The 115343-nt window shown below is 65.4% G+C and carries 103 protein-coding genes and 6 tRNA genes (1 of these 109 running past the window's edge); 60 read left to right on the top strand and 49 right to left on the bottom strand.

Annotated elements, in window-relative coordinates:
• The 12 genes in view from G467_RS0111435 to kdsB are tightly spaced (at most 50 nt apart) and all read left to right on the top strand, a layout consistent with a single transcriptional unit that may run on beyond the window.
• Window positions 1–605: the 3' portion of a succinate dehydrogenase iron-sulfur subunit gene (locus G467_RS0111435; RefSeq protein WP_022969874.1), read on the top strand. It extends 184 nt beyond the left edge of the window; the window shows 605 of its 789 coding nt (coding positions 185–789); the start codon falls outside the window, past its left edge; its stop codon occupies window positions 603–605.
• A gap of 21 nt (window positions 606–626) precedes the next feature.
• Complete coding sequence (locus G467_RS0111430) at window positions 627–1043, top strand: MAPEG family protein (protein ID WP_022969873.1); 417 nt, start codon at window positions 627–629, stop codon at window positions 1041–1043.
• A gap of 50 nt (window positions 1044–1093) precedes the next feature.
• Window positions 1094–1291: an FAD assembly factor SdhE gene (locus G467_RS0111425; RefSeq protein ID WP_051130472.1), complete on the top strand. Its 198-nt coding sequence runs from the start codon at window positions 1094–1096 to the stop codon at window positions 1289–1291.
• Window positions 1254–1709 (top strand): protein YgfX, encoded by a 456-nt coding sequence (locus tag G467_RS16535; protein WP_022969871.1) that lies wholly within the window; start codon window positions 1254–1256, stop codon window positions 1707–1709. The genes G467_RS0111425 and G467_RS16535 overlap by 38 nt, the downstream gene beginning before the upstream one ends.
• A gap of 18 nt (window positions 1710–1727) precedes the next feature.
• On the top strand, window positions 1728–2972 hold the full coding sequence (locus tag G467_RS0111415) for a lipoprotein-releasing ABC transporter permease subunit (protein WP_022969870.1): 1245 nt from the start codon (window positions 1728–1730) through the stop codon (window positions 2970–2972).
• Window positions 2965–3684, top strand: coding sequence for a lipoprotein-releasing ABC transporter ATP-binding protein LolD (lolD, locus tag G467_RS0111410; protein WP_022969869.1), 720 nt, complete (start codon window positions 2965–2967; stop codon window positions 3682–3684). Before G467_RS0111415 ends, lolD begins: the two co-directional genes overlap by 8 nt.
• A 3-nt stretch (window positions 3685–3687) precedes the next feature.
• Window positions 3688–6030: a DNA internalization-related competence protein ComEC/Rec2 gene (locus tag G467_RS17180; protein ID WP_155844882.1), complete on the top strand. Its 2343-nt coding sequence runs from the start codon at window positions 3688–3690 to the stop codon at window positions 6028–6030.
• Window positions 6031–6035: 5 nt separating this feature from the next.
• Complete coding sequence (locus G467_RS16525; protein ID WP_033397814.1) at window positions 6036–6686, top strand: MotA/TolQ/ExbB proton channel family protein; 651 nt, start codon at window positions 6036–6038, stop codon at window positions 6684–6686.
• On the top strand, window positions 6683–7114 hold the full coding sequence (locus G467_RS0111400; RefSeq protein ID WP_022969866.1) for an ExbD/TolR family protein: 432 nt from the start codon (window positions 6683–6685) through the stop codon (window positions 7112–7114). Before G467_RS16525 ends, G467_RS0111400 begins: the two co-directional genes overlap by 4 nt.
• Window positions 7104–8864 carry a lipid A export permease/ATP-binding protein MsbA gene (gene msbA / locus G467_RS0111395; RefSeq protein ID WP_022969865.1) on the top strand — a complete coding sequence of 587 codons (1761 nt, stop codon included), beginning with the start codon at window positions 7104–7106 and terminating at the stop codon, window positions 8862–8864. The genes G467_RS0111400 and msbA overlap by 11 nt, the downstream gene beginning before the upstream one ends.
• Complete coding sequence (gene lpxK / locus G467_RS16520) at window positions 8861–9841, top strand: tetraacyldisaccharide 4'-kinase (protein WP_022969864.1); 981 nt, start codon at window positions 8861–8863, stop codon at window positions 9839–9841. The genes msbA and lpxK overlap by 4 nt, the downstream gene beginning before the upstream one ends.
• On the top strand, window positions 9838–10614 hold the full coding sequence (gene kdsB / locus G467_RS0111385) for a 3-deoxy-manno-octulosonate cytidylyltransferase (protein ID WP_022969863.1): 777 nt from the start codon (window positions 9838–9840) through the stop codon (window positions 10612–10614). The genes lpxK and kdsB overlap by 4 nt, the downstream gene beginning before the upstream one ends.
• 25 nt (window positions 10615–10639) lie before the next feature.
• Here kdsB and G467_RS18050 read toward each other — a convergent pair whose 3' ends face one another.
• Window positions 10640–11164: a hypothetical protein gene (locus G467_RS18050; RefSeq protein ID WP_155844881.1), complete on the bottom strand. Its 525-nt coding sequence runs from the start codon at window positions 11162–11164 to the stop codon at window positions 10640–10642.
• 399 nt (window positions 11165–11563) lie between these two features.
• On the opposite strand from G467_RS18050, the gene G467_RS0111375 reads away from it, so the two are divergent.
• The 7 genes from G467_RS0111375 (at window position 11564) to G467_RS0111345 (ending at window position 17588) form a co-directional block, all read left to right on the top strand.
• Window positions 11564–12985: an NHL repeat-containing thioredoxin family protein gene (locus G467_RS0111375; RefSeq protein ID WP_022969862.1), complete on the top strand. Its 1422-nt coding sequence runs from the start codon at window positions 11564–11566 to the stop codon at window positions 12983–12985.
• Between the two features lie 30 nt (window positions 12986–13015).
• On the top strand, window positions 13016–14860 hold the full coding sequence (gene uvrC / locus G467_RS0111370; RefSeq protein WP_022969861.1) for an excinuclease ABC subunit UvrC: 1845 nt from the start codon (window positions 13016–13018) through the stop codon (window positions 14858–14860).
• Window positions 14861–15418 (top strand): CDP-diacylglycerol--glycerol-3-phosphate 3-phosphatidyltransferase, encoded by a 558-nt coding sequence (gene pgsA / locus G467_RS16515; RefSeq protein WP_022969860.1) that lies wholly within the window; start codon window positions 14861–14863, stop codon window positions 15416–15418.
• Between the two features lie 86 nt (window positions 15419–15504).
• Window positions 15505–15580: transfer RNA gene (locus tag G467_RS0111360), tRNA-Gly, on the top strand.
• 84 nt (window positions 15581–15664) lie between these two features.
• Window positions 15665–15738 (top strand) — tRNA-Cys (locus tag G467_RS0111355).
• Window positions 15739–15817: 79 nt separating this feature from the next.
• A tRNA-Leu gene (locus G467_RS0111350) sits at window positions 15818–15904 on the top strand.
• 94 nt (window positions 15905–15998) lie between these two features.
• On the top strand, window positions 15999–17588 hold the full coding sequence (locus tag G467_RS0111345) for an FMN-binding glutamate synthase family protein (protein WP_425386838.1): 1590 nt from the start codon (window positions 15999–16001) through the stop codon (window positions 17586–17588).
• Window positions 17589–17600: 12 nt separating this feature from the next.
• On the opposite strand, the gene arsC is transcribed toward G467_RS0111345, so the two are convergent.
• From arsC to G467_RS0111325, 4 genes are all read right to left on the bottom strand, one after another.
• A complete protein-coding gene (gene arsC, locus G467_RS0111340; protein WP_022969858.1) occupies window positions 17601–17951 on the bottom strand; it encodes an arsenate reductase (glutaredoxin) in 351 nt (116 codons plus the stop codon).
• A gap of 53 nt (window positions 17952–18004) precedes the next feature.
• Window positions 18005–18079, bottom strand: a tRNA-Val gene (locus G467_RS0111335).
• Between the two features lie 15 nt (window positions 18080–18094).
• The gene (locus tag G467_RS0111330) at window positions 18095–19351 is read right to left on the bottom strand and encodes a glycosyltransferase family 4 protein (protein WP_022969857.1); all 1257 of its coding nucleotides are present in this window, start codon (window positions 19349–19351) and stop codon (window positions 18095–18097) included.
• Complete coding sequence (locus G467_RS0111325; protein WP_022969856.1) at window positions 19348–20205, bottom strand: tetratricopeptide repeat protein; 858 nt, start codon at window positions 20203–20205, stop codon at window positions 19348–19350. The genes G467_RS0111330 and G467_RS0111325 overlap by 4 nt, the downstream gene beginning before the upstream one ends.
• A 148-nt stretch (window positions 20206–20353) precedes the next feature.
• Between G467_RS0111325 and G467_RS16510 the strand changes: the two genes are divergently transcribed.
• Window positions 20354–20776 carry a hypothetical protein gene (locus G467_RS16510; RefSeq protein WP_022969855.1) on the top strand — a complete coding sequence of 141 codons (423 nt, stop codon included), beginning with the start codon at window positions 20354–20356 and terminating at the stop codon, window positions 20774–20776.
• 59 nt (window positions 20777–20835) lie between these two features.
• Here the strand turns inward: G467_RS16510 and G467_RS0111315 are convergent, their stop codons facing one another.
• Entirely contained in the window at window positions 20836–21129 is a 294-nt protein-coding gene (locus tag G467_RS0111315) for a DUF1244 domain-containing protein (RefSeq protein WP_022969854.1), read from the bottom strand.
• Between the two features lie 126 nt (window positions 21130–21255).
• On the opposite strand from G467_RS0111315, the gene folD reads away from it, so the two are divergent.
• The 8 genes from folD (at window position 21256) to tadA (ending at window position 29506) form a co-directional block, all read left to right on the top strand.
• Window positions 21256–22143: a bifunctional methylenetetrahydrofolate dehydrogenase/methenyltetrahydrofolate cyclohydrolase FolD gene (gene folD / locus G467_RS0111310; RefSeq protein ID WP_022969853.1), complete on the top strand. Its 888-nt coding sequence runs from the start codon at window positions 21256–21258 to the stop codon at window positions 22141–22143.
• Between the two features lie 22 nt (window positions 22144–22165).
• Complete coding sequence (locus tag G467_RS0111305) at window positions 22166–23029, top strand: TRAP transporter TatT component family protein (protein WP_022969852.1); 864 nt, start codon at window positions 22166–22168, stop codon at window positions 23027–23029.
• Window positions 23029–24027: a TRAP transporter substrate-binding protein DctP gene (gene dctP, locus G467_RS0111300; RefSeq protein ID WP_022969851.1), complete on the top strand. Its 999-nt coding sequence runs from the start codon at window positions 23029–23031 to the stop codon at window positions 24025–24027. The genes G467_RS0111305 and dctP overlap by 1 nt, the downstream gene beginning before the upstream one ends.
• Complete coding sequence (locus G467_RS16505) at window positions 24024–24500, top strand: TRAP transporter small permease (RefSeq protein WP_022969850.1); 477 nt, start codon at window positions 24024–24026, stop codon at window positions 24498–24500. The genes dctP and G467_RS16505 overlap by 4 nt, the downstream gene beginning before the upstream one ends.
• The gene (locus tag G467_RS0111290) at window positions 24500–25774 is read left to right on the top strand and encodes a TRAP transporter large permease (RefSeq protein ID WP_022969849.1); all 1275 of its coding nucleotides are present in this window, start codon (window positions 24500–24502) and stop codon (window positions 25772–25774) included. The genes G467_RS16505 and G467_RS0111290 overlap by 1 nt, the downstream gene beginning before the upstream one ends.
• Before the next feature lie 123 nt (window positions 25775–25897).
• Entirely contained in the window at window positions 25898–27355 is a 1458-nt protein-coding gene (gene guaB / locus G467_RS0111285; RefSeq protein ID WP_022969848.1) for an IMP dehydrogenase, read from the top strand.
• 66 nt (window positions 27356–27421) lie between these two features.
• Window positions 27422–28990 carry a glutamine-hydrolyzing GMP synthase gene (guaA, locus tag G467_RS0111280; RefSeq protein WP_022969847.1) on the top strand — a complete coding sequence of 523 codons (1569 nt, stop codon included), beginning with the start codon at window positions 27422–27424 and terminating at the stop codon, window positions 28988–28990.
• Between the two features lie 12 nt (window positions 28991–29002).
• Window positions 29003–29506 carry a tRNA adenosine(34) deaminase TadA gene (gene tadA, locus G467_RS0111275; protein ID WP_022969846.1) on the top strand — a complete coding sequence of 168 codons (504 nt, stop codon included), beginning with the start codon at window positions 29003–29005 and terminating at the stop codon, window positions 29504–29506.
• Between the two features lie 7 nt (window positions 29507–29513).
• Here tadA and G467_RS0111270 read toward each other — a convergent pair whose 3' ends face one another.
• On the bottom strand, window positions 29514–29999 hold the full coding sequence (locus tag G467_RS0111270; protein ID WP_022969845.1) for a DUF2721 domain-containing protein: 486 nt from the start codon (window positions 29997–29999) through the stop codon (window positions 29514–29516).
• A 64-nt stretch (window positions 30000–30063) separates the two neighbouring features.
• Between G467_RS0111270 and orn the strand changes: the two genes are divergently transcribed.
• Together orn and G467_RS16500 are read left to right on the top strand one after the other, a co-directional pair.
• Window positions 30064–30627 carry an oligoribonuclease gene (gene orn, locus G467_RS0111265; protein WP_022969844.1) on the top strand — a complete coding sequence of 188 codons (564 nt, stop codon included), beginning with the start codon at window positions 30064–30066 and terminating at the stop codon, window positions 30625–30627.
• Window positions 30628–30665: 38 nt separating this feature from the next.
• Window positions 30666–33599, top strand: coding sequence for a ligand-binding sensor domain-containing diguanylate cyclase (locus G467_RS16500; protein WP_081644658.1), 2934 nt, complete (start codon window positions 30666–30668; stop codon window positions 33597–33599).
• Window positions 33600–33660: 61 nt separating this feature from the next.
• Here G467_RS16500 and G467_RS16495 read toward each other — a convergent pair whose 3' ends face one another.
• On the bottom strand, window positions 33661–34533 hold the full coding sequence (locus G467_RS16495) for a mechanosensitive ion channel family protein (protein ID WP_022969842.1): 873 nt from the start codon (window positions 34531–34533) through the stop codon (window positions 33661–33663).
• Window positions 34534–34543: 10 nt separating this feature from the next.
• The gene (gene ppsA / locus G467_RS0111250) at window positions 34544–36916 is read right to left on the bottom strand and encodes a phosphoenolpyruvate synthase (protein WP_022969841.1); all 2373 of its coding nucleotides are present in this window, start codon (window positions 36914–36916) and stop codon (window positions 34544–34546) included.
• 159 nt (window positions 36917–37075) lie between these two features.
• On the opposite strand from ppsA, the gene ppsR reads away from it, so the two are divergent.
• The 23 genes from ppsR (at window position 37076) to G467_RS17585 (ending at window position 55833) form a co-directional block, all read left to right on the top strand.
• A complete protein-coding gene (gene ppsR, locus G467_RS0111245; RefSeq protein WP_026802610.1) occupies window positions 37076–37897 on the top strand; it encodes a posphoenolpyruvate synthetase regulatory kinase/phosphorylase PpsR in 822 nt (273 codons plus the stop codon).
• Between the two features lie 58 nt (window positions 37898–37955).
• Entirely contained in the window at window positions 37956–38453 is a 498-nt protein-coding gene (locus G467_RS0111240) for a DUF1249 domain-containing protein (protein ID WP_022969839.1), read from the top strand.
• 43 nt (window positions 38454–38496) lie between these two features.
• Window positions 38497–38572 (top strand) — tRNA-Ala (locus G467_RS0111235).
• Window positions 38573–38591: 19 nt separating this feature from the next.
• Window positions 38592–38667: transfer RNA gene (locus G467_RS0111230), tRNA-Glu, on the top strand.
• 139 nt (window positions 38668–38806) lie between these two features.
• Window positions 38807–39544, top strand: a complete 738-nt coding sequence (locus tag G467_RS0111225) for a beta-ketoacyl synthase chain length factor (RefSeq protein WP_026802609.1) — start codon at window positions 38807–38809, stop codon at window positions 39542–39544.
• Window positions 39504–40310, top strand: coding sequence for a lysophospholipid acyltransferase family protein (locus G467_RS0111220; protein WP_022969837.1), 807 nt, complete (start codon window positions 39504–39506; stop codon window positions 40308–40310). Before G467_RS0111225 ends, G467_RS0111220 begins: the two co-directional genes overlap by 41 nt.
• 31 nt (window positions 40311–40341) lie before the next feature.
• A complete protein-coding gene (locus tag G467_RS0111215) occupies window positions 40342–40557 on the top strand; it encodes a phosphopantetheine-binding protein (protein WP_245559069.1) in 216 nt (71 codons plus the stop codon).
• 36 nt (window positions 40558–40593) lie between these two features.
• Window positions 40594–40863 (top strand): acyl carrier protein, encoded by a 270-nt coding sequence (locus G467_RS0111210; RefSeq protein WP_022969835.1) that lies wholly within the window; start codon window positions 40594–40596, stop codon window positions 40861–40863.
• A gap of 2 nt (window positions 40864–40865) precedes the next feature.
• Window positions 40866–41414, top strand: coding sequence for a COG4648 family protein (locus G467_RS0111205; protein ID WP_026802607.1), 549 nt, complete (start codon window positions 40866–40868; stop codon window positions 41412–41414).
• Window positions 41407–43119 (top strand): ApeI family dehydratase, encoded by a 1713-nt coding sequence (locus G467_RS16490; protein ID WP_022969833.1) that lies wholly within the window; start codon window positions 41407–41409, stop codon window positions 43117–43119. Before G467_RS0111205 ends, G467_RS16490 begins: the two co-directional genes overlap by 8 nt.
• A complete protein-coding gene (locus G467_RS0111195) occupies window positions 43116–43886 on the top strand; it encodes a glycosyltransferase family 2 protein (RefSeq protein WP_022969832.1) in 771 nt (256 codons plus the stop codon). The genes G467_RS16490 and G467_RS0111195 overlap by 4 nt, the downstream gene beginning before the upstream one ends.
• Window positions 43883–44824: a lysophospholipid acyltransferase family protein gene (locus tag G467_RS0111190; RefSeq protein ID WP_026802605.1), complete on the top strand. Its 942-nt coding sequence runs from the start codon at window positions 43883–43885 to the stop codon at window positions 44822–44824. Before G467_RS0111195 ends, G467_RS0111190 begins: the two co-directional genes overlap by 4 nt.
• Window positions 44805–46358 (top strand): HAL/PAL/TAL family ammonia-lyase, encoded by a 1554-nt coding sequence (locus tag G467_RS0111185; protein WP_026802604.1) that lies wholly within the window; start codon window positions 44805–44807, stop codon window positions 46356–46358. The genes G467_RS0111190 and G467_RS0111185 overlap by 20 nt, the downstream gene beginning before the upstream one ends.
• The gene (locus G467_RS0111180; protein WP_022969830.1) at window positions 46348–46767 is read left to right on the top strand and encodes an acyl-CoA thioesterase; all 420 of its coding nucleotides are present in this window, start codon (window positions 46348–46350) and stop codon (window positions 46765–46767) included. Before G467_RS0111185 ends, G467_RS0111180 begins: the two co-directional genes overlap by 11 nt.
• Window positions 46768–46772: 5 nt before the next feature.
• Window positions 46773–47393 (top strand): LolA family protein, encoded by a 621-nt coding sequence (locus G467_RS0111175; protein ID WP_022969829.1) that lies wholly within the window; start codon window positions 46773–46775, stop codon window positions 47391–47393.
• Window positions 47386–49752 (top strand): MMPL family transporter, encoded by a 2367-nt coding sequence (locus tag G467_RS0111170; protein ID WP_022969828.1) that lies wholly within the window; start codon window positions 47386–47388, stop codon window positions 49750–49752. The genes G467_RS0111175 and G467_RS0111170 overlap by 8 nt, the downstream gene beginning before the upstream one ends.
• A 2-nt stretch (window positions 49753–49754) precedes the next feature.
• Complete coding sequence (locus G467_RS0111165) at window positions 49755–50987, top strand: NAD(P)/FAD-dependent oxidoreductase (RefSeq protein WP_022969827.1); 1233 nt, start codon at window positions 49755–49757, stop codon at window positions 50985–50987.
• Window positions 50975–51535, top strand: coding sequence for a DUF3261 domain-containing protein (locus tag G467_RS0111160; protein ID WP_022969826.1), 561 nt, complete (start codon window positions 50975–50977; stop codon window positions 51533–51535). The genes G467_RS0111165 and G467_RS0111160 overlap by 13 nt, the downstream gene beginning before the upstream one ends.
• A complete protein-coding gene (locus tag G467_RS0111155; RefSeq protein WP_022969825.1) occupies window positions 51532–52716 on the top strand; it encodes a beta-ketoacyl-ACP synthase in 1185 nt (394 codons plus the stop codon). Before G467_RS0111160 ends, G467_RS0111155 begins: the two co-directional genes overlap by 4 nt.
• The gene (locus G467_RS0111150) at window positions 52717–53175 is read left to right on the top strand and encodes a hotdog family protein (RefSeq protein WP_022969824.1); all 459 of its coding nucleotides are present in this window, start codon (window positions 52717–52719) and stop codon (window positions 53173–53175) included. It begins immediately after the preceding gene.
• Window positions 53172–53903, top strand: a complete 732-nt coding sequence (locus G467_RS0111145) for a 3-ketoacyl-ACP reductase FabG2 (RefSeq protein ID WP_022969823.1) — start codon at window positions 53172–53174, stop codon at window positions 53901–53903. The genes G467_RS0111150 and G467_RS0111145 overlap by 4 nt, the downstream gene beginning before the upstream one ends.
• A complete protein-coding gene (locus G467_RS0111140) occupies window positions 53903–55129 on the top strand; it encodes a beta-ketoacyl-ACP synthase (protein ID WP_022969822.1) in 1227 nt (408 codons plus the stop codon). Before G467_RS0111145 ends, G467_RS0111140 begins: the two co-directional genes overlap by 1 nt.
• On the top strand, window positions 55129–55833 hold the full coding sequence (locus tag G467_RS17585; RefSeq protein ID WP_022969821.1) for a 4'-phosphopantetheinyl transferase family protein: 705 nt from the start codon (window positions 55129–55131) through the stop codon (window positions 55831–55833). The genes G467_RS0111140 and G467_RS17585 overlap by 1 nt, the downstream gene beginning before the upstream one ends.
• Here the strand turns inward: G467_RS17585 and G467_RS16480 are convergent.
• The 5 genes from G467_RS16480 to G467_RS0111110 form a co-directional block, all read right to left on the bottom strand.
• Complete coding sequence (locus G467_RS16480; protein WP_022969820.1) at window positions 55806–57248, bottom strand: cation:proton antiporter; 1443 nt, start codon at window positions 57246–57248, stop codon at window positions 55806–55808. The genes G467_RS17585 and G467_RS16480 overlap by 28 nt on opposite strands.
• A gap of 73 nt (window positions 57249–57321) precedes the next feature.
• On the bottom strand, window positions 57322–58128 hold the full coding sequence (locus G467_RS0111125; protein WP_022969819.1) for a metal ABC transporter permease: 807 nt from the start codon (window positions 58126–58128) through the stop codon (window positions 57322–57324).
• The gene (locus tag G467_RS0111120; RefSeq protein ID WP_022969818.1) at window positions 58125–59024 is read right to left on the bottom strand and encodes a metal ABC transporter substrate-binding protein; all 900 of its coding nucleotides are present in this window, start codon (window positions 59022–59024) and stop codon (window positions 58125–58127) included. Before G467_RS0111120 ends, G467_RS0111125 begins: the two co-directional genes overlap by 4 nt.
• A gap of 9 nt (window positions 59025–59033) precedes the next feature.
• A complete protein-coding gene (locus G467_RS0111115) occupies window positions 59034–60371 on the bottom strand; it encodes a hypothetical protein (protein ID WP_022969817.1) in 1338 nt (445 codons plus the stop codon).
• Window positions 60372–60581: 210 nt separating this feature from the next.
• The gene (locus tag G467_RS0111110; protein WP_155844880.1) at window positions 60582–60938 is read right to left on the bottom strand and encodes a hypothetical protein; all 357 of its coding nucleotides are present in this window, start codon (window positions 60936–60938) and stop codon (window positions 60582–60584) included.
• Window positions 60939–61027: 89 nt separating this feature from the next.
• Here G467_RS0111110 and G467_RS0111105 point away from each other — a divergent pair, with 89 nt between their 5' ends.
• Together G467_RS0111105 and G467_RS0111100 are read left to right on the top strand one after the other, a co-directional pair.
• Window positions 61028–62098, top strand: coding sequence for a DMT family transporter (locus G467_RS0111105; protein ID WP_026802600.1), 1071 nt, complete (start codon window positions 61028–61030; stop codon window positions 62096–62098).
• Between the two features lie 50 nt (window positions 62099–62148).
• The gene (locus G467_RS0111100) at window positions 62149–64458 is read left to right on the top strand and encodes a heavy metal translocating P-type ATPase (protein WP_081644657.1); all 2310 of its coding nucleotides are present in this window, start codon (window positions 62149–62151) and stop codon (window positions 64456–64458) included.
• Window positions 64459–64463: 5 nt separating this feature from the next.
• On the opposite strand, the gene G467_RS16475 is transcribed toward G467_RS0111100, so the two are convergent.
• Both G467_RS16475 and G467_RS18420 read right to left on the bottom strand, forming a co-directional pair.
• Complete coding sequence (locus G467_RS16475; protein WP_051130464.1) at window positions 64464–66722, bottom strand: heavy metal translocating P-type ATPase; 2259 nt, start codon at window positions 66720–66722, stop codon at window positions 64464–64466.
• 87 nt (window positions 66723–66809) lie between these two features.
• Window positions 66810–66944, bottom strand: a complete 135-nt coding sequence (locus G467_RS18420) for a hypothetical protein (RefSeq protein ID WP_022969812.1) — start codon at window positions 66942–66944, stop codon at window positions 66810–66812.
• A 163-nt stretch (window positions 66945–67107) separates the two neighbouring features.
• Here G467_RS18420 and G467_RS0111085 point away from each other — a divergent pair, with 163 nt between their 5' ends.
• On the top strand, window positions 67108–67326 hold the full coding sequence (locus G467_RS0111085) for a heavy-metal-associated domain-containing protein (RefSeq protein WP_022969811.1): 219 nt from the start codon (window positions 67108–67110) through the stop codon (window positions 67324–67326).
• A 72-nt stretch (window positions 67327–67398) separates the two neighbouring features.
• Here G467_RS0111085 and G467_RS0111080 read toward each other — a convergent pair whose 3' ends face one another.
• From G467_RS0111080 to G467_RS0111060, 6 genes are all read right to left on the bottom strand, one after another.
• Window positions 67399–67938, bottom strand: coding sequence for a nuclear transport factor 2 family protein (locus G467_RS0111080; protein WP_022969810.1), 540 nt, complete (start codon window positions 67936–67938; stop codon window positions 67399–67401).
• 20 nt (window positions 67939–67958) lie between these two features.
• Window positions 67959–68723, bottom strand: coding sequence for a c-type cytochrome (locus tag G467_RS0111075; RefSeq protein ID WP_022969809.1), 765 nt, complete (start codon window positions 68721–68723; stop codon window positions 67959–67961).
• A gap of 17 nt (window positions 68724–68740) precedes the next feature.
• Window positions 68741–70051, bottom strand: a complete 1311-nt coding sequence (locus tag G467_RS0111070; RefSeq protein ID WP_022969808.1) for a multicopper oxidase family protein — start codon at window positions 70049–70051, stop codon at window positions 68741–68743.
• Window positions 70048–71694, bottom strand: coding sequence for a TolC family protein (locus tag G467_RS0111065; RefSeq protein ID WP_022969807.1), 1647 nt, complete (start codon window positions 71692–71694; stop codon window positions 70048–70050). The genes G467_RS0111070 and G467_RS0111065 overlap by 4 nt, the downstream gene beginning before the upstream one ends.
• Window positions 71695–71789: 95 nt before the next feature.
• Window positions 71790–72176, bottom strand: a complete 387-nt coding sequence (locus G467_RS18510) for a CopL family metal-binding regulatory protein (protein ID WP_155844879.1) — start codon at window positions 72174–72176, stop codon at window positions 71790–71792.
• A gap of 37 nt (window positions 72177–72213) precedes the next feature.
• Entirely contained in the window at window positions 72214–73383 is a 1170-nt protein-coding gene (locus tag G467_RS0111060) for a low temperature requirement protein A (protein WP_022969806.1), read from the bottom strand.
• A 381-nt stretch (window positions 73384–73764) separates the two neighbouring features.
• On the opposite strand from G467_RS0111060, the gene G467_RS0111055 reads away from it, so the two are divergent.
• The gene (locus tag G467_RS0111055) at window positions 73765–74034 is read left to right on the top strand and encodes a hypothetical protein (protein ID WP_022969805.1); all 270 of its coding nucleotides are present in this window, start codon (window positions 73765–73767) and stop codon (window positions 74032–74034) included.
• A gap of 1 nt (window position 74035) precedes the next feature.
• On the opposite strand, the gene G467_RS0111050 is transcribed toward G467_RS0111055, so the two are convergent.
• From G467_RS0111050 to G467_RS0110930, 24 genes are all read right to left on the bottom strand, one after another.
• Complete coding sequence (locus tag G467_RS0111050; RefSeq protein ID WP_022969804.1) at window positions 74036–79192, bottom strand: eCIS core domain-containing protein; 5157 nt, start codon at window positions 79190–79192, stop codon at window positions 74036–74038.
• A gap of 40 nt (window positions 79193–79232) precedes the next feature.
• Window positions 79233–82070 carry an eCIS core domain-containing protein gene (locus G467_RS17580; protein WP_022969803.1) on the bottom strand — a complete coding sequence of 946 codons (2838 nt, stop codon included), beginning with the start codon at window positions 82068–82070 and terminating at the stop codon, window positions 79233–79235.
• A gap of 221 nt (window positions 82071–82291) precedes the next feature.
• On the bottom strand, window positions 82292–84199 hold the full coding sequence (locus G467_RS17575; RefSeq protein ID WP_211214063.1) for an eCIS core domain-containing protein: 1908 nt from the start codon (window positions 84197–84199) through the stop codon (window positions 82292–82294).
• Window positions 84200–84567: 368 nt separating this feature from the next.
• Complete coding sequence (locus G467_RS0111030; RefSeq protein ID WP_022969801.1) at window positions 84568–85500, bottom strand: hypothetical protein; 933 nt, start codon at window positions 85498–85500, stop codon at window positions 84568–84570.
• A gap of 27 nt (window positions 85501–85527) precedes the next feature.
• The gene (locus G467_RS0111025; protein ID WP_022969800.1) at window positions 85528–88875 is read right to left on the bottom strand and encodes a DUF6519 domain-containing protein; all 3348 of its coding nucleotides are present in this window, start codon (window positions 88873–88875) and stop codon (window positions 85528–85530) included.
• 12 nt (window positions 88876–88887) lie between these two features.
• Window positions 88888–91200, bottom strand: coding sequence for a phage tail protein (locus G467_RS0111020; RefSeq protein WP_022969799.1), 2313 nt, complete (start codon window positions 91198–91200; stop codon window positions 88888–88890).
• The gene (locus G467_RS16455; RefSeq protein ID WP_022969798.1) at window positions 91197–93794 is read right to left on the bottom strand and encodes a baseplate J/gp47 family protein; all 2598 of its coding nucleotides are present in this window, start codon (window positions 93792–93794) and stop codon (window positions 91197–91199) included. The genes G467_RS0111020 and G467_RS16455 overlap by 4 nt, the downstream gene beginning before the upstream one ends.
• Window positions 93791–96289 (bottom strand): baseplate J/gp47 family protein, encoded by a 2499-nt coding sequence (locus G467_RS0111010; protein ID WP_022969797.1) that lies wholly within the window; start codon window positions 96287–96289, stop codon window positions 93791–93793. Before G467_RS0111010 ends, G467_RS16455 begins: the two co-directional genes overlap by 4 nt.
• The gene (locus tag G467_RS0111005; RefSeq protein ID WP_022969796.1) at window positions 96289–96663 is read right to left on the bottom strand and encodes a GPW/gp25 family protein; all 375 of its coding nucleotides are present in this window, start codon (window positions 96661–96663) and stop codon (window positions 96289–96291) included. Before G467_RS0111005 ends, G467_RS0111010 begins: the two co-directional genes overlap by 1 nt.
• The gene (locus tag G467_RS18255) at window positions 96660–96938 is read right to left on the bottom strand and encodes a hypothetical protein (RefSeq protein ID WP_022969795.1); all 279 of its coding nucleotides are present in this window, start codon (window positions 96936–96938) and stop codon (window positions 96660–96662) included. Before G467_RS18255 ends, G467_RS0111005 begins: the two co-directional genes overlap by 4 nt.
• 10 nt (window positions 96939–96948) lie before the next feature.
• A complete protein-coding gene (locus G467_RS16450; protein WP_022969794.1) occupies window positions 96949–97668 on the bottom strand; it encodes a phage baseplate assembly protein V in 720 nt (239 codons plus the stop codon).
• Window positions 97668–98771 (bottom strand): hypothetical protein, encoded by a 1104-nt coding sequence (locus G467_RS0110990; RefSeq protein WP_155844878.1) that lies wholly within the window; start codon window positions 98769–98771, stop codon window positions 97668–97670. The genes G467_RS16450 and G467_RS0110990 overlap by 1 nt, the downstream gene beginning before the upstream one ends.
• A gap of 13 nt (window positions 98772–98784) precedes the next feature.
• Window positions 98785–99057 carry a hypothetical protein gene (locus G467_RS0110985; protein ID WP_022969792.1) on the bottom strand — a complete coding sequence of 91 codons (273 nt, stop codon included), beginning with the start codon at window positions 99055–99057 and terminating at the stop codon, window positions 98785–98787.
• Window positions 99058–99076: 19 nt separating this feature from the next.
• Window positions 99077–99775: a hypothetical protein gene (locus G467_RS0110980; RefSeq protein ID WP_022969791.1), complete on the bottom strand. Its 699-nt coding sequence runs from the start codon at window positions 99773–99775 to the stop codon at window positions 99077–99079.
• Between the two features lies 1 nt (window position 99776).
• Entirely contained in the window at window positions 99777–100064 is a 288-nt protein-coding gene (locus tag G467_RS0110975; RefSeq protein ID WP_022969790.1) for a hypothetical protein, read from the bottom strand.
• Window positions 100061–102178, bottom strand: coding sequence for an ATP-binding protein (locus G467_RS0110970; RefSeq protein WP_033397789.1), 2118 nt, complete (start codon window positions 102176–102178; stop codon window positions 100061–100063). The genes G467_RS0110975 and G467_RS0110970 overlap by 4 nt, the downstream gene beginning before the upstream one ends.
• Window positions 102175–103293, bottom strand: a complete 1119-nt coding sequence (locus G467_RS0110965) for a Pvc16 family protein (RefSeq protein ID WP_162140756.1) — start codon at window positions 103291–103293, stop codon at window positions 102175–102177. The genes G467_RS0110970 and G467_RS0110965 overlap by 4 nt, the downstream gene beginning before the upstream one ends.
• 8 nt (window positions 103294–103301) lie before the next feature.
• Window positions 103302–104234 (bottom strand): hypothetical protein, encoded by a 933-nt coding sequence (locus G467_RS0110960; RefSeq protein WP_155844877.1) that lies wholly within the window; start codon window positions 104232–104234, stop codon window positions 103302–103304.
• Window positions 104231–105043 carry a hypothetical protein gene (locus G467_RS17570; RefSeq protein ID WP_022969786.1) on the bottom strand — a complete coding sequence of 271 codons (813 nt, stop codon included), beginning with the start codon at window positions 105041–105043 and terminating at the stop codon, window positions 104231–104233. Before G467_RS17570 ends, G467_RS0110960 begins: the two co-directional genes overlap by 4 nt.
• An 11-nt stretch (window positions 105044–105054) precedes the next feature.
• Entirely contained in the window at window positions 105055–105564 is a 510-nt protein-coding gene (locus tag G467_RS0110950; RefSeq protein ID WP_022969785.1) for a phage tail protein, read from the bottom strand.
• 39 nt (window positions 105565–105603) lie between these two features.
• Window positions 105604–108036: a phage tail sheath family protein gene (locus G467_RS17565; RefSeq protein ID WP_022969784.1), complete on the bottom strand. Its 2433-nt coding sequence runs from the start codon at window positions 108034–108036 to the stop codon at window positions 105604–105606.
• A 70-nt stretch (window positions 108037–108106) separates the two neighbouring features.
• Window positions 108107–108490 (bottom strand): hypothetical protein, encoded by a 384-nt coding sequence (locus G467_RS16430; protein ID WP_155844876.1) that lies wholly within the window; start codon window positions 108488–108490, stop codon window positions 108107–108109.
• A gap of 379 nt (window positions 108491–108869) precedes the next feature.
• Window positions 108870–109925, bottom strand: coding sequence for a sigma-54 interaction domain-containing protein (locus tag G467_RS0110935; RefSeq protein ID WP_022969782.1), 1056 nt, complete (start codon window positions 109923–109925; stop codon window positions 108870–108872).
• Between the two features lie 306 nt (window positions 109926–110231).
• Complete coding sequence (locus G467_RS0110930) at window positions 110232–111689, bottom strand: flavin-containing monooxygenase (protein WP_022969781.1); 1458 nt, start codon at window positions 111687–111689, stop codon at window positions 110232–110234.
• A gap of 74 nt (window positions 111690–111763) precedes the next feature.
• Here G467_RS0110930 and G467_RS0110925 point away from each other — a divergent pair, with 74 nt between their 5' ends.
• Window positions 111764–112270: a M48 metallopeptidase family protein gene (locus G467_RS0110925; RefSeq protein ID WP_022969780.1), complete on the top strand. Its 507-nt coding sequence runs from the start codon at window positions 111764–111766 to the stop codon at window positions 112268–112270.
• On the opposite strand, the gene G467_RS0110920 is transcribed toward G467_RS0110925, so the two are convergent.
• From G467_RS0110920 to G467_RS0110910, 3 genes are read right to left on the bottom strand one after another with little or no spacing between them, the layout of a single operon-like run.
• Entirely contained in the window at window positions 112267–112764 is a 498-nt protein-coding gene (locus G467_RS0110920; RefSeq protein WP_022969779.1) for an SRPBCC family protein, read from the bottom strand. The genes G467_RS0110925 and G467_RS0110920 overlap by 4 nt on opposite strands.
• The gene (locus G467_RS0110915; protein WP_245559067.1) at window positions 112742–113143 is read right to left on the bottom strand and encodes an ArsR/SmtB family transcription factor; all 402 of its coding nucleotides are present in this window, start codon (window positions 113141–113143) and stop codon (window positions 112742–112744) included. Before G467_RS0110915 ends, G467_RS0110920 begins: the two co-directional genes overlap by 23 nt.
• A gap of 26 nt (window positions 113144–113169) precedes the next feature.
• Window positions 113170–113790 (bottom strand): TetR/AcrR family transcriptional regulator, encoded by a 621-nt coding sequence (locus G467_RS0110910; RefSeq protein ID WP_022969777.1) that lies wholly within the window; start codon window positions 113788–113790, stop codon window positions 113170–113172.
• Window positions 113791–113881: 91 nt separating this feature from the next.
• Between G467_RS0110910 and G467_RS16425 the strand changes: the two genes are divergently transcribed.
• Together G467_RS16425 and G467_RS0110900 are read left to right on the top strand one after the other, a co-directional pair.
• Window positions 113882–114988, top strand: a complete 1107-nt coding sequence (locus G467_RS16425; RefSeq protein WP_022969776.1) for an MBL fold metallo-hydrolase — start codon at window positions 113882–113884, stop codon at window positions 114986–114988.
• Window positions 114985–115230 (top strand): hypothetical protein, encoded by a 246-nt coding sequence (locus G467_RS0110900; protein ID WP_022969775.1) that lies wholly within the window; start codon window positions 114985–114987, stop codon window positions 115228–115230. The genes G467_RS16425 and G467_RS0110900 overlap by 4 nt, the downstream gene beginning before the upstream one ends.
• Window positions 115231–115343: the final 113 nt, after the last annotated feature.

The following is a 115343-nucleotide window of genomic DNA, read 5'->3' as shown; positions in this document are numbered from 1 at the left end:
CGCTGATCAAGATCAAGAACGAGATCGACCCGACGCTGACCTTCCGCCGTTCCTGTCGCGAAGGCATCTGCGGCAGCTGCGCGATGAACATCGACGGCACCAACACCCTGGCCTGTACGCGCGGTATCGACGAATGCGGCGGCAAGGACGTGCCGATCTATCCGCTGCCGCATATGCCGGTGGTCAAGGATCTGGTGCCGGACCTCACGCATTTCTACGCGCAGTACGCTTCGATCAAGCCCTGGTTGCGTACGCAGAGCTCCGCGCCGGCCGCGACCGAGCGTCTGCAGTCGCCGGAAGACCGAAAGAAGCTCGACGGCTTGTACGAATGCATCCTGTGCGCCTGCTGCTCGACCAGCTGCCCGAGCTACTGGTGGAATGGCGACCGCTATCTGGGTCCGGCGATCCTGCTACAGGCCTATCGCTGGATCATCGACTCGCGCGATGAGGACACCGGTGCGCGCCTGGACGATCTGGAAGACCCGTTCAAGCTCTATCGCTGCCACACGATCATGAACTGCACGCGGACCTGCCCGAAAGGCCTGAATCCCGCCAAGGCCATCGGCGAAATCAAGAAGCTCATGCTCCAGCGCCGCGGCGCCTGACCCACGCGAGGACCACACCCGATGGCGAACAACCTTTTCTGGCCCGCCGTCGCGATGGCGCTGCTGACCTGCATCGTCTGGTTCCGTCTGTACGTCGTGCGCATTCCCGAGATGCAGCGTCGGCGTATCCATCCACAGAAGGTCGCGCAGAGCGCGCAGCGCGACACGTTGTTTGAGGACACGCGCGCCTCGGACAACTTCAAGAATCTGTTCGAGCTGCCAGTGCTGTTCTACCTGGGTTTGTTCGTCGCGCAATCGAGCGGGCAGGCGGGCACGACGGTGGTGTTCCTCGCTTGGGCTTTCGTCGTCCTGCGGTGGCTGCACAGCCTGATCCAGTGCACCTACAACCGGGTCATGCATCGTTTTGCCGTCTATTCGGCCGGTGCGGTGGTGCTGTGGCTGCTCTGGGCGCTGCTGGCCTACGGCCTCTGGCGGTGAGCGACGACGACGTCGAACTGCGCCGCCTGCGCTGGCGTTGCCGTCGCGGCATGCGCGAACTCGACCAGCTCATGCTGCGCTTCCTCGATCAGCGCTGGCCGAAGGCCGATGACGCGGAAAGAAGCGTCTTCCTACGTCTGCTGGAATCCGAGGACGATAAGCTCTGGCGCTGGTGCATGGGTCGCGAACGGCCCGAGGATCCGGAACTGCATGCCCTCGTCGAAAGAATCATCGCGCTGCCGCATTGACTGGCGTCCCTCGCGAATGCTGCTCGCCGCGTTGATAGTCCTGACTGTGCTCGCTGCTGTCTCGGTCTGGCTCAGCGATGGACCGGTCGGCATGAAAGGCCTGCTGTCGGTGCTGGCCTTGGGGCAGGGCACCCTGCAGATCCAGCGGGAAGTCCGGCGCCCGTCGCTATCGGTGATTCTGCATGGTGACGAGGCTCAGATCCGTGCGAACCCTGACGGCGAACTGAAGTGCTGGCGAGGGGTCGAGTTGCGTTTCCGCGGCCGATTGGCGAGTCTGAGCGGTCGCGACACGGCAGGGCGGAAACATCATCTGCTCTGGTGGCCCGACACCTTGCCTGCGGCGGCACGGCGCGCGTTGCGCCTTTATGCCGACGGCTGTCGCGACAGGCATTCACCGGCACCGGCGCAGCCGGCCTGACCGTCCACTGGGAAGTCCATGTTCCAACCACTCTCCATTTCCATCGGTCTGCGATATCTGCGCGCCAAACGACGCAGCGGTTTCCTGTCCTTCTTCTCGATGACCTCCATCCTCGGCATGGCGCTGAGCGTGATGGCACTGATCGCCACGATCTCGGTCATGAGCGGGTTCCAGGAGGAACTGCGCGCGCGCATCCTCGGCATGGTCGCGCACGCCACGGTCGATGGCGTCGACGGCCCGGTGCAGGACTGGCAAAAAGCCGTGTCGCTGGCCACGACGGACCCGCGCGTGATCGGCGCGGCGCCCTATGTCGAACGCGAGGCGATGGTCCAGGCCTCGCGCGTTCAGGGCGCCTTGATCCGCGGCGTGCTGCCCGATCAGGAACCCAAGGTCTCCGATCTGGCGAGCAAGATGACGCACGGCAAGCTCAGCGATCTGCAGCCGGGCGCCTACAACATCATCCTCGGCAAGGAACTGGCCCTGTGGCTGGGCGTGGGTGTCGGCGACAAGGTGACGGTCTACGTGCCCGAGTTGAACACGACGCCGGTGGGCGTCTTGCCGAAGATGCGACGCTTCACCGTCGTCGGCATCTTCGAGGCTGGCGCCCAGGAATTCGATCTCGGTCTGGCGCTCGTGCATATGCAGGATGCGCAGCGACTCACGCGTATGGGCGAGGGCGTGACCGGCGTGCGCCTCAAGCTGACCGACATCTGGAATGCCTGGCCGGTCGCGCGCGATCTCGCCGACAAAATGGACGGCCTGTACCGCGTGCGCGACTGGACCCGCGACCACGAAAACTTCTTCCGTGCGCTGAAGATGGAAAAGACGATGATGTTCATCCTGCTCTCGCTGCTGGTGGCGATCGCGGCGTTCAACCTCGTTTCCTCCCTCGTCATGCTGGTGCAGGACAAGCAGGCCGACATCGCCATCCTGCGCACGCTCGGGCTCACGCCCGGCGGCGTGATGCGCGTGTTCATCGTGCAGGGCATGGTGGTCGGCGTTGCCGGCATCATCATCGGCATCATTGGCGGCATCGCCCTGTCGTACAACCTCGTGCACATCGTTCGATTCCTGGAAAACGTCACCGGTAGTGAGCTCATGCCGGCCGACGTCTACTACATCAGCTTCCCGGCACCGGTCGTCGAGCCCCTCGATGTCTCCATGATCGCCGGTCTGGCCTTTGTGCTTTGTCTGCTGGCTACCCTCTATCCCGCCTGGCGCGCCTCGCGCACGGATCCTGCGACGGCGCTGCGCTATGAATGACTCCCTTGCCAAGACCGACGAAGCGAACGTCGTCATCCGTTGCCGCAATCTGGGCAAGACCTATCGAGAAGGCGATCTGGTCACGCCGGTGTTCGAGAATCTGCAGCTCGACGTGATGAAAGGCGAGACCGTCGCGATCGTCGGCGCCTCCGGCGCGGGCAAAAGCACCTTGCTGCATCTGCTGGGCGGCCTGGATTCGGCCAGTTCCGGCGAAGTTTCCGTGGCGGGGCAGGCGATGTCCTCGCTGTCGGATGCCCAGCGTGGACTGCTGCGCAATCGCGCGCTCGGATTCGTGTACCAGTTCCATCATCTGCTGCCGGAATTCACCGCGCTCGAAAACGTGATGATGCCCCTGCTCATCGTCGGTGAATCGGTCGCCAAAGCGCGTCCGAAAGCGCAGGCCTTGCTCGATCGCGTCGGCCTGACGCATCGTCTCGGCCACAAGCCCGGCGAGCTGTCAGGCGGCGAGCGTCAGCGCGCCGCCGTGGCGCGAGCGCTGGTCACGCGACCGGCTTGCGTGCTCGGCGACGAACCGACCGGCAATCTCGACGAGAAAACCGCCTCGAACGTGTTCGAGCTGATGATCGAGCTCAATCGCGAAATCGGCACCGCCCTGGTCCTGGTCACGCACGACCGTCGCCTGGCGCGTCGCCTGGATCGCACCCTGGAATTGACCCAGGGCCGACTGCACCCGCTCTCGACCCTGGACTGAGCCATGACGCCGAGATCGCCGCCCGCACCGATGAGTCTGTCGGTGGCGGTGGCGATGTTGGCGGGCGTGAGTGCGTGTCAGGTATTGCCGGCCTTGCCGCCGCTGTGGCTCGGGGCCGTGCTTTCGGTCATCGCGGCCGGCTTCTACATTTTCGCGCCGACCTGGCGCGATCTCGCGGCCCTGGTTTTCGGGCTGTGCTGGGCTGCGCTGGTCGGACAATCGGTGATGCAGCAGCGGCTGCCTGACTCACGTGTTCCGATGACCGTGCTCGTCGAAGGTCGCGTGCTGGGGTTGCCGCAACGCGAGCCCGATTCGGTGCGCTTCGATTTCCGCATCGAGCGCGGGCCTGCCGGTGTTCCAGTTGGCGAAAAAGTGCGTCTGGGCTGGTACGGCCAGCCGCCGGGACTCGATCCCGGTAGTTGTTGGCGATTGCTGGTCCGACTGAAGTGTCCGCAGGGCGTGCTCAATCCCGGCGGCTACGATTTCGAGAAGAGTGCTCTGGCGCAGCGACTCGCCGCGACTGGATACGTGCGTGATCCCGCAAGTGCGCGTCGCCTTGCTCCTGCACAGGGCGTCGATGCCTGGCGTGATCGCGTGTCGCATCAGATCGCGCAGGCACTGCCGGCCGGTCGCGCGCGTTTCGTGCAGGCTTTGGCGCTGGGCGACACGCGCGCCTTGAGCGACCGCGACTGGGAAATCCTGCGTGCGACGGGTCTGACACACCAGATCGCGATTTCCGGCTTCCATGTCGGCATGGTCGCCGGTTTCGGTGCCTTGCTCGCGTCGGGGCTGTTCTGGCTGTGGCCGGAATTGGGACGTCGTGTGCCGCGTCCGCAGGCGACGGCAGTCGGCGCGCTCGCCTTCGCCGCCGCTTACACCGCGCTTGCCGGGTTCGCGTTGCCCACCGTGCGCACCTTGCTGATGATCGCCGCCGTGCTCATGGCCAAGCTGCTGCGACGGCCGCAATCGGGGGCCGATGCATTTGCACTCGCGATGATCGTCGTCCTGCTCGTCGATCCGCTGTCGGTACTCGCGCCGGGTTTCTGGCTCAGCTTTCTCGGCGTTGCCTGGCTGCTGTGGTGTCTGCCGCACGAGCGGCAGGCGGGGGTGCTGCGGCCATTTTTCGAGTCCCAGGGTGTGGCCGTGCTGGGCCTGCTGCCGCTGACCGTCTGGTTCTTCGGTCAGGCGTCTTTGCCCGGACCGTTGGCGAATCTGCTCGGCATCCCGGCGATCAGCCTGGTCATCGTGCCTCTGGCCCTGCTGGGGCTGCTGGTCGCACCGATGTCGGCAGGATTGGCCGGGCTGTTCTGGACCGGGTCTGCGTGGGTCATGGACGGCCTGTGGTGGTGTCTGGAGCGCATGGCGCATTGGCCGGCCGCGACGATCTGGTTGCCGGAGGCTTCGCTGCTGGCCGTCGTACTGGGCTGTCTGGCGGCGTTCTGGCTCTTGCTTCCCCGCGGTACGCCCGGCAAGGCGCTTGCCCTGTTCTTGTTCCTCCCGCTGCTTTGGCCCGATCGGCACACGCCCGCTCCCGGCGAGGCGGAGATCGTCGTCATCGATGTGGGGCAGGGACTGTCGGTCCTGGTGCGCACGGCTGCGCATACGCTGCTTTTCGACGCTGGTCCCGCGAATGCCCGCGGGCTGGATATGGGGGAGGCCGCGGTGCTGCCCGGGTTGCATGCCCTGGGCATCGGTCGACTGGACACGATCGTGATCAGTCATGGCGACAACGACCATGCGGGCGGTCTGACGGCGGTGCAGCGGGCCTTTCCTCTGGCGCGTGTACTGGCGCCGGAAGGATGGGCGGGTCCGGGCATGCATCGCTGCCAGCGCGACGCGCATTGGCGCTGGGACGGTGTCGATTTTCGGATCCTGCATCCGCCGCCACTGTTTCCCTACGAGCGAAACGACAGTTCCTGTGTGCTGCGCATCGAGGCAGGCGGACGCGTGGCGCTCATCCCCGGCGACATCGGCCGCCATGTCGAAACCCGGCTGGTGCGTGAGCAGGCGCCACGATTGTGGGCCGACCTGCTGATCGCGCCGCACCATGGCAGCGACGGCTCCTCGAGCGAGGCCTTCGTCGCCGCCGTGAATCCGCGTTGGGTCATATTTGCGACGGGAGCGAGCAACCGTTTCGGGCTGCCGCGGGCGAACATCGCTGAACGTTACCGGCGACGCGGAGCCGCCATAGCCGACACCGCCCGCACCGGCATGCTGCGTTTCAGCCTGGATGAACAGGGCGTCCGTCGGCAGAGCGCGCGGCGTACCGATACGCCCCGGTACTGGCGGGAGCCCGGGGCCACCGGCTCAGGCTATGCTATCGGCAGTCCCGATTCTGAGAGGTGAGCGGCGTGCTGGAATTGATCAAAGCCGGCGGCTGGGTGATGTTGCCGATCCTGCTGCTGGCCGTGCTGGCCATGGCGATAGTCCTGGAACGCTTCTGGAGCCTTCGCCGCAAGGAAGTCCTTCCGCCCGGTCTGGGCGAAGAGGTCAAGGAATGGGCCCGCGGGCATCAGCTCGACCCCAAACACATCGAAGTCCTGCGCCGGAACTCGCCCTTGGGCGAACTGCTCGCCGCCGCGCTGGACATGCGTTACCGCCCCCGGGAAATGATCAAGGAGCGCGTCGAGGACGTCGGCCGCCATGTCGTGCACGACATGGAGCGCTTCATGAACACCCTGGGCACCATCGCCAGCGTGTCGCCGCTGCTGGGACTGCTGGGCACGGTGTTCGGCATGATCGTGATGTTCCTGGACATCCTCAAGACCGGCGTCGGCGACGTGAACCAGCTCGCCGGCGGCATCGGTCAGGCGCTGGTCAGTACTGCCGCCGGTCTGTGCGTCGCGATTCCGGCGGTCATGTTCTATCGCTATTTCCGCGGACGCATCGCCGAGTACGTCGTCGTCATGGAGAAGCAGGCGATGTCCCTGCTCGATGCGATCGATGAAGGCGTGATCCCGAGCAGCAAGCCGACCGCGCGCAGCAAGCGGGGTGAGGGATGAAGCTCGGCCGCGGACGCATGGACGAAGATCCCGAGATCAACCTGATCTCGCTCATCGACGTGCTGTTCTGCCTGATCCTGTTCCTGGTCGTCACCACGACCTTCAACCAGCGCAGCATGCTCAAGCTGCAGTTGCCGCAATCGCAGAGCGGTGCCCAGGCCGATGCCGGCGAACCCCTGATGGTGCTGGTCGATTCCGAGGGCAAGTACTTCATCGGCAACAACGCGGTATTGAAAACCGACGTCGCCAGCCTCAAGGAAGCCCTGGTCGCCGCCGCCGGCGACGACCGCACGATGCCCGTGGTCGTGCGCGCCGATGCGCGCAGCCCCTACCAGTCGGTGATCACGGCGATGGACGCGTTGGGCCAGCTCGGCTTCGTGAAGTTGCAGATGGCCACCACGCCCGCCCCAAAAGCGAATGAACGATAAACCCGCGGCAACCAATTACTGGCATGTCTACCGGCGTCTGCTGCTGTTCGCGCGGCCGTTCTGGCCGTGGCTGGGCCTGGCGGCGCTCGGAATGCTGGTGGAAGCTGGTGCGGCGGGCTATTTCGCGACCTTGATGAAGCCGATGATCGACGAGACCTTCGTCGCGCGCAATCCGAGCGTGCGTTGGGGACTGCCGCTGACGATCCTGGCGCTGTTCGTCATGCGCGGCATCGCGACGTTCTCCACCGACTACACGATGGCGCGCGTGGGCAACGGGCTGTCGCGCAGCCTGCAGTTGCTGCTTTTCGACAAGTTCCTGCGTCTGCCCAGCAAGCGTTACGACGTGGAATCGGTCCCGGCGCTGCTGTCGCGCCTGAGCTACGACACCGGCCAGATGACGGGTGCGGTCACGGAAGCGCTGAAAGTCATCATCACCGATTCGATCACCATCGTCGGTCTGCTCGGCATCATGCTGTGGGAGAGCTGGCGCGTGACCGCGGCGATGCTGATCGTCGCGCCGGCGATCGCATTGATCTCGTCCTATGTCAGCAGCCGCTACCGCCGCATCAACCGCGGCATGCAGCAGGCCGTGGCGCAGACCAGCCAGGCGACGATGGAGATCCTGTCCGCCCAGCAGGAAGTGAAAATCTACGGCGCGCAGAAACTTGAAGTCGGACGTTTCGCCGATCTCACGCTGCGCAACATGCGCCTGGCGCTGAAGATGGAAACCACGCGCGGCGCGGCGTCGTCGGCCGTGCAGATGCTCGGTGCCGTCGCGCTCGCGGTCATCCTGTTCCTGGCCGGCGCCGAAGCCATGGCCGGACGCATGACGGCCGGCGGTTTCGTCAAGATCATGATCGCGATGATGACCTTGCTGCCCTCGCTCAAGCGCATCACCAACGTGCAAAGTCCCTTGCAGCGCGGTCTGTCCTCGGCCGAGCGCCTGTTCGGCATGGTCGACGAACCCGACGAACCCGATACCGGCAAGACATCGATGCAGCGCGCGCGCGGCGAACTGGAATTCCGCGACGTCAGCCTGCGCTACGACAACCAGCCCGAAGACGCGGTGCGCAACATCTCCTTCACGGCGCGTCCGGGCACGGTCACGGCGATCGTCGGCCGGTCGGGCAGCGGCAAGTCCTCGCTGATCCGCTTGCTGCCGCGCTTTTACGAACCGACGTCGGGCGAAGTGCGGCTCGATGGCGTGCCGGTCACCGATTACCGTCTGGCGGATCTGCGCCGGCAGATGGGCCTGGTCGGTCAGCGCGTCATGCTGTTCGACGATACCGTCGCGGCCAATATCGCCTACGGCCAGGACGGCGCGACGCGCGAAGCGATCCGCGCTGCCGCCGATGCCGCCAACGCGACCGAATTCATCGATCGCCTGCCGCAGGGGCTGGACACACGCATCGGCGAGAACGGCGGTCTGCTCTCCGGCGGCCAGCGCCAGCGCATCGCGATCGCGCGCGCGATCCTCAAGGACGCACCGGTACTGATTCTCGACGAGGCCACTGCGGCGCTCGACAACGAATCCGAGCGCCTGGTGCAGGATGCGCTCGATCGCCTGATTCCCGATCGCACCACCCTGGTCATCGCGCATCGCTTGTCGACGATCGAACATGCCCACCAGGTGCTTGTGCTCGATCAGGGCCGATTGGTGGAGCAGGGCACGCATGCCGAATTGCTTGCGCGCGGCGGCCTGTATTCGTATTTGCATCGCATGCAGTTCCGCGAGGCGGAGGCCGAGTGAAGTCGGCGCTCGAACACCGGCTCACGCAACGCTGGTATGGCGGGCAGGCGCCGGGCTTCGGATCGCGTCTGTTGGCCGGCACCTATCACGCTGCGCTGAAGTTGCGCGCTGGTTTGTACGCGAGCGGCCTGATCAGCTCGCAGCGGGTCGGCGTCCCAGTGATCGTCGTGGGGAATTTCACCGCCGGCGGTACCGGCAAGACGCCGCTTATCGTCGCGCTCGCGCTGCGTCTGCAGGCGCGGGGCTGGCGTCCGGGCATCGTCAGTCGCGGTTACGGGCGCCGTTCGAAGGCGCCGATCGCCGTGGATGCGGACACGCCGCCTGAGCGCTGCGGCGACGAACCCAAATTGATTTTCGAACGCACGCAATGCCCGGTCTTCGTCGACGGCGACCGTGTGGCTGCGGCCAGTCGCGCGATCGCGGCCGGCTGCAATCTCGTGCTGTCCGACGACGGACTGCAGCATCACCGGCTGGCGCGCGACATCGAAATCGAGGTGCTCGACGGCGAGCGTCGCTATGGCAACGGACTGTTGATGCCCGCCGGTCCTTTGCGCGAACCGCCGCGGGATACCGGATTGCGGGTCGTCAATGGCGGGGCGGCGCAGGCAGGCGAGTGGGGCATGCGCCTGCACACGGGGCGCGCGATCGCGCTCGCCGGCGGACGCCGGCGCGAACTCGCGGAATTCGCCGGTGATGGCGTCCTACACGCCTTGGCCGGCATCGGTCATCCCGAACGCTTCTTCGCCGTGCTGCGCGCGCAGGGTCTGGATCCGGTCGAACATCCGTTTCCCGATCACCATGCCTACCGCGCCGAAGACTTCGCCGGCATGACCGGGGCGATCCTGATGACCGAAAAGGACGCGGTGAAATGCCGCGACCTGGGCCTGGAGCAGGGCTGGTATGTGCCGGTGGAGGCGGAGCTCGACGAGGGCTTCTACGATCGGATCCTCGAACGACTGGAGAACGTTTCGCCATGACCGAGCCCGGTTTCATCGTCGCCATTCCGGCGCGCTTCGGTGCTTCGCGCCTTCCGGGTAAACCGCTGCGCCTGATCGCCGGCGAACCGATGGTCGTGCATGTCGCGCGTCGCGCCCTGGCCGCGGGTGCGACGCAGGTCGTGGTCGCGACCGATGACGCGCGCATCGCTGATGCTGTGCGCGGCTATCCCGTGACCGTCTGCCTCACGCGGGCCGACCACCCCTCGGGCACCGACCGGTTGGCCGAATGCGCCGAGCAACTGGGTTGGACCGACGAGGAAATCATCGTCAATCTGCAGGGCGACGAACCCTTCGCGCCGCCGGAGGGCATTCGTGCCGTCGCGCGCACGCTGGCCGAGGCCGGCACGGAAATGGCAACGCTCGCGACCCCGATCGAGGATAGCGACACGCTGTTCGATCCCAATGCCGTGAAAGTGGTGCGCGACGCCCGCGGCCTGGCCCTGTATTTCAGTCGCGCGCCGATTGCCTGGCAGCGCGACCGCTTTGCCCGCGATCGCACCAGCGCCCCGGCACCGGGCGCCTTGCGTCATATCGGCATCTACGCGTATCGCGCCGGATTCCTGCGTCGGTTCACTTCGTTGCCGCCAGGTGAGCTCGAGGGCCTCGAGGCCCTCGAGCAACTTCGTGTGCTGGAAGCGGGCTACCGGATTGCCGTCGGCATCACCCCGGTCGCGTTTCCGCCCGGCGTCGACACCGAGGCGGACCTGCTGCGGGCTGAGCAGCGGATGATGTCCAACAGTGCCAGATGTTGAGCCGATCTGGCTTCTAGTCGTTTCTCTACCATGCGCAAGGGGAGATTACACGAGAGTAGAACTTCGTAATGAGTTTGCTCCCATCACTCCCAGAGCAAACCAAAAGTATGGTTTCAGTCTTGCAGACGCTGCCCATTCCGGTGCTGACTCCATTTTCGTGAATGATGCCGCTCTTGCAAGTGTAAACAACCGGCTGGTTTGAGCCTGGTGAAAAAGAGGCAAGCGAATCCGAGGTCAATGTCGCAAGCTCTGGATAGTAGACTGCGTTCTTGGCGCTGAAAGTCACGTCGTTGCCGGCGATTCCGACACCATCGGAAAGTTCAACGTACTGCACGATTCCATTCTTGTCGGAATGAACGATTGCATTTTTGCTCGCAATTTCAACCGCCCCTGGCACTGAAAACTCTGCGTCCGATATCTTGATCGTCGCTGGATTTGCGGTATCCGTGGAAGTTGCAGATGTTCCTTTGATCGAGAGATCGGAATTCTCTTTTGCGGCAAATGTTGTTGCGCTTACGAGGGTAAGAAAAAGAAAGAAAAAAATGCGCATGCTGTTCCCCAAATAGTTGAAAGTAGGAGCCATAAAAGCAAGAAATTCAAACCGCAAATCGACCGGATGCCTCCGATCTTGACGCAAGCTATATCAGGCTGCTGCCCCTTAAAAGACGTGAGTGCCCATCACCCCGCAAGGGAAAACAGCCGAGATGTCCTGGAGCCGTCGTAGAAGTTCGGACCGAAGGCGGTTGGAGCGGTGCATACGAACAGTGTCTGCCGCCGCATGGTCGAACGGCATAGGCAATTCCCTCGGCTGACTGTCAGATTTCGGCTGCCAAGGCCTGCTTCCGGGGCTAGTTGAACGTCGCCCGCCGAATTCTCCGTCACCCGATTCCAATGCGGCGCCGAGAAGTACCATAATGAGCCTCCCCGTGAGTGCCCAGGTCCCGACCGCATGACCACCGCCACGCCCGCTCCCGCACTGCACGCTTCGCTGAACTGGCTCAACGCCGATCCGCAAACGATCGCGATGCAGCGCGGCCGCGTCACGGCGCTGGTGTTCTGGAATGCGAGTTCGGCGTATTGCAGCAATCTGATCGAGGAACTGCTGCGCATCAAGCTGCGGCACCCGGTCGGCCTGGCGATCCTGGGCATCCACCAGCCGAAGTTCGATGTCGAGATCGATGGCCGCACGGTGCACAAGGCGCTCAATCGCCTGGGCGTGAATTTTCCCGTCGCGAACGACCGGGGTTGGGTTGCTTGGCAGCACTACGGCATCGTGAGCTGGCCGTCGGTTGCCCTGATCGACAGCAAGGGATTCCTGCGCGAGATTTTTTCCGGCGACGACCAGGTCGCGGCGCTCGATCTCGCGCTCGGTGCGCTGATCGAAGAGGCGGGCGCCGATATCCGGCAATCGCCCAGCCTGCGTCTGAGCGGCGGCGAACCGATCTCGCCCCTGCTGTTCCCGTCGGGCCTGCTGGTTACCGAATCGCATCTGTATGTCGCCGACACCGGCCACCATCGCATCCTCGAATGCACGCACGAAGGTCGCGTGCTGCGCGAGTTCGGCACCGGCTACCCCGATCTTGTCGATGGCGCGCCGACCGAGGCCGCGTTCCGCTACCCGCGCGGCCTGTGCATGATGCGCGACTACCTGTACGTCGCCGACACCGGCAATCACGCGGTACGCCGCATCCATCTCATTGACGGCCAGGTGCACACGGTCGCCGGCACCGGCAAGGCCGGCATTCCGCGCGAGGGCGTCTCGACGATCGCCTCCGATTGCCCGCTGAACCAGCCGACGGCAGTGACCGGCATCAACGATCGTCTGTTCATCGCCATGACCGGCAGCAATCAGATCTGGGAATTCGATCTGGGCAAGTCGCGGCTGTGTTTCATCGCCGGCACCGGCGAGTTGGGCATCACCGACGGTCAGGGCCGCAATGCCCTGCTGGCGCAACCGATGGGCATGGCCCTCGTGCAGCAGACGCTGTATGTCGCCGACTCGGCGAGTTCGGCGGTGCGCGCGATCCAGCTGCAGCAGAATTCCGTGCAGACACTGGTCGGGCAGGGCCTGTATGAATTCGGCGAGCAGGACGGCCAACGCCGCGATGCCCGCCTGCAGTATCCGCAGGCCGTGGCCCTGGACCCGGGCTCGCCCGTGCTCTGGGTCGCCGACACCTACAACGGCAGCCTGCGCAAGCTGCGCCTCGGCGGCGGCGAGATGAGCAGCCATCCCTTGCCGCAGCCGCTGTACCAGCCCAGCGCGCTGGCGATGCTGGGCAATACGCTGTGGATCGCCGATGCCGCCGCGCACGAGATCATGCGCCACGACATCGCCACCGGCCTGCTGAGCCGGATTCCGGTTGGCGAATAAGCGCCGTTCCCGCTGGGCGATAATGTCGGCATGACCGAGACGCCCGCAGCAGCCCCCTTCGACGGCAAGGAATTCGTCCGCGAGCTCACCTCCGCGCCCGGCGTTTACCGCATGTTCTCGGCCGACGGCAGCGTTCTGTACGTGGGCAAGGCCGCCTCGCTGAAAAAACGCGTGGCGAGCTATTTTCGCGCCGACTTGCCGTCGCGCCGCATCGCCCTGATGGTGGCGCAGATCGCGCGCATGGAAGTGACGATCACACGGACCGAGTCCGAAGCCTTGATCCTGGAAAACCAGATGATCAAGTCGCTGCGCCCGCGCTACAACGTGCTGCTGCGCGACGACAAGAGCTATCCCTACATCCTGCTGACCGAAGAAACCTGGCCGCGCATCGCGTTCCATCGCGGCCCGCGCGCGAGTGCCGGCCGCTATTTCGGGCCGTATCCGAGCGTGCTGGCGGTGCGCGAAACGCTGGACCTGATGCAGAAGATATTCAAGCTGCGCACCTGCGAGGACAGTGTGTTCCGCAATCGCAGCCGGCCCTGTCTGCAACACCAGATCGGGCGTTGTTCGGCGCCTTGCGTAGGTTTCATCCCGCCACGCGACTACGACGCCAGTGTGCGGCGGGCGACGCTGTTCCTCGATGGTCGCAGTACCGAACTCGTTGACGAGCTCACGCGTTCGATGGACGCAGCCAGCGTTCGCCTGGAGTTCGAACTGGCCGCGCAGCTGCGCGACACGATCGGCGGAATCCGCAAGGTCCAGGCCAAGCAGTACGTCGAGGGCGAACAGGTCGAGATGGATGTGCTCGCCTGCACGCTGACCCAGGGCGCGGCCTGCGTCCTGCTGCTGTCGTTCCGAAACGCGATGAGCCTGGGCACGCGCTCATTCTTTCCGAGGCTCAACGGCGCGGACACGCCGGAAGAAGTCCTCGGTGCTTTCGTCAGCCAGTACTACCTGGAAAAGCGTCCGCCGCGCGAGATCGTGCTCAGCCATGCGATCCCGGACCTGGCGCTTTTCGAGAAGGTCTTCAGCGAACAGGCCAACCGTCGCGTCGAGATCAAGACCAGCGTGCGCGGCGAACGCGCGCGCTATCTGGAAATGGCGCGCAGCAACGCCGAGCTCGCGCTCGCCGCCGAACGCAGCAGCAGCGCCAGCCAGCGCGTGCGCTTGGAATCATTGCAGAAACTGCTGGAACTGCCGGCGCCGCCGCAACGCATCGAGTGCTTCGACATCAGCCACACGATGGGCGAGGCGACGGTGGCCTCCTGCGTCGTGTTCGACGGGGAAGGGCCGGTGCGTGCGCAATACCGGCGCTTCAACATCGCCGGCATCACGCCGGGCGACGACTATGCCGCGATGCATCAGGCGCTGGAGCGCCGCTTCAAACGCGGGCTGGCCGAGGGCATCCTGCCCGATCTGCTGCTCATCGATGGCGGCGTGGGGCAGTTGGCGCAGGCGCGTGAGGTGCTCGCGGCGCTGGGTGTCGAGGGCCTGGCGATGATCGGCGTCGCCAAGGGCGAAGAGCGTCGCGCCGGCCATGAGGCCCTGGTGTTTCCGGACGGGCGGGAAATCCGCCCCGGCGTCGAATCGCCCGGCCTGCAGCTCATCCAGCAGGTGCGCGACGAGGCCCACCGGTTCGCGATCACCGGTCACCGCGGCCGTCGTCAGAAGACCCGCGAAACAAGCCGGCTCGAGGATATCGCCGGCATCGGTCCCCGCCGTCGCGCCAGCCTGCTCAAGCATTTCGGCGGTCTGTCGGGGCTGAAGTCGGCCGGCGCCGAGGAAATCGCCCGGGTCGAAGGAATCAACCACGCCCTTGCCGAGCGCATATATGCTTCACTGCATGGCCTGGACTCCCCCGCGCAGGATGCCTGAGTGAGACTGACGATCCCGACCCTGTTGACCCTGTTCCGCATCGTGCTCATTCCGGTGCTGGCGCTGGTGTTCTACTGGAAAAGCCCCTGGAGCAATATCGTCGCGACGGCGGTGTTCGTGCTGGGCGCGCTCACCGACTGGCTCGATGGCTGGGTGGCGCGGCGATACGACATGTATTCGGCCTTCGGTGCGTTTCTCGATCCGGTCGCGGACAAACTGGCGGTGACGGTGGCGCTGTTCATCGTCGTGCAGGCGCATCCGACGGCGTGGATGGCCCTGCTTTCAGCGGTCATCGTGGGTCGCGAGATCACCATTTCAGCCTTGCGCGAATGGATGGCGCAGATGGGCGCGCATGGCCTGGTGAAAGTCGCCGGCCTGGGCAAGATCAAGACGATCGTGCAGATGGTGGCGATCAGTTGCCTCATTTTTCACGAGCCGCTGCTTGGATTGCCGATCTTCAAGATCGGCGAATGGCTGCTCGCGGTGGCGGCGGCCCTGACGTTGTGGTCGGGTGCGGACTATCTGCGGGCCGCCTGGCCGACCATGAGCAAGGGCTAAGAGCCAGCACTGGCGCCGCTTTCCGAACTTTTTGCCGGAAAGGGTGTTGACATGAAAGCGTCAATCGCCAAAAATACGCGTCTCCTGCGGGAATAGCTCAGTTGGTAGAGCACGACCTTGCCAAGGTCGGGGTCGCGAGTTCGAGTCTCGTTTCCCGCTCCAGGTTCAAAAACCTCGGTTCGCCGAGGTTTTTTTTTAGGGCTTGATTGGTCGCGGCAACGCGCTAATCTTTCGCCATGCACCCTTGGCCGGGTGGCAGAGTGGTTATGCAGCGGACTGCAAATCCGCGTACGCCGGTTCAATTCCGACCTCGGCCTCCAATGCAAAGCCCCGCTTCGGCGGGGCTTTTTTTTGCCTGCTGTCGCCTGCGCCGCGAATGCGGCAACATGGCGCCGCGCCGCCCGGGTGGCGAAACTGGTAGACGCATGGGACTTAAAATCCCCCGGCCGCAAGGCCATGTGGGTTCGATCCCCACCCCGGGCACCACAAGACTCACGCGCCTCGCTATGCTGCCGTCATTGCGCTGAAGGAGCCGGTGATGCTGCCATCCCGCTACTGGGTGTTTGCCGTGTGTGTGGTGATGGCGCTGGTGTCGCTGTCGGGACTGGCCTGGTCGCTGGCGTGGTTCTGGCCGGCCTTGTTGTTCTCGGTGCTGGCCCTGATCGGTTGCTGGGATCTGTTGCAGACCCGGCACGCGGTGCGACGGAACTATCCGGTGATGGCGCATTTCCGGTATGCACTCGAAGGCATCGGCCCGGAAATCCGCCAGTACTTTATCGAGGCCGACACCGACGAACGGCCGTTCTCGCGCTCGCAGCGCGCGATCGTCTACCAGCGCGCCAAGAACGTACTCGACAAGCGCCCGTTCGGCACCCAGCTCAACGTCTACGACGACAAGTACGAATGGATCAACCATTCGCTCGCGCCGACCGAGTTGGCCACGCACGATTTCCGCATCACCATCGGTGCTGGCCGTGCCAAGCCGTATGCGGCGAGCGTGTTCAATATTTCGGCGATGAGTTTCGGCGCGCTGTCGGCGAACGCCATTCGCGCGCTCAACGAGGGCGCGCGACGCGGCGGCTTCTATCACGACACCGGCGAAGGCTCGATCTCGCAATACCACCGGGAGAAGGGCGGCGATCTCGTCTGGGAAATCGGCTCGGGCTATTTCGGTTGCCGGGATTCTTCCGGCGGATTCAGCGAAGAGAACTTCATCGCCAATGCCTGCACCGAGCAGGTGAAGATGATCGAGGTGAAACTGTCGCAAGGCGCCAAACCCGGTCACGGCGGCGTGCTTCCCGGCGCCAAGGTCTCGCCGGAAATCGCCGCGGCGCGCGGCGTTCCCGCAGGCGTGGACTGCGTTTCGCCGGCGCGGCATTCGGCGTTTTCGACGCCGCGCGGACTGCTGCAGTTCGTCGATCGCCTGCGCACGTTGTCCGGCGGCAAGCCGACGGGCTTCAAGCTCGCGGTCGGTCATCCCTGGGAATGGTTCGCGATTGCCAAAGCGATGCAGGAGACGGGGATCTATCCCGACTTCATCGTCGTCGACGGCGGCGAGGGCGGCACCGGTGCGGCGCCGCTGGAATTCACCGACCACGTCGGCGCGCCGCTGCGCGAAGCCTTGCTGCTCGTGCACAACACGCTCGTAGGCCTGAATCTTCGCCAGCATGTGCGCCTCGGGGCGGCGGGCAAGGTCATCACCGCATTCGACATCGCGCGCACGCTGGCGATGGGCGCGGACTGGTGCAATGCCGCGCGCGGCTACATGTTCGCGCTCGGCTGCATCCAGTCGCAGAACTGCCACACCGACCGCTGTCCGACCGGTGTGGCGACGCAGGACCAGAGCCGGCAGCAAGCGCTCGTCCCCGAGGACAAGGCCACGCGCGTGATGAATTTCCAGCAGAACACGCTCAAGGCGCTCAAGGAACTGATCCAGGCCGCCGGCCTGAACCATCCCGACGAGCTCGGCCCCGAGCACATCATCCGGCGCATTTCCTCGACGGAGGTGCGCTCGCTGGCGGTGCTGCACCGGTTTCTGAAACCGGGCGAGCTGCTCACCGGTGTTCTGCCCGAGCATCCGGCGTTTCAGGTGTTCTGGAACGAAGCCGATCCCGATGCGTTTTCGCCGCCGCAGCAGGTGCGTGCCCTGCGCACCAGCAAGCTCAGCTGAGTAGCGTCGGCTTCAGAGCAGATCGAGCAGGCGTTCGACCGGCCGGCCAATGGCCGCGCGCCCGCGATGGATCAGGATCGGGCGCTGGATCAGGCGCGGATTCGCGGCCAGCGCGGCAACGAGTTCGTCGTGCGTCAGCGTCGTCTCTTCCAGGCCGAGCGCGGCGTATTCCGGTTCGTCGCGGCGCATGAGCTCGCGCGGCGCGATCGCCAGCAGGCGCAGGAGAGCTTCGATTTCGGCAACCGTAGGCGGAGTCTCGAGATAGGCGAGCAGGCGCGGCCGCAGGCCGTGCTGTGCGAGCAGTTCCACGGCGGCCCGGGATTTGGAGCAGTCGGGATGGTGGAACAGGAGGGACTCGGTCATCGGCCGGTGATCGCGCAAAGAAAAAGCCGGCTTGCGCCGGCCTTTTGGACATCTGGTGGGCGGTACAGGGCTTGAACCTGTGACCCTTGCCGTGTGAAAGCAATGCTCTACCGCTGAGCTAACCGCCCGTAGAGCGGCAAATGTTATGCGGATGGCTGCTTTTGGTCAACCTTTGGCGCGGCGATGACGTGGCGGATACGTTTGCCGGCAAGCACTTGCATCAGTTTTCGGGCGCTTTGTTCCCAGGAAAACGGATGGATTCGTTCGGGCCGGGCGGCATCGCCTGCCGCCGAATGGGCGAACCAGTCCAGCAGTGCGCGGGCGAGGGAGGCGCCGTCGCCGCCATGGAAATAGGTGGCTCCCGCCCCGGCGACTTCCCGGAAGACGGGGATGTCGCGCGCCAGAATCGGCAGCCCGTGCCGCGCCGCTTCCACGATCGGCAGGCCATAGCCTTCGCCCTGCGAGGCCGCCAGCAACACCGTGGCATGCCGATAGAGCGCATGCAGGCCGGCGTCGTCCAGGCTGGGCAGCCAGACCAGACGATGGCCGTTTTCGGGATGCGTTTTCAGGCGCTCGATGAGGGCGTCGCTCTTCCAGCCCGGGGCACCGACGATGATCAGGTGAATCGCTTCGCCCTGTGCCCAGAGGCGTTCGAACGCCGCCAGCGCCTGTGCGTGACCTTTGCGCGGTTCGATCGTGCCGACCATCAGCACCGACCGTGTTTCCGGCAGCAGCAGATCGGCGGCTTCGGGGGGCAGGAACACGGATCTGATGGCGCGTCGGTTTTCCGGATCGGCGCCCAGCGGGAAATGACCAATCGCCAGCGGACGGTCGCGTGGCGGCGGATTCTGGTCGCACCAGCGTTTGACTTCGTCCGAGACCGCCACGGAAATGCAGGCCAGGCCATCGGCGACGCGCGTCACTGTCTGCACCCAAGTGCGGAATTCCGCCGCCGTCGAGGCCAGAAACCATTCCGGATGCAGCACCGGCAACAGGTCATAGACGACGAAGTGGATGCGCACGCCATCGCGGCGCAGCTGCTCGTAGACCGGCAGGTTCGCGGCGACCAGTTGCGGCGCCAATTCGAGACCGAGGAAGAGGTCGCCGGCTTTCGCGCGCATCGGCACGTCGCGACGCTTGAGGCGGATCGCACCGAATTCGCGGCGCGCGGCCTTGCGCGCGAGCCGGAAAACACCCTCGCACAGATACACCGGTTCGACCCGATGCGGGAGATTCGGCTGATCCAGCCACTGCTGCAGGATGTTGCGCGACACGCGCTGGATGCCCGTGCGCGTATTGGTCAGGACCAGCAACGTGATGTCGACGAACAGGCGCGGGCGCGGATCGACCGGGTGCTGCAGGACCGACATGGCGCGCACGACCTGGCGGAAAACGTTCATTCGAGTTGCGCGCGCGCGTACTCGCTGTCGAGTTTTTCCATCGCATCGCGCGGCTTGAGCTTGCCGGCTTTTTCGTAGGCTGCGGCGGCCTGGTCTTCCTTCTTGTCGCCGTGCAGCAGCAGGAGCAGGTTGCCGTTCTCGACATGCGCGATCGGCGAGTCGGGCGTGAGCTTGAGCGCGGTCTGGATGTGCTTTTCGGCTTCCGCGGCCTTGGCGCCGTAGGTCATGCCACCGATCAACGCACCGATCTTGCCGATGATCTCGGCGTGATACAGCGCCAGCGCGGTATGCGCTTCGGCGTGCTTGCTATCGAGCTTGAGCGCGGCTTCGAGTTTTTCGCGCACCTTGCCCGCCAGACCCATCTTGAGGGCCTTGCCGATGCTGATGCCCTGGCTGTAGCGGCCCATGGCGAAGGCGTAGCGATAGTGGCTGTTCGCTTCGGAGGGCAGGGCGGCGATCGCGGCTTCGGCGAGCTTGCCGGCCTGTTCGTAACGCTTGAGCTGTTCGTCTTCGTCGTCGACCAGGTAGGTCGCGTGGATGCCGAGCGCCTTGACCGCGACCGATGCACCGATCGGGCCGAGGGCTTCGCCGGCCTCGAACGCCTGCTGGAAGTCGCCGTGATGGAAGGCGCGCCAGGCGTCCTGCAAATGCGCGGCCAGCGCTGCCGCGTCCAGTCCCTTCGGTGCGGCCTTGCCGGCGGCCTTGATCAGGGCGGCGGCGCGCTTGTCGTCGGGGTAGGGTTCGCCATCGCCGGCATGCAGGGTCGGCCAGGCTTTCTTGAGCTTGTCGCCGGCGAGGTCGTAGGCCTTGGCGTCGTGAGGAAATTTCGCCCAGCCTGATTTCTTGGTCGCCATGTGATTCTCCTGGTCGGGGGACAAGGATGTCGTGCGCCATTCGGGCTGACAAGCCGTCACCCTAGTGTGAAAGCTCAGCCACGACTACTGAGACTCGGGTCGTTCCATCCGGCCACGTACGGCCCCACTCCCCAGTCTCGAGGTTTCCATGGCCCGTAAAATCAGCAAACGCACCCCCCGTGCGACCAAGAACGCGCCGGTACAACCGCGCGAGCTCCTGCTCGCCGGCATCGGCGCGGTCTCCCTCGGTCGCAAGCAGGCGATCAAGTCCTATGCCGACACCCTGGAAGGCGCCGCCGACCTGCGTGCCCGCGCCGAAGCCGCCGTCCAGGACGCGGTAGAAACGGTCAGCGGCAAAGTTGTGGCGCTGCGCAAGCAGGCCAAGGCGTCCGTCGGTCCGATGCAGAAGAAGGTCATCGCTCTCGCCAGCGAAGCCAAGACCCAGGCTGAAACCCGCCTCGCGCCGGTGCTGGCCAAGTTCGGCGTCAAGAAGAAAGCCATCAAGCGCACTGCGGCGAAGAAGAAGCCGGTCGCCAAGCGTCCGGTCAAGCGCGGCCGTCGCGCAGCCTGAGTTCTCCCCTCGTCAGGGAAAAACGAAACGCCCCGGTGCAAGCTGGGGCGTTTCTGTTTTCAGGGGTGCCGTTTCTGCGCGGCGGTGAAGGCCGCCAGTTGCTCCGGCGTTGCCTCCGGCTGGTGTTTGGCTTTCCATTCGGCGAAGGGCTCGCCGTAGATGAGTTCGCGCGCCTGATCCTTGCTCAGCGACTGGCCGGCTTGTTCGGCGGCCTCGCGATACCAGTCGGCCAAGCAGTTGCGGCAGAAACCGCCGGTGATCATCAGATCGATGTTCTGCACGTCCTTGCGGGCATCGAGATGCGCGAGCAGGCGCCGGAAGGCAGCGGCTTCGAGTTCGACGGAGCGGTTCATATGGCGGCGCGGGCCTCGGTTCAAGGATAATTGCGGTTCCGGCGTTCGATCTTGGTCGCCACGCCCGTCGCCATTTTGCGGCAGGCTGTGAGGCTTGTCGCATGCCCCGGCTTTCAAGGACCCTGCATGACCGCCCGAATCCTCGACGGCAAGCGCATCGCCGACGCCCTGCTCGATGACCTCGCCAAGCGCGTCGAGAGCCGGGTGGCCGAGGGCAAGCCGCGTCCGGGGCTGGCGGTGATCCTCGTCGGTGCCGATCCGGCCTCGTCGGTCTATGTGCGCAACAAACGCCGCGCCTGCAAAAAGGTGGGCATCAAGGCCTACGATTTCGACCTGCCCGCGGAAACTTCCGATACCGAGCTCGCCGCCCTGATCGACCGGCTCAATGCCGATCCGAAGATTCACGGCATCCTGCTGCAGCTGCCGCTGCCGGGCGATCGCGACGGCAACTGGCTGATCCACCGCATCGATCCGCGCAAAGACGTCGACGGCTTCCATCCGGAAAACGTCGGTCACCTGGCCCTGCGTCAGTTCGGCCTGCGTCCGTGCACGCCGCGTGGTATCACGACCCTGCTGGCCTACACCGATCGCCCGGTGCGCGGCCAGACCGCCGTGATCGTGGGCGTCAGCAACCATGTGGGCCGACCGATGGCGCTGGAACTGCTCATCGCCGGTTGCACCACGATCAGCTGCCACAAGTTCACGCCGCGCGCGGTGCTCGAAGCCCAGGTGCGCCAGGCGGACATCCTTGTGGTCGCGGTGGGTCGCCCCGATCTGGTGCCGGGAGAGTGGGTGAAACCCGGGGCGGTGGTCATCGATGTCGGCATCAACCGTATGGACGATGGCCGTCTGGTCGGCGACGTCGGTTTCGAGGCGGCGGCGGCGCGCGCGAGCTGGATCACGCCGGTGCCGGGCGGGGTCGGCCCGATGACCGTCGCCACCCTGATGCAGAACACGCTCGAAGCCGCGGAAGCGGCGGAAGCGAACGCGAATTCCGAGGCGATGTTGTCATAAGGACTGTGGGAAACTGCGCCGCATGAAGCGACTTCTTCTTCCGTCCAGCCTGGCCGCCGTGCTCGTCCTGAGCGGCTGCTCGACGCTCGTGCAAAAGGCCAGCGACGGCTTCGCCCAGAACCTCGGTTCGGCCGTGCTTAACAGCGAAGATCCGGCCACCGTCCGCGACGGCTTGCCGGCCTATCTGTTGCTGCTAGACAGCCTCATCGAAGGCCAGAAACCCGGCGACAAGAACGGCGCATCGACGCTGTTCGCTGCGGCCCGGCTCAACGGGGCCTATGCCGGCAATTTCACCGGGGAGGACAAGCCGCGTGCGCAGCGGCTGTCGAGAAAATCCTTCGACTACGCGCGTCGCGGCACCTGCCTGCAGGACGCCGCCTTGTGCGCGGCGCTGGACAAGGATCCCGATCAGTTCGCTGCCGTCGTGGCCGCCGATACCAATGCGGACCTGATGTACGCGCTGGCAGCCAGCTGGGCCGGCTATCTGCAGGCCAATTCCGAGGACTGGGGCGCGATCGCCGACCTGCCGAAGATCGAAACCCTGCTCAACCGCGTCGTCGCGATCGCGCCGGAAACCGATCACGGTCAGGCCTATCTGTATCTGGGCGTGCTCAACTCGCTGCGGCCCGAAGCCGTCGGCGGCAAGCCCGAACAGGGCCGCGTGTACTTCGAGAAGGCCATCGCGATCTCCGGCGGCAAGAACCTTTACGCCAAGACCCTGTATGCCGAGTTCTACGCACGCCTGGTGTTCAACCAAGAGCTGCACGATCGCCTGTTGAACGAAGTGCTCGCCGCCGACCCGAAGGCGCCGGGCTTCACGTTGGTCAATACGCTGGCGCAGGATCGCGCCAGGAAACTTCTGGAAAGCGGCAAGGAGTATTTCTGATGAGCCTCGTTCGTCGAATCGCAAGCGTGTTGCTGGTATCGATGCTGGTCGCCGCGCCGGCCTCCGCCCAACAGGTCATCAAGATCGCCACGCTCGCCCCGGACGGTTCGGCCTGGATGAAGGAACTGCGCACCGCCGCCGCCGAAGTGCAGGCCGGTACCCAAGGCCGCGTGCAGGTGAAGTACTACCCCGGCGGCGTCATGGGCAGCGACTCGGTCGTGCTGCGCAAGATGCGCCTGGGTCAGTTGCAGGGCGGGGTATTGACCTCGAGCGAACTGGCGGCGGTGTATCCCGATGCGCCGATCTACAGTCTGCCGTTCCTGTTCAGCAACTGGACGCAGGTCGAAAAGGTGCGTCCTCAGATCGATCCGATCCTGGCGCGTGGCTTCGAAGCCAAGGGCCTGCACATGCTCGGTGCGTCCGGTGTGGGCTTCGCCTACATCATGAGCACCAAGCCGCTGCGCTCGAAGGCCGACATGGTCGGCACGAAGCTGTGGATTCCGCAGAACGACAGCATCGCTGAGACGACCTTCAAGGTCGCCGGCATCAGTCCGATTCCGTTGCCGCTGGGCGATGTGTTCACCAGCCTGCAGACGGGTCTGGTCGATACCGTCGCCAATACGCCGTCCGGTGCGGTGGCGCTGCAGTGGCATGGCAAGCTGCGTTACATGGTCAATCTGCCGCTGTCGTATGTCGTCGGCTACACGGTGGTCGATCTCAAGGCCTGGCAGAAACTGAGCCCAGCCGATCAGGCGATCGTGGCGAAAGCGTTTGCCGCCGCATCGGCGCGCACCGATGCCGGCATCAAGCGCGACGACGCGTCCGCGCTGGCCGCGATGCAGAAGCAAGGCCTGACCGTGCTGAACATGGATGCGGCCGAAAGCGCCCGCTGGCGTGAAATCGGCGCGCGCGTGACGCACCAGATGGAAGTCGACAAGACCATCTCGCCCGACGTCCTGGCGGCCGTGCGCAAGGCCATTGCCGGGGCCGGCAAGTGATAGAAAAGCTCCTGCGCGGGCTCCATCGCGCCGAAGACCTGTTGTTGGCCGCGTTGCTCGCGGCCCTGCTGCTGCTGTCGGTGCTGCAGATCGGCCTGCGCATGTTTTTCGATACCGGCCTGGAATGGGCCGAGACGGTCAGCCGCATGGGTGTGCTGTGGCTGGCGCTGTTCGGCGCGCTCGGTGCCGCACGCGCGCATCGCCACATCGCCATCGATGCCTTGCCGCGCCTGTTGCCGCCGTTGTGGCGGCGCGTGGCCTGGGCCATCGCGCAGCTGGCCACGGCGGTCATCTGCGGTCTGCTGGCCTGGTACGGCTGGGGCATGTTGCAGATGGAGCGGGAAGCGCCGGCGGTGTTCGTCGAAGGCGTGGCGAGCTGGTGGCCGATGCTGGCGTTCCCGTTCGGTTTCGGCCTGCTGAGCCTGCGTTTTGCGATCGCGGCGTTCGGCCAGCCCAGCGAGCATGACGTCTGATGCTCATCGGTCTCGCCCTTGTTCTTCTGCTCGCCGCGCTGGGCATGCCCCTGTTCGCGGTCATCGCGGCGATCGCCTTGCTGGGATTCCAGGCCGCCGGCTATGACCTGATCGCAGTCGCAGTCGAGTACTACCGTCTCGGCGACAAGCCCGGCCTCATCGCGATTCCGATGTTCACGCTCGCCGGTTACCTGCTCGGCGAGAGCGGGACGCCGACACGCCTGGTCCGTCTGTCGATGGCGATGCTGGGCTGGCTGCCCGGCGGCCTGGCCATCGTCGCGATCGTGGCCTGCGCTTTCTTCACCGCGTTCACCGGCGCCTCGGGCATGACGATCGTGGCGATCGGCGCCTTCCTGTATCCGGCCCTGGTCAAGGCCCATTACCCGGAGCGCTACAGCCTGGGATTGGTTACGTCCTCGGGCAGCCTGGGCCTGCTGTTCGCGCCGTCGCTGCCGCTGATTCTCTACGGCTTCGTGGCGGGGCAGCTCAACACCACGCCGGCCGTGACGATGCGCGACCTGTTCCTGGCCGGCCTGATGCCAGGCGGATTGATGATCCTGGTCCTGGCCCTGCATGCGATGTGGGTGGGCCGGCAGCTGCCCAAGGCCGCGCAGAGCTTCGATCTCGGCGAGCTCTGGGCGGCCCTCAAGGATGCGAAGTGGGAGCTGCCGCTGCCGCTGATCGTGCTGGGCGGCATCTATTCGGGCAAGTTCGCAGCGAGCGAAGCCGCAGCTGTGACAACACTTTATGTTTTGATCGTAACTGTATTGATTAAAAAGGAAATTAAGATCGGGAAACTGCCCGATCTGATGGCCGAGGCGATGCGCCTGGTCGGCGCCATCCTGATCATCCTGGGCGCGGCCGGCGCCTTGTCGAACTGGCTGGTCGACCAGGAAGTGCCCAATCATCTGTTCGATTTCAGCCGCCAGCATGTGCACTCGGCCGGCGTGTTCCTGATGCTGCTCAATGTCGTGCTGCTGATGGTCGGCATGTTCATCGACATCTTCTCGGCGATCGTGATCCTGACGCCCTTGCTGGTGCCGGTGGCGATGGCCTACGGCATTCATCCGGTGCATTTCGGCATCGTGATGCTGGCCAATCTGCAGATCGGCTATTTCATGCCGCCGGCGGGTATGGACCTGTTTATCGCCGCGTATCGGTTCAAGACCAATATCCTGACCTTGACGCGCGCCTGTGCGCCGTTTTTCCTGCTGGTCGGCGCGGCCTTGCTGATCATCACTTGGTGGCCGTGGCTGTCGCTGGGCCTGCTCTGACCGGAAAGTCCGGGCGCTGATCCGGCGGCTGGGGGCCGTTCCGGCCGATTTCCCGAAATATCGGCGCCTCAAGCCGGGCCGCGACCCGCTATAATGTCGCGCTTCCTACCCCCGGAGCTGCCCGTGCTGCGCATCCAGGCCGAAGCCCTGACGTTCGACGACGTCTCCCTCGTTCCCGCCCACTCCATCGTGCTGCCCAAGGACGTGAACCTGTCCACGCAGCTCACGCGTGGCATCACGCTGAATCTTCCGATCGTGGCCGCCGCCATGGACACCGTCACCGAAGCGCGCCTGGCGATCGCCATGGCCCAGCTCGGTGGCATCGGCATCCTGCACAAGAACATGTCGCTGGCCCTGCAGGCCGCGCAGGTCGCCAAGGTCAAGAACTTCGAAGCCGGCGTGATCCGCGAGCCGTTCACCGTCGGTCCCGACGCGACCGTCGGCGACGTCATCAAGCTCACCCGCGCCCGCAACATCTCCGGCGTGCCGGTCGTCGACGGCAACCAACTGCTCGGCATCGTCACCAGCCGCGACATGCGCTTCGAGAAGAAGCTCGACGATCCGATCCGCAACATCATGACCAAGAAGGACCGTCTGGTGACGGTCGGCGAGGGCGCTTCCGACGACGAAGTGCTCGCGCTCATGCACAAGCACCGCATCGAGAAAGTGCTCGTGGTCAATGACAGCTTCCAGCTGCGCGGCCTGATCACGGTCAAGGACATCCAGAAAGCCCGCGACAACCCGAATGCGGCCAAGGACGGCGACGAGCAGCTGCTCGCCGGCGCCGCGGTCGGTGTCGGCGGCGATACCGAAGCGCGCGTGGAGGCCCTCGTGGCGGCCGGCGTCGACGTGATCGTGGTCGATACCGCGCATGGTCATTCGCAGGGCGTGCTCGACCGCGTGCAGTGGGTCAAGAAGAACTTCCCGAACGTGCAGGTCATCGGCGGCAACATTGTCACCGGCGATGCGGCGCTGGCGCTGATGGATCACGGTGCCGATGCGGTCAAGGTCGGCGTCGGTCCCGGCTCGATCTGCACGACGCGCATCGTCGCGGGCGTCGGCGTGCCGCAGATCACGGCGATCGGCATGGTCGCGGACGTGCTCAAGGGCCGCATTCCGTTGATCGCCGACGGCGGTATCCGTTACTCGGGCGACATCGCCAAGGCGCTTGTCGCCGGCGCGTCCACGGTCATGATCGGCGGCCTGTTCGCCGGCACCGAGGAAAGCCCGGGCGAGATCGAGCTGTTCCAGGGCCGCAGCTACAAGAGCTATCGCGGCATGGGCTCGCTCGGCGCGATGGAGCAGGGCAGCAAGGACCGCTATTTCCAGGACGCGTCCGATGCCGACAAGCTGGTGCCGGAAGGCATCGAGGGTCGGGTGCCGTATCGCGGCCTGCTCGCCAACATCGTCCACCAGCTCGCCGGCGGCGTACGCGCCTCGATGGGCTACGTGGGCTGCGCGACGATCGAGGAAATGCGCACGCGTCCCAAGTTCGTCCGCGTCACCAACGCCGGCGTGCGCGAGAGCCATGTGCACGACGTACAGATTACGAAAGAGCCGCCCAACTACCGAATGGGCTGAGAGTTTCGCGAACGAAGGGAGTCGGCAACGCTCCCTTCGTCATTTGGGTCCCCGCAAAGAACGCACATGACCGACATCCACAGCGACAAGATCCTCATCCTCGATTTCGGCGCGCAGTACACGCAGCTGATCGCCCGGCGCATCCGCGAGTTCGGCGTCTACTGCGAAATCTGGGCCTGGGATCACGACCCGGCCGAGATCGCAAAATACGCGCCCAAGGGCATCATCCTGTCCGGCGGCCCGGAATCGACCACCGAGAAGGACTCGCCGCGCGCCCCGCAGCAGGCTTATGACGCCGGCGTGCCGGTGCTGGGCATCTGCTACGGCATGCAGACGATGGCGATGCAGCTCGGCGGCGCGGTCGAGGGTGGCCATCACCGCGAGTTCGGTTATGCCGAAGTCGAAGTCACCGCCGAATGCGCGTTGTTCGACGGCCTCAAGGACCACGCCGGATCGCCGCCCCGGCTCGATGTCTGGATGAGCCACGGCGACCGCGTGACCGCGATTCCCGAGGGCTTCACCGTGACCGCGCGCACCGACTCGGTGCCGATCATCGCGATGGCCGACGAATCGCGGCGCATGTACGGCGTGCAGTTCCACCCGGAAGTGACCCACACCAAGTCCGGCGAAGCGATGCTGCGTCGCTTCGCGGTCGACATCTGCGGCTGCGAGACCCTGTGGACCGCGGCCAACATCATCGAAGACCAGATCGCCCGCGTGCGCGAGCAGGTCGGCGAGGACGAGATCCTGCTCGGCCTGTCGGGCGGCGTCGATTCCTCGGTCGTCGCGGCCTTGCTGCACAAGGCAATCGGCGAGCGCCTGACCTGCGTGTTCGTCGATACCGGCCTGCTGCGCTGGCAGGAAGGTGACCAGGTCATGGCGATGTTCGCCGAACACATGGGCGTCAAGGTCATCCGGGTTAATGCGGCCGACCGCTATTTCAATGCGCTCGCCGGCGTCAACGATCCCGAAGCCAAGCGCAAGATCATCGGCGGCCTGTTCATCGAGATCTTCGAGGAAGAGTCGGCGAAGCTGCGCAACGTGAAGTGGCTGGCCCAGGGCACGATCTACCCCGACGTCATCGAGTCCGCGGGCAGCAAGACCGGCAAGGCCCATGTCATCAAGAGCCACCACAACGTCGGCGGCTTGCCCGAACACATGAAGCTCGGCCTGGTCGAACCGCTGCGCGAGCTGTTCAAGGACGAAGTGCGGCGCATCGGCGTCGAGCTCGGCCTGCCGCGCGAGATGGTCTACCGGCATCCGTTCCCGGGCCCGGGCCTGGGCGTGCGCATCCTCGGCGAGGTCAAACGCGAGTACGCCGAACTGCTGGCGCAGGCCGACGCGATCTTCATTGACGAGCTGCGCAAGTCCGGCTGGTACGACAAGACCAGCCAGGCCTTCGCCGTCTTCCTGCCGGTGAAATCGGTTGGCGTGGTCGGCGATGCCCGTGCCTATGAATGGGTCATCGCGCTGCGCGCCGTGGAAACCGTGGATTTCATGACGGCGCACTGGGCGCACCTTCCGTACGAGCTGTTGGACGATTGTTCTCGCCGTATTATCAATGAGTTACGCGGTGTTTCTCGCGTAGTTTATGACATCAGCGGCAAGCCGCCCGCGACGATCGAATGGGAATGACGGCCTAGCCCCATGCTGGACGACGCACCGCCGCCACCGGGTTTCAGTGCCGAGGATCAACGCTGGATGCGGCAGGCGCTGGCCCTGGCCGAGCGCGCCCAGCACGAGGACGACGAGATCCCGGTCGGTGCCGTACTGGTCGGTCCCGACGGCGAGATGCTCGCCGAAGGGTGGAACCGCAACATCACCGAGCACGACCCTAGCGCGCATGCGGAAATCGTCGCGATGCGCCAGGCCGGTCAACGCCTGGGCAATCACCGCCTGCTCGGCAGCACGCTGTACGTGACCCTGGAGCCGTGTGCGATGTGCGCGATGGCGATGGTGCACGCGCGGATCAGCCGGGTGGTCTTCGCGGCCAGCGATCCCAAGACCGGCGCAGCCGGCAGTGTTTTCGACCTGCTTACCGACCCACGGCACAACCATCGTGTGCTCGTGCAGGGCGGATTGTTCGGCGACGAGGCCGGCGAAAAGCTCACCCGCTATTTCCGCAGCAAGCGCGGCAAGCCGGCCGGCTGACCCGGCCTCAGTCGACGGGGCGCGGCAGGTGGTCCCGGTCGAGCTCGCGGATGAGCTCCTCGTCGAGCATTGCCACGCTGATGCGCGCTTCCCGACCGAGGTTGATCGACGCCGCCAGCACCAGCAGGACACCGAGCACGGCCAGGCCCGTAGGCAGGGCGCCGAGACGGTAACCGGTGAACTGGTCCAGCGCGATCGCCAGGCTCGTGCCGACGAAGGCACTCATCGCGCCGTAAAGCATCTGCAGGGCATGCAGCACCAGTTTGGACCGTTTGCGGTGGCTGGCGATCTTCGCCTCCAGGCGCAGGCGCTCGCCGCCTTCTTCGGTGTGCTGGAGTTGGGCGATCTGCACGCGCATGCGATCGACCACCCGTGCCAGCCGGCCATTCGAGGACGCCAGCAGGGAGCTGGTCGCGGTCAGGAAGAACGCCGGCGTGATCATCGCCGAGACGACCGCATAGTGCTCGGAGCTGAGATTCAGAGGGCTGGGCATGGGAGTCTGGAAGCCTGCGAGTCCACGGTATGATGCCCGTGATACCGCAGCCAGCGCGAGCCCGATGACCGTACCGCACCCCGACTATCTGATCTGGATCGATCTGGAAATGACCGGGCTCGACCCGGACACCGACACCATCATCGAGATCGCCACCCTGGTCACCGACCAGAACCTGGTCGTGCTGGCTGAAGGCCCCGAACTGGCGATCCGTCATCCGCTCGAACGCCTGCAGGCGATGGACGACTGGAATCGCGGCACCCATACCAAGTCCGGCCTGTGGGACCGCGTGCTCGCCAGCGAGCACAGCCTGGCCCAGGCCGAAGCGCTGACCGTGGACTTCCTTAGTGCCTGGGTGCCGGCCGGCAAATCGCCGATCTGCGGCAACTCGATCTGTCAGGACCGGCGCTTCCTGGTCCGGCACATGCCGCGCCTGGAGCGCTATTTCCACTATCGCAATCTCGATGTGAGCACGCTCAAGGAACTGGCGCGGCGCTGGGCGCCGTCGATCCTCGGCGGATTCAGCAAGGCCGGCGCGCATACGGCCTTGTCCGATATCCGCGAATCGGTCGCCGAGCTGGCTTACTATCGACAACACATGGGCCGACTCGGTGGCGAGTCGGCCTGAGCGTTCTGCGGGTCCAAGCAAGAAAGCAGGGGCAGGGGATGAGATTTTTCGCAACGTTGCTCGCGTTCCTCGCCCTGTGGGCGCCTGGCGCTGCTGTCGCCATGGACGAAAAATCGCTGTCCACATATTCGCGGGAAATCTGGACCACGCGCGACGGCCTGCCGCACAACCAGGTCAACGGCATCGCCCAGACCAAAGAAGGCTACCTGTGGTTCGCCACCTGGGAAGGCATCGTTCGCTACAACGGCCAGGAATTCCGCACCTTTGGCCGGCAGAACGTGCCCGAGCTCAAGGACAACGGCATCCGCTCGGTCAGCGTCGGTCGTAGCGGCTCGCTGATCCTGGGCACCTCGCGTGGCGGCATCAGCGTGCTGCGCGGCGAGAAGTGGCAGACCTACACGACCGCCAACGGCCTGAGCCAGAACGAAGTCATGGCCGCGATCGAGGATCGCGCCGGCCGGCTCTGGGTCGCGACCGAAAGCGCGGGCCTCAATCGCATCAGCAATGGTCAGGTGCGCGTCTTCAGCAAGCGCGACGGTCTGCCCGAGGGCGTCATCTACGCCGTCGTCGAAGACGGCAATGGCGCGATCTGGGTCGGCACGCGCGAAGGCCTGGCGCGCATCGAAGGCGAACGCGTGCAGTTGTTCGGTCGTGCGCAGGGCCTGCCGCCGGATGCGATTTTCAGCGTGCAGCCGGCACCGCGCGGCGGCGTGTATGTGGGCACCCAGCACGGTGTGTACTTCGGCGAGAACGGCCGCTTCAAGAAGCTCGTCGAGGATTTTCCCGACGAAGCGATCCCGAGCCTGCAGGTGGATCCGAGCGGTGCCCTGTGGATCGGCACGGTCAACCGCGGCCTCATGCGCTACGGGCCGAACGGCCTGGAAGTGTTCAATACCGACAGCGGCCTGCCGAATAATCGCGTCGCGTCGCTGTTCACCGATCGCGAAGGCAGCGTCTGGGTCGGCACCAATGCCGGCCTGCTGCGTTTCGCCGACACGCCCTTCGTCACCGTCGACAGCCACAATGGGCTGACCGACGACTACGTGCGCTCGGTCCTGCAGTCCAGCGACGGCACGATCTGGGTCGGCACCGCGCGCGGCCTCAATCGCTGGCATGACGGCATCGCGACGCGCGCGTCCGGCAACGGCTCGCTCGACCAGGTGCTGAGCCTGGAAGAGGACCGCGACGGCAGCCTGTGGGTCGGCATGTACTCGACCGGACTGGAACACTGGGTCAACGGCGCGCCGCAGCGCGCCTTCACCGTCAACGACGGATTGCCCGGCAACCAGGTGCGCGCGATAAAACAAACGCGCGACGGCGCCTTGTGGATCGGCACGTCCACCGGTTTGGTGCGCCGTTTCGAAGGCAAATCGCAGTTGTACAACCAGTCCAACGGCATGCCGCGCGATTTCATCATCAGCCTGCACGAAGCAGTCGACGGCAAGCTCTGGGTCGGTACCGCCAACGGCATGGTGTACATCGAGAACGGCAAGGTCACGGCCGTGCCGATCAACCAGCTGGAAGATGCACAGGATGTCTTCGGCATGCACGAGGACGCCGATGGCACGATGTGGTTCGCGACCGACCGCGGTCTGGTGCGCTATCGCAAGGGCAAGCTCGGCATCCTCAGCGTGCACAGCGGGATGCCGGTCGACACGATCTTCCAGGTCGTCACCGACAGCTACAACAACTTCTGGCTGACGTCGAACTCGGGCGTGATCTATGTGACGCGCGACCGCGCCAACGCCGTGCTCGACGGTCGCAGCCAGACGCTCGACTACCAGCAGTTCGCCGAAGCCGATGGCATGGCCAGCGCGCAATGCAACGGCGGCGCCGGTCCGGCCGCGCTGCGCACGCGCGACGGCGCGATCTGGGTCGCCACGGCGCGCGGCATCGCGATCGTGCAGCCCGACCAGCTGGCGCGCTATCAGCTGGCGCCGCCGCCGGTGGTCATCGAAGGCATTCGTGTCGACGGCCGCGAGTCCAAGGGTGACGCCCTGGTGCTGCCGCCGGGCACGAAAAAGCTCGAACTCGACTACGTCAGCCTGAGCTACCGCACGCCCGAGCAGATCCGCTACCGCTACCGCCTGGAAGGTTTCGACAACAACTGGGTTGAGCGCAACCAGATGCGCAATGCGCAGTACACCAACCTGCCGCCCGGCCGCTATCGCTTCAAGGTCAGCGCGGCCTTGCGCGGCAGTGGCTGGAGCCCGGAGACGGCGACGCTGAATTTCGAGATCCAGCCGCGTTTCTACCAGCGGCCCTGGTTCCTGCCGATGGCCGGCATCCTGTTGGCGTTGATCCTGTACGGGCTGTATCGCGCCCGCGTCGCCAGTCTCGAGGCGCGCGAGCGTGAGCTGAGCTCGATCGTGGCCGACCGTACGCGCGACCTGAGCCTGAAGAACGACCAGCTGGAGAATCTGAACCAGACGATCCGCCAGCAGTCGGAAGCATTCGAGATCCAGGCGCGCACCGACGCGCTGACCGGCCTGGCCAATCGACGCAGCATGGACGAAACCCTCGCGCGCGCTTTCCACGAGGCCGGCGAGCACAACGAGCCGCTGTGTTTCGGCTTGCTCGACATCGACCATTTCAAACGCGTCAACGACGGCTTCTCGCATGATGTCGGCGACGAAGCGCTGCGGGTCGTGTCGCGGGTGATGCTGGCGGAAATGTCGCGCGAGAACGTCGCACGCTGGCGCGGCGACGAGCGTGTCGCCCGCTGGGGCGGCGAGGAGTTCGCCCTGCTGTTCCCCGGCTGCGACATCAATGCCGCGCGTGCGAGCGCCGAACGTCTGCGTGCCGCGATCGAAGCGGCCGACTGCAGCGCGTTCGCGCCCGGCTTGCACATTACCGTCAGCATCGGTATCGCCGAACGCACCGGTCTTGCGCATCACGAGCGCCTGGTCTCGCGCGCCGACCAGAAACTTTACGAAGCCAAGCACGCCGGCCGAAACCGCGTCGTCGGTTAGGCGGGCGAGGGCAGAACGAAAGTTCGCCGCAATGGCGGGCAGGATTGTCTGACGCGGTATCTCACGCCCGAGGCGTCGTCGCCTGCACGCCTTCTTCGACCGTCATCGCGGTGCCGTGGTGATGCACGTGCACTTCCCGCTGCAATACCGGAATGCGAATGCCCTGGCCGGCGAAACTGCCGTGGATGGTTTCGAGCAGTTCCGAGCGTGCGAACGCCACCTCGCCGGCGGGTACCCAGGCGCGCAGTTGCAGGGACACGCGCGTGTCGCCGAGTTCCAGCAGCAGCACTTCCGGCGCGGGTTCGCTCTTGACGCGGCGGTTGCCATTGGCGGCCGCGATCAGGCTCGTGCGCGCCGCTGCCAGGTCGTCGCTGTAGCCGATGCCGATGTTCAGATCCAGGCGACGTTCGCCGCGCGTAGTGAAATTGATGATCGGGGCCGCCGTGATCTGGCTGTTGGGCAGGATGATCACGCGGTTGTCGCCGGTGTGCAGTGTGGTCTGGAAAATACGCACGCTGTCGACGATGCCCTCGAGACCCGCGATCTGCACGCTGTCGCCGGTGTGGAATGGCCGCAGCATGATCAGCATCACGCCCGAAGCGATGTTGGCGAGGGAGTCCTTGAGCGCCAGGCCGATCGCCAGGCCGGCGGCACCGACGACAGCGAGCAGGGACGTGGTCGGCACGCCGGCGTAGTCCAGCGCTGCGATCAGGGCCACGATCACCGCGATCGCATAGGAAACATTGCGCAGGAAACTGCGCAGTATCTGTTCGACCTGCAGGCGCAGCATCAGCCGGTCTAGTGCCCGCGCCACCCAGCGCGCGAGCCAGATGCCGAGGATGCCGATGCTGGCGGCGACCAGCATCCGCCACGCCCAGGCATGATCGAACGCATGGGTCGCCAGGCTGCGCAGCCAGATCAGGAGGTCGCTCATGCCGGGCGGCTCAGCCGGCCTTGATCTTGGCCAGGCGCAGCCAGGTGTCGACGACGGTATCGGGATTCAGCGACATCGACTCGATGCCCTGCTGCAGCAGCCAGTCGGCAAGATCGGGGTGGTCGGACGGGCCCTGGCCGCAGATGCCGACATATTTGCCCTTGGCTTTCGCCGCGGCGATGGCCATCGACAACATTTTCTTGACGGCCGGATTCCGTTCGTCGAACAGGTGCGCGACGATTGCCGAATCTCGGTCGAGGCCCAGCGTGAGTTGGGTCAGGTCGTTGGAGCCGATCGAGAAGCCGTCGAAGATGTCGAGGAATTCCTCGGCGAGCAGCGCGTTCGACGGCACTTCGCACATCATGATGATCTTCAGGCCGTTTTCGCCCTGGACGAGGCCGTTCGCGCGCAGCACCTCGATGACCTGGCGACCTTCCTCGAGCGTGCGCACGAACGGAATCATGACCCAGGCATTGGTCAGGCCCATTTCGTCGCGCACGCGCTTCATTGCGCGGCATTCGAGCGCGAAGCAGTCGGCGAAGCTCGGGTCGACGTAGCGCGCGGCGCCGCGGAAACCGATCATCGGGTTCTCTTCGTGCGGCTCGTAGCGGCTGCCGCCAATGAGATTGGCGTATTCATTGGACTTGAAGTCGGACAGACGCACGATCACCGGGTTCGGCGCGAAGGCCGCCGTCAGCGTGGCGATGCCCTCGGCCAGGCGGTCGACGTAGAAGTCGACCGGACTGGAATAGCCGGCCATCTTCGCGTCGATCTTGCGCTTGGTGTCCGCGTCCTGTTTGCCGTATTCGAGCAGGGCTTTGGGATGCACGCCGATATGACTGTTGATGATCATTTCCAGGCGCGCCAGACCGACACCGCCGTTGGGCAGCATCGCGAAATCGAAGGCGCGCTCGGGGTTGGCGACGTTCATCATGATCTTGAGCGGTGCCGGCGGCATGTGCGCGAGATCGGTCGTGGTCTTCTCGAAGCCCAGCTTGCCGGCATAGATGAAACCGGTGTCGCCCTCGGCGCAGGAAATGGTGACTTCGCTGCCGTCGACGATGTGGTCGAGCGCATTGCCGGTGCCGACGACCGCCGGAACGCCGAGTTCGCGCGCGATGATCGCCGCATGGCAGGTGCGGCCGCCGCGGTTGGTGACGATGGCGGCGGCGCGCTTCATGACCGGTTCCCAATCCGGGTCGGTCATGTCCGCCACGAGCACATCGCCCGGCTGCACGCGCGCCATGTCGGCGAGCGAGCGCACGACGCGGGCGGTGCCGGCGCCGATCTTCTGGCCGATCGCGCGACCTTCACTGATCACGGTGCCGCGCTCGGTCAGCGCATAGCGTTCGATCTGGGTGGCGCGCGCACGCGATTTAACTGTCTCCGGACGCGCCTGCACGATGTACAGCTTGCCGGTCACGCCGTCCTTGGCCCACTCGATGTCCATCGGGCGGCCATAGTGTTTTTCGATGACCAGCGACTGCTTGGCCAGTTCCTGTACGTCGGCGTCGGAGATCGAGAACTTGCGCTGCAGATCGACCGGCGTGTCCTCGTTGCGCACGCGTTCGCCGGGCGCATCCGAATAGACCATGCGGATCTGCTTGCTGCCGAGTGTGCGGCGCAAAATGGCCTGCTTTCCGGCAAGCAATGTCGGTTTGTAGACGTAGAACTCGTCGGGATTGACGGCGCCTTGCACGACGTTTTCGCCCAGGCCGTAGCTGGACGTGATGAAGACCACATCGCGGAAACCCGATTCGGTGTCGAGCGTGAACAGCACGCCCGATGAGCCGACGTCCGAGCGCACCATCAGCTGCACGCCCGCGGACAGGAACACGTCCTCGTGCTTGAAGCCCTGGTGTACGCGGTAGGCGATCGCGCGATCGTTGTAGAGCGAGGCGAACACTTCCTTGACCTTGCGCACGACGTCGTCTTCGCCGGTGACGTTGAGGAAGGTTTCCTGCTGGCCGGCAAAGCTGGCGTCGGGCAGGTCTTCTGCGGTGGCCGAGGAGCGCACGGCGACGGCGATGTCGGCCGCCCCCGCTTCCTTGCACATGCGTCGGTAGCCTTCGCGGATCGCGGCATCGAGCGCGGGCTGCAAGGGCGCATCCATGACCCAGCGGCGGATTTCCGTGCCGGCCTTGACCAGCTCGGCCACGTTTTCGACATCCAGGCCATCGAGGCGGGCGAACATGCGCTCGGCGAGTTTGTTGACCGCGACGAATTCGCGGTAGGCATCGGCCGTGGTCGCAAAACCGCCGGGCACCGAGACGCCGAGCTGGCTGAGGTTGCCGATCATCTCGCCCAGCGAGGAGTTCTTGCCGCCGACCTGGGCAAGGTCGGACAAACGCAGTTCGTGCAGCCAGAGGACGTGGGCGCTCAAGTCGGGCTCCGAGGGGGCAGGGGGCGATAAGCCAAGACCGCTATTATCCCGTCCCAGCGCTGGGCGGGACAAGCAAAGTCTGTCCGGGTGGGCCGGCCGCGCCAGACCGGGCACAATCGCCTCGTCGCGACCCGCGCCATTCCGAGCCATTCCTTGTCCATGAGCCAGAAGCGACCGGTTTTCTACATCTCCGACGGCACCGGCATCACCGCCGAAACCATCGGCCACAGCCTGCTCACCCAGTTCGAGGGCGTGGAATTCGAGACGACCCGCATCGCCTTCGTGGATTCGGTCGACAAGGCCCAGGCCGCCGCCGCGCAGATCCGCGAGGCCGGTGAACGCGCCGGCCTGCGTCCGGTCGTGGTCAACAGCGCGGTGGACATGGAGCTGATCGCGATTCTCGGCGACAGCGGCGCCCTGATGCTCGACGTCTTCGCCCCCTTCATCCTGCCGCTTGAGCAGGAGCTGGGTATGAAGCGGCAGGCGCGCGCCGGCAAGGCGCACGGCCTGGTCGATTTCGCCGCCTACGAGGCCCGCATCAACGCGACCAACTACGCGCTGACCCACGACGACGGCGTCGATCTGGATTACGGCGAGGCGGACCTGATCCTGGTGGGCGTGTCGCGCTCGGGCAAGACGCCGACCTGCCTGTATCTGGCCCTGCATTACGGCGTCAAGGCGGCCAATTACCCGCTGACCGAGGACGACCTGGAAATCGACGAGTTGCCCAAGCGCCTCAAGCCCTACCGACGCAAATTGTTCGGCCTGACCATCGATCCGGTGCGGCTTCAGCAAATCCGCACCGAGCGCAAGCCCAATTCGCGCTACGCGACGATCGAGCAATGCCGGGCGGAGGTCGCGCGCGCTGAATCGCTGTTCAAGATTGTCGGGCTGCCCTCGCTGAGCACGACCCATACATCGATCGAGGAGATCGCCAGCAAAGTGCTGGCGCAATTCGGTATTCAGCGCCACATGTTCTGATTTCGCAAGTCCCGAAACAGGCTGCAGAACGCCGTAAATCGCGTGCTAGCATCCTGCCATGAGCAGCTTGATCACCCGATCGTCCTTGCCCCGTTTCAGCCGCTTCGCGTGGCTGATGGGGCTTTATGGCGAGAATTATCAGCGGCTGTCGCGACTGTTCGACCATGCGCAATTGCGCCAGGGCAGCTACGTCTCGCAGGTCGCCGGTGGCCTCGAACTGCTGGTCGAAGTGCTGGAGGTGCATCCGTACACGCTGGAATTGCGCCTGAGCTACCGGCTCAAGGACCCGCAGACCGGCCAGCCCGATCCGTCCGCCTATGTGCGCATCTACCGCGACGCGCGCCAGGCGGAAGTCACGCATTGTTATGTGGGCCGGCACTGGCAGGACGTACTCGGCCTGTATCCGTCGCCGAAAGTTCTGCTCGGCCACCGCCTGCGCATGAACAATTTTCTCAACAAATGGCTCGAGTATCTGGCCGGGCAGGGGCATGGCCCGCAGACCCTGAAGCCGCTCGCTCCGGAAGATGCCGACGAGCAATCCGTCGTTTGCGCTTGACGACGGAAATCGACGCCGTTAATATTCCGCTTCTTCCTTCGGTGGGGCTATAGCTCAGCTGGGAGAGCGCTACAATGGCATTGTAGAGGTCATCGGTTCGATCCCGATTAGCTCCACCACTAGTTTCAAACAGTCGTTGTCCCCATCGTCTAGAGGCCTAGGACATTACCCTTTCACGGTAGCGACCGGGGTTCGAATCCCCGTGGGGACGCCACACTGGCCTTGGAGTGAAAGCCAAGGCAGCAAAGACCCGGCTCCGGCCGGGTTTTTTGCATCTGCGGTTCGGTGCCGAATCCGGCGACAATGTCGCCCCGACGCCTTGGTTCCGGACTTTCCTGCGCGATGCCGAACGAATGAAGCCGCATTTTCTTCTCAAGGACTGGCACGCGTTCGCGCCGGGGCTGACCGACCGGCAGGCCTGGCTGGACTGGGCCCGCCAACCGCATCTGCCTAAGGGCGAGGACACTCCTGCCTTGGCGGAAATGCCGGCGATGCAGCGGCGACGTGTGGAAAACCTCGGGCGCATGGCCTTGCAGGTGGCTTACTGGTGCCAGGTCTCGGTCGATACAGCGGTTCCGCTGGTGTTCGCGTCCCGGCACGGCGATCTGAGCCGCACCTACGAGATGCTCGACGCACTGGCGCGCGATGAAGCCCTGTCGCCGACGAATTTCGGTCTGTCCACGCACAACGCGATCGCCGCGCAGTACAGCATCGCGCGCAAGCTCACCGGTAATTATTCGGCGGTGTCAGCGGGGGCGGCGAGCGCGGAAGCCGCCGTGATCGAGGCCTTGGGCCTGCTTTCTGATGGCGCCGAGGAAGTGCTGATCGCGATGTACGACGGATGCCCGCCCGACGCCTATGCCCCCTACGCGGACGAGCCCGCGGCCGACTACGCCTGGGCCTTGCGCATCGCCGCCGCCCAAGCCGGCGACGCCGGGTTTTCCCTCGACGGCGACGGCACGGATGCGGACGGACAGGCACCGACCGGGCTGCCGCATGGCCTGGAAGTGCTGCGTTTCCTGCTTTCGGACGACGCGGCGATGGAATTCCATGCGTCCGGTCGATGCTGGCGCTGGCAACGGCATGCGTGAGCGTCTGAACTACGCCTGGCGGGTCATCGCCACCGGCCTGAGTTTCCTGAGCTTCGGCATCGGCGGGGTGATCCTGTGGCTGCTGGTGTTTCCGCTGCTGAGCTTGCTGGTGCGCGATCTGGAGGTCCGCAGCCAGAAGGCGCGGGCGATCATCCACCGCAGCTTCGCGCTGTTCATCGGGTTCATGCACCGCATGGGCGTCCTAACCTATGAAATCCGCGGCGCGGAGCGGCTCGAGCGTCGGGGCCTGCTGGTCCTGGCCAACCATCCGACCCTCATCGACGTGGTGTTCCTGGTCTCGCTGATTCCCAATGCCGACTGCGTCGTGAAATCCCGCCTGGCCACCAATCCTTTCACCCGCGGGCCGGTGCGTGCGACGCGCTACATCTGCAACGACAACGGGGCCGGCCTGATCGAGGACTGCATCGCCTCGCTGCGTTCAGGAAAGAATCTCATCATCTTCCCCGAGGGCACCCGGACCCCCCGAACGGGGCCCGCGACCCTGCAGCGCGGAGCGGCGAATATCGCTGTTCGCGGCCTGCGCGACATCACGCCGGTGATCATCCGTTGCAGCCCGCCGACCCTGTCGAAAGGTGAGAAATGGTATCGTGTGCCTTCACGTCGTTTTCATGTGTCCATTGAGGTCCGAGAGGACATGCCGGTGGCCCCGTTTCTTGCCGGAACGAGCGAAGCCCAGGCGGCACGGAAGCTGACCGAACACCTGACCGGCTATTTCGATCTGGAGCGGCCCATTGCAAGCGCTTGAAGCAGAAATCAAGGATCTGATCATCAGTTCCATGTCCCTCGAGGATGTCACGCCCGCCGACATCGACGCCGCCGCGCCCTTGTTCAACGAAGGCCTGGGCCTGGACTCGATCGACGCGCTGGAACTGGGTCTGGCCCTGCAAAAGCGTTACGGCGTGACCCTGTCCGCCGATTCCGAAGACACCCGCCGCCATTTCGCCAGCGTGCAGACGCTGTGCGCGTTCGTGGCCGCCAACCGCAAGCAATAAAGAGCCCGCCGAGGCTCGTAGAAGAAGAACCCGATCATGACCAAGGAACAGCTCTACCAGCGCATCTCCGCCATCCTGCGCGATACGTTCGGGATCGAAGCCGAACGCATCCGTCTCGACGCGAAGCTGGGGGAGGACCTGGACATCGACAGTATCGACGCGGTCGATCTGATCGTGCAGCTCAAGCCATTGATCGGCAGTTCCCTCAAGCCCGAAGCCTTCAAGTCCGTGCGCACCGTCTCGGACGTCGTCGATGCCGTGCACGGCATGATGCAGACGGGACACGAAGCCTCGACCGGCAGCTAGTCATGCGCTTGCGTACGGCCTTGATCTGGCTGGTGACGCTCCTGTATCCGCTCGCGATCTATTTCGGACTGGGCCATGTCGAGCCGCGCTGGTTGGCGATTTTCCTGCTGGTGATGGCGACGGCACGCGCCGTCATCAGCCGCGATCGTCTTTGGCTCGCCGCCGCCGCCGGTGCCGGCGTGCTCGTGTTGTTCAGCGTGCTGGGCAACGACGCGATGCCGCTGAAACTCTATCCCGTGCTCGTCAATGCCGTGATGCTGGTCGTGTTCGCGGTGAGCCTGCGGCATCCGCCGACGGTCATCGAGCGTCTGGCGCGCCTGCAGGAACCGGATCTTCCGCCGGAAGGCGTCGTCTATACGCGCAAGGTGACGATCGTCTGGTGTGGGTTCTTCGTGCTCAATGGCAGCATCGCGCTGATCACGGCGCTGTGGTGTTCCGACGCTGTGTGGGCGTTGTACAACGGGCTTCTGGCGTACGTATTGATGGGCGTGCTGTTTGCCGGCGAATGGTTGGTGCGACGTCGCGTGAAAGCGGGGCAGGCGCATGGCTGAGTGGCGTGCGCTGCCTTTGTTGTTCTCCGGCGACGCATCTGCGGATGCCGCGCGCATTGTCGCCTTCGAACACGGCGCCGCCGTCCCGTTCGAATCGTTTCGCCGGCAGGTGTTGGCCTGGCGATGCCGCTTCCGTCGCGAAGCCGGCACGCGCGTCGCCCTGCATGCCGAAAGTAGCCTGAGTTTCGCCGCGGCCTTGTTCGGTGCCTGGCACGCCGGAAAAATAGTCACTTTGCCTGGCGACGTCCTGCCCGACACACTGGAGCGGCTGCGCACCGTCGTCGATGCCTTCGCTGGCGACCTGCCCGATGGCTTGCAGCCCGACTTCGCGCACGGCGATGCCGGCGACGACGTGCTGCGGCCTCTGGATCTGCGCAGCACGCGCCTGGTGATCTACACCTCGGGCTCCAGTGGCGAGCCGGCCGCCGTGGAAAAACGCCTGCATCAGCTCGACAGCGAGATTGCGTCGCTGGAAAGCCGTTTCGGCGTCGCCATCGACGGCGCGACGATCCACGGCACGGTCTCCCATCAACACATTTACGGCTTGCTGTTCCGCGTGCTGTGGCCGCTCGCCGCCGGGCGCCCGTTCGCCGCACAGCGGCTGGCCTATCCCGAACAGATCGCCGCGACGCTCGATGCGCAGCCCTCGGTGCTCGTCAGCAGTCCCGCCCATCTCAAACGTCTGTCCACAACCATCGATTGGCGCGCGATGAAGCCCGGCTTGCGTGCCGTGTTTTCCTCGGGCGGTCCTTTGCCGCCGGAAGCCTCGGCATCGGTGCACCGATTGTGGGGCGTCGTTCCGGTGGAAGTGTTCGGCAGCACCGAGACCGGCGGCATCGCGTCGCGGCAGGGCAGCACGCAGGCCTGGTCGCCGCTGCGCGGCGTCGATTGGCGCATCGACGGCGAGACGCTGGCCGTGCGGTCGGCGCATCTGCCGGATGCGCAGTGGTTCGTCAGCGCCGATCGCGCGGTCGCGGTCGAGCAGGGATTCGTGCTGGTCGGACGCGCGGATCGCATCGTGAAGATCGAGGAGCGGCGCATTTCGCTGACGGCGATCGAGCGCGGCCTGCAAGCGTCGCCGCTGGTACACGAGGCGCGGACCTTGCTGCTGACGGGCGAACGCACGGTCGTCGCCGCCGTCTGCCGGCTGACGCACGAAGGACGCGACCTGCTGGCCAGCGCCGGCAAACGGGTACTGGTGCAGAAACTGCGCGACATCCTGGCGGGCAGCATCGACGCGATCGCCTTGCCGCGCCGCTGGCGCTTCGTCGAGACCCTGCCGGTCGACACGCAGGGCAAGGTCACCGAGGCGCGACTGGCCGTGTTGTTCAAACCCCTGTTGCCCCGACCCGACTGGCAGAGCCGCACGGCGAACACTGTCAGCCTGAATCTGGACGTCGACGCCGAGCTCGCCGTGTTCGACGGCCATTTCCCGATCACGCCGGTCTTGCCGGGCGTGGCTTTGCTCGACTGGGCGATCCGGCTCGGCCGCGAGGCGTTTGCGTTGCAGCGCCAGTTCGCGCGCATGGATGTGTTGAAGTTCCAGTTGCTGGTGCGTCCGGGAACGCGACTGAACCTGCAATTGGATTGGCAGGAGAACCACGGTGCGCTGGCGTTCCGCTACACCTCCGAGCTGGGCGCGCATGCCAGCGGTCGCGTGTTGTTCACCGCGCTGCCGGTCGCGGCCGAAGAGCTTGTCCCGTGAGCTCGCCGTCCGTGGGTGATCCCGATTTCCGGCCGGTCGTGGTGATCCCGGTCTACAACCACGAACACGCGATCGGCATCATGGTCGCGGGCGTACGCGCCCAGAACATCGCCTGCGTTCTCGTCGACGATGGTTCTGAAGCCGGCTGCGCGCGCGCACTGGACGCGCTGGCCACAGCGCATCCGGGCGAGGTGTTCCTGGTTCGCCTGACGGAAAACCAGGGCAAGGGCGGCGCCGTCATGGCCGGTTTCCGCGAAGCCGCGCGGCGCGGCTACACGCATGTCCTGCAGATCGACGCCGACGGCCAGCACGATCCGGCTGACATCGGTGGTTTTCTCGCCGAAGCGCGGGCGCATCCGGCGGCGATTGTCTGCGGCTGCCCGATCTACGACGCCTCGGTGCCGAAGGGGCGGCTGTACGGCCGCTACGCCACGCATATCTGGATCTGGATCAATACGCTGTCCTTCGACATCCGTGATTCCATGTGCGGATTCCGCGTCTACCCGCTCGCGCCGGTCATCGCGCTCATCGATTCGGTGGCGATCGGCCGGCGCATGGATTTCGACTGCGAGATTCTGGTGCGTCTGCATTGGCGCGGCGTACGCGTGCGCAACCGTCCGACGCGCGTCACCTATCCGCTGGACGGGGTGTCGCATTTCGATGTCTGGCGCGACAACGTGCGCATCTCGCGCATGCACGCGAAACTGTTCTTCGGCATGTTGTGGCGGTCGCCGCGCCTGCTGTGGCGCAAGGCGACCGGCGCATGAGCGGCCGGCACTGGGCCAGCGTGGGCGAGAGCACCTTTGTCGCCGGCATCTGGTTTTTGTACGGCGTGTATCGCTGGTTCGGGCGCACGCCGTTCCGGCTGTGCCTGTATCCGGTGGTCTTCTACTACTGGCTGACGCGGCCGATGGCGCGTCGCGCCTCACGCGAATATCTGGAGCGACTGCAGGCGAGCCACCAGGTATTCGAGCGGGCGCCGGGCCTGCGCCACAGCTTCCGGCACTTCATCTGCTTCGCCGAAACCCTGCTCGACAAGGCGCTGGCGATGAGCGGCCGCTATCGACGCGAGCGTCTGGAATTCCACGGCCACGAAGCGGTGCTCGCGGCAATCGGCCGGGGGCAGGGCGGGGTGATGATCACGGCGCATATGGGCTGCCTGGAATTGCTGCAGACGGCGGCCGTGCATCGCGAGGGTCTGCGCGTGACCATCCTTGTGCACACCGCGCATGCGCAGCGCTTCAATCGCCTACTGCATCGGCTCAATCCCGACTCGCGCGTGAGCCTGATGCAGGTCACGGATTTTTCTGCGGTGACGGTGATGATGCTGGCCGACCGGGTGGCCGCGGGCGAATTCATCGCGATCGCCGGCGACCGCGTGCCGGTGCAGGGCGACCGCGTAGTGCAGGTGCCTTTCCTCGGGCATTCGGCGCCGCTACCCATCGGCCCCTACCTGCTGGCTTCTTTGTTGCAATGCCCGGCGTATCTGATCGGTTGCCTGCATCATGGCGAGGGCTACCAGGTCGAAGTCAGCCTGCTCGCCGAACAGGTGCGTCTGCCGCGAGGCACACGCGAGCAGGCGCTGACGGCCTACGCCGGCGAATTCGCCCGCTGGATGGAGGGACGATTGCGTCTCTCGCCCTACGACTGGTTCAATTTTTTCCCCTTCTGGGACCAAACGACTCATGCACACGCCCCCCGCTGACAGGACTCCGGTGATCTTCGGCAGCGATCGCCTGCGCATCGAGGATGTCGTCGCGCTCGCACAACGCCGCGGCGAGCCGCGTCTGAATGCCGATCCGGCGTTCCGCGCGCGCATCCAGCGCGGCGCCGATTTCGTCGACCGGCTTATTGCCGAAGATGGCGTGGTCTACGGCATCAGTACCGGTTACGGCGATTCCTGCACGGTGAACATTCCGCCGGCGCTGATCGCGGAACTGCCGCACCACCTCTACACCTATCACGGCTGCGGCCTGGGTCGTTTTCTCGATGCCGACGAAACCCGCGCCGTACTCGCGACACGCCTGGCCTCGCTCGCGCAGGGGATGTCGGGCGTGAGCCTGTGCCTGCTGGAGCAGCTGGAAGCCCTGTTGCGTCACGACATCCTGCCGCGCATCCCGGCCGAAGGCTCGGTCGGCGCGAGTGGCGATCTGACGCCGCTGTCCTACGTCGCCGCTGTGCTGTGCGGCGAACGCGAGGTCAGCCTGGGCGGCGAAACGCTGGCCGCGACCGAGGCGTTGGCGCGCCACCAGCTGACCCCGCTGCAACTGCGGCCGAAGGAAGGTCTCGCGATCATGAACGGCACCGCCGTGATGACGGCACTGGCCTGCCTGGCCTGGCAGCGCGCCGACTATCTGTCGCGCCTGTGCACGCGCCTGACCGCATTCAACGTGTTGGCCAGCGCGGGCAATGCCCATCATTTCGACGAGGCCTTGTTCGCGGTGAAGCCGCACGCCGGTCAGCAGCGCATCGCCGCACGCCTGCGCGAGGACCTGCATTGCGAGCGGCCGACGCGCAACGACCAGCGCCTGCAGGACCGCTATTCCCTGCGCTGCGCACCGCATGTCATCGGCGTGCTCGAAGATGCCTTGCCGTTCTTCCGCGACACCATCGAGAACGAGCTCAACAGCGCCAACGACAATCCCATCATCGACCCGGACCAGGAACTGGTGCTGCACGGCGGTCATTTCTATGGCGGGCATATCGCGTTCGCGATGGATTCGATGAAGAATCTGGTCGCGAATCTCGCCGATCTCATGGACCGGCAGATGGCCCTGCTCGTGGACGCACGCTACAACCACGGGCTGCCGGCAAACCTGTCCGCGGCGACGGGTCCACGGGCCGCGATCAATCATGGTCTCAAGGCCCTGCAGATCAGCGTATCGGCCTGGACCGCCGAGGCACTGAAGCTGACGATGCCGGCGTCGGTGTTCTCGCGCTCGACCGAATGCCACAACCAGGACAAGGTCAGCATGGGCACGATCGCCGCTCGCGACTGCCTGCGCGTGCTCGAGCTGACCGAACAGGTCGCTGCGGCCTTGCTGGTGACCGCGCGTCAAGGCATCGCCCTGCGTCAACGCGTGCAGCCGGACCTGTCGATCGGCGACGAACTCGCCAGCATGATGGCCGACCTGGAAGTGCGCGTGCCGCTGATCGAGGAAGATCGCGCGCTCGACCGCGAATTGCTCGGCCTGGTCAACGCCATCCGCGGCGAAGCCTGGAGTCTGTATGCGCGCTGATCTGAGCCACGAGATCGAACTGAGCCCGGCCTTCCACGACCTCGATCCGATGGTCGTGGTCTGGCACGGCCACTATCTGAAATATTTCGAGCTCGCGCGCTGCGCCTTGCTGCAGCGCTTCAATTTCGACTATCTGCAGATGCGCGAATCGGGCTATGTCTGGCCGATCGTTGACTTGCGTTCGAAGTACGTGCGCCCGGCGCATTTTCAGCAGCGGCTCATCGTGCGCGCGCAGATCGTCGAGTGGGAGAACCGGCTGAAGATCGACTACCAGATCCGCGATGCCGGGACCGGCCAGGTCCTGACTCGTGGCCACACGATCCAGGTCGCGGTCAGCGTGGCCACCGGCGAGATGAGTTTCGTCTCGCCGCCGATCTTGCTGGAACGGCTCGGAGTGACCGGCGCATGAGTGGGATGCTCCGGATTTTGTCGATCGTATTGCTGGTCACGGCGAGCCTGGGCGCCTCCGCGGCTCGCAGCGCCGAGCCGGGCCTGGGCGTGAAGCAACGCCTGTCCGATACGCCGGTCCTGCGCGGCGAGTTCGAGCAGGAAAAGAGCCTGCAGGGTTTCCGCCATCCGCTGCTGTCGAAAGGCGACTTCCTGCTCGCCCGCAAGCGCGGCGTCGTCTGGAACACACGCAGTCCGTTCGCGTCTTCGATCGTGCTCACGCGCGAGCGCCTGAGCACGCGGCAGGCCGACGGCAGTCGCCGCGATCTGCTCGCGAAGGGTGATTCGCCGGCCGTGCGCACCGCGAACGCACTGCTGATGGCCTTGCTGGGCGGCAATGTCAGTGCCTTGTCGCAGCAGTTCGTGCTCAAGGAAACCCTGTTGCCCGAGGGCGCCTGGACTCTGGAGCTCGTGCCCAAGCCGGGCGGCTTGCAGAAAGTCTTTCGCCGCATCGAACTGCAGGGCAACCGGCAAGTGCGCCGGGTGCAGCTGGAGGAAGTCAGCGGCGACCGTACGACGATCCGTTTCCTGAATCTGCGCGAGACACCGGGCGTGCTCGACCCGCGCGAGGCCCGACAGTTTGACTGAGCCGCTCGCTCCCACGGAACTGCGTCTGCGCCAGGTCTGGCGCTGGGCCGCGTGGCTGTGGCTGGCCCTGGTGCTGGCGCTCGTGGTGCAGCAGATCGGCTTCTGGCGCTCGCCGAAGATCGACAGCGACGTCCTGGCCCTGCTGCCGGGCGAAGAACGCGACCCGTTGCTTGCACTCGCCGAGCGCGGCATCGTCGACGGCGCCACCCGCCAGATCGTGGTTCTCGTCGGCGGAAGCGACTGGGCTTCCGTGCGCCAGGCGACGCAAACGTTTACCGAAACCCTAAAAGCATCGCCGACCCTGTCGATGCCCGCGAGCGACGAACTCGCCGCCTCGGCGGCGATCGATTTCTACCGTCCCTATCGCGACCGCCTGCTGACCGCATCGCAACGCACGCAACTGCGCGCGGCCGATCCCGTCGAACTCGGCGATACCGCACTTGCCAGCCTGTATGGTCCGGCGATGGGCGGTGGCCTCACCGAATGGCGCGCCGATCCGCTGGGCCTGTGGACGTCGTGGTGGCAGGCCAGGCTGGGGCAGGGCATCGGCCTGCGCGATGGGATCGCCAGTGTGTCCAAGGACGGCAGTGACTGGGCGATCCTGCGCTACGACGTCGCGAGCTCGGCGTTCCACCTCGACGGTCAGGCGCGGCTGAAAACGGCGCTCGACACTGCGACCGACGCGGCGCGCGCGACGTCGCCGACGATCCGCGTGCTGCGCGCCGGTGTTCCCCTGCATGCGGAAGCCGCGGCGGTGCGCGCGAGCTGGGAGATGAACACGATCGGCTGGGGATCGCTGCTCGCGGTGATCGCCCTGATGTGGCTGGCATTTCGCGGCCTGCGTCCGGTCGCGCTGGTGGCGCTGTCCTTGCTGATCGGTTGCGCCGGCGGCGTCGCCGTGACCGTGCTGATCTTCGGCAAGATCCATCTTCTGACCCTGGTATTCGGCGCGAGTCTGGTCGGCGTGGCCGAGGACTACGGCATCCATTACTTCGCTTGTCGTCAGGGTCATGGCGATCTGTCTTCGCACGGGCTCATGCGCCTGCTGCTGCCCGGTCTGGTGCTCGCGTTGGCGACCAGCGTGCTGGCGTATCTCGCGCTCGGGCTGGCACCATTCCCTGGCTTGCGCCAGATGGCCGTGTTTTCCGCCAGTGGGTTGGTGGTCGCGTTTGCGACGGTGGCTTGCTGGTTCCCCTGGCTCGATCGCGGCCCGCGTCCGATCAGTCGCTTCGGCAATCGCATCGCCGATTCCCTGGCGGGCTGGCCGCGCTGGCGTTCGGATCATCCGCTCGCCTGGATCGTCGCCATCGCACTGCTCCTGTTTTCCGTGACCGGCCTGCAGCGATTGCAGGTACGCGACGATCTGCGCGCCTTGCAGAACTCGCCGGCCGAACTCATCGCGCAGCAACGCGAGATCGGCGGATTGCTTGGCTTGCCCAGCCCCGCGCAGTTCTATCTGGTCAGCGGCACGAGCGCCGATCAGGTGCTCGCCCGCGAAGAGTTGTTGAAGGCCCGTCTCGATCTCCTGCTCGCCGATGGAAAGCTCGGCGGCTACAGCGCGATTTCCGATTGGGTGCCTTCGCAGGCCCGTCAGCGCGCCGATGCCGCTCTGACGGCGCAACGCGAAGCCCAGGTGCTCGCGCGTGTCTCGCAGGCGACCGGCGAAGAACTCGTCCGCCCCGTGTTCGCCGCCTCGGCCCTGCGCATCGAAGATTGGCTGAAACAGCCGGTCGCGGAAGCTTTCCGCGCGCGGTGGCTCGGCGAACACGAAGGGCGCTGGGCGAGTGTGCTGATGCTGCAGGGCGTGGGCCCGACCTCGGATCTGGCCTTGCTCAAAGCGCAGGCGGGCGGCCTCTCCGGCGTGACCTGGGTCGATCGCACCGGCGAGATTTCGCTACTGCTGTCCCACTACCGCGCGATGATGGCCTGGCTGCTGTTGGCCGGTGTCGTCGCGATCGCGCTGGCCCTGTATCTGCGCTATCGCGAGCAAGCCTGGCGGGCCTTGGTGCCGACCTTGATCGCGATCGTGCTCAGTGTCGCGGCGCTGGGCTGGCTGGGCGAGCCCTTCCAGTTATTCAGCGTGCTGGCCTTGTTGCTCCTGTTGGGCATGGGCGTGGACTACGGCATCTTCCTCGTCGAGCATCGCGGCGACGGGGCGAGCTGGCTCGCGGTCTGCCTGGGCGCGGGCAGCACCTTGCTCGCCTTCGGTCTGCTCGCCTTGTCGGCGACGCCGGCCCTGCACGTGTTCGGACTGACGATGCTGTTCGGCGTCGGTCTCGTTTGGCTGTTGTCCCCGTGTTTTCGTCCGATCATCGAACCGGTCGGCCAGACATCCTTCGACATTCCTGCAAGAGACTGAGCATGCGCACTGAGAAAACGGAAATCCTCATCATCGGTGCCGGTCCGGCCGGGTCGGTGGCAGCGGGCATGCTGCGACAGCAGGGGCGACAGGTGCTGATGCTGGAGAAGGAGCAGTTTCCGCGCTTCTCCATTGGCGAAAGCCTGCTGCCGCAGAGCATGGAGTACATCGAGGCCGCCGGCATGCTGCGCGATGTCGTCGAGGCCGGCTTCCAGTACAAGAACGGCGCGGCCTTCGCCTGCGGCGACAAGCGCACCGAGTTCGATTTCCGCCAGAAGTTTTCCAAGGGCTGGGGCACCACGTACCAGGTGCAGCGCGCGACCTTCGACCACGTGCTCGCCAAGGCGGCCGAGCGCGCCGGTGCCGAGCTGCGTTTCAAACACGAGGTCATCGCGATCGACATCGACGGCGAGACACCGCACGTCATCGCGCGCAGCCCGGAAGGCGAGGAGTATCGCGTCGATGCGCAGTTCCTGCTCGACGCCAGCGGCTTCGGACGCATTCTGCCGCGCTTGCTGAAACTCGAGACGCCGTCCAACTTCCCGGCGCGCGGCGCGATCTTCACCCACGTCGAGGACGGCATGCCGCTGGGCGGCAGTTTCGACCGCAACAAGATCCTGGTGACCGTGCATCCCGAACATCAGGATGTCTGGTACTGGACGATTCCGTTCTCCAATGGCCGCTGCTCGCTGGGCGTCGTCGCGCGCACGGAATTCCTGGCGCAGTACGAGGGCGATGAAACCACGCGTCTCAAGGCGATCGTCGGCGAGGACCCTGGTCTGTCGAAACTGTTGGCGAATGCGACCTGGGATACGCCCGCGCGTCAGATCATCGGCTATGCCGCCAACGTCAAATCCCTGTGGGGAAAGAACTACGCGCTGCTGGGCAATGCCGGCGAGTTCCTCGATCCGGTGTTTTCCTCAGGCGTGACCATCGCGTTCAAGTCCGCAAGCCTGGCGACGGCCTGTCTGCAGCGCCAGTTTGCCGGTGAGCGAATCGACTGGGAGGCCGACTACGGCCGGCCCCTGCGCGACGGTGTCGACACCTTCCGCGCTTTCGTCGAAGCCTGGTATGCCGGCAGCTTCCAGAAGATCATCTTCTTCGAAAACGCCTCGACGGAAGTGCGCGAGATGATCAGTGCGATCCTCGCCGGCTATGCCTGGGACAAGAGCAATCCCTACGTCGCCGAATCCAAGCGTCGCCTCGGAGTGCTGGAGGAACTGTGCGCCGGCTGATCGCCGCCCTGTTCTTGGCGGCGCTGGCGAGCGCCTGCGCGACGGCGCCGGTCGCTCCTGCGCGTGCGCCGGGCGACGCAGCCCCGCTGTTGCACCTGTCGCCGGCCGCTTTGGGTCGCGAGCTGGCCTTGCAACAGCATCTGGAATTCCGTTTCGGAAAGCAGGAGCAGGCGCTTGATGCCTTGCTCGAGGCCGATGCGCAGGACGTGCGACTCGCGATCCAGGCGATGGGCCAGTCGGCCCTGCGCCTGCATTGGGATGGCGAGCGCCTCGAACAAACTCGCGCCGACTGGGTGCCATCGGCCTTGCAGGCCGAGCGCGTGCTCAGTGATTTGCAACTGGCGTATTGGCCCGTCGCGGAGATTCGCGCCGCCTTGCCCGCCGGCTGGACGCTGCGCGAGACCGAGGGCGTGCGGCAATTGCTGCAGGACACGACCGTGGTGACGGAAGTTCGCATGACGGCGCCTGATCGCATCGAAATCACCCAGCATCGCGACGGCTATCGTCTGGTCATCGTGTCGGTGCCGCTGTCGGAGCCGTCGCCGTGAGTCGGGTCTTCCTCAACGATCTTGGCCTGGTTTGCGCGCTCGGCCATGGCCGCAATGCTGTCACGGCCGCCTTGTTCGCCGATGATGCCCCGCGTGGCGTTTCTGCGACGGAGGCATTCACACCCGGCCGATCGCTGGCGCTGGGCGTCGTGCATGAGGCATTGCCCAATCTCGATTCGATGCCCGTCGCGCTGCAAGGACGCAACAATTCCTTGCTGGCGCTCGCCGCGCAGGAAATCCGTGCCGCCGTCGAGCAGGCGATTGCGAAATTCGGCGCACACCGGGTCGCGATCGTGCTCGGCACGAGCACCTCCGGCGTCGGCGAAAGCGAACGCGCGCAACGCCATTACCGCGAGCACGGCCACTGGCCAACGCAATTCCACTATGCGCAGCAGGAGATGGGCACGCCGGCGCAGTTTCTCGCGCAGCACTTCGGTGCGACCGGTCCGGCGCACGTGATTTCCACGGCGTGTTCGTCCAGCGCCAAGGCCCTGGCCTCGGGTGCGCGCCTGCTCCAGGCCGGCATGGCCGATGCCGTGATTGCCGGCGGCGCCGATTCGTTGTGCGCATTCACCATCGCTGGCTTCAGCGCGCTGGAGTCGGTGTCGCCGACGCGCTGCAATCCGTTTTCGGTCCATCGCCGCGGCATCAACATCGGCGAGGGCGCGGCCCTGTTCCTGATGACCCGCGAGGAAGGCGCCGTACGCCTGGCCGGCTGGGGCGAAAGTGCCGACGCCCACCACATGTCGGCGCCCGACCCGAGCGGGCAGGGCGCGACGGAGGCGATCGCGCAGTCCCTGCGGCGCGCCGGTCTGTCGGCCGAGGCCATCGACTACATTAATCTGCATGGCACGGCGACCCCGCACAACGATGCGATGGAGAGCCAGGTGATCGCCCGTCTGTGGGGTCCGTCGACACCCGCCAGTTCGACCAAACCGCTGACCGGGCATACCCTCGGCGCGGCGGGCGCGATCGAGGCGGCGATCAGCTGGCTCACGCTCGTGAACAATCCCCGCGGGCTCTTGCCGCCGCATTGGTGGGATGGCGAGACGGACCCGGCGTTGCCGCCCGTGCATCTGGTGCGACCGGGCGAGCACGCGCCGCGCCGACCGCGCCACGTGCTCAGCCAGAGCTTCGCGTTCGGCGGCAGCAATGCCGCTCTCGTACTGGGAGCCGATTGAATGACCGCGCCGCTTCTGCGCATCGAGCAGGTCGTGCCGCACCGTGGTGCGATGCTGTTTGTCGATCGCCTGCTGTCCTGCGACGCGGACAACGTTGTCGTCGAGGCCGACGTGCGCAGCGATCATCTGTTCGCCGACGACCTCGGCGTCCCGGCCTGGGTCGGCATCGAATACATGGCCCAGGCCATTGCCGCCTGGGCCGGACACGAAGCCCTGCAACGCGGCGAAAGTGTGACCCTCGGTTTCCTGCTCGGCACGCGCCGCTATGAATGCACGCGTCCCCACTTCGCGTTCGGCACGACCCTGCGCATCGAAGCGCATCGCGAAATCTTCGGCGACAACGGTGTCGGCATGTTTTCCTGTCGCATTCTCGACGGCGCCGAAGAAATCGCGAAAGCCAACGTCTCCGTGTTCGAACCCCGCAATCCCGGCGCCTTCCTGGAGGGCCACGCCCCATGAATCCCAGCTCCCGCATTCTCGTCACCGGCGCCAGCCGTGGCATCGGCCGGGCGATCGCATTGCGACTGGCCAGCGACGGCTATGACATCGCCGTGCATTGCCGCAGCCGCGTCGAAGAGGCACAGCACGTCGCCGCCGAGATCGCGGCGCTCGGTCGCGCGGCCCAGGTATTGAGCTTCGATGTCAGCGACCGCGCCGCCTGCGCTGCTGCCATCACGGACGACATCGAAGCGCATGGCGCCTATTACGGCGTCGTCTGCAACGCCGGTATCGCTCGCGACAACGCCTTCCCGGCGATGACCGGCGAAGAGTGGGACAGCGTCATCCACACCAATCTCGATGCCTTCTACAACGTCCTGCAGCCGCTGGTGATGCCGATGGTGCGTCGGCGCCAGCCCGGTCGCATCGTGACGCTGGCGTCGGTGTCCGGCCTGGCGGGCAATCGCGGGCAGACCAACTACAGCGCCGCCAAGGCCGGCATCATCGGCGCAACCAAGGCACTCGCGCTGGAACTGGCCAAACGCGAGATCACCGTGAACTGCATCGCTCCCGGTCTCATCGAGACCGACATGATCGCTGCCGAGATCGTCGAGGAAGCCATGAAGATGATCCCGATGCGCCGGATCGGCCAGCCGCAGGAGGTCGCCGCGCTCGCGAGCTTCCTGATGTCGGAAGGGGCGGGCTACATCACCCGCCAGGTGATTTCGGTGAATGGAGGAATGCTTTGATGCGGCGCGTCGTCATCACCGGGATGGGCGCGATCAGCCCGCTGGGTCACGACTGGCCGACGGTGCTCGCCAACCTGCGCGCCGAACGCAATTGCGTGCAGCACTACGACGACTGGTCGATCTATAAGGGCCTGAACACGCGCCTGGGCGTGCCGGCGGCGCCTTTCGAACTGCCCGAGCACTACAACCGCAAGAGCACGCGCAGCATGGGCCGCGTCGCGCTGATGGCTACGCGTGCGAGCGAGTTGGCCTTGATCGACGCCGGTCTGCTCGGCGATCCGCTACTCAAGAGCGGGCGCGTCGGCATTTCTTACGGATCGTCCGCAGGCACGCCGGCGTCCATGAGCGATTTCGGCCGCATGGTGCTGGAAAAGAATACGCAGACCATCAATGCCACGACTTACATCAAGATGATGAGCCATACCGCGCCGGTGAATATTGGCGTGTTCTTCGGCATCACCGGCCGCATCATCACCACCTCCAGCGCGTGCACCTCGGGCAGCCAGGGCGTGGGCTATGCGTATGAGTCGATCAAGGCGGGACACCAGGATGTGATGCTGGCCGGCGGCGCGGAAGAACTCGATGTCACCGATGCGGCGGTGTTCGACACCCTGTTCGCGACCAGCACGCGCAACGACACGCCCGAGCTCACGCCGCGCCCATTCGACATCAAGCGCGATGGGCTGGTGATCGGCGAAGGCGCCGGCACCCTGATTCTCGAGGACTACGACCATGCACGCGCCCGCGGCGCACGCATCCATGCCGAGATCGTCGGCTACGGCACCAATAGCGACGGCCAGCACGTGACCCAGCCCAATGCCGACACCATGGCGATCGCGATGCGCCTGGCATTGAAGGACGCGGGGCTGCCACCGGAGGCGATCGCCTACGTCAACGCGCACGGCACGGCGACCGATCACGGCGACATCGCCGAGAGCACCGCGACGCACGCGGTGTTCGGCGACCGCATGCCGATCAGCTCGCTCAAGAGCTATACCGGGCACACGCTCGGTGCCTGCGGTGCGCTCGAAGCCTGGATCACCTACGAAATGATGCGCGAAGGCTGGTTCGCGCCGACCATTAATCTCGATGCGGTCGATCCGCGCTGCGGTGCGCTCGACTACATCATGAGCGGTGGCCGCGCCCTGCAGGCCGAATACGTGATGAGCAACAACTTCGCGTTCGGCGGCATCAATACTTCGCTCGTGCTGCGCCGCTGGCCGTGATGCAACGCGTCGGAAGGGCGCAGATCCGGCTCGCTCCACTCGCGGCCTTCGACGCGCTGGCAGCCCTGCGGGATCCGGCCTGGCTGCATGACGACGAGCGTCGCCGCCTCGATGCCATGGCATCGCCGCTCCGGCGTCGTCAATTTCTCGCGGGGCACTGGTTGTTGCGCGAGCTGGCGGCCGAACACCACGGGGGCGACGCGGCCGCCTGGCTGCTCACCCGCGACGACCACGGTGCACCGCGGCTGCAGGCGCCGACCGGCATCGATGCCGTTTTGCATGCCTCGATCAGCCACAGTAGCGACTGGGTGGCGGTGGCCATTGCCGGCGAGGCCATCGGTCTCGATATCGAAACCGGCGCCAAACCGCGCGATCTGCCGAGTCTCGCCGAGTTTCTTTTTTCGCCGGAAGAATGCGCGGCGCTGGTGCAGGTCGACGACGCGCGTCGCGCGGCGCACTTCTATCTGCACTGGACACTCAAGGAAGCCTGGGGAAAACGCCAGGGCACGGGGCTGCGACCGCAACGCACGCGTCGGCAGACGCCGCACGAGGTCATCGCCGGGCAGGCCACGATGCAGTCCTGGCAGCGGCCGGATCGCTTGCTGGTGATGGCCTTGGCCGGCTCCAGGGGCCTTCGCGCCGACGTCTCGGGCTGGCCGGGCGTCGATGCGCCGCGTTACTGGGACGTCGTCGAAACCGGTTGAGCACGCCGCGCTTCGGCGCGGTCGATCCAGCCCAGCAGCGGACCGGTCATGACCGTCGTCACGATCGCGACGAGCACGAGGATCGCGTACAGCGAACCGTTGATCAGGCCCAGTTCGTAACCCAGGCCAAGCACGATCAGCTCCATGAGCCCGCGCGTGTTCATCAGGGCGCCCAGGCGCAGTGCATCGCCGCAAGGCATGCCCGACCAGCGCGCGGCGATCACCGTACCGCCGAGTTTGCCGACGGTGGCGATGATCACGATCGCCAGACACAGCAGCCACTCGTTGCCGCTGAGCAGATCGATGCGCGTGCGCAGACCGGTACTCGCGAAGAAGAGCGGCAGCAACAGCACCGACGCGAACGGTTCGATCTTGGTCTCGACCAGGTTGCGCAGACGGGTGCTGCGCGACACCGCGATGCCCGCGAGGAAGGCACCGAACATCGCGTGCAGGCCGATCGCATCAGTGAACAAGGCGCAGACCAGGATCAGCAGCACCATGCCGAGCATCCATTGCGGTTCGCGGTGCGTGGGCACCTCGCAGCCGGCGAACCAGCGGCGGGTGCGCGCCACGATCAGCCAGGCGAAGCCCAAGGCCAGCAACAGGCTCACGCCGACGCTGACCAGGCTCTGCGATTGCACGATCGCCACGATCGCGCCGAGCATCGCCCAGGCGGTGGCGTCGCTGAGCGCCGCGCAGGCGACCGCGATCAGGCCGATCGGACTGCCGAGAGTGCCGCGTTCCTCGAGAATGCGCAGCAGCACCGGAAACGCCGTCACGCTCAGGGCGATGCCCAGGAACATCGCGAATCCGGCGAACCCGACCCCGGCCGGTGCATAGCCGGCATGCAGCGGCAGGGCGAGCAGGATGCCGAGCAGGAAAGGCAGCGCGATGCCGGTGTGGCTGATGAGCAGGGTGCGGCCCTTCTGTCCGCGCAAGCGCGGCAGATCGACTTCGGCGCCGGCCGCAAACATGAAAACCAGCACGCCAAGCTGACTGATATTTCCCAGCGTCGCCAGCGAGGCCGCCGGAAACAGCAGCGCCTGCGCCTGCGGCCAGACCCAGCCGAGCAGGGACGGCCCGAGCAGGATGCCCGCGAGCATTTCGCCGATAACCGCCGGTTGCCCGACGCGGCGCATCGCCAGGCCCGCGAGTTTCGCGGCGGTGAGCACGACCAGCAGTTGCAGCATGAAACGCGGCAGCGGCTGTTCCAGATGTGTCAGCCAGTCGGCCGACATCGCCGCCATGGGTTTGCCTGCCGGCGCGCGCGCGATGAGGTAGAGGCCGGCCAACAAGGGCAGCACGGCCAGGGTCGCATAGCGCAGCCAGGACGCCTGTGCGCTGGACGGCGTGGGCGCAGCGGCGGGTTGGGCGTCGGCGACCGGCTTGGCCGGCGGCGTTGGAGCATCGGACATGAGGGGCGCGAACAGGGCCGGGAAAGCCGGATTGTCTCAGATCATCCGGCTTCCGGTTCCCTGTCCGGCGTGTTCAGGCCGCGACATCCTTCGGAGCATGCGCCGGATGCGAACGGCGCACGCCCGGAAAAGCCTGGGCGAGCAGGGCGCACGCCGCCAGCGTCCAGACGATCAACGCACCGCTCGGCAGATCGAACACCGCCGAGAGTGCGAGACCGGAGACGTAGCCGGCAATACCGATCGCATACGCAGCGATCAGCTGCTTCTTGCCGCTCATGCCGGCGGTCGCCAATGCCGGCACGATCAGGCTGGCGAACACCAGGTACACGCCGACCAGCTGCACCGAGGTGGTGATCGCCAGCGCGAACAGGGCATAGAACGCCAGACCGACCAGACGTCCGCGCCGCAGCCACATGAAAGCCAGCAGGATCACCGACAGAATCGCGGCGGGAATCAATTGCGCGAAACTCACCCACAGAATCTGCCCGACCAGCAGGTCCTTGAGATGTTCGCCGCCCTGCGGATTGTTCGCGAGCAGGAGCAGGCCACCGGTCGCTGCAAGAACAAACAGGGTGCCGATCAGCGGCTCCTGGTATTCCGGCCAGCGACGATCGGTCCAGCTCAGCAGACCGGCACCTGCGAGCGCGGCGACGGCCGCCGCGATCTGCACGCCGAGGCCCTGTTCCTCGATGCCCATGAATTGCGCGAGGATCACGCCGAGCGCGGCGATCTGTGCGATCGCCAGATCGATGAAGATGATGCCGCGCGACAGCACCTGCTTGCCGAGGGGCACATGCGTGGACAGCACGATCAGTCCGGCCACGCAAGCCGGACCGAGAATGCTGATGTCGAGTCCCTCGAGATTCATCGACAGGCTCACTTCGCCGCTCCCAGCAGTTTGTCGATCGTCGAATCGAACAGACCGAACAGATCCTTCGACTGCGCATCGCCACCCACGGTCAGCGGCAGGCTCACCGCCGGCACACCGGTGCGTTCGGCCAGCCACTGGCTGGCTTTCGGATCCTGATAGGCCGCGCGCACGATCGCGAGCGTCTTTTGGCTCTTGGTCGTGTCGATCAGGCCGGACAGATGCGCGCTGGTCGGCGGCACGCCGGGCTTGGGCTCGAGCGCGCCGACTTCATGCAGGCCCAGCCATTGCTCGAGATAGATCCAACTGCGGTGATGCACGACGATGTTGCGGCCCTTGAGCGGCGCCGCCTTCGCTTCCCAGCGCTGGATCGCTGCCGTCCAGCGGCCGTTGAAATCGGCGAGCCGTTGCTGGTAGACGGCGGCGTTCGCGGGATCGATCTGGATCAGTCGGGCATCCAGGGCTTTGGCGACCGTGAGCACGCGACGCGGATCCATCTGGATATGCGGATTGCCTTCCGGATGCACATCACCGGCGGCGCGATCGAGTGCGGTCGGTTTTTCCAAAGCAACGACCTGGCTGACGGCCATGAACGACCCGGCGCCGGACGCGATCTTCGGATTGCCCGACTGACGGACGAGCTGCGGCAGCCAGCCCACTTCGAGGCCGCCACCGGAGCAGACGACGAGATCGGCGCGCCGCACTTTCGCGATGAGGCTGGGCTTGGCGTCGATCTGGTGCACGTCCTGCAGGGCGGAGGTGCCGACGTCGATGTCGACCTTGTCGCCGGCCAGTTCCTGCGTCAGCGACGCCCACTCGGGTTCGCAGGCGAAAACACGTAGTTTCGCCTGCGCGGCGGTGGACAACAGACTCGCGGCGAGCGCGATGGAGAGCAGTGTCTTGTTCATGATGTGTCCTCAGAACTTGTGGGCGCCGTGGGCACCCAGGGCGGTTTGGTACTGCAGGGTCACGGCGTTGTCCGTGTCGTTCGGATTGGGACGGTCCTGGCTGAACTGCAACCGCAGCAGACTGAATTCGCTGTTGCGCCAGGTGACCATCACATTGTGGCGATACGGGTCGAAATCGCTCGCCACCGGTCCCGTGTCCTGGGCCCACAGACGGTCATAGCGATAGCCGGCATCCCAGGTGCGATTGATGCGCCACACGCCTTCGACGTACGCGCCGTGTCGCTTGCCTGTCCAGGCCTGGTTCAACAACGGATCGACCGCATCGACGTACTCGCCGTCGCGGTCGTCGACGAAGTATTCGCCGCGCAAGGTGATGCCGCCATCCTTGGAATTGCCCTGCGGCGCCCAACGCCAGGTCATGTCGGCTACGTACAGACGGTTGTCGCCGGTGAAGCCGTCTTCGCCGCCTTCGGTTTTCGACTGCAGCACCGACACGCCGGCGAGCCAGGAATTCTCCAGGCCGACATCGCCACCCGCATGCGCAAACAGCGTATGTACGCCGACCCCGCTGTGCGCGGCACCGCCGCTCGGATAGTTCTGGCCGCGCATGACTTCGCCGCCGACTTCGAAGAACAGATCGGTCGGTGCGACCCACTTCAGCTGCACGCCGTCGTCGCCGTACTGGTTGCCGAGAAACGCCTGGTAGGCCAGCGGGCGATCGGAGAAATTGTCCGTGTGCGCGTGATGGTTGTTGAGGTAGCCGATGTTGGAGAAGAAGCGGCCGGCGCGCAGCGTGAGGCCGTCGGGCAGGGAAGTCGTCTCGATGTAGGCTTCTTCGACGCCGACTTCGTCCTGGCCGTCTTCGCTGCCGATCGCCAGCGTCAACTGGCCGTAGAACTTCTCGTCGATGTTGGACGAGAACGCGATCTCGCTTTCCCCCAGCGACAGACCCTGCACACCTGGACCCGCTTCACCGGCCAGCGGGAAACCGGAACGGTTGTAGCTGTCGGGATTCAGCGAGTGATGCGCATAGCTGCCATTGAGGATGATGCTGATCGCCGGATTGAACGCATTCGCCGCCGAGGCATCGCCCGAGGGGGCGGCGGGAGCTTCCTCGCTGGCGACCGGTGTCTGCTGCGACTGCTTGAGCGCCTCGATTTCCTCGCGGGTGGCCTGCAAGGCGCTCATTGCTTCGGCGGCTTGCTGACGCATCGCCTCGGCATTGGCTTCGAGCACCTTGATGCGTGCTTCCAGATCTTCGACGTGTTTGTCCTGCGCAGCGGGTGCAGCGAGGACGGGCGAGCTCAGGCCCGCCAGAATGCAAAGGCACAACAACGACTGTTTCATGGTTTTTCCTGATCGATTCATGCGTGTCACGACATCGGTCGGGCGAGCGCCTGGCGCTTTCCCTGAGCGCGTCGAGATTGAATTTCGCAGCGGTGGCAGAAGGCCACGACGCGGAACCACAGGCGCCAGCTGGCGAATGAATTCGCCAGGCAAGAAAGCTTGCGGAGGGCGTGGCTGCGAGAGACGGGCTGTGCGACAGCCCAGGACGCGTTACGCGATCGGTGGCCGGAACGGTCCGACGACAGGCTGGCTGGGCGCCATGGAAACATCCGGCTGCGGAATCAGCGCGGTTTCGAAGCGGACGGCGGGCAGCACGAGAATCGTGACGATATCGGCGTAGGTGCTGTCGTTGTCGCTGGCATGCAGCAGGATGTGCGCGCCGCTGGCATGGTCCTTGTCGATCTGGTGATCGTCGTTCTGGCCTGGGGCCTTACCCGAGGTCGCGAGGGCATGGCCCAGCGCGTGCATTTCGCAGTACGAGGAGAACATCGGCTTGATCAATACGCCCAGCATCACGAGGCCCAGCAGGGCGGCGCGAAACAGGGTTTTCAGGCGGGAAGCCGGCAAGATCATCGCCCTTAGGGTAAGGGAGCCGTTTCCCGGGTACAACCGTGCCGGTCGGCACATCCACCGCGGCATCGGCGCACAATGCGGCCATGAGTCGTGCGATTCCCAGACTACCCGCTGGCGTTGGCGTGGCGTTGCTGGCCGCGATCCTGTTCGGCGCGAGCACGCCGTTGGCGAAACGCCTCGTCATCGAGGTGTCGCCGGTGATGCTGGCCGGTCTGCTCTACGCTGGCTCCGGCTTCGGACTGGGCCTGCTGTGGCTCCTGGGCCGCCTGAGAGCCCGGTCTTCCGCGGAAGCCCCGCTGTCGCGCCGGGACTTGCCGTCGCTGGGAGGTGCCGTGCTGTTCGGAGGGATCCTGGGGCCGGTATTGCTCATGACCGGGCTCATCAACACGGAGGCTTCGATCGCCTCCCTGCTTCTGAATCTGGAAAGCGTCTTGACGGCGGCAATTGCCTGGATTGTCTTTCGGGAAAATGTCGACCGACGCGTCTTTCTGGGCATGGTCGCGATCGTGGCTGGTGGCGCCGTGCTGTCCTGGTCGCAGCTTCCCCACCACGGGATTCCATGGGGTGCGCTCGCAATTGCTGGCGCCTGCGCGTGCTGGGCAGTCGACAACAATCTCACGCGCGCGGTGTCGGGCGGTGACCCGGTGCAAATCGCGGCCATCAAGGGGGGCCTGGCCGGCATGGTCAACATCGGGCTCGGATTCTTGCTGGGCAGTCCCTTGCCAACAGCGGTGGAAATCGCCGCCTGCGGGGCGGTCGGCCTAGCAGGCTATGGCATAAGTCTCGTACTGTTCATTCTCGCGCTGCGCCATCTCGGCACCGCACGCACGGGCGCGTACTTTTCGATCGCGCCCTTCGTCGGCGCATCGCTGTCGCTACTGGTAATGCGCGAGTCTCCCGAACTCAGTTTCTGGATTGCCGGCGGCCTGATGGCCCTGGGCGTGTGGCTGCATGTCAGCGAACGGCACGCGCATGAGCACCACCACGAGGCCATGACGCACTCGCACCGGCACGTGCACGATGACCATCATCAGCATGAGCACGATTTTCCCTGGGATGGCGTCGAACCGCATTCGCACCCGCATACGCACGCGCCGATGGTCCACTCGCACCCACACTTTCCCGATCTGCATCATCGCCACGATCACCGCTAGTCGTCGAAAATCCTTCTCTCCCAGCGATCCGGAACTCGAGGCTCTTCACCATGACCCCCATCGACCCGTCCCGGGACCCCGTCTGCGGCATGTCCGTGGATCCGCTCTCGGCAAAGTTTCATGTGACGCACGCAGGCCACGACGTTCATTTCTGCTCCGAGGCCTGCAGGGCAAAATTCGTTGCCGAACCCCAGCGCTATTGGCGAGCCAGCGCCGAGCCAGAACCCGCCGCGGCCATCACCGCCGGCGCGGCGGCTTACACGTGTCCGATGCATCCGGAGATCGTGCGCAATGCGCCGGGAATCTGTCCTATCTGCGGGATGGCGCTGGAGCCGGTTCTGCCCGGCACCGATGATTCGAATCCCGAGCTCGACGATTTCACGCGCCGGTTCTGGTGGACGCTGCCACTTTCCCTTGTGGTCCTCGTCCTGGCGATGGCGGGACACCGTCTTGCATGGATCAATGCTGACTTTCGTACCTGGGCTGAATTGGTGCTCAGTACGCCGGTGGTGCTCTGGGCCGGCTGGCCATTTCTCGTTCGTTGCGTGCAGTCACTTCGCAGCGGCAATCTGAACATGTGGACGCTGATCGGCATCGGGGTCACGGCCGCCTACGGTTACAGCGTGGTAGCCGCGCTGATGCCCGATGTGTTTCCGATGTCGTTCCACGAGCATGGCCGCGTCAGCGTCTACTTCGAGGCGGCTGCCATCATCGTCTCGCTGACATTGCTCGGGCAACTTCTGGAGCTGCGTGCACGCTCAAAGACATCGGCAGCGATCAAGTCCCTGCTGGGGCTCGCGCCAAGAACGGCAAGACGACTGGACGCCGATGGCACGGAGTCGGATGTGCCGCTTGCCGAGGTCCGTACCGGCGATCGACTGCGCGTGCGACCCGGCGAGAAGGTGCCGGTGGACGGCGAGGTGTTGGAAGGGCGATCGGGAATCGATGAGTCGATGCTGACCGGTGAGCCCCTGCCGGTCACCAAGTCCGCCGGCGACAAGGTGATCGGCGCTACGCTCAATACCAGCGGAGCGCTGGTGATCCGGGCGACCCGCATCGGCGCGGACACGGTCCTTGCACAGATCGTCCAGATGGTCGCCCAGGCGCAACGCTCGCGAGCACCGATGCAGCGCATGGCAGACCAGGTGTCTTTCTGGTTCGTGCTCGCCGTCTTGCTGACGGCGGTGGCCACCCTGCTGATCTGGGGCCTCTTCGGTCCCGAGCCGTCCTGGGTTTATGCCGTGCTCAATTCGGTGGCCGTGCTGATCATCGCTTGCCCCTGTGCCTTGGGGCTGGCGACGCCGATGTCGATCATGGTCGCGACCGGCAAGGCCGCGTCCGTCGGCATTCTTTTCCGCGATGCCGAAGCCATCGAAACCCTCAGGCAAGTGGACACGCTCATCGTGGACAAGACCGGCACCCTGACCGTTGGCCGTCCAGGCTTCGACCGGGTCGTGGCGGTCGAGGGATTCGCCGACACCGATATCCTGCGACTGGCGGCAAGCCTGGATCAGGGCAGCGAACACCCGCTGGCAGCGGCGATCGTGGCGCAGGCGAGAGGACAGTCGCTTTCGCTTTCGGCGGTCAGCGATTTCCAATCCGATACCGGCATCGGTGTCCGCGGCCAGGTCGAGGGCAGGGCGCTCGCGCTGGGCAATACCACCTTGATGGCGAGCTTGGGGGTCGACTCGTCGACGCTGCAAGCAGCGGCGGAGGAACGGCGCGCCCTCGGAGCCAGTGTCATGTTCCTGGCGGTGGATGGCCGCTTGGCGGGATTCATCAGCGTTGCCGATCCCATCAAGGACACTACGGAACGGGCGCTGCAGGAGCTGCGTGCTGCCGGCCTCCGGATCATCATGGCGACCGGCGACGGCACGACCACCGCGATCGCCATGGGTGAAATGCTGGGCATTGGCGAGGTGTTCGGCGAGGTTCGGCCAGAAGACAAGCTGGCGCTGGTGTCAAAACTCAAGGCGCAGGGACGCCGTGTCGCGATGGCCGGCGACGGCATCAACGATGCCCCGGCGCTCGCGGCGGCCGATGTCGGCATCGCCATGGGTACCGGCACTGATGTGGCGATGTCCAGCGCGCAACTGACCCTCGTCAAGGGAGACCTGCGTGGGATTGCGAGGGCGCGGGCGTTGTCGCAAGCCACCGTGGCGAACATGAAGCAGAACCTGGGTTTTGCCTTGCTCTACAACGCGCTCGGCGTGCCGCTCGCCGCCGGTGCCTTGTATCCGCAGTTCGGCTTGCTGCTTTCGCCGATGGTCGCGGCACTTGCGATGAGCCTGAGTTCGGTTTCGGTGGTCGGCAATGCTTTGCGCCTGCGTCGCGTTCGCTTGTCCGAACTCGACCCGTAACCACGTCACACGGCTTTTCGGACCCGGAATGGGCCGGAGCGCGCACGCATCTTCCAGCGCCGCAGCAACAAAGTATTCGACACGACACTGACACTGGAAAAGGCCATCGCTGCCGCAGCCACGACGGGATTGAGCAATCCCAACGCCGCCAGCGGCAGGCCAATGATGTTGAAAATGAAAGCCCAGAACAGATTCTGGCGAATCTTGCGGGTGGTGCGTCGGGAAATGTCGATGGCATCGGCCACCAGTCGTGGATCGGCGCGCATGAGCGTGACGCCGGCGACCTGCATCGCCACGTCCGTGCCGCTGCCCATGGCGAAGCCGACATCGGCGGCCGCGAGCGCCGGCGCGTCGTTGATGCCGTCGCCTACCATGGCCACCCGTCCTTCGCGCGCCAGCGCCCTGACCTGAGACGCTTTGTCGCCGGGCAATACGTCGGCACGCACGTCGCCGGCGGGGATGCCGATCGCGCGTGCGACATGATGGGCGGCACCGCTGTTGTCACCGGAAATCATCACCGTCCGCAATCCCAGCGCATGCAGGGCCGAAATGGCTTCCGCCGCTTCCGGGCGAGGGGCATCGCCGAACGCGAGCAAGCCCTGGAGGGTAGCGCCAGACGCCGTTTTCCACGCCATCCACGAGATCGTACGTCCCTGGTCTGCCAGAGTGTCGGCGTAGGCTTGGAGCGCAGACAGATCGACCCCGTTTTCAGCCATCAGTCGACGACTCCCCAGCAGGACCGATTCGCCACCCCAGTCACCGGAGATTCCCAACCCGGGCAGGGCCACGGTGTTTTCCGCGGCACGAATGGGCAATCCGCGTTCGCGCGCCAGGGCCAGCACGGCCTTGGCCAGCGGATGTTCGCTGCCCGTCTGCAATGCCGCTGCGCTGGCAAGCAAGACGTTGTCGTCACCATCAATCGCGGCCAGTTCCGTCAAGCGCGGAACACCCAGCGTAAGCGTGCCCGTCTTGTCGAACGCAACAATGCCGAGCGCGTGGGCAACTTCGAGTGCTTCGGCATCCTTGATCAGGATGCCCGCGCGGGCGGCAACGCCGGTACCCGCCATGATCGCCGACGGTGTCGCCAGGCCCAGGGCACAGGGACAGGCAATCACGAGGACCGCGATCGCTCGCAGGATCCCGTCGTTCCAGAGGCCGAAGAGCATGCCCCATCCCAGCAGAGTCAGCAGGGCAACCATCACCACTAGCGGTACAAAAAACGCGCTGACGCGATCGACCGTTCGCTGGATCGGCGCTTTTCGCGCCTGCGCGTCCTCGACCATTCGAATGATCCGCGCGAGCACGCTTTCCGCGGCCAGTGCGGTCGTCCGCACGACAACCCGTCCTTCGCCGTTGAAGGAGCCACCGGTGGCTTTGTCGCCGACCTGTCGGGACACAGGGAGGGATTCTCCCGTGATCATCGACTCGTCAGTGTGCGTGCGCCCTTCGACAATTTCGCCATCGACCGGAAATCGCTCGCCAGGCAGGACGACGACTTCGTCGTCGAGACGAACATGCGCGATGTCCACTTCGTGCTCACCGCCGTAGCGGCGAACGCGCGCACGCAGGGGTCGCAGCGATTGCAGCGCGCGGATGGCTTCCGTCGTTTGCCGCTTGCCGCGGGCTTCCAGCCACTTGCCCAGCAAGATCAAGGTGATGACCGCCGCCGAGGCCTCGAAATACAGGGGTTCCGGCCCGTGGTGTGCGGTCGGCGCCAGCAGATGGAAAACGCTCAGTCCGTAAGCTGCACTGGTGCCCAGCGAAACCAGCAGATCCATGTTTCCCGTTCGCGCCAGCAGGGCCTTCCAGGCGGAACGATAAAACCGCGCGCCCAGCCAAAACTGCACGGGCGTTGCCAGCAGCCACTGCATCCAGCCCGGCAGCATCCAGTGTTCACCCAGCGGCAGGGCGAGCATGGGTAGCGCAAGCGGCAGGGTCAGGATCGTGGCAATGATCAGGTGTCGCTTTTCCTGGTCGGCCTGACGCTGCTGCTCAGGGGACGTTTCTGCGGAACCCGTCTCGTTCGCGGGGAGGCTGGCGACGTAGCCGGCCGCGGCGACGGCGGCGATCACCGATTCGATTTTCGCCCCGGAAGACAACTCGATCCGTGCAGACTCGGTCGCGAGGTTGACGCTGGCCGACAGTACGCCCACGACTTTGCCCACAGCGCGCTCCACGCGGGCCACGCACGAGGCGCAGGTCATCCCCTGGATCGTGAGGGCGACGTGTTCCGTCATCGGAATGATCGTCGGATTGGTATTCATGGCGTACTCCGGCAGGGCGCAGGTCGTCACGGTGGGGCTTCCCATCGGGGCAAGGTCAAGCCGCGCCCTGGGGCCGTGATGCCGAGCTCAGCGCGCCGGCATCAGCGCGATGCCTTCTGCGCGGTCGAATGCCCAGACCAGGGTCATCGTTCCGATGGCGAGTGCGAGCAGGGCGGAGCGGACACGGATCTTTCGCAGGTGGTGGCGGGTGAGAGTGAGCATGGCAGCGTCAGGTGTGGGCCTGTTTCCACACTGCGGCTTGCCCTGATGGGAAGGTCAACTGCCTCGTGGCGAGCGGAAAGAAAACGGCGCCGCTTGACCTTCCATGCGTGGCAAGCCCGACGATGACGGAGCGGTCAATCGGCCGTCATCCTGGAGAACCCCAATGTTGTTTGAAGTTCAGAACATGACTTGCAGTCATTGCGTCCGCACCATTACCGGCGCGATTCATGCCATCGACGGCGAGGCGCAGGTATTTGTCAGCCTGGCCGACAAGACCGTGAAGATCGACGGTCGACTGGACGCCGTTGCCGCCATCGTGGCCATGGCCGAAGAAGGCTATGCCGCCGAACGCATCGACGAGGCAGACAGTCTGCATCGCTGAACCCGTCCGAGAGGGCCTTCGCGAGAACAGCCAGCCCTGCCGGAACCTCCGGCAGGGCCTTTTCATGCGACGTCAGTTTGATTGCGCAGGCTTCATCGCACGCGAGGACCAGTGAATATGGACGATGCGCCAGCCCTGCGAACTCTTGCGCAACAACATCGTCTCGGTGTTGAGCAACATGGTCATCTTGCCGTCCTTGGTCAGGTGCATGACGCTCTCACTCAGCACCCAGGCGGTATTGCCATCAGCCTGGGCCGTGCGGCGCTTCAATTGCTGGTGCACGTTTTTCAGGAAGGCGGCGTCGCCCTTGGCGTGTCCGCCCATGTATTCGGCGCGGCTGCGTTCGGCGTCGCCGTTCTCGAGGATGGTCACGTTGGCATCGAGCAAGGCCTCCGCGGCGGGAAGATTTCCCGCGCTCAATGCCGCCAGAAACGATTCGACGACTTTTGTCGCGTCGGCAGCGGCCGGTGCGATGTCCAGAACCGGTTTGTCTGCGGGCATCATCATATGGCCGGCGTGGGGGTTCGCCGCTGCCGACTGGCCGAAGGCCGGTATGGTCGCGCTGAGACCAAGGGAAACGACAAGCGCTGCTGCAGCAGTGGAAATCTTCATGGTGCTTTCTCCGGGGAGGACTAGGGTCGATGCGTGTGCGTGTTTCCTTCAACCGCCGTGGGCGCGGTCGCAGGGGTTTCGTCGGCGTGGGAATGCGCGGCGCTGGAAGAGTTATTTTCGGCCGGAGTCGCCGTCAACGGTAACTGTCCGGCATGGGAAGGTTGGTTGTCATTGTGCTGGTGCTCAGGAATGCCGCTGTCGTGACCGTCATGACCGTGTTCGGTCGACTCGTGGTGGTGCTGCGAGTGGGCCGCAGCCCCCGGCGCTCCGTGCGTGTGGCCACCGCTTCGTTCCACGGCTTCGTGATAGTCCTCGGGCGACAGTCGCGGAAGCGTGCGCAGGAATGCGACCAAGCCCCAGATCGAACGATCGTCCATGCTTTTTCCCCAGGCCGGCATGCCCGAAGCCTTGATGCCGTGTTTGATGATCCAGAACGCGCGTTCGGGCGCGACGTGATCTCCGATGGCGACGAGCGAGGGCGGCTGCGGATACAGGCCACGATGCAGTTCACTGTCTGTCTGGCCTGGTTTCAGGTGACAGCCCACGCACATCGCGTTGTAGTTCCCCGCGCCGATGCGCAGAGTCTCGGCGTTGCCCAGGTCGGGAATCGCCGACTTGTCCGTGCGCACCTCGACGCCGCGCTCGCGCAAGGTTTGCAGCAGCCAATAGACGATGCGGGAGTGCTGCTCGTCAGCGGCGGGGTTGTAGGCGCCAAAACCCAGGGCGGCGATTCCAACGATGCCCGCCGTCAGCACAAAGAACACGAGAATCCTGATGGTTTTCATGGTCGAACTCCGGTGTCCTAACGTTGGCGCCGCGGCGGCTGGCCGAAGCCGGGATCACTGCTGACGCGTCGCGCCACCGTACCGGCCGGGTTCTGATACCAGTCCGAATGCGCGCCGCTTTCCCGCACTTTCAGCACCGTGAACATGCCGCCCATTTCCAGTTTCCCGAACGGCCCGCTTCCCATCATCATCGGCAAGGTGTTGGGCGGGCCGGGCATGTGGCCGGCGTCGGTGTGATCCTGATGCTCGGCCATTCCGTTTTCGCCCATCGCCATGTATCCGGGCAGCATCTGACGAATCTTTTCTTCGACGCCACGCTGGTTGACGCCCACCGTATTGGGCAGTTCATGACCCATCGCATTCATCGTGTGGTGCGACATGTGGCAGTGGAACGCCCAGTCGCCGGGCGTGGCGACGAATTCGATGTCGCGGGTCTGGCCGACGCCGACAATTTCCGTGACTTCCGGTCGCCACAATCCTTTCGGCCAGCGCCCGCCATCCGAGCCGGTCACCTGGAAAACATGACCGTGGAGATGCATCGGGTGGTTCCACATCGACAGATTGCCCAGGCGGATGCGCACGCGCTCACCCGCCACGGCCGTGAGCGAGTCGATGGCCGGGAATACTTTCGAGTTCATCGTCCAGAGGTCGAAATCCTGCAGGATCGACGGATCCGGCCGGTACGTCCCCGGATGCAGGGCCCAGTTGTGCAGTAGGATCGCATAGTCGCGATCGATGGCCTCGGCTTCGCCGTCCTTGGGGTGGATGATGAACATTCCCATCATGCCCAGGGCCAGTTGCGTCATCTCGTCGGCGTGCGGGTGATACATGTGCGTGCCGTGCTGGCGCAAGGTGAATTCGTAGGCATAGGTTTCGCCGGGCTGGATGTGCGGCTGCGACAGGCCGCCGACGCCGTCCATGCCACTGGGCAACAACAGGCCATGCCAATGCACGGAGGTATGTTCCTTGAGGCGGTTGGTGACATAGATGCGCACCCGGTCGCCCTCTGTGGCTTCGATGGTCGGACCGGGCGTCGAGCCGTTGTAGCCCCAGACCTTGGCCGTGGTTCCCGGCGCGAACTCGTGCTCGAATTCCTCGGCGACCAGATGGAATTCCTTGACGCCGTTGTTCATGCGGTGTGGCAGGGTCCAGCCATTGGGTGTGACAACGCGCCCGCGCGCGCCAGGCGTTGAAGGACGGGCGGCCGCGGGCGGCGGCATGTTGCGCATGTCGTGTCCTTCGTGCTGCGCGCGAGCCACATTGGCGACGGCCGTTGCAAGCAGGCCGGCGCCCGTACCGATCAGCAGGTTTCGTCGGGTGACGGTCATGGCGTGTCTCCGTGATTGTGATCATGCGAAGCGGATTCGGGCTTTTTCTCCGGAGCGGCGGGGGCGGGCGGTGGCGCCGCGGGAGGGTCCGGCGGTGACTCGGGACGATCGGGCTCGTCCATGCCGGAGAGTCCGCCCCCGGTATGGTCCATGCCCTCCATGCCGGCATCATCGTGCTCACTGTGATCCGTCGACGGCATGCCCGACATGTCGTGCGCGCCATGGTCCATGCCCTGCATGCCGTCGCCTTTCGGCGTCAGGATGTCCTGCACCTGCGGCGCGTCGGCCGTGGCACCGGCTGCGCTGGGCAGTTGCGCGCCGACGGCGCGCGTCAATTCCACGCGCGCCAGCCAGTAGTCGCGGATCGATTCGAGGTAGCTCTGGTAGGCGTCGTACTCGCGCGTCTTCGCCTGGATCAGCTCGAACGCGCCGATCAACATGAAGTTCTGTTGTTGCTGGCTGCGCGCCACGACCGTCTCCCGCTGCGGAATGAGGGAATCGCGATGTACCTGGACGATTTTCCGCAGCACGCGCACGCGCTCCGCCTGCAGCCGCACCGCGTTGTCCGCCTCCAGTTGCCGTTGCGCGAGTTCGCTCCTGGCCTGGAGCAACAACGCCTCCGCGCGGGCGACCTTGCCCTGGCCTTGATTGAAGACCGGCAATTCCAATGCGACCTCGGGACCTCGAAGGCGCAGACCATCGGAATCCGATTCCCGCGTGTAGCCGATCTCGGCGCCGCCCAGCCAGCGCCATCGATGACTTACGCGTGCGGCATCTTCGAGGACGCGGACTTGTTGCCTGGCCGCCAGCAGGTCGAGCCGCTGCGATTGCCCCAGGCTCTGCAACTGGGACACATCGTCTTCGCTCGTCACCGGCATAGGCAGTCGATCCACGACCTGCCATGCAGCCTGCTCGCCGCTGAGTCCTATCTTCTGATTGAGGTCCAGCCGTGCCAGTAGTGCTTCCGAACTCGCGCGGCCGGCAGCGATGCGTGCCTCGCTCGCTGCGGCCTGCTCTTGCCGGAGCTGCAGTTCGCTGATGTTGCCGGCGTCGTAGAAGCGCTGTGCCAATTCCGCGGACACAGCCATGCCATCAGCCACGGCCTTGCGCATGTCAGCCACTTGCTGCGCCCCGACATAGGTGTACCAGGCCCCATCCACATCGAGGGACAGCGTGTGCAGACTGGCGGCGATGTCGAATTTCGCGCGTTGGTAGTCCGCTTTCGCCAGGCGACCCCGCGCGGGCAGCAACAGCAGGTCCGCCAAGGGAAGGAAAAGGCCCCGGGTAATCTGCGGAGAGAGGCCGTCGCCTGGACGCAATCGACCGTAACTGAATCGGGGGTTGGCCAGGCGCGTAGCGTCGAGCACGTCGGAACGGGCGATGCCGAGCCGCGCGTACTCGATTTGCAGGCGCGGACTGTTGAGCACGGCAAAGTGCTGCGCGCGAGGCAGCGTCAGCGGCTCGGCGGTGACGTTTTCCGTGGCCTCGGACAGATTTGACGGAACCGTCGCGACGGGCGGGTTCCTTGCCAGCAACAAGGCATCAATCTCATCGGTCGAAACTTGTCGCGGCACGGTGGCGCAGCCCGCCAACGCGAGAAGTACGGCCAGCGCCAGGGGCGCTCGGCGAATGACAGCAATCATGGATTCTCTCCAAACCAGACCGCCGGAACGGGCCGGCAATCAATCACGAGATGGTTTGCCGCAGCGCGGCGGGCGACCGGAGGGCCGCCGGAGACTCAGGCGATGGGAGGTCGCAGCAGGAGGCCGATCGGGGCAGACGGCAGGACCGGCGGTGCGAATCGGGCCGCGGCCGTGCGCGGTGCCGCCAAGGCCGGGGGAATGCTCAGAACAGCAACCAGCGACGCCATATGCGCGCAGGCGCAGCCACAGCTCGGACCGTCGCAACAAGTATCCGGCAACGGTGTCTTTTCAGCCGAGGCGGTCGCGTCCTGATCGGCGGGACTGGAGGCTGGTGCATGATGGCAAGAGGCCATCGGTGCCGGAGAGTCCTGCGCGGTAGCAAGCCTCGGGCCTTGGGATGCCGCAAGCAGGCTCATTCCCGACCCATTGAGGATCAGGGCCAGGACGAGCAGCAGACGCAGCGGCAGGGGCAGGGTTTTCACGTCGTTCCAGTTTACGCCGGTAATCCGGAGAGCGGAATCAGGGTCGGCGAAGCGCGAAGCTTTCCCAGATCGCGACCAGCGACAGGATACCGGTCGTCAGCCCACCCAGTTGCAACGCGGAAAACGCATGCCCCGACGCGGGCACGACCAGCAGGCCCAGCATCAGCAAGCTGGCCATGTGCGACAAGGGCGGGCCACGGCGATCATTGGTCACCCATTTGAAGCACATCACGCCGAACAGGAATAACGCCGGGCCGCCCAAGATCGCGGTGACGGCTGCCGCATCGGCATGGTCGGGATGCGCGAGTACCAACTCGTCGGCGACGGCGCAGACGATGATGCCCGCCACGATGAAGGTATGCAGATAGGTGTAGGCCAGGCGACCTTGCCGACCCGGATCGTCGGAATGCTCGATGCGGTGGTGCGCGCGTTCGGCCCCGGTGTCGAAATAGATCCACCACATCGCGATGCTGCCGAACACGGCGGCGAGCAGGGCCAGGAGGGCGTCCGCGGTCCAGGCCTGCTCCGCAAAGGTTGCGCCGGTCACCAGCAGCGACTCGCCCAACGCGATGATGATGAACAGGCCGCAGCGCTCGGCCAGATGGCTGCCGTCGATGCTCCAGTCGGCCGTGCTCGAACGGCCCAGACCCGGCACCCAGAAATAGGCATAGGGCGAAACGATTTCGATCGCGAGCGCGATCGCCCACCAGGCCAGACGAAATTCTTCCTCCGCCAGTCCACCGGCGATCCAGAACACGCCCGAGAACGCCAGCCAGATCAGGATGCGCAGGAAATTGCGTCGCAGGTTCAGCGGCTCGGTGCGGATCGCCCAGAGAAAGAAGGCCGTGCGCCCGACCTGCATCGAGACATAGGCGACGGCGAAAACCAGCCCGGTCTTGTCGAACGCATGCGGAATGGCTGCGGCCATGAACAGGGCCGCGAGCATCAGCACGAACAGGCAGATCCGCACGGGGAAACGATCGGGATCTAGCCAGTTCGTGACCCAGGACGTAAAGATCCAGATCCACCAGACCGCGACGAGCAGCAACGAGGTTTTCATCGCGCTGCCGGCCGTCAGGTCGGCGAGCAGGGTGTGCGAAAGCTGGGTGACCGCGAACACAAACACCAGATCGAAAAACAGTTCGACCATGCCGACGCGGCTGCTGTCGTGATGGCCGCGCTGGCGCAGCAGGGTGTTAGTTGTCATTGCCGGTCTTTCCCGCGCGTGTCGTCGTCTGCGTCGCATCGTGCCGGATTGGGGTGGTCGCTGACAACGCGCGGCGGGCCCCCGGCATCCCGCGGCGGGTTCGGGCTCTGTCAGAGCCGGAGAGCAAGGGTCGAAAAGCAAAGGTCAGAGTAGGATTCCCAGAATCGGAAAGCAGGGGTCAGAGTGAAGTTCCAAGAACTACGAAAATAGGGGGCAGAGTATGATTTCGTGCTTTGATGGAGATGTCGGAAATTTGTCAGGTTCCAGTTTCAGCATTTGAAGCCCATCAAGGCCCGCCTGCGTTGGCGGCCTTCGTTTCTCTAGGGGAAAATGTACTCTGACCCCTGTTCTTGAGGGGAAAATGTACTCTGACCCCTGTTCTTGGTGCGCGTCGATCCATCAGAGGCGGTGCGATCCCAGGACATTCTCACCGTCGTCGGCGAACACTTCGAGATCGTAGCGCTCAATCCTTGCGGCGGCTCAATCCTGCAGTTCGCCCTGCACGGCATCTGCGGCAACTTCCGCGAGGATGACGCCGATTCGATGCGGGTGCTGGCCATGCTGTTCGACATCGAGGATGCGCTGCTCGCCGCCCATGCCCTGGGCAGCGATTTCGTCGTGGTTGCGGCGCGGCCGAAGCCGCAGCGATAGCTCACATCGGCGTCTGCAACAGCGGAGCGCGGTAGTCGGTGGACGTCACGGTGCCGACGGTGATCAGCCGCTCCATGACCGTTTTGTAGAACGCGCTCTTGAAATTGTGGATCGGGTCCGAGAAGGCGAAGCTCGCATCGACGATGTGGATGGTGTCGAGACTGAGCATGACCTCGACCATGTCCGGGCGCTTCTTGCCGACGGTACCGAGGAAGAAGCCCGACATATCGCCCTGTTTGGACGAATACTTGAATTCGTTCCAGCGCTTTTTGAAACCGGGATCGACATTGCTTTCGCAGGCGTTGTAAGCCGCGGTCAGGCCGGGGTCTTTCTGGGCGAGCATCTCCTCGATGAAGTCCTTCGCGCTCCAGCTCAGGATCGCATCGTGGATCGTGTGCCCGGTCTTGCCCTTCATCGCGGCTTTCGACAGCTTTGAGGCGACCTTGTTGAAGTCCTGCGTCGGATCGGACATGAGGAAGTCCGTCTTGTTCTCGCGGCCCAGCCAGTCCATGCGTGCTTCGCCGGTAACGACGGCTTCCAGCCAGGACGACTCGTTCTTGTAGCGTTCGCGGATCTGGGCATCGGTCAGCTCCAGCTTCGCAATTTTTTTGCCGATCTGCTTGTGATTGCGCAGGAAGTCCACGCCGACATCGGTCAGGTCGCCGGTGCCGGTCTGCATCGCGTGCGAGGCCGGGGTGGTTGCGCCGGACACGGTCTTGCCGGTCCCGCCCACGGTTCCGCCGCCGGTGTCAGCAGGCTTGGGTTTGGGCGTGGCGCCGCCGGCGTTGTCGGCCGGCTTTGCCGCCGGGGTGGCGGTGTCCGAACCATCGGCGGGCTTGTTCGCCGGCGTAGCGGTGCCGGTTTCGGCCGGTTTGGCCGCGGGCGGACCGAAGTCGCCGCGCTGGTCCGCGCCGATCGAACGCAGATACGCCTCGATGTCGCGGATCATCGCGTCGTAGACCGGCGAGTCCTTCGGCACCGCGATCGTGCGCTCGCCCCAGTACGCGCGGTAGTGACCGTCGTGGGCGAAGCGGACCGTCTGCGGCGGACTGCCATCAGGTTGATGAATGCGCACGTAGAAGGGTTCGGGATTGCCTGGGTCGATGCCGTATTCCGTGCGTCCGCGCCCGACGCCCGGAATGTCGAACTCGATGAACTCCCGGACCATCACGCCTTCGGACACGAAGCGCATCATCAGGCCGCGGAAGTCCTGTGGCGCCGGCATGCGGAAGGTCAGCACATTGCCTTCGTTCGGATGGAAGTGCACGAGCGCGTCCCAGCCGAGTCCCGCCGGCGCATGCACACCGGTTTCGCTGCCGACCATGACGCAGAACTCGCCGGTTTCCGGGTTGTGGTAGATCGCCACTTCGCGTCCGCCGGCGGATGCGAGCGCCTTGTTGTAGGCGGCGTACGCGGCATCGGCGGTGGTGAGGCCGCGCTGGAATTCGCCAGCCTTCGTAGTCGTCTTTGCGGTCTTTGCGGCCTCCGCCGTTTGTGCCGGTGGCAAGGAGCGATCGACGCCGGTGCCGAGCTTGTCGAACAGGTGTTCCGGCGACGCTTTCGGCGCCGCCGGCGTCGTGTCCGTGGTCGTAGGTACTGTGGGCTTCGTCGCGGGTTTCGGAGCGGGCAAGTTGCCGTCGCCGGGAGGAGCGCCCGCGCCCGCCATGCTGCGGTCGCCGGCGGCCGGCGGTGGCGGCTTCGTCGCTGTCGGTGGCAGGTCTTCCTTGGGGACAGCGTGGAAACCTGGCTCGTCCATGGCCGTCTGCAGCTTGGGATCCGTCGCCGAGGCACCGGTGCGCTTGGATTGATACCGCGCATGCATCACCGCGCCACCGGCCTGGATGCCGATCTGCAGCATCGCGCCACCCAATATTTCCATGAGGCGCGCCGCGCGTTCGTGCTCGGGCACGCCGCTGAGCGCGTCAAGCTGCATCGCCAGACCGGCCCCCATCATTAGTATGCCGGCGCCGTCGGCGCCTATTCCCATCACCATCAACACCTTGCCCAGACGCACGCATCGCAGCGGCGTCGCGGCTTGCGCCAAACCAAGCACGCCACCAACGATGTTGACCACGTCCATGGCGGCGGCGAAGTCCAGTCGCAGCCGGTTTTCGTCGTAGCGCTCGTACAGGCGGTATGCCGATGGAATCGCACCGATCGCGCCGATCGGCAGCAGCAGATACAGGCTGGCACCTGCGGTGAAGGGGGCTGCCACGATCGCGGCCAGGGACGCGACCATGCTCACGCTCTCGAGCGATTCCATGAAGATGCGGCCGCCGCCGGCATCGATGCGTACGACTTCGGTGCTGCCGTCGATGTTCACGGCAACGCGTCCGCGACCGTAGTCGCTGCTGGACTCCAGCAGCTTCTTCAGGCCCTTCTTGATTGCATCCCTACGCGGACTCGAGGCATTGAGGTCGCCTTCGCCCAAGGCTTCGCCGCCGTCCTTGGTGGTGAGGTCAGACATGAAAACCTGGTAGACGCCATCGCCTTCGCCCCGGTCGTACATCTCGATCGACAGCTGCATGCTGTGACCCAGATCGGAAACGAAGCTGACATTGGGCGCGAAACGCATGCCACGTTCGCCCTTGGTGCGCTTCTGGTGCGTGTCGAGGGTGGCAGCGGCATCGTCGCTCGCATCGCGAAGCTTCGCGGCCAGTCGCTCGTCGTCCACGCTGTTGACGCTGTCGCCGCCGTCGCCGCCGGCCTGGGCCAGTTCCTGTTGCAGCGAACGCAGCTTGAAGGTCTTTGACTCGCTGTCAGGCTCGGCCTGGGCCGCAATAATTTCGCTACGCACGCGGATGCGTGTTTCGATCTTCGCGATCTGGCTGTCGAGGTCGGCCTTGCGCTGGACCAGCGCGTCCTCCGGGGTGAGCAGCATTGCCTGCAGGTCCTTGATCTCCTGACGCAAGGCCTCGGAATTCTCCGGAGGTATCGGGCTGCTGAACATCGCCTGGATCTCGGCGATGCGCAGGCGGGCATTGAACTGGATGCTGGTCGCGTCATTGACCTGGCCGATCGCCATTTCATCCGGATTGCGTGCCACGATCGGCAGGAACGCAACGCTGGGCAGGCGGACGATTTCTTCGTCGCCGTCGAGCATGGGCAGGGCACGGCAGCGAACGATGTACATGCCCGAGTTCGGGAAAACGTAACGGGTGACGTAACGCGGCTCGGTGATCTTCTCAAGCACGCTGTGGATGACGGTGCCGACGGTGCGCAGGGCATTGTTGGCCTCGACCAGATCGCGTGCCGAGACGCCGAAGTCGATGCCACCCAACAGCCCGCGCACGCGCTCCAGGTCGGCGGCGTTGTAGCGGCGGGTACGCGCAAGCCGCGTATCCAGTACTTTGCCGAAGCTCGGCTTTTCGCCGGCGGCCATCGTCAGGTCCGGTGCATTGGTCAGCGAGCTGTCGGGTACGCGGATAAATTCGAACTGGTAGCTGTAGCTCGCCCAGGCGTCGGTCCAGTGCTCCCACTGCAGACTCATGGTGAACGCATGGTCGGTTTCCAAGGCGGCGTCGTAAAGCGGTGGCATGACCTGGGGCGTACTGCTGAGGATGGCGCCCCAGGGCGGGGTGTTGGCCAGCGCCGGTTTGGCAAGGATCTTTTCATCCTTGCCGCCGCTGCTGCGTGCGCGCACGTAGAAGCGGCCGAAACGTCCCATCAGCTGCACGCGCGCCTCGTGGCCGGCGTCGCCTTCATTGCCGGCCTCGGCCATGAGCTTGGGCTGGGTGCGCATGAAGCGCAGAAAGTCGGCGACCTTCGTCTGCGAGACGGTTTCGGGGGCTTCGGTCAGCACCGTGCCGGGCGACAGGCTGACGTTGAACATCAGCGCGTATGCGACGCTGCAGCCTTCGCGGTCGCGCGTCACCAGGATGTCCTTGCTGGGCTTGTTGATCTCGCTCGCCAGGGCGACATCCTGGCGGACCGTATCGACGATGAAGCTGCCTGGCAGAATCGCTTCTTCGAGCGCAACCGACGCGTCGGACTCCGCTGCATCATTTCCCGCTTCCCGGGCCGCTCGAAACGCCGCGAGCAAGGTGCCCTGCTGGGCAACCTCGCGACGGAATATCCATTCGGTATACCAGGCCGGAAGATCGCCCTTGATCTGCTGCCAGGCGGCGTTGGTGTAACCGGCGTTGCGCAGCAATTCTTTCTGCGGCTCCGTCAGCGTGTTGGCCAACTTCATGCGGTTGAGGATCAGCAGGATCTGCACGGTCGCGCCGAGATCGACGTTGACGACATGCGGCGTCTCGCCGGCCTTGACCTGGCTGTCCTTGCTCAGGTGTCCCGATGAGGTCGTGGAGGTCTGATCGAGCGCTGCGATGACATCGTTTTCGAGTCCCGGCTTGTACTGCTCGCCGACGAGACGTCGCAGGATCATCGCCATGATCTGTGGGCGGGACAGGCCCTGTTGCAGGGTGAAGCCCGGAAACTCGAAATGCAGTCCGTCCAGCGACACGGTCATCGATACGCTGCCCTGCGTTTCCTGACCGTTGCCATCGCGCTGGATGATCGGCGTCGCGCTGGGCTGAAGACTGTGCGTGAGTTCGTGCGCGAGCAGGCGATGTCCGGCTGGCGTGCCGGGCGCATAGCGGCCGGCGCCCATGACGATGTGGCGACCGAAGGAATAGGCGTTCGCCGACAACGCCTGCGCGGAGCGCGCGGCCGTGGCATCGGTGTGCACGCGCACTTCGCTGAAGTCCGGGCCTTCGCCGCCGGGATCGTCAGGGGGCGGGGAGCCCGCGCCGGCGATCGCCGCAGCGAACTGGCTTGCTTGTTGTTCGGACGCATCGTCGGGGTCGCTGACGGCGATGTCCTGACCCGAGGCCAGCGGCGGCGTCGAACGCGTCACCGGCGCGGGCATCGCAACCTGCGAAAACTGTCGGCGCAGGGTGGTTTGTGTCGCCGCGTCGAGCGCGTGGCCGGGCGAAGCGAGCGTCTCGCGCACGCTGTCGGGCAGAGCAACGGTGGCGGCATCGGTGGATGCGCTCGCCAGCGGCGTCGTCGGCGCCGAACAACGCGGACAGCCGCCGCCACAGGCGCAGGCACTGCGCTCGGAATCGGGCTCGCTCTCCTGCGGCGCAGGCGCGGGTTCGACGCGTTTGGCCGCGGGTGGCGGCGGCCGCTTCTGCTTGCGCGCCGGCGTGTTCACTGGCGGGGGCCCTCGGCCGTGGCGATCGCGCGGACCATGCTCAATCTCCGTAGTAAATATTGTCAGCCGCCTCGTAGGCGTGGCTGCTGTTGTCGGCGTCAGTCTCGGGCCGGTATTTCCTGGCCTGGTTGTGCTCACGAATGAAGGCATCGCGGCTGATGCCCCGGCGCGCGGCGCTCTCCTGGTGTTTCCAGAACTCGAAGCCGGGCTTGTGTCCCATCACCCAGTCGTCGCCGAATTGCAGTTCGGCGCCACCGGGGCTGCGCACCTTGCCGTCCGGGCTGCTCGCGACGGCGTCGTCCCAGACCTTTTGCCGTAGGCCCGCGTCGTAGTCGGTGGGTCGCGCATAGGTCTTGGCATTGAGCGCGGCGGTGTAGCGATCGCGCAACTTCGCCTTCCAGGCAATCTCGTTGCCACGGGAAGCGATCTGCTCGTTGAGCTCGACGACCTTGGCCCACGCGGCTTTCGCTTTCGCCTCCAGCGCGCCGCGCTGGGGATCGTTCTTCGCCGTGGCATCGAGTTTTTCGCGCGCGATGCGTGCCTTTTCCGCCGCAGCGGCTTTTTTCTTGGTGAGCTTGGCGATATCCGCATAGTCATCGGCGATGCTCTTCTTGATGCGCTCGAGACCGTCCTTGACGCCGCGCTGCGGATCTTCCGGTGGCGGTTTGGCCCGGGTGTTTCTGGTTTTGGTGTTCTTCTTCGTGGGCTCGTCTTTGTCAGACGGTTTGGGTTGGTCCGGGTCTTTCGCGCGACGTTTGCGCGTGCGCGGCTTGCCGGCATCGGGCACATCGGTGTCCGGCGTTGTCGGTGTCTTGTCCGGCGGAGTCTTGGGTGTCTGAGGTTGCGGCTCGCCCGGCACGGTTTCCGGCGGCATCGGATCGGGAACGGTATCGGGTACGCCAGGACGCGCCGGCGTCTGATCGGGAGCGACCGGCACCGGTTCCTGCGGCGGAAGATCGGGCGCGGCCGGCGTGGGGGCAGGCGGATGCGTATCGGGCAGACGTTCCGGCGGTGGAACGGCGGGATCGCCGGGCTTGATCCGTGGCACGGTGGTCGGCGGTTCGACCGGCACGACGTCGGGAGCGACGGGCGGCGTGTTCGGAACCACGTCCGGTGTCGTCGGAACCACGTCCGGCGCGACCGGCGGTGTCGGTGCGATGTCCGGTGCGACCGGCGGTTTGGTCGGCACGGTTTCCGGTGCGATGGGTGCGGGTTCCACCGTCGTGGGTGCTCCCGGCTTTCCGCCGCCGCGGAAACTACCGCGCGCTCCCCAGAGCAGGGCGAAGAAGTTGATGCCGCCCAGCGTGCCGCGTTCGGCGCGTTCGCCATCGGTAAGTTTTCTGCCCGTCCCTGCATCCCGCCCGGTATAGGCCTCCTGCATCCCGGTGATGCCCACCGCATCGGCCAAGGAACGCAGGAAGGTCGCGCCGGGTCGTCCCTGGTATTCCTTCTGGCTGGAGCGCGCGCGTACCGCGGTGTAGATGCCCCAGATCAGCAGCGCCGTGCCGGCGATCGCCAGCGCGGCAGTGGCTGTCAGCACGACGCCGGTCGCGAGAAAGTAGATGCCGGCGACGACCAGGGCCACGCCCATCAGGATGGTCAGGCCCATGGCGAGCACCCCCAGTGCGCGCAACAGGCCGTCGTACCAGTGGTCCTCTTCCTTTTCTTTCTTTTCCTCGGGCGCCGGTTTCACCGGCTGGGCGACATCGACGTCTTCATCGGTCTTGCGCGCCGAGGGATCGTAAACTTCCACTTCCTCCGGTGTTTCCACCGTTTCCGGCTGCGGCGTCTTCTTCACCGGCGGCTTCGGCGCGGTCGTCGCGGGTGGCAACGCGTCCGGTTGCGGTTGATAGCCGGGGATCAGTTTTTCCAGCGCGGTGACGCGCTCTTTCGGGGTGGCGGACAGATCGAACAGCGGATGCTTGGCCATCTGTGCCGCATAGCTGCCGGCTTTCGACGGTTTGGGTCTGACGGGCACGAAAGAGGTGGTCGGTTTTTCAAAACGCACGGTGGTTTCAGGATCGCTGACCTCGTAGGCCTTGGCCTTGGTCAGTTGCGAGGCCTGCTTGCCCTTCGCCGAATCGCTGAGGCGGGCGTGGTCACGGGCATGCAGGGAGCCTTCGTACTTGCCGTGCAGATTGAAGGTGGTGTGCCGGTCGACGATCAGGGCGTAGGGCTTCGTCGCCTCTTTGTCGTCGGTCTTTTGTTCGACGAGGATGAAATAGGTTTCGGTGGTGAGGCTGCTGTCCTTGTACTTTTCCGTCTTCACCGTGCGGTTGAAGCTCGAATCGATGTAGCGATCGGACCGCACGAAATCGCCGATGATCGAGCGCACGTAGCGTTCGCGGAGCATCTTCTGCTGTTGCTCCTGCAACGCGTCGACGACGCTGGCGAGCAGGTCGGCCGCGCTGGTTTCGCGCTTGCCCCGCGGTCGGCGCTGGACCTGCGGCGACGCATTCTGTTGCTGCCCCACGTGGCTCAGCTCGTGCGCGAGCAGATGCTGGCCCGATCCGGTCGACGGCGCGTATTGTCCGGGCGCGAACACGATGTGGTTGCCGACCGTGTACGCGTCGGCATCGACGTCCTGCGCCGAGCGTCCGGCGTTCGCACCGGTGTGCACACGCACCGGCGACAGATCGCGCCCCATTTTTTTCGAGAAGCCGGCATTGAGATCGGCAGGCAGCGGACTGCCAGATTCGCCCAAGGTGCTGTGCACGCTCGCCGGCGCGATGTTGTCCGAGGGCGCCGGCGAAGACGCTGTGGACGGTTTCTTTTCGATCGGCGCGTTTTCTGCCGCTCCCGCGGAACGCGTCAGCAGGCGATCAGCCGCCTGATCGGCCTCGCGCTCCGGCGCGCCTTGCGCATCGGCTATCGTCAACGCGGGCGGACCATTCGAGGCCGCACAGCGCGGGCAGCTGGCGCCGCAGGCACAGGCCCCAGGGCTCGGTGTCGCCGTCTGCTCGCGGTCGGGCGCGGGCGTGGCTTCGGCCGGACGAGATCGGGCTTCCTTCGGTGCGGGAAGCGGGCCCGGGGCGACGACACGATCAAGACTCAAAGCCGACTCCCGGGTTCAGAGGATGCAGACGCGTCGCCGTGCCGCTAGCGATCGATGTCGCAAGGAAATTCCTGGTAGGTCACGGTCGGTCGGATGAACCCGTCGACGAATTCGGCCACCGCGCGATTGTTGAAGATCCAGATAAGCGGATAGCCGCAGCGCTCGGCGACCAGCAGCTGGTTTTCCGACTGGGTGACGAAACGCGCGATAGTGGCTTCGCGCATCAGATAGGTCGACGGCGAGGTGTTGAGCAGGAAGCCGTAGCCGGTCTTGATCTCGTACAGCGTCCTGCCACCGCTCAGGGCATCGAACTCGACGTAGTCGCCTTCCGGCGTTTCCAGTGCCCATTCGCGACTCGTACCGCTCACCGCGGTCGCGAAGGCATCGTGACAGTCGTTGCCGCCGCGTTGTCCGACGGCCATGCCGCGACAACGACCGGGCGTTTCTTCGTCTTCGCTGTCGGGGTCCGGACGCCGAGGCGCAGGAATCGGACGTGGCAATCGGTCGGGCAGGGTGCCTTCGCCCCGTTCCGGCGGGCGCGAAATGCGCGGTACCGTGGGCGCGGTCGGTGCACGGCTGACCGGTGGCGACACCGGCGTTTCCGGAATCGCCGGTGTCTCCGGCACAACGGGACCCACGGGCGTTTCCGGGATGGTGGGGCCGGTCGGAGCGTCGGGAAGGGTCGGCCCGGTTGGAGCCTCAGGAAGTCGCGGACCGACCGGGGGCTCCGGTACGACGGGACCGCGCGGCGGCTCGGGAACCCGCGGGCCGCGCGGCGATTCCGGAGCGGTGGGACCTCGCGCCGTTTCCGGCGGACCTCGCGATGGCGCTGTGTCGACCAGGGGTCCGCGCAGTGACGTGCCCGGGCCGCCGCGCGCGAACCGGAACACCGTCGCGACTTCCGGCACGGCTGCGGCGGGCACGCGCACGATCACGCCTTCGGCCGTGACCATTTCCATCGCCAGCGCCGGTGGCGGCGTGGTCGGCGGCGACGGCGTGCCGCGACCACCACGCAGACCGCGCGCCAGCAGCAGGATCACCAACTGGATGCCGCCTCGTGCCACGGCACGCGCGAGCGCGCGCCCTGCCGTCTGCAAGTCGGCATCCGTGGTCGCATTCATGGCATCGAAGTACGCGAACAGGTCGCGGACGATGTCGAACAGAATGCGGCCCATGAAGAAGAACGCGACGGTGAGCGAGGCCAGGGCGATGCCGTCCGCAACCCAGCCGATCGGCGTCAGTTGCGCGGCGATATAAGCGGCGACAAACGCGGCCATGATCGCCAGCGATGTCGGCGTCAGCAGGTTGCGCAACTCCTGCGCAGCCTCCTCACCGACGACATCCAGCGCATAGAGCAGGGCGCGCCACAGTTTCTGGGCGTTGGACAGGCCGGCAACGCCATCGCCCGCGGGTGCAGCGGGTGCGGTGGTCGTCGCGGTCGGCGGAACGGGGGCCGCCGAGGTGACTTCCTCGATGAGGCGCACCACGCGATTGTCCGCTGCGGGATCCAGCGCGATGGCCGCCTGGCGTATTTCTCCCCGGGCGTCGTCGCTCAGCGCGGAAATCGCGGCGCGGGCGTCGGCGTCGCCCATCTCCATCAGCGCACGGGCGGCGCCGTCCCAGTTGCGCTCGGAGACCGAGGCGTTGAAGCGCACGCCGAGTTCTGTCGCATCGCGCAGAACAACACCGTCACCCGCTTGCTGCACGACATGGGTCAACTCATGCGCGAGCAGGCGTCTTCCGTCGCTTGATTGCGGTGCGTAGCGCCCGGCGGCGAACACGATGTCGTTGCCGACGGTATAGGCCTCGGCGTTGAGGTCATCGGCCGATTTCTGCGCGGTGGCATGGGTATGGACGCGCACTGCGGAAAAATCGCGGCCAAAACGATGTTGCATGTCGCCGAGCACGGGCGCGGCCATCGGCGCGCCGCCACTGGCGAGGGCCGGTGCCACGCTGTCCGTCGGCAAAGCGGGCGAGGACGTTACGGCGCCAGAACCTTGCGCGTGGCGTTGTATCCGTGGCGGCGCGGAAGCGATTGCGGTCGGGCCGGGTCCAGCGAGCACCTGCTCGGCGACTCGATCTGCCTCCTGTTCCAGGGGATCGTCGACGCGACCAAGACGGAGCTTGGCCTGGATCCGTCGCGTTGGCGTGCGTGCTGGGGCCGCGTCCTGTTTGTCGCGACAACGCGGACAACCCCCGCCGCAGGCACAGCCACCGGGTGCCGGAGCGATGAACTCCGGTTCCGGGGTTTCTTGCTCGGATTGGGAAGGCCGGGGCTCGCGCGCGGCATCGCGTTGCGCGGGCTTGGCCACCGCCACATTCATTTTTTTCCTTTGCCTGGAGTCTTCTTCGCGGGGGCAGCGGGTTTCGCTTTCGCCTTGTCGCCGGTGGTCGCCGCAGGCTTGGCGCTCGCTGCGGTGGCCGGTGCAGCGTCGGCCGGTTTCGCGGCCTTGCGCAGGAACTCCTTGTAGTCGCCAGCATTCGCACGCTCGCCATCGCCGATGACGTATTCGCGATACGCACTGCCGGCATTGACGATGAGCGGCGCGTCGTCCTGATGCATCAGTGCACCGGCACCATCGAGAATTTCGACGCGCGCGAGAACGTCCTTGCCATCACCCGCCGTCGCAGCGCGCGCTTCGGCTTTCGCGCCCGCGCCATCGCGAGCGCCTGCATTGACGGTCGCGAGCAATTCGGCAAGGCGCCCGGAGAGATTCACGGTCGATTCGGGCACGTGCGTCTTCGTGCCCCGCGAGCCGTCGCCCAACCGGATGCGGAAATAGCCGTCCTTACCGGTTTTTCCGCTCAGTGCCTTGCCATCGCTTCCATTGCGACCGGTCACGCGCACGGTCAGGCCAGACAGGGGCTGCAGTTCGGTGTCGGAAACGAAACCGTGGAAGATCTGATCGCTGTCGGTCATTGCGACCAGCGCACGTTCCACGCGCGCCTGTCCCAGTTGCGCCGTCGCGCGCAGGGCGTCGGCCTGGGCGATCGACGCCTTGAGGGCATCGATGCGCGGATCTTTGGGCGCTTCCTTGCCCGAGCCGCGCAGGCGTTCGAGCTCGCGCTCCTGCGACGCGATGAACGCATCGGGCAGCACGCTCATGACGGCGAACAATTCGACCGCGGTCGCGAACGCCGACTGCTTGGCGGCCTCCATCGGGCCCTCGGCGATCTGGCGGCGAATGCTGTCGGCGCTGCCGTCCTCTGCGAAGAACTGCGGCAGGCCGTTTTTGCTGGAGTGGGTTGCCATGATCGTATCCTTGCGCGGAGAGGGAAATCAGCGACCGCTTTCGCAATCGCCAGGGCAGAAGGCCCGGACGAGGGCGAGGTTGTCGCGGAACACGAGCAGTCCCAGCGGCGAGCTGGCGTGCATGCAATGCGTGGACTGGTTGTCGGTCGTCGTGTTCATGCCACCGATCGACATCGACGAGGAGAACGCACGCATCCAGGTCTCGGACAGTCGGTTGTCCGCCTCGCGCACGCTGCCCGCGGCGAGCAGGGCCTGAGTGAAAAAGAACACGTTCGTGCTGCTGACTTCGCACTGGTTGTCGGTGAAACCGACGTCATCGAGCGAGAACGCGAGGATGGAGCTGATGGCGACGCCGATCGGCTGATCGATGACATCCAGCGTCACCTGGTTTTCCGTCATCAGCAGTTTGCCGGTCGCCCAACGCGCGGATAGCGGCGGCCACAGGGAGGGCGGCTTTTCCGGATTGATCAGGCCGAGCATCTTGGCGTACAGGCAATACTTGGCGTTGTCCTTGCCGTCGCCGAGCAGTCCGAACGCCTGCAGGATGATTACCAGCAGCAGTCCCAGCGTCCATTCGTTGCTGATGCCGAGGTTGCCGGTGAGCACGGTGGTCGCGACCAGGTCCAGGCCGCGTCCCGTCGCGCCTTGGCTCACCAGGCGATTGCGCGCGACGGTTACCGGACCCAAGGCGAAAAAGGTCAGCGCGCGTCCGAGCGGTGCAACGATGAGATTGTCGCGAATGGCGGCCGTGCTGGCACCTTCGCGCGCACGACTCCGGCGCAGCATCGAGCTCGCGGCTTCGCCATAGCGGGCGTCGACGGTCGACGTGCCGTATTTCGTTCCGACCGGATGTTCGATCTGCGGCAGCAGGATCCACACATGTACGCCACCCCGGATGCCGGGCTGCGCATCCGCGACAGGCTGAGCGTCCTTGGGTCCGTTGTCGGTGATTCGGTTGTCGTCCAGCTGCAGGCCCTGCACGAAGATCGCGAATACGCCGCAGGTCGGCAACAGGTGGCTGAGGCCGTTGAACGCGATTTCGTTGCGCAGGATGCGCAGGTCGCTGACCTTGGCCAAGGCAATGCCGCCGTAGCCCACGAACATCTGCATGGCCTTGTCGATCTTGGCGAGCTCGCGACGGAGGCAGCGCACGATCAGGTTGTCGTGGATGTGCAGTCCGTGCACACCGATCATGTCGCCACCGCGGACCAGGTCGAAGAAGCGCACGACGCCGATTCCGTTGATACCCATGTCGCTGATGCGATTGCCGCCGATTTCGATGTCGTACAGATCGCCCGAGGAGACGAAGCGAGGACGGCCGTCGGCGGGATCGCCACCGTCGGTGGTGTCGACGGGCCGGCAAGGCGTGCAGGGGTCGTCGGTGCCCGGGATATCGGGCGTGTCGTCCTTGTCGTCGCCGTCGACCGGCTGCAGGCTGCCCAGGGTGATGCCGTTCCAGATGCCGCCGCGAATGATGTTGTCGAGAATGCGCACGCGATCGGAGCCACCGCCGATCTGGATGCCACCCCGCGTGGCGTGACCGCGGTTGATCGGCGCCGGCGGGGTGGCGACGCCCGAGGGTGCGAGGGCATCGCCGAGGGGCGGCGGAATTTCCGAAGCCGGCACATGACCATCGCGCGGCAGCACCTCGATGGTATTGCCTTCGATGAGTACGTCGTCGCCGCGGCTGTAGATCGCCTGCCACAGGGTCTGCAGGTCGCGCATCTGCACCAGGCAGCGGCGCACGCCGATCTGTCGCGCGTTGCCGATCTGTACGGCGCTGCGCGGTCCCGATTCGATCGCCATGTCTTCGAGCACGATGCCGGTGGAATCGGTGATCAGGAAAGCGGGCAGGGCCCCGCCGTTGGCATCGACGATCGCACGCACGCGCGTACGCGGACCGCAGCCGTGGATGCGCACATCGACACGGCGATCGATGACGATGCTTTCGTTGTACGTGCCGCCGAGCACGCAGACCGTGCCGCCGGTCGCGGGCAGGGAATTCAAGGCCGCCTGGATCGAGGTGAACTGGCCGAAGCTATGCAGCCCGTCGCCGACCGTCACCGTGCAGCAGCCGCGGATGCGTGCGAGGGGCAGGAAAGGATGGCGGCAGTCGTGGATTTCGCCCGCGGCCGCCGTCACGGTGACGGTCGGCGTACCGGTCCATTCCAGAATCCCGAGCGAGGCGCGGTGGTAGTGCACGCCCTGGGGCGGTGCCTGGGTCGGCCACACCGAGGGGTCGAAAGCGACACCGGCGGCGCGTGCCGGGAAGGTCCAGTAGTCGCCGGGGCGATAGTTGCTGTTGTCGGCGGCGGGGGCATCGAAATCCAGCAGAATGCCGTCGGGCAGGGGATTGCTCGCCAGGAAATCCGAGACGCGCTCGATGCCGTTCCACAGGCGGAAGAAGCCAGTGGTTCCGGCCGGCCACGTGCCATTGATCGCGGTCAGAGCCAAGGTGTCGTTCGCGGGCAAACTCGCGCTCGCGGTCAGCACGACGCGCCAGTGACCGACGACCGGATCGAAGGCCAGGGCTTCGAGATAGTAGCTGTCGAGCCGGCATTGATTGATCATCTGCGCGTTCGCGGTGATCGCGACGGTGCCTGTCGTCGCCGTAGCCAGAGTCAGCGCACCGCGCCCGACCAGACCGCCATTGAACTGCGACCATTTGAAACGCGCCTGGCTACCGGCCGGCTCGGCGATTTCGATGCGATACAGCGCGTGTTCGAAACCGGTGTAGCCACCGCTGTCCGGCACCGGGCAGGGTCCGGCGATGACGAGTGTCGGTGCCGGCGTGACGGTGAGTGTTCCCTTGGCAGCGAAGTCGTCGTCGATCGGCAGGCCGGTGCAGCCCTGACCGTCGGCGAGACGGAACAGCTTCAGCGCCATGTTCGTCTTGACGCGTTCGGTGGTGTCGGGCCCACCGAGGGCCGGTTCGAGCAGGCGCAGAGGATCCTGGAACGCGTTGAAGTCCTCGTCCCACACTTCCAGGATCACCGCGTCGCGCGTACCGGCGACGATCGAGGCCGTCGTGGTCGGCGTCTGGAACGGCGGCGTCAGATAGTCGGCCCGCAAGGCGGTGGTGCCGTCGTATCGGATATGCACGCCATCGACCCAGGCGCGGCCGGTCGCCATGCGCACGGATACCTCGGTGGCGGTGGCGGTGGCCTCTATCAGCTTGAGACCGTCGGGCGCGGCCATCGGTACGGCGACGAGGCCGCCACCGATGACGTCCTGTCCGACCGTTTCGCGCCACAACGCCTGGATCTGCTCGGCGGCATTCCAGTCCTGGTCGAGCAGCACGCGGCCCTGCTGGTGCAGAACGCCGGTGAAGTTGTCGGCCGGGGAGAGTCCCCACTTCGAGAAATCGCCTTTCATGGTGCTGCTCCCTTACGTGACCGTGACCAGAACCGCACGGATGCCGACCGGCATGTATTCGCGATAGCGGATCTGGAGGTTTTTCCATTTGTGGCTGTTGAGCTGGAAACCGAACGCGCCCATTTCGTCGTTGTTCGGACCCTGCTCGAGAACATGCGCATGGCAGTCGTGCTCGAGGCGCGCATAGCCGGGACGACCGAAGGTTTCCGCGCCGAAGTGCAGGTCGCGGCCATCGCCGAAGAAGCAGCCATGCTGCGAAGGCAGACGATTGTCGGCCGCGATCGCAAAGCGGCTGTACTTGATGCAGCCGGTCTGCGTGTCGAGCACCTGCAAGGCATGCACGAACAGGCCACCGCGTCCGGACGCGCCGCTGACGCGCACGCGGCCCAAACAGGTGATGCCCGAGAACGCGAGCGTGGGACCCCAGGCGGTTTCCGCATTGCCCGTCGCGGCGCGCACGGCGAGCGCGGGCGTGGCCGCTTCCACGCCGCTGCCGGCATCGAGGATGCTGTCGCGGATATCGAGGCGGTAACCGGAATCCATGGCCAGCGGTCCGCAGATGCTGCGCTCGATCACGACTTCCGGCGTCTGATCGAAGGCGGTTTCTTCGGCGGGCAAGGCGAAGCCGTAAGTGTTTTCCAGGGCAGCCGCCACGCGGATCGGTTCGCGCGTTCCATTCAGGGCGACCACGCCGCCGGGATCGAGTGTGCAGCCTTGCACCTGCAGCTGGTTGAGCGCGGCGCGTGCGATCAGGGGCGCGGTCGCGGCATACCCTGGCGCGCGCGTGAGATACAAGCCTTCGAGACGCACGACCAGCTGATCCATGAGCGCTGGCGCGCCGGCGCCGAGCACGTCGTCGGGGCGGAACGCGAGTGGGCGCGCCAGGCGAATCACCGGACGTTGCCGGTCCGCCGCGCGGATCCACAGCGATCGTCCCAATCGAAGCGTGCGCGTGCCGCCTTCGAGCGCGCTGCCGACCACCGTGTTGAGATCAAGCTCGTGCACGAGGCTGTCGCGGATTTCCACGATCAGCGGTTGCGTCAGCTGATGCACATTGGCCAGGGCCTGCTGCAGGGAGAAGCCGGGTGCATTCAAGCGATCGACGACAACCAGCGTGGCAGGCTGCCCCTGCCATTGCGTCGGCGCCGATGCGCGCGTGACCGGTTGTGCGCCGACCGGCCCGGCGAAGCCGTGCGTCACCGAGACATACAGTCCCGCTGCAAGCGGATTCGCTTCGGCGCCGGCATTGGCGCCCATCGTGCCGATGACGATACGGCCGCGATCGGGATCGATGACGATTTCATACGGACGCAGCGCCGGCTGCAGACCGTCTTCCCACGCGCATAGATTCGCACCGCGGAATCGCCATGGCGTCGCCGCAGTGAATGGACCGTCGGGAACATGCAAGGTCAGTCCGGGTCGTTCGGCACGCACCGGTACGCCGGCGGCGGGGTAGCGCTGCACTTCCACATACTCGCCCGGCCGCCCGGCTGGCGTGTCCTGGGTAAGTCGTGCCCAGGGCATCGGGCCGGGAACGGCATCGGGCGCCGACAATTCCGGCGGCTCGTCGTCGGCATGAAAGCGGTGCGTATTGAACAGCACCATCGGTTCGGACTGCGGATGCAAGCTCACACGCACAGCGAAGCGGGCGTTGCCGGCGACGACCGGCAGCGGCGGCATGACGATGGCGGCACCCGGACGCGTCGGCGTTACCGTGTAAGCCTGCAAACGCCAGAGGAACACGGCGAGATTGGGCAAATTGTGCAGACCCGAAGGCTTGACGTCGGCGACGTGCGCGAACGGATCGAAGGGTCCGTTGAGCAGGCTCAGCAAGGCGCGATCACGCAGATTGACCGTGCCGCCACGGCGGGCGTCGCTGCGAAAGGCAGACAGGGGCAGGGGAGGTTGCCCGCCGGCGTCCGGACGCTGGTGATTGAGGTGCTGGTTCCAGACCAGACGCTCGCGCATTTCGACGGCGTGCGCGGCCCAGCCCGACAGCGCATGCGTCAGGGATTCGACAGCGCCCAGCGTGCCCTTGCGGCGACGATGATTGATCGTGCGTGCGACGTCGGCACGCAAGGTCCACGGGTCACCCGACAGATGCGAGGCGCCGAGCAGATCGGCGAGGTAGGGCACGACCCAGTCGGCGCAGGTGTCGGCGAACAGGTCGTGATACAACGCTTCGATGTTGTCGCGAATCGCGGCGTGCGCTTCGTCCATCAGGCCCAGATAGGCCTGCAGCTGCCCGGGCGGTTGCTGTTCGCCATCACGGATGCGGTAGATCTCCGGCAGGCGCTGGTAGATCGGCTGGCGCGGGCTGCTCATGGCGTGCACTCCGTCGTGGCCTGGTCGGCGCTGAAGCCGATCACCAGATGCCGCGTATGCAAGGCCAGCAGCGCGTGACGCGGGCAGGCCACGGTGGGCGAGGGAATCAGATTCGTCGTCGGCAAAGGCAACTGCGTCGCGTCCGCTTCCGGCGGCGTGCCGAGCGCAAGGCGGCGGGCCGCGCGCAACTGCACCCAGGACACGCCGGCGACGTTCTGAATCGCGGCGATGATCTGCGAGGTGTGCGCGGACTGATGGAAGTCGCGGGCGTTCAGGCCGAACAATCCGTCGCGGCCATCGAGGCCGTTGGCCTCTTCGCCGAGAACACCCAGTGCGAGACGGATGCCGCGCAGCAGGTCTTCGGTTCGGTAGGCCGGATCGAAGCCCACCAACGCGTCGACATGCAGGTATTGGCGGAATCCGGCCAGTGCGATCACCGGATGTCGCGCGGGGCCGCGGCAACGGCTGTACATCGTGAGGGCATCGCGAACCTTGGCCAGATCGCCCGCGTTGCCGCTGTCGTTCAACACGGTCAGCACGATCGCAGGCACGCCTTCGGGCGCGTCCCAGCGCGCACTGGCCTTGAGCACGTTCGGCAGCATGCGCGTTTCAGCTTCGTAGTCGGCCAGGCTGACCAGGCGGCCCAGGCTCTGCAGGCGTATCGGTGCGTTGTCGCGCGCATTCTCCGGATCTTCGGGTGGTGCGCCGGTCGTGACCGGCTGCGGCATGAAGACCTTGTCCAATGGCGCCAGCTTGCTGGTCGCCTGCGGCTTGGCATCGGCCTGCAGTGGGCCCTGTGCACCGGAACCCACGCGTTGCACAGCGACGATGTTGTTGCGACCGCTGGCAGGGCGAGCGCCGGTCTTGCCGTCGCCAAATTGCACGACGCTGTTGCCCTCGGCGTCTTCGCGGACGATATAGACCGAATCCAGCGGCCCCGCCGAGAACAGTGTTTCCACCTGCGTCCAGCGCATTCCATCGACGCGCACTTCCAGGGCCGGCACCTGTGCCGGCGTATGCGTGGCATCGAACAGATAGGTCAAGGGCGGCTTGGGCAGCGCGAAACTCTGGAAGCTTGTGCGCGCGTCGCCGGAGCCGATCGGCGCTGCGTCCAGCGTCTTGCCCTGGGATGCATCGACAACATTGCCATAGACCGTGGTCGCGTTTTCGTCATAGCCGAAGTCGGCATAGTCGACGGCCGCGCTGAGTACCAGATCGTGGAAGATGTCTCCGTCGGCACCGGGCGAGGTCACGGCGGAAACATGGCGTTCGCGCGGTTCGCGACCGGGCGTGACCAGCAGCAGACGCCGACCGGACAATGCCGCGGCGTCGTCGCGGCGACCGAAATAGCGCAACGCCGTTCCCTGCGTGCTGCTGGTGTCGACATCGGCGGCATGGGCAGTGAGCGCTGCGCCGAGGACCGGCAGGACGGTGATCGAGCGTACGTCGGCATAGCGCATCAGCTGGCTGCCGACCATGCTGCGCAGGGAATCGTGCAGGCTGAGCACGGTGCTGGCACCGGTCAGCATGCCCCAGGTCATCGAGCGGTTTTCGACCGCACTCAGGTGACGGACCAGGCTCAACCGATGCGACTGCGTGGACAGGCGCGAGGTGCGGAAGCGTCCTTGCACGATGACCGTCGCCCCGGCGGTGAAGACCTTCGATTCGCGGTCCAGCGGCAGTTCGAACGCCGTGATATTGGGATCTACTTCGCTGCTGGACGCAGCGTTGGCGCGCCGGTCGTACGAGGTCTTGCGCGTGCTCGGGACGCCCTGGTCGGAAACCTCGCTGACCGTCGTCGGCGCGTTATGGCCGAAGTGCTGGACGGCGTCGCCGATCTTGTAGGCGCGCAGCGCCGAGGCAGGGGTGGCTCGCGTCAGCCCGGCGGTCAGGCGAACGTGGCGCTTGCCGAACGCGACCCAGGTATCTTCGATGGTGACGATTTCCGACGTCAGCAGCTGCGTCGGATGCGCGCCTCCCGGGGAAGCCTCGCCGATCAGCAGACGATCTTCGGCTTTCAGATCGGAAACATCGCCCGACAAGCGCAGGACGCGCGTGCCCGCCGCGATCGATGGCATCATGCGCGGGCGGTAAAGCGAAAACGCGCTCAAGGCCGGATGGGCGAGCAGGGCCGCCCGCGTTTCGAATTCGACCGGCTTCGCGATGCCTTCGATCGCGACCTTGAGACCGAAGCCTGCGGGTACGGTCACTGGCAGCGTGCCCTTGATGGTCAAGGCGAAGGTCGCTTCGCCGGCCAGTCCCGGTGTCAGGCGATAGCCACCCAGTCGCACCAGATCGGTGATGCTCTGCGGCCAGCGCGCGGTGCGCAGATAGGCTTCGTTGGCGTAGAGCGATTGATAGAAGCTCAGGATGTCGACGACGATGGCGTCCGCTTCGAGCAGGGCGATGGCCGGATCGTCGACATGGCGGTGCGTGAACGCGGACAGCACCGGCTGCTGGTTGAGCGCGTCAAACATGCTCGCGCGCACCTCGGCATAGTTGCCGATGCGGTAGTCGATGCGCGGCAGGCCCGGACGATTGAAGATCGTCTTTGGGAACAGCGGCGGCTTGGCGCAGTCGTGCTTGCAGCTCATCGCCGGCCTCCGAGGATTTCGAAATTCAGGCGCCCGGTTTCCAGGCGATTGGGATCGTTGGCGACCTGCAGGATTTCCGTGGGACGCACATCGATGCGTTCGACGACCGGCAGGGCCTCATCGCCCGGCGCCACCGTGATCGTCTGCAGGCTCGCGCCGTGCAGACCGTGCAGCCGGCGCAGGCTCACCAGCAACACGCGCCCCACGCCGGGCACCGACAGCGCACGGCCAATGATCTGCGAGACATGCAATGACTGGCCGAAGGTCCACAGGTCGGGATGGAACAAGCCGGGGCGGCCATCGGCGGTCCAGCCGTCGGAGAGTTCCAGTTCGAGTGCGCGCCGAAGGTCTTCCGGCCAATAGTCGGGATGCGCACAGACGCGCACGAGGATATCGAGCGGCACATAGGTTGCCGCGCGGACTTCCACGTCTTCGCCGACCAGCCGAACCGCGTCCAGATGCGCCGCGATTTGCCGACGCAGCGGCTCGGCCAGCGTGGTCGTGCCGCGCGGATCAATCGCGACGCGGACCGCGCGCCAGGAGCCCGTCCAGGCATAGCTGGCGTGGGCGTGGGCGACCTCCGGCAATTCTTCAGCACGGCGTGCATAGTCCTCGAGGGTGACCGCGCGCAATTGCCGGCTGCGATACGCCTCGGGCACGCGGCGGATGATTTCCGCGACCGGTTCGGGGGCACGACCGTCAACGAAGTCGAAGGGATTCCAGATTCCGGCGATGCGCGGATTCGCTGCGCGATCGAAGCCGGTCAGCGTATCGGCACCGATGTTTCCGGCCACGCCATCGCCGACCTGGTAGCGACAGGTCACCACGGCGTCGTCGGGCAGGCGGCCGCCGTTGTCGCCATTGCCGAAACGCAGCTGGCTGCGGCGATATTCGTCGGTCTCGACGAGGAAATGTTCGGCGTCGCCGGCCGATTCGATGAGGTCGCTTTGCTCTTCCCAGAGCGCACCGAACCCGCTGACCTGGACGGAAAGACTGCTGCGTGGCGGCGTTTCGCCGCCGGGCGGCGTATTGCGATAGGCCACCGGCGTGTGCGGTAACCGCGCACAGACGCCCCAGTGGGTCGATTCGTAGGTGGCCTCATCCTGGAATTCAAAGCTCAGGGGATTGGCGATGGCGAGCGGTGCGCCCGGCGGGCGGAACACGGTGCGATGCGGGCGACCGTGCGCGATGCGCACCAGGTTGCCGTGGAAGACGCTGACATCGCGCAAGGGCAGGGACAGATCGCATTGCGTGCTGAAGCAATAGCGCCGGGTGAGGCGATCCTCGTCGCGCCAGTGCACGCGAACACACCATTCACCTGCCGCGCCGGCCATCGGGTCGAACACCGATTCGGCGTCGCCACGCAATTGCAACAGCTGCCGCGCGGTCGGATCGCGTCCGAGGGCGTTGCCGGTTTGCGGATTGAGCTGCTGCTGCACGAGCAGATGACGCGGTGCGCCGGTATTGAGCAGGTCGCGCAGGAGATCGGCATTGGCCTGCGTCGGCGGACCGAGCGACGCGGGTACGGTTAGGTCCGCGCGGACGCTGCCGATGTCGAGTGCTGTGATCGTGCCGCCCCAGGAATACAGTGTCAGCGCGTTGAGCATGCGTTCGCAGGCGAGCGCATCGTGGGTCACAAAGGCTTCGCTGCGAGGATCCTGCCAGCGTTCGCTGGTCCAGGCGCCGAAACCGGCGGCGAGCGTGGCGTTCGCGAACGCCGGCGCCACCGTCACCGCGAGCCAGCCGCTGGCCTGGTTGCCCTGATGGATGTGGTAGTCCATCAGGCGAGCATGCCGCGCCAGCGAGACGCGCTTGCGCGCGCCCGCAAGCGTGGCCTCGTTCATCACGCGGTCCTGGAAGTCCGATAGCTCGTCGGCATCCGCAGCCAGAAGATCGATCAGCACCTGGTCGAGATCGGCTTCGCTGGTAGGCGTCCAGCCCGGCACGCGGTCCTGCATTGCGCAGATCAGTACATGCTTGAAGGAATCGAAATCCTTGGCCAGATAGTCGATGTCGGGCAGCGGCAGCGGTGCAGGCAAGGTGTCGTCGGCGGCGCAGTTCAGATTGAAACAGGCCGGCCGGAATTTGAAACCGATCTCCGACATCAGCGGATCGAAGCCGGCGAACTGCACCGCCAGCTCATAGGTCGAGTAGTCGCCGATCGGCACAATGCGCAGGCGCAGGCGCTGACTGCCGGGGCCCGCACTGACACTGGTGACGCGCACTTGTCCGGCAGCGGCTCCCGCCGGCAGTCGCGAGCCGCCGCTGAGCGGGAATACCGCATGCGCCGGCGTGCCGCCCGTGATGGCGGCGACGATGGCCGCGAGGTGGCGGTCGGTATGGAAATCCACATCGAGCCAGGCCTCGGTCGGCGCGGCCGGTGGCAGCAGTGTGACGAAGACGCGCGCGATGCCGTTGAGATTGCGCGCCGCCAGATTGCGCGCGCGTTCTTCCAGTACTTCCCGGTCAATGACCTTGCCCGCGACGACACCCATCACACGCCTCCCCCGCGCTCGAAGCGCAGGCGTCGTTGTTCGCCGGTGTCGATGACCTGGTAGCTCAGTTCGACGACCAGGGTCGCGTCTTGGTTGAGCACGTCCAGCGCCAGCACCTTCACCCGATGTCCGAGCCAATGTGCGAGCGCCTGGCTGAGATTCGCCTTGGCCAGGCCGGCGGTGACTTCGTCGTTGCCCTGGAACACCAGCCGACGCAGATTGCCGCCAAAGGTCGGCACGAACGGACGTTCGCCGGTATTGGTCAGCAGCAGCTGCATGATCTCGCCGCGCACATGCGCATCGAGCGAGGCCGGCGCGACCGTGCGACCGTCGCTGCCGATGCGGAACGGGAAATCCAGGTGGCGGCCGCTCACAGGTTCAACTCCAGTTGCACCACGTCGTAGTCGATGTCGCTGCCGAGACCCGACGCGTCGTGCAGGGTGATCTCGTTGATCAGCGCGTTCTCGTTCGCCTTGAGGAAGTCGAACAGACCCCAGGCCACCGCCACGAACAGCAGGCGCCGGTCTTCGACCCCTTGATCGGGCAGGGCGAAACCCTTTGTCGCCGCCCATTCGGTTTTCATCGCCTTTTCCATCGCTTCAGCGAGACTGTCGGCGAAGTCGGCGACACGGCCGTGTTTCAGTGCCATCGTTCGATCCTCATCCGGTCTTGACCTTCACCGACAACAAGGCAGGCGTCGCCGGCGGCATGGGCGGCACCGGTGTCATCGGCGTCACCGGGAACACGCCCAGAGCCATCTCGCCCGGGTGCGTGTGCGTGGTGTAGATGTTGATCATCTGGTTGAGGAAGGTGAGCAGGTCGTCGCCGAACACCAGCGGATGGGTGGCGTTTTCGACCAGCTCGATCTGCGGTGCCTCCACGACAACCTTGGTCGTCGCCTGCACCTTGACCTTGCCGCCGCTGACTTCGATGGTCAGGAAGTTCTTCGCATCCTTGTCGCTGAGCGAGATCTTTCCTGCGTCGTCGTCCAGGGCGAGCATCAGACCCGTGGCACTCTTGAAGATGCGACGAGACTGCACGGCATCGCTGGCGGCTTCGTTCTTCGGCGCTTCCTTGTCGGCCCACCAGGTGCCGGTCCAGATCGGCCGCGAGGGATCGCCGGCTTCGAATTCGATCCAAACACCGGCCTTGACCGGCGGAATCACGAACAAGCCCTGATCGGGACCGGCGTACGGCGCGCAGGGCAGGGCCCAGGGCGTCTTCACATCGTGCAGCACTTCCGGCACGTTGGCGCGAATGCGACCGAGACCGTCCGGATCGTCGTTGTCGGTGACCACGCCGCGGTACTTGCCGTAGAACCGGCTGCGAGATTGTTCGGCGAGATCGACGACCAGCTGTTCCAGCCCCATCGCGTTCATCAGAACACTCCTCCGGGCAGGCTGCTGCCGCTGTAGCCGGCGGAACGCGCATTGCGCTTGAGCGTCAGGCTCTGCACATAGCTACCGTCGTTGATGACGTGATGCACGCGACTGATCAGATAGTCGCCGCCGAGAAAGCCGCCCGGTCCCGCGACCCGGATCACCTGATGTGGCGACAGCACCTGGTCGTAGTCGTTGGCGTCGAGTTCGGCGGTCGCCGTGTAGGCGAAGCCCGACAGGTCGACGGCGCCGGCGGTCGCGGCGTCGAGATCGTTCTGTTCTTCGCGCGTGCGCGCCAGCAAGCTCACCGCTGTCGGCGACATCACCTGGTGCAGGGACTGGCTGCCGAGCGCAGCCGTCGCGGGAGTCGACGCCTCACTGGTGAGCAAGGTCTTGTCGGAGATGCGCACGCTGCCTGCCCGCGCGGCCAGCGGCTGCAGGGCGTCGAGCTGGACGGAAAACTTGTGGATATTGCGTTCTTCTCCAATCAGCAGCAGGCCGCTGGTCTCGCCGGGCACGAGCGAAGGGCGTGAGAAAACGCAGGTGCTCCGTCCTGGCGTCTCGCCCGGGCGCACGTAGACGAACATGCCGTTTCGGCGCGCCAAATCGCGCAGCAGCTGCATCGCCGTACCGCGTTGCACGACGTAGCGTTTGTGCGACGCACCGGCGTCCGGAACGCTGTCGACTTCGGCATCCAGGTCATCGCCAATCAACGATTCGACGATCTCGGCGACCGGTTTGTCCTCGAACAGCGCGACTTCCTCGGTCTGGTTGAGCAGCACGCTGTCGTCGTGCACGACCAAGGTCAGACCGCTTTCGCCCGGACCCGCGCCCAGCTCGAAGCGTTGCGCGACGATGGGCCCGTCGATCAGGGCGGTGAATTCGCCTTCACCGATCTTGACCTCGACGCGGATGCGCCGGAACGGCTGCGCAAACTCGTCTTCGATCACCGTCCAGCGCCCCTGGTCGTCGATCGAAAGATCGATCTCCAGCTCCGCTTCGGCCGCAACCCCGATCGCCTGGTCGACGCGGATTTCGCGGAACAGATCGAGCTGCTCCGCGCTCGCGGGCGTGTCGTTGAAGTAGATGCGGAGCGCAGCCAAGGCCATGTCGGGCTCACTTCACCGGAACATCGATGGCGCGGCCGCTGGTTTCGACCAGCGTATTGGCCTCGAGCTCGCTGTTGGCGTCGGCGATATGCCAGAAGCGCGTGCCATCGCGGGTGCGCCGCTGACTCATGACGTCGAGCTGGTCGTGGTCGCGGACCACGGTGCGCTCGCCCGGCGTCGTCGGCAGCCGGCGCAGCGACACGGCCTGGACCTCGCGGCCCTGGCCGTCGATCGCGGTCACGGTCGGGACGGTGCTGTAGCGGGAGTTCTTGAGGAACATGCGCGGTCTCCGTGGGTGTTCAGAACACGACGATGTCGACGGCGAGTTCGATCGCCTTGCCGAGGTTGAGGATGGCCTGGGCGTCCTTCGCGCCCTTGGAATAGGTCAGCGCGCCCTTGCCGATGGTGTCGGTGCTGGTGCTGGCGAAATTGATGACTTCCAGGCCGATCTGCACTTCGGCCTGCACCGGGTTGAGAAAGGCGTCGAACTTCTGCTCGGTGATCGTCATCGACTTGATGCGCACCGGCAGGATGCGGGTCGCACCCCAGATGAAAAGAATGCGGGGAATCGATTGCCGCGGAATGGGCGCTTCCGGCGGTTCGCCGTCCGCAGACGCCACCGCTGCGCCCACCGCATCGGTCACGCCACCGAGCAGTCCGCTCAACGGGCCGGCGGGATAGACCATCTTCTCCAGCGCGGCCAGTTGCGGGCCGATGCCGAACACGCGCGGAATCGCCGACACGATGCCGCCGTTGCCGAGATCGTCGGCCGCGGAGAAATTCGCCGTGACCGTGAAACTCTCGCGCGGCGGCGTGCCGGCCTGGTCGGGCTCGCGCTGACGCGTGCCGCCGCTGCTGCTCGACGTCGGCGGAGGCGGGATCTCGATCGAGCGTGCTAGCTGCTCGGGATTGAACTGGAAGATCACCAGGTTCGGAATCGGACCGAGGAAGTCGCCGCTGTATTCGACCAGGGCACCACGCAGGAAGAAGCCGGGCATGTCAGGTGTCCTCCTCGGTGTCGTCTTGCTTTTCCGGGCCGCGGGCGAGCCAGTCGACCAGGCTGTCGGCGATGCGCGCGCGCAACGATTCCGCATCCAGTCCTGGCGCCGCCGCAATCGCCGGCAGGCGGATTGAAGGCGACAGGTCGCCGAGACGGGCGACGTCGAGGCCGCGAACGCTGAGGCGGTCAAGCAATACGGCGTCGAGTCCCTCGAACGCCGCGCGCACGGACTCGGCAGAGATGCCTTGGACGCGCAGGGACAGGCGATCGATACGAATCGCGCTCATCGAACGTCCTCCTCGAACAGCGCGGCGACCAGGGACTGGTAGCGTCCGAAACTCTCGACCGAAATCGGGCGATTGATCTTGTCCAGCTCGCGTTTGACCGCGCACAGAACCGTCGCCATCTCGACGCGTGGCGTGCCGCCGACGTCCGATTGCAGACAGGCATTGAAGGCAATCGAGCGGATATGGCCGCCGGCAAGCGGGAAGGCCTGCGCCAGATACGCGAAGTCCAGCGTCGAGGTATCGACTCGCGTCGGGAAGACGTAGCGCCACAAGCGCTGTCGTTCGGCCTCACCGGGCAGGGGGAAATCCACCAGATAGCGCAGGCGACGCAGGAAGGCCTCGTCGAGGTCTTTGCGTCGGTTGGTCGCCAGGATCGCTACGCCCTTGAGCCGTTCCATGCGCTCGAGCAGGTAGCTGACCTCGATGTTGGCGAAGCGGTCGTGCGCATCCTTGACGCTGGTGCGCTTGCCGAACAGGGCGTCGGCTTCGTCGAAGAACACGACGCAGTCGCTTTCTTCGATCACGTCGAAGACGCGCTTGAGGTTCTTTTCGGTTTCGCCGATGTACTTGTTGACGACCTGGGACAGGTCGATGCGATACATCGGCAGCGACAGTTCATGAGCGATGGCTTCGGCAGCCATCGTCTTGCCGGTGCCCGGCGGTCCGCAGAACAGGGCCGACAGGCCGGATTCGTTCCAGGCTTTGGCCGTGCCCCAGTCGTAGTGCACGGTGGTCAACGCGCGCGTGGCGCGGACGATTTCGTCCAGCTGCAGGCGTTGCGGTGCCGGCAAGACCATTTCATCCAGTGCGAAACGCGTGCGCACGGCCTGTGCCAGGCTGCCCAGGTCCGGACGTGACTGCGTTCGGCACAGGGCCTGCAGCGCTTCGGCATCGAGTCGGCCGTCGAAGGTGGAGGCGGCGGCACCAATCGCGTCGATCGCGGTCGCGCCCAGACGGAATCGTCGCGCCACTTCGGCGATGCCGGCGTCCAGGCCGGTCGCGCGAGCGCCGAGCGCGTGCGTCAGTCGTGCCACGCGCGTGGCGTGGTCGGTGACCGGCAAGACAATCGGTGCCTGCAGCGCATGTGCCGGCAAGGGTTTGCTTGCCTGCAGGTCCGACATCGGGGCCAGCCAGCGCACCGGGGTGGTTGGCCAAACCAGAGGGCGCACGTGTTCATCGGTCGGCGGTGTCAGCGTCGGCAGCAACACGTCGGCGTCGTGCAACCAGCACCAGGCTGCCAGCGCGGCCAGGCGATGCGCATCCGGAAGATCGGGACGCTGCATGCCGACAATGAGGCGACCGCTGGCCTGGGCCAGCCAGGCTGCCCATCCGCTGTAGTCGCTGCCGCGATCGCCGAGCAAGGGCAGGAAGCAGGCCTCTTGCGGCGGATGCGCCAGCGTGTGCGCTGCGGCGGCGAGTTCGCCGCGTTCATCGCGATGCAACGAGGTCGGCGTCAGCAGACGCAGATCCGGCGGCAAGCGGCCGTCGTCGAACAGGCAGGCGCTGGCGATCAGCGCGGGCATTTCGAAGCCTTGCAGCCAGCCGTTCCTCGGCGTGTCGTCGACAAAGGCGAGCAGACCGAAACGGAACAGTGGGTGCGCCGCATCCATGTGCAACAGATCGGTCGGCTCGTCGCACAGCCGCTGGACCAGGGCCAAACTGGGTTGCGAGCGATGGCCATCGCCGTGGCAGGTCGCGATGATTGCCGCCGTGGCGCTGTCGCTACGTGCCAACAGTCCGACCGCGAGAACCAGTTGCGCGGCCTCGTCGAGCTGCAGGCGATGTGCGATGGCGGTCCAGGGACCGGTCTTCGGGGGCGTGTGCTCGCGTAGCAGGGCGATGCGTTCGCTGAGGTAGCGGCCAGTCGCATCGTTCGCGAAGAAGCGGCGCTTCTCGTCGGCGTGACGGGCGAGGTCGAGCGAATCGACCACGGCATCGCCCACGGGCGGCAGGCGCGCATCGGCGGGCGAGGGGGTGCCGCCGCGCTGGAACCACAGCCAGGCGATTTCGCGGCGCAGCCGCAGGGTCGCTTCGCTCAGCCAGCGCGCCGTCAGCGGATCGCTCGCATGGATGCGCGGATCGAACGCTTGCGGAAGTTCGACGACCGCGTTCATGGCGCCCACACCGCTTCGGGTGTACGCACGGCCTGTGCGCCGTTGACGCGCACGATCAGATAGTAAGTACCGGGCGGCAGGGCATGCGCGGCATCGACGCTTGCCACCAAGCTTGTCTGTGCGGCGCCGCCGGCGACCTCGAGATTCAGCGCCACGACGCCATCGCGGTAGAAGGCCACGAACACGGCATCGTCGACATTGCCCAGACGCTGGCCGGTGATCGTAACGCTGCCGAACAGGTTGGGCCCATTGGGCGTCAGCGCACCGACGGTCGCGTTGACGACCGTGGGCAGCAGGGTGGCAGCGAGCAGATTGCTGGACTGGCGCCGGCCGCTGGGCAGACGTCGCGATACGGCGATCGCATGGTCGCCGGCCGACAGCGCCGGCACCGCCGGCAGGCGGGCCTGCACCGCACCTTCGCGTGCGGCGATCACGGGGAGATCGATCGCGCCCAGATGCACCGTGTCGATGCTGGTATTGATGTCGTCGCCGGACAGTTCGATCGTCGCGCCCGCCTCGAAGCGCATCGGCGTGAGGCGCTTGAGTCGCGGACCCATCGAGGGCAACACGACGACGCCCGGCGCCGCCGGCGGGCCCACCGTGAGCACCGGCAGGACGAATTCGGGCGGCACATCCGGTGCAATCAACACAGGCCGCACCTGGAACGCCGCAGAGAGCCGATATTTCTCCTCACTGCCCTGCATGACGCGCGACAGCAGCTCCGCATCGGCCGAATCGAAAGTCAGCTTCAGCGGCTCGGGATTGTCGAGCAAGGCCGGCACGGTCGGCCACACGATCGTCATTTCCTGCAGGCCGGCAAGACCACGCGCCAGAAGACGGTGCGCGGCGATGCTGTCGCTGTCGCGATCGATGTCGAAAGCGGTGAGCAGATAGCGCAGGACCAGCCACAGAGGCGCTGGCTCGCCATCCTGCAAGGCATGGTTTTTCAGGAAGGGATCGAAGTCGAGCTGGTAAAGGAACAGATTGAGATTCGGTGCCCCGTCCGCGTCTGCCGCGACATCCGGCCGGCTCACCGTGACCAGCACGCCCGCGCGCAATTGCAGCTGCGCGCGTATCGCCTCGGAAACCGCGCCGATCGCTTCATGGGTGGCCATCAACGGCATCAGCTGCCCCTCAAATAGTGGCGACGCGCGTTGAATGCCTGGCCTCGCGCCGGCGACGGCGCAACCGGCGTGGCGGCCGGCGGAGCAGCAACCGGACGAGGCGCGGGCGTGGGGGCACTCACGTCGATGTCGACGCGGCCGATATGGATTTCGACGCCGTTCGAGGGGCGCGTCGCCCGCAGTGGCAGCGGCGCGGCGTCGTTCGTCGACGCGGGCACGGATCCGGCTTGCGATCGCGACGGAACGGTGGCGCTGACGGCGGGGAGATGGGCCATCGGCGCGTTGCTTTCTTGCGACTCGGCGTCGGAGAAGATCTCGGGACGCGCGACGGTTGTCGCTTGCATCGCGGATCTGGCGCGCGTGGCGGGCACCGTCTTTGCGGCGCCCGGGTGCGTGCGTCCGGCGCGTGGGGGAACCATCGCGATCTCTTCCGCTTCGGCGGATGTCGTCGGGATGGATTCACCGCGTGCCGTTGCGGTCGGCGTATCCAGCACGGGCGCCGCCACCGGCGGATGCGCCTGCGAGGCAGTCGCGAGTGTCAGCGACGTGGTTTCGACGAATGGCCGGGCGTCGACAACCGGCGCGGAAAAATCGGTGGCATCGACGGAAGCGATGTCGTTCTCGACTGAGGCAACGACCGGACTCGCCGTCGATGTCCGCACGGGTTCCAGAGGGGGAGTTACAGCCGTCGCCACCAAAGGCGAGGGCGGCAGAGGATGGGTATCCTGTCGCGTCGGGGGCGTTTGCGCACGTTCGATGGACTCGGCGGGTTCGGGAGCCCGGGTTGTGCGCTCGCCGACTACCGGCGCCAGCGCCGTTATTTCCGTCGACTGCTCGCTCCAGGACGACGCGGCGCTGTCGACGCGCGCGGCCGGTGCAGTGGCGGCATCGCCACGGGTACGTTGCGCCAGGCGGGAAAAATACGGCGTCATGCCAGATCCGCCTGTAATCGGCTCAGGTAGCGGCGGCGCCGCCACGGCGGCAGAGCAACGATCTGCGCTTCCGACCAGTGGTAGTGCACCGCAAGCTGATGAATCTCGTCAGTGAGCCGGCGTTGCCGCGACCGCAGGCTTTCGACCAGCAGCATTTCCAGATCGACATCGACCGCGACCTCGCGGCCGCAGAACGGACAGACGACTGTCAGCGACAACGCGGTCAGCGGATCGGCCTCGTTCAAGGCGAGTGCGATCGGTGCCAACCAAGTGGGGGGTAGTACCCAGCCGCTCGGCATCGGCGTGCCGTCAGCGCGTTCGATCAGTCGCCGTGCCAGCCAGTGCTCGGCCTGCTTCGGATCCTGGTCGAGCTGTCGCGACCATTCGACCAGATCGCCGCCGCGCGGCAGGCGCAGACGCAGCGACTGGCCGTCGGGCGCAGTCCAGTCGACGGCGTCGGCGGTGTGCAGGGCGAAGCCCTCGAGGCCAAGTTCCATCTCGACTTGACCGCCGCAATCGGCATGGCCGCAGTGTGCGACGGCCTGTGTCATCGGGCCCTGGCTTGCACGCGCGATGGCAAGCAAAGCTTGCAGGCGCTCGGCCGTCGTCCACCGCCAGACGAAGTCGCCATCGTGCGTGGTCTCGGTCGGCGGCTCCACGCACAAGGCCAGCAGTTCGCTGACCAGGGCATGGCGTGGCGCCATACTGAAATCGACGTCCAGGTCGTCGACGCACTCGGTGAACGCGCGCACTTGCATGCGCGCATCGCCGGGTTCGCCGGGGGGCCAGAGGAGGAGGGCGGGGCGCATGGGAGGTCCGATCAGCCCGCCTCGGACGGTTCGGTGGTATCGACGTCGCGCTCCCAACCTTCGAGTTCTATCTTGACGTTCTCGATGGCGACGGCGTTCGCGTTGGCGTCCAGATCGGGCATCGCCGTGTATTCGCTGACCCAGCACGCATGCAGGAAATAGCGCTTGGCGACTTGGCCCTTCTCGTTCATCACCTCGAGCGTGAGTTCCTTCTTGTACCCGGCCAGATCCATGGTCGGATCGCCGGCATAGGCATGCACCTTGTTGGCCCAGGCCTCGAACTCCGGATCGTGGGTGATGCCACGCTCCAGCGTCAGCGGCTCGTAGCTCGTGCGGCCGGGCGACTTGTGGTCGATGCTGTTCTCGCCGCCGCTGCGGTGCTTGACCACTTCCGTGGTGCGCTTGAGCGAGCTTGCCTTGCTCACGCCGAGCACGGGCTTGTTGTCCCACAGGACGCGGAACTTGAAATTCTTGTAAGGATCGAAGCGATGCGTGTTGACGACGAATCCGGTGTTGGCCATGGCAGATCTCCTGGGTTGGCTTGGCTGGGGGCCGTCGGTTTACAGATCGCCAGCGATCTGCTGGATCTTGATGACGACGAACTCCGCGGGCTTGAGCGGTGCAAAGCCGACCTCGATGTTGACGATGCCCTTGTTGCGGTCGTCCTGCGTGGTCGTGTCCTTGTCGCACTTGACGTAGAACGCATCCTTCGGGCTCGTGCCCTGGAAGGCGCCCTGACGGAACAGCGACATCATGTAGGCGTTGAGATTGAGTCGGATCTTGGCCCACAGCGGCTCGTCGTTCGGTTCGAACACGACCCATTTCGTGCCGCGGAACAGCGACTCTTCGATGTTCAGTGCGAGCCGGCGAATCGGGATATATTTCCATTCGCTGCCGAAGTCGTCGTCGCCGTCGAGCGTGCGTGCACCCCAGTTCACCAAACCATTCGGGAAGACGCGCAGGCAGTTGACGGCCTTCTTGTTGAGTACGCCGTTCTCGATGTCGGTCAGTTTCACCTCGACGCCGAGCACGTCACGCACATCGGCTTCGACGCCCGCCGGTGCTTTCCACACACCGCGGGTCGCGTCGGTACGCGCCATCAGGCCGGCGATCGCGCCGCTGGCGCCGGTGAGCTTTTTCAGTCCGGCGTTGTCGAAGACCACGCGCGGATAGAACACGGCGGCATTGCGCTTGGCCGCGACATTGAGCTGACTGATCATCGCCGTGTTGCCGGCCACCGCCGGGCGGCCGTCGGGACCGGTCCAGTTCGCCGGCGCGTCGACGAGCAGGAACGCCCGGTGATTGGCGCAATACACACTGGCCGGATTCCACAGGCCCAGATGGATCGCGGCACTGACGTCGGTGTCCGGCGGCAACACCATGAGATTGAACAGATCGACGGAGTCGAGTGCATGGAAACCGGTCTGGTCGACCGGATTGCCCAGATAGTCTGCAGCGGTCGGCGCGCCGCCATCGGAGCCGTTGACGCCCGCCGAAGAGAAAGTGCTCGTGCCCGACGTTCCCAAGGTGTACTGCCGCGTGTTGGCAGTCAGGGCGCCAGTGAAATCCGCCGCCGCGGGCGTCGAAACCACGCCGCCGGTCGCCAGCATGGCGTTGATGCTGCTCGCTTTCGGCAGCAGAGCGAGTTGATAGCCCCAGACCTGGGCGCGATACGCGACCGTGGCATTGGCATTGATCGCGTTGGCGATGATCTGCAATTTCTCACGCAGGCCGTCGGAATCGCCGGTCGCCGGGCTGGCGCCGACGCGATTCTGGAACCAGCGATCCGTGCCAACGCGGGTGACCAGGTTGTTGGGTGCCGCGTTGAGGGCGACCACCACCGTATCAATGGCGAGCTGGGTGATGGCCGACTGCGTCAGCGCGGCGATCGCATTGATGTTCGTCTTCAGCGAGGCGGCGGTGAACGGGCCGGTGGCGCTGCCGATCGTCACCAGGGTGGCATTCGGTGCCGGACGGAAGTTCGCGTAACGCGCCTGTTCCAGGCCACCCTGTTCGGCGCCAAGCATCAGCGCCGCCGCGATATCGTTGTTCGATGCGCGGGTGATGCGTACCGACGACTGATTGCCCGAGCTCGCCGTGATCGTGATCAGCGTGCCGACATTCGCCGGGGCTTCCACGGTCACCGCGACGGTATCGCCGCTAAGCTGGTTGTTGATGTCCAGCGACAGCGCGTTGCCCAGGGCGGTGAAGTCGGCCGGTGCCGCCAGCGTCGACAGCGTGACCAGTCGCGACGCGCCGTCGTTGACGCGGATCGAGAAGCTGTTCTGGTTCGCCGCGATCAGCAGGTTCAGGGCGTCGCGGACGTCGCCGGCCGTGCCGGCCGCGGGTGTCAACGGTCGACGTCCCTGCGAATAGCCCGGGAAGCTGTTGACCAGGGTGTTGATGAAGGAGCCGGGGAGCGTGGCGTCACCGAGACCGGCATGCAGGTTCAGATCGATCAGGGAAGAACTCTGCGTCACGAAGGTCGGCGCGAAACGCGGCGACAGCGGGTTCATCGACAGGTTGCCGTGTTCCTCGGTGCTGACGATGTTGCCCGCGTCTTCCTGGATCACGCGCAGGTTGAAACTTTCGTGCGGGCTCACGGTGTTGTAGTCGACGGCCAGCCGGACCGTGTTGGCCCAGGCCCCTTCCGCTTTCGCCGTCGCCACGAGTACCGGCTGCCCGCCGGTGGACAGGCTGCGCAAGGTGATCGCCGACGCGGTCGCGCCGTTGGCGAGGCGAACGACGTAGCAGTCGGTGCCGCCGTTGGCGAAGAACTGACGCACGGCATGGCCGAGATCGCTTTGCGCGTGCGGCGCGCCGAACTTGCGCTGGAAATCGGCGAGGCTCAGGCAGCGCTCGGCACGATTGAGCTTGCCCTTGCTGGTGCGGCCGAAGAACGCGGCGATGGAGGTCGAGACGCTGGTGATCGTGTGCACGCCACTCGACACCTCGTCAATGTAGACACCGGGGTAGCTGACGGTTACAGGCATGGAAGACTCCTTGGGTCGGCGCCGCCTCGTGGCGGCGGCATGGCGTGGGCGAGAGAAGCGGTGGCGTGGATCAGGAACGATGTTTGGGTGGTTCGGCCGGTGTTTCTCCGGCCGCGTTTTCTTTCATCGCGCGGGCATACAGCTCGGTTCCATCGGGAAGGGCGTGGACTTGCATTTCGCCGGCCGCCACCAGGTGCTCGAGTGCCTGTTGCAACTTCGCGTCCGGGACCGACTGAAACGCCGCCGGCAACCACCATCGGCGGATGCCCTCGGCGCTGTCGGCCGCGTCGGGATGCCGCGCCAGGTAGTGACGCAAGGCTTCACGCAGCGGATCGGACGGATGCGCAACGCCGCTCGACATACGGTCCTCCTTACCAGATGGCGATTGGCGCGACGGGAACCATTGCAATGCGCGTGCCAAGTGCGAACGCGTGTTCGCAATCAATGCGATCAATGACTTGCGTCGGGTACGAAAATCACACTGCGGTGGCGACGACCCATAATTTTTCGTTACGCCGACCGCAACGCTGTCGCGACGCGGGTGAAGGGTGGGGCGTTGCGCACCCAGTGTTGGCGACGGATGGCCGCACGCGGGTCGCGGCCACAGAGCGACACGCAAAATTATTTCGTTGAATGCGGCGACGTGCGAACAATCTCGAACGCACCGTGTCGAAATCACGGGTGGGACAAGTTGCACCCACCGCGATGATTGACGCAGTTGCGGCGTCCATTCTTCAGACGTGATTCGTCAAGGCGTGTCCGCCTGCGGATGCGCTTCGCGTTGAAGCGATGTCACGATGGAGAGCACGCGACGGCAGCGCGCCGCGTTCGTCTCAGCTCATTTCTTTGCTGATGCCGTGCTTCTTGAGTAGTTTTCCAAGGGATCGCCGTTCTTTGCAGGCCAGCCGTGCAGCGGCGGAGACGTTGCCATTGGTTTCCAGCAGGAGACGCGACAGGTAGTCGCGCTCGAAGTCCGCAATCGCCTGCGCCTTGGCGCTTTGGAAGTCGGGATAGCGGCAGGCCAGGCTTTCCGAAGGTGCGTCCTCCGATTCGCAGGCCTCGTCGAAACGGATCTCGTCGCTCTCGCACATCAGCACATTGCGATGGATCAGACTTTCGAGTTCGCGCACGTTGCCCGGCCACGGGTAACGCATCATCCATGCCCAGGAATCGGGATGCAGCCGCTTCGGTGCCACTTCATAGCGCTCGCAGAACGAGGCAAGGAAATGCCGGGCCAGCAGCACGATGTCGGTCTTGCGCTCGCGCAGGGGTGGTATGCGCAGCCGGATGATATTGAGACGGTAGAGCAGATCGCTGCGGAACATGCCGCGTTCGACCAAGGTCTGCAGCGGCTGGTTGGCCGCCGCGATGATGCGCCCGTCAGAGATCTGTTCAACGCTCTGACCGACCGGCCGATAGCGCCGGTCCTGCAAAAAACGCAGCACGGCGACCTGGCCCTTGTTCGGCAAGGTGTCGACCTCGTCGAGGAAGAGGGTGCCGCCGTTGGCCTGCGCCACCACGCCGGCATGGGTGGTCTTGGCATCGGTGAAGGCGCCGCGCGCATGCCCAAAGAGCTCCGATTCGATCAGCGATTCGGGCACGGCGCCGCAATTCATCGGCACGAAGGGCTTGTTGCGGCGGGGGCTCAGATAGTGAATGGCTCGGGCAGCCAATTCCTTTCCGACGCCGGTCTCGCCTTCGATTAGCACCGAGGCGTCGGTGCGTGCGATCTTGGCGATCTGCTGCAGCAAGGTAGTGAAAGCCGCGGAGTTGCCGATCATGCCGTGCAGGGCTGCCGCGGACACGATCGCGGCATCGGCGCAGACCTCGCCGTCGACGAGATAGTCGGTGTCGGAAGCAAACTTGCGTCGATGATTTTCCGGACCCACTGCACCCTCCCGGGGGTTCAGTCGCACAGACAAAGGTACGGGAAGCATGTTTCAGTAAGGCCACTTTTTGCGGCAAATTGCATGCCCAGACAGGTGCTCCGCGCATGCCAGATGTTGAGCGGCGCTAAGCATTTCGTTCAGCTTTCCCGCGCCTGCGCCCTGTTCTCCCAGCGCCGTGGACCCGCGAAGGGCCCTGCTTAGTGATACTTACTTTTTTCAAATCTGCTTTTCGAACCGCCGTTTGCTTGCCGACGCTGGTTGCGCGTGAAGGTGGGCTGGGGCCACGGCAAGCGCAGCGCGTCGGCCTCACACGAGTCGGTGATGCTCCGGTCGGAAGTTTCGCGCGAGACGGCGATAGCTGAAACTGAAGCCGGGAAACATCGCGACCACGTGGCCGCTCTTGCTCAGGTACCAGCTGTGGCAGCCGCCGGTTTTCCACACGGTGCCCGCCATCTCTGTGTGGATCATCTTTGTGTAGTCCGCCTCCGCCTCCGGCGTGACTTCGATGGCGCGACGCTTCTCTCGCTTCAGCCAGGCGATACATTTCATGACGTAGATCATCTGCGACTCGATGATGAAGAGCGCCGAGGTATGGCCGATGCCGGTGTTGGGACCGGTCACGATGAACAGATTGGGAAAGCCCGGCACGCAGGTCCCGAGATAGGCGCGCGGAAATTCCTTCCAGGTCTCGCTCAGCCGACGACCGTCGGTACCGGTCACCGGATAGGAAATGACGCCGTCGGTGGCGTCGTAACCCGTGGAATAGACGATCAGATCGACATCGATCTGCTGTCCGTCATCGGTGAGGATGCCGGTCTCGTTGATCGCGCGAATGCCTTGTTCGCGAGAGTGCAGACTGACATTGGCGCGGGTGAGGGCAGGGTAGAGCGTGCTCGACAGCAGGATGCGCTTGCAGCCGATCGTGTAGGCGGGCGTGAGTTTCTCGCGCAGCCCCGGATCGGCGACGCTCCGACGCAGCAGACGTTCCGCCTGCCGCCGGGCGACCAGGTCGAGCAGACGCCGCGAATACTTGAAACCCAGCACACGTGATTCCAGGCCCCAATAAATTGCTGTCCGCACGGTCCGGTAGATCGGTCGAATCCGAAGCAGGGCCCGCGCAAATCGGCCGAACTTCCGATCCGGGCGGGGCAGGACCCAATGCGGCGTGCGCTGGAAAACATGCAGATGCCGTACCGCCGGTGCAATCGCCGGGATCACTTGGGCCGCGCTCGCACCGCTGCCAATGATCGCGACACGCTGGTCGCGCACATCGAAGTGCCGATCCCAGTGGTTGGTATGGAAGGACTTGCCCAGAAATCGTTCGCGGCCGGGAAAATCGGGCGTCACCGGCGAACTCAGCGGACCGGTCGCATTGATGAGGATCGGTGCACGAAATACGCTCTGATCCTCGGACTGCACGTCCCACGTCGCGCTGCCTGCATCCCATCGCGCACCGACGACTCGCGTGTTCAGTCGTATTCTTTCGTGCAACTGGTATTTGTCGAGGAGGTACCGGGTATACGCTTCCAGCTCGTCCTGTTCGGCAAACATCTGCGTCCAGGGATAGGGCTCGCCGGCGATCGAGTACAGCGGCGACTGCACGTCCACGGCGGCGCCGGGATAGCGGTTCTGGCACCAGGTGCCGCCGGGAAAATCGCGTCGCTCGAGAATCAGGAAATCGCGGATGCCCTGACGCAGCAGATGGATCGCGGCGCATTGCCCGCCGAAGCCGCTGCCGATGATGAGGGCCTCGCAGGTTTTCACGACGTGCTCCCGCGGGCTATCGGGCCCGGACCTATTGTTGCATTCTGACGCACCCTTCCAGGCAGGCATCGGACTTGAAATACCTGACCGGCTACCCCGAGCCCCTGCTGGCCCAGGTTCGCGAGCTGATGGCTCAACACCGGCTGGGCAGCATGCTGGCGGAGAAATACGGTCAAGGCCACGAGGTGCGCAACGACCGGCAGCTGTACGACTACGTCCAGGATTTGAAGGACCGCCACCTGCGCAAATCCGTTCCCCTGGGCAAGGTGATCTACGACAGCAAACTTCAGGTGATGAAGCACGCGTTGGGCACGCACACGTCGATTTCCCGGATTCAGGGCGACAAACTCAAGGCCAGTCGCGAGATTCGCATTGCCACCGTGTTCCGCGACGCGCCCGCCGACTTCCTGAGAATGATCGTCGTACACGAACTGGCGCATCTGAAGGAAGCCGAACACAACAAGGCCTTCTACCAGCTGTGCACGCACATGGAACCGGACTACCACCGGCTGGAGTTCGATCTACGCGTGTATCTCACGCACCTCGAATCGGCCCCAGGCCAGGCGGGAAACCGCCCCTAGCGCGCGGATAGCTCGGCGAGTATTTCGTCGAGCTGTCCAAACGTCTCCTGCAGCGCTTCCTGCGCACCGGTGCCGGCTGCGTCGAGCGCTTCCTTCGTGGGATACAGCTCACTCATGACGAGCCGCGTCTTGCCGTCGCGTTCTTCGAACGTCACGGTGGTGACGGATCCTTCCTCGCCGCTTTCCTCGTTTGTCCAGACGATGCGCTTGTCAGGCACCACCTCGAGGTAGCTGCCGAAGAAGGCCATCGTGTTCGCAGGATCGTCGCCGAACACCAGTCGGTATTTGCCGCCGGTGCGAACGTCCATCTCGCAGGAGCGAAGTGTCATGCCCAGGGAGCGGGGCACCCACCACTTCTTGAACAACTCGGGTTTGGACCACGCCTCGAAGACGAGCCGCGCGGGCGCATCGAACGTCCGCGTGACGACGACCTCGCGCTCCGACGTTTTCTGCACCGTCGTGCGCTGAGATTCACTTTCTTTTCTTGCGACCACGGGCCTTCTCCTGTCGTTTGAGTTCGTCGATGACACCATCCAGCGCTTCGAAGCGCGCATCCCACCTCTGGCGGTAACGCGCGATCCATTCCATTTCTTCCTCGAGACGGCACGGGCCGATGCGGCACGTCCGCACGCGGCCGACCTTTTCGGTGGTCACCAGACCGGCCTGCTCCAGTACGCCGACGTGTTTCTTCATGCCCGTAAGGGTCATAGCGAACTTGTCGGCGAGGTCGGTGATGGAGGCGTCGCCGCGAGCGAGCTGGTCCAGGACGCCACGGCGGGTGGCGTCGGCAAGGGCCGCAAAGGAGGCGTTGAAGTGCGTCGGAAAATGCTGAACCATGTGGTTCAGTATGAGGGCGTCGAAGGTGGGAAGCAAGGGTGCAACGGCGGCTGCCTGCTAGATCATTCGGACGAAAAATGCGCCAGGAACATGTCGGTCGCGGTCTCGGCGACCTGCTTGCGCTGCTGGGCGGTCAGTATCGGCTGGCCCAGCGTGATCTGCGGCCAGAAAGCGAAGCCCTTGACCATGCCCTGAAGCATCATCGACGCGAACATCGGATCGGTGGTCTTCAGACGACCGTCCGCGGCGGCCGCACGGATCCACACGGTCAGGCCTTCTTCCTTGTTGCCCATACGCGCGAACATTTCCTGGGCGCGCTCGGGGGAGGGGATGACCGCCGCGATGGCCACGCGTGCCAGATCGATGAAGGCTTCGTCGTGAAGCAGCTGCAGTTTCTGCTGCACGAGTTCGAGCAATTGCGCACGCAGTGGTCGGTCGCTTCGATAAGTCAGCTCCGGCGACGCGAGACTGCGTTCCCACAGCTGCTGAAGGATGTGCGCGAACAGATCCTCCTTGCTGGGGAAATGGTTGTAGACGGTGCGTTTGGACACGCCGGCGCTGGCCGCAACGCGGTCCATGCTGGTGGCCTCGTAGCCGGCTTGGCGGAATTCCGTCACCGCGGCTTCCAGGATGGCGGCGCGCTTGCGGTCGGTCAGGCGAATGGGGGCGGTGGCAGTGGTCATGGGCACAGGTTACACCCTGGGGTTTACTTTTTCAAAAAGTAGACTACACTGGGCAGTGTAAGCATTCAGCCAGCCCACCGGAGACCGGATTGTGAGTATCTGCCTTCCCACCGCCCCCAAGAGCCCTCTGGGCCTCGCCGAATACGCCGCGTCCCCGCAGTTCTCGGGGCGCAGCTTCCGCAATCCGCTGCCGCGCCCGGCCATGGGTTTGATGAAAACCCTTCGCATCCTGCGGGACGCGCTGTTCTACAAGCCGGCGGGGGCGGTTCCGGTTTCCGTGCCCGCGGTCCTGACACTCACGGCCGACGACCTGGCGCAGGCCCCGGATCGCAGCCTGTTCCGGCTCGGGCATTCGACGCTGCTGATCAAGCTGCGCGGCGGTCTCTGGATTACCGATCCGGTCTTCGCCGAGCGCGCTTCGCCGGTCCAGTGGGCAGGGCCCAAGCGCTTCCACGCACCCCCGATCGCACTGGAAGACTTGCCGCCGCTGCGAGGCGTCCTGCTTTCGCACGACCACTACGACCATCTCGACCGCGAAACGATCCTGCAGCTGGCCAAGACGACGGAAGTATTCCTGACGCCCTTGGGCGTGGGTGACCGGCTGATCGCCTGGGGCGTCGACCCGGCGAAAGTGCAGCAGTTCGACTGGTGGCAAGGCACGACCGTCGATGGCGTGCAGTTCATCGCCACGCCGGCCCAGCACTTTTCCGGGCGAGGACTTTTCGACGGCGACAAAACGCTGTGGGCGTCCTGGACGATCCTGGACGAACCGCCCGGCGAAGCACCGCTGAGGGTGTTTTTCAGCGGCGACACCGGTTATTTCGATGGCTTCCGCGAGATCGGCCGACGCTTCGGACCGTTCGACGTGACGCTGCTGGAGACGGGCGCTTACAACGTGGAGTGGCCGTTCGTGCATATGCAGCCGGAGCAAACGGTTCAGGCGCATCTGGATCTGCGCGGCCGCTGGCTGCTGCCGATCCACAACGGAACCTTCGACCTGGCGATGCACGTCTGGACCGAGCCCTTCGAGCGCGTTTCCGCGCTGAGCGCGCAGCAGGGCGTCGCCCTGACGACGCCGCGCATGGGCGAACGCCTGAACCTGCAATCTCCCCATGCCGCCACCGCCTGGTGGCGCGAGACCGCCGAGGCGGCAACGTCTAGTGAGGTTTTGCTCGCGACGTCGACGGAGGCTGTATGAAACTGCGCCTGCAAGACACACTCGACGCCGTCGCCGTGCGCCGGATCACCGACGCGGTGTTGCGAGCCGACCTGGGCAGCCGGGTCAATTTCGAACCCGAGGCGCAGATCGTCCGGATCGAGAACTGGCTGACGGTCTCCGAAACCATCGAAGTGATCGCCCGGAATGGCTATTTGATCGCGTCCGTCGTGGATGACTCGAACACGGCGCCGGCGTTTCGTCGAGTGGGCGGGGGCGCTTAGTCGTTGGCGCTACCTGGGAACGGTGGCTCAAGGTCGGGCTTGGGAAGAGGTTGATTTGGGTGGGTTTTGCTATGGTGACCCGTATTCTTTACTTCGCATAATGTATATTATGT

The sequence above is a fragment of the Arenimonas oryziterrae DSM 21050 = YC6267 genome (assembly GCF_000420545.1).
GTDB classification, from domain to species: Bacteria; Pseudomonadota; Gammaproteobacteria; order Xanthomonadales; family Xanthomonadaceae; genus Arenimonas; species Arenimonas oryziterrae.
This window is presented reverse-complemented; position numbering and strand designations above follow the sequence as displayed.

Coding starts and splice junctions, on each gene's coding strand:
- G467_RS0111270 (WP_022969845.1), bottom strand. CDS start 29,999: ATGCCCAGCCCTCTGAATCTCAGCTCCGAGCACTATGCGGTCGTCTCG.
- G467_RS0111210 (WP_022969835.1), top strand. CDS start 40,594: ATGACCAAGGAACAGCTCTACCAGCGCATCTCCGCCATCCTGCGCGAT.
- arsC (WP_022969858.1), bottom strand. CDS start 17,951: ATGACCGAGTCCCTCCTGTTCCACCATCCCGACTGCTCCAAATCCCGG.
- G467_RS0111205 (WP_026802607.1), top strand. CDS start 40,866: ATGCGCTTGCGTACGGCCTTGATCTGGCTGGTGACGCTCCTGTATCCG.
- G467_RS0111115 (WP_022969817.1), bottom strand. CDS start 60,371: ATGAAACAGTCGTTGTTGTGCCTTTGCATTCTGGCGGGCCTGAGCTCG.
- G467_RS0111140 (WP_022969822.1), top strand. CDS start 53,903: ATGCGGCGCGTCGTCATCACCGGGATGGGCGCGATCAGCCCGCTGGGT.
- G467_RS0110960 (WP_155844877.1), bottom strand. CDS start 104,234: ATGACGCCGTATTTTTCCCGCCTGGCGCAACGTACCCGTGGCGATGCC.
- G467_RS0111175 (WP_022969829.1), top strand. CDS start 46,773: ATGCTCCGGATTTTGTCGATCGTATTGCTGGTCACGGCGAGCCTGGGC.
- msbA (WP_022969865.1), top strand. CDS start 7,104: ATGAACGATAAACCCGCGGCAACCAATTACTGGCATGTCTACCGGCGT.
- G467_RS18050 (WP_155844881.1), bottom strand. CDS start 11,164: ATGCGCATTTTTTTCTTTCTTTTTCTTACCCTCGTAAGCGCAACAACA.
- G467_RS18420 (WP_022969812.1), bottom strand. CDS start 66,944: ATGCTCACTCTCACCCGCCACCACCTGCGAAAGATCCGTGTCCGCTCC.
- G467_RS16500 (WP_081644658.1), top strand. CDS start 30,666: ATGAGATTTTTCGCAACGTTGCTCGCGTTCCTCGCCCTGTGGGCGCCT.
- G467_RS0111070 (WP_022969808.1), bottom strand. CDS start 70,051: ATGACCGTCACCCGACGAAACCTGCTGATCGGTACGGGCGCCGGCCTG.
- G467_RS0111020 (WP_022969799.1), bottom strand. CDS start 91,200: ATGAGCAGCCCGCGCCAGCCGATCTACCAGCGCCTGCCGGAGATCTAC.
- G467_RS0111400 (WP_022969866.1), top strand. CDS start 6,683: ATGAAGCTCGGCCGCGGACGCATGGACGAAGATCCCGAGATCAACCTG.
- G467_RS0111330 (WP_022969857.1), bottom strand. CDS start 19,351: ATGAACGTTTTCCGCCAGGTCGTGCGCGCCATGTCGGTCCTGCAGCAC.
- G467_RS0111060 (WP_022969806.1), bottom strand. CDS start 73,383: ATGACAACTAACACCCTGCTGCGCCAGCGCGGCCATCACGACAGCAGC.
- G467_RS0111215 (WP_245559069.1), top strand. CDS start 40,342: ATGTCCCTCGAGGATGTCACGCCCGCCGACATCGACGCCGCCGCGCCC.
- G467_RS0110975 (WP_022969790.1), bottom strand. CDS start 100,064: ATGAGCGCGATTCGTATCGATCGCCTGTCCCTGCGCGTCCAAGGCATC.
- G467_RS0111315 (WP_022969854.1), bottom strand. CDS start 21,129: ATGAACCGCTCCGTCGAACTCGAAGCCGCTGCCTTCCGGCGCCTGCTC.
- G467_RS0111085 (WP_022969811.1), top strand. CDS start 67,108: ATGTTGTTTGAAGTTCAGAACATGACTTGCAGTCATTGCGTCCGCACC.
- G467_RS17570 (WP_022969786.1), bottom strand. CDS start 105,043: ATGCGCCCCGCCCTCCTCCTCTGGCCCCCCGGCGAACCCGGCGATGCG.
- G467_RS0110985 (WP_022969792.1), bottom strand. CDS start 99,057: ATGTTCCTCAAGAACTCCCGCTACAGCACCGTCCCGACCGTGACCGCG.
- G467_RS0111080 (WP_022969810.1), bottom strand. CDS start 67,938: ATGAAGATTTCCACTGCTGCAGCAGCGCTTGTCGTTTCCCTTGGTCTC.
- G467_RS17565 (WP_022969784.1), bottom strand. CDS start 108,036: ATGCCTGTAACCGTCAGCTACCCCGGTGTCTACATTGACGAGGTGTCG.
- G467_RS0111325 (WP_022969856.1), bottom strand. CDS start 20,205: ATGGCGACCAAGAAATCAGGCTGGGCGAAATTTCCTCACGACGCCAAG.
- lolD (WP_022969869.1), top strand. CDS start 2,965: ATGAATGACTCCCTTGCCAAGACCGACGAAGCGAACGTCGTCATCCGT.
- G467_RS0111240 (WP_022969839.1), top strand. CDS start 37,956: ATGAGCAGCTTGATCACCCGATCGTCCTTGCCCCGTTTCAGCCGCTTC.
- G467_RS16490 (WP_022969833.1), top strand. CDS start 41,407: ATGGCTGAGTGGCGTGCGCTGCCTTTGTTGTTCTCCGGCGACGCATCT.
- G467_RS0111180 (WP_022969830.1), top strand. CDS start 46,348: ATGCGCGCTGATCTGAGCCACGAGATCGAACTGAGCCCGGCCTTCCAC.
- G467_RS0110970 (WP_033397789.1), bottom strand. CDS start 102,178: ATGAACGCGGTCGTCGAACTTCCGCAAGCGTTCGATCCGCGCATCCAT.
- G467_RS17180 (WP_155844882.1), top strand. CDS start 3,688: ATGACGCCGAGATCGCCGCCCGCACCGATGAGTCTGTCGGTGGCGGTG.
- G467_RS0111225 (WP_026802609.1), top strand. CDS start 38,807: ATGAAGCCGCATTTTCTTCTCAAGGACTGGCACGCGTTCGCGCCGGGG.
- G467_RS0111415 (WP_022969870.1), top strand. CDS start 1,728: ATGTTCCAACCACTCTCCATTTCCATCGGTCTGCGATATCTGCGCGCC.
- G467_RS16535 (WP_022969871.1), top strand. CDS start 1,254: ATGCCCTCGTCGAAAGAATCATCGCGCTGCCGCATTGACTGGCGTCCC.
- G467_RS0110980 (WP_022969791.1), bottom strand. CDS start 99,775: ATGCCCGGCTTCTTCCTGCGTGGTGCCCTGGTCGAATACAGCGGCGAC.
- G467_RS0110950 (WP_022969785.1), bottom strand. CDS start 105,564: ATGGCCAACACCGGATTCGTCGTCAACACGCATCGCTTCGATCCTTAC.
- G467_RS0110910 (WP_022969777.1), bottom strand. CDS start 113,790: ATGACCACTGCCACCGCCCCCATTCGCCTGACCGACCGCAAGCGCGCC.
- dctP (WP_022969851.1), top strand. CDS start 23,029: ATGAGCCTCGTTCGTCGAATCGCAAGCGTGTTGCTGGTATCGATGCTG.
- G467_RS0111425 (WP_051130472.1), top strand. CDS start 1,094: ATGCGCGAACTCGACCAGCTCATGCTGCGCTTCCTCGATCAGCGCTGG.
- G467_RS0111010 (WP_022969797.1), bottom strand. CDS start 96,289: ATGGGTGTCGTCGCGGGCAAGGTCATTGACCGGGAAGTACTGGAAGAA.
- G467_RS0111165 (WP_022969827.1), top strand. CDS start 49,755: ATGCGCACTGAGAAAACGGAAATCCTCATCATCGGTGCCGGTCCGGCC.
- G467_RS0111030 (WP_022969801.1), bottom strand. CDS start 85,500: ATGGCAACCCACTCCAGCAAAAACGGCCTGCCGCAGTTCTTCGCAGAG.
- G467_RS0111220 (WP_022969837.1), top strand. CDS start 39,504: ATGCGTCCGGTCGATGCTGGCGCTGGCAACGGCATGCGTGAGCGTCTG.
- G467_RS16510 (WP_022969855.1), top strand. CDS start 20,354: ATGGCCCGTAAAATCAGCAAACGCACCCCCCGTGCGACCAAGAACGCG.
- G467_RS0111305 (WP_022969852.1), top strand. CDS start 22,166: ATGAAGCGACTTCTTCTTCCGTCCAGCCTGGCCGCCGTGCTCGTCCTG.
- G467_RS0111345 (WP_425386838.1), top strand. CDS start 15,999: ATGGCGCTGGTGTCGCTGTCGGGACTGGCCTGGTCGCTGGCGTGGTTC.
- G467_RS0111185 (WP_026802604.1), top strand. CDS start 44,805: ATGCACACGCCCCCCGCTGACAGGACTCCGGTGATCTTCGGCAGCGAT.
- guaA (WP_022969847.1), top strand. CDS start 27,422: ATGACCGACATCCACAGCGACAAGATCCTCATCCTCGATTTCGGCGCG.
- G467_RS0111150 (WP_022969824.1), top strand. CDS start 52,717: ATGACCGCGCCGCTTCTGCGCATCGAGCAGGTCGTGCCGCACCGTGGT.
- G467_RS0111025 (WP_022969800.1), bottom strand. CDS start 88,875: ATGAAAGGCGATTTCTCGAAGTGGGGACTCTCCCCGGCCGACAACTTC.
- G467_RS0110900 (WP_022969775.1), top strand. CDS start 114,985: ATGAAACTGCGCCTGCAAGACACACTCGACGCCGTCGCCGTGCGCCGG.
- G467_RS0111075 (WP_022969809.1), bottom strand. CDS start 68,723: ATGAAAACCATCAGGATTCTCGTGTTCTTTGTGCTGACGGCGGGCATC.
- G467_RS0111190 (WP_026802605.1), top strand. CDS start 43,883: ATGAGCGGCCGGCACTGGGCCAGCGTGGGCGAGAGCACCTTTGTCGCC.
- G467_RS0111375 (WP_022969862.1), top strand. CDS start 11,564: ATGACCACCGCCACGCCCGCTCCCGCACTGCACGCTTCGCTGAACTGG.
- G467_RS0111120 (WP_022969818.1), bottom strand. CDS start 59,024: ATGAACAAGACACTGCTCTCCATCGCGCTCGCCGCGAGTCTGTTGTCC.
- kdsB (WP_022969863.1), top strand. CDS start 9,838: ATGACCGAGCCCGGTTTCATCGTCGCCATTCCGGCGCGCTTCGGTGCT.
- ppsR (WP_026802610.1), top strand. CDS start 37,076: ATGAGCCAGAAGCGACCGGTTTTCTACATCTCCGACGGCACCGGCATC.
- G467_RS0110965 (WP_162140756.1), bottom strand. CDS start 103,293: ATGGCCACCCATGAAGCGATCGGCGCGGTTTCCGAGGCGATACGCGCG.
- G467_RS16480 (WP_022969820.1), bottom strand. CDS start 57,248: ATGTCCGATGCTCCAACGCCGCCGGCCAAGCCGGTCGCCGACGCCCAA.
- G467_RS0111430 (WP_022969873.1), top strand. CDS start 627: ATGGCGAACAACCTTTTCTGGCCCGCCGTCGCGATGGCGCTGCTGACC.
- G467_RS18255 (WP_022969795.1), bottom strand. CDS start 96,938: ATGGCACTGAAACACGGCCGTGTCGCCGACTTCGCCGACAGTCTCGCT.
- uvrC (WP_022969861.1), top strand. CDS start 13,016: ATGACCGAGACGCCCGCAGCAGCCCCCTTCGACGGCAAGGAATTCGTC.
- G467_RS16450 (WP_022969794.1), bottom strand. CDS start 97,668: ATGAACGCGATGGGGCTGGAACAGCTGGTCGTCGATCTCGCCGAACAA.
- folD (WP_022969853.1), top strand. CDS start 21,256: ATGACCGCCCGAATCCTCGACGGCAAGCGCATCGCCGACGCCCTGCTC.
- G467_RS17585 (WP_022969821.1), top strand. CDS start 55,129: ATGCAACGCGTCGGAAGGGCGCAGATCCGGCTCGCTCCACTCGCGGCC.
- G467_RS0111105 (WP_026802600.1), top strand. CDS start 61,028: ATGAGTCGTGCGATTCCCAGACTACCCGCTGGCGTTGGCGTGGCGTTG.
- G467_RS0111065 (WP_022969807.1), bottom strand. CDS start 71,694: ATGATTGCTGTCATTCGCCGAGCGCCCCTGGCGCTGGCCGTACTTCTC.
- G467_RS0111290 (WP_022969849.1), top strand. CDS start 24,500: ATGCTCATCGGTCTCGCCCTTGTTCTTCTGCTCGCCGCGCTGGGCATG.
- tadA (WP_022969846.1), top strand. CDS start 29,003: ATGCTGGACGACGCACCGCCGCCACCGGGTTTCAGTGCCGAGGATCAA.
- G467_RS16455 (WP_022969798.1), bottom strand. CDS start 93,794: ATGAGCTGCAAGCACGACTGCGCCAAGCCGCCGCTGTTCCCAAAGACG.
- G467_RS16495 (WP_022969842.1), bottom strand. CDS start 34,533: ATGAGCGACCTCCTGATCTGGCTGCGCAGCCTGGCGACCCATGCGTTC.
- G467_RS16475 (WP_051130464.1), bottom strand. CDS start 66,722: ATGAATACCAATCCGACGATCATTCCGATGACGGAACACGTCGCCCTC.
- G467_RS0111145 (WP_022969823.1), top strand. CDS start 53,172: ATGAATCCCAGCTCCCGCATTCTCGTCACCGGCGCCAGCCGTGGCATC.
- G467_RS0111100 (WP_081644657.1), top strand. CDS start 62,149: ATGACCCCCATCGACCCGTCCCGGGACCCCGTCTGCGGCATGTCCGTG.
- orn (WP_022969844.1), top strand. CDS start 30,064: ATGACCGTACCGCACCCCGACTATCTGATCTGGATCGATCTGGAAATG.